This is a genomic window from Nocardia sp. NPDC087230, from assembly GCF_044744725.1.
Lineage (GTDB): Bacteria > Actinomycetota > Actinomycetes > Mycobacteriales > Mycobacteriaceae > Nocardia > Nocardia canadensis.
Map to the genome: position 1 here is coordinate 56,130 of NZ_JBIUYV010000011.1, position 98,780 is coordinate 154,909.

The following is a 98,780-nucleotide window of genomic DNA, read 5'->3' on the forward strand; positions in this document are numbered from 1 at the left end:
CCGCCACGTCCAGAAGCTCGCCGAGGACACCGCGCACCGCGCCGAGGTCAACGCGGCCCTGGCCGGTGGCGGCGTGCTCGCGCTCAGTGTGCTGGTGTTCCTGGTCGCGGTGATCCTGGCCAACCGGATCATCCGCCGCCTGCGCAGGCTGCGCACCGAAACCCTCGCCCTCGCCGACGAACAGCTGCCCGCCACCATGCGCGCGCTGCGCGAGGGCGGCGACATCGACGCCGCGCAGACCTCTCCCACGCTGGACTTCGGCAGGGACGAGATCGGCCAGGTCGCCCAGGCCTTCGAGCACGCCGCCTCGGCCGCGCTGCGCGCCGCCGTCGACGAGGCCCGCACCCGCGAGGGTGTGCGCGCGGTGTTCCTCAATATCGCCCACCGCAGCCAGATCGTGGTCCACCGCCAGCTCGAGATCCTCGACGAGGCCGAACGCAGGCAGGAGGATCCGGCGCTGCTGGAGACCCTGTTCCGGCTCGACCACCTGGCCACCCGCGAACGCCGCAACGCCGAGAACCTGATCATCCTGGGCGGCGGCCGGCCCGGACGTCAGTGGCGCAAGCCGGTTCCGGTGATGGACGTCGTGCGCAGCGCCATCGGCGAGACGCTCGACTACGCCCGGGTGCGCGTCACCAAGCTGCCCGAGGTCGAGGTCGTCGGCACCGTCGTGGCCGACCTCGTGCACCTGCTCGCCGAGCTCGTCGACAACGCGACCGCGTTCTCCCCGCCGCAGTCGCGAGTCGAGGCGGGTGGCAACATCGTCGGCAAGGGCGTGGTCATCGAGATCACCGACCAGGGCATGGGCATGAGCCCCGAGGACCTGGCCCGCTACAACGACATGCTGGCCGATCCGCCGGACTTCGGTGTCGGCACGCTGTCCTCGGATTCGCGCCTCGGTCTGTTCGTCGTCGCCCGGCTGTCGACCTCGCACGGTGTCTCGGTGCGGCTCAGCGAATCCGACTACGGCGGTATCCGCGCGATCGTGCTCATTCCGCTGTCGCTGCTGGCCGGCGACTCCGACACCTCGATGATGCCGCCGGCCACCACCGGTCCGCTGCGTCGCGGTCTGCCCGCGCCCGCGCCCGAGCCCGCCCCGATCGCCGCCATCGAGTCGGCGCCCGCGCCGACCGCGGTGGCCACCCTGGTCGCCGAACCGCCCACGCCGCCGCGCCCGGTGGCGCCCGCGCCCGAACCGCCCGAGGTACCGGCCCACGGCTCCGACGAGCGCCCGGCCCTGCCGCGGCGTCAGCGCCAGACCAACCTGGCGCCCGAACTCACCGAGGAGCCGGCTGCCGCCGAGCCGCCGCGTACGCCGGAGCGGCCGCGCTCGGCCGAACAAGCGCGCGACATCATGTCCGCGATCGAGAACGGCACCCGGCAGGGCCGCAAACCACTGTCCACATCGAATCAGGATGAACAGGAAGGCTGAGGTGAACTCTTCCCACCCCGGTGATCTCAACTGGTTGCTCGACGATCTCGTCGACCGGCTGGCGGGGGTCCGCTACGCGGTCGTGCTGTCCACCGACGGGCTGCTGCTCGGACGCTCCTCGCAGATGAACCGCGAGGATGCCGAACACTTCGCCGCCATGTCGTCGACCCTCTACGGACTCGCGCGCAGCGCGGGCAGCCGATTCGACGGCGGTGGTGTGCGGCAAGCGGTGATCGAGCTCGACCGCGCCGTCCTGTTCGTCACCTCGGCGGGCGACAACGCGTGCCTGGCGCTGCAGGCCAACGAGTCGGCGAACCTCGGCATGGTCGCCTATGAAATGAACCTCACCGTGCAGCGGGTCGGCAGTTACCTGTCGACCGAGCCGCGGCACGGACTGGCGGAGCTATAGGAAGCAGCACCATGACTCGACTCGGCGATCCGTGGTTCGACGACGCGGCCGGACCCCTGGTCCGCCCGTACGCGGTGACCCGCGGCCGCACCATGGGTGCGGCGCACGACCTGGACATGCTCACGGTGGTGGTGGCCGTACACCCCGCCCCCACCCTGCGGCGACCGGAACCCGAATACGCGACGATCGCACAGTTGTGCAAGCGCGCGCAGTCGGTGGCCGAGGTCTCGGCCGTGCTGAAACTTCCTCTGGCGGTGACCAAGATCCTCGTCGGTGATCTCATCGGCGAGGGCCACCTCATCTTCCGGGCTCCTGCGACGGCCGAGGCCGGTGCCGGAGACCTCAACGTATTGCGAGCGGTTCTGGATGGCATCCGAAAACTTTGACCCCACGGCACCGGGCGGGCAGCATCTGGCCGCCTCGGTGAAGATCCTCATCGCCGGCGGCTTCGGCGTCGGCAAGACCACCATGGTCTCCTCGATCAGCGAGATCGCGCCGTTGCGCACCGAGGAGCTGATCACCGAGGTCAGCACCGGCGTCGACGACCTGTCGGGGGTGGAACAGAAGTCGACGACCACGGTCGCGCTGGACTTCGGCCGCATCACCATCGACCGCGACCTCGTGCTGTACCTGTTCGGCACCCCGGGCCAGGACCGGTTCTGGTTCCTCTGGGACGAGCTGTGCCGCGGCGCGCTCGGCGCGATCGTGCTGGCCGACACCCGCAGGCTGAGCAATTCGTTCGCGGCGGTGGACTTCTTCGAGCGGCGCGGGCTGCCGTTCCTGATCGCGGTGAACTGCTTCGAGGGCGCGCCGCGCTACACCGTCGACGAGGTGCGCGACGCGCTCGACCTCGACCCGAACACTCCCGTGGTGCTCTGCGACGCCCGCGACCGGCCCTCGGCCAAGGCGGTACTCACCCATCTGGTCGAGTACCTCATCGAACGCGCCACCCGTACCCCGGTGACCACCTAGCACCAGGGTCGACCGGGGGGCGGCCCCGGTTCCTGTTCCCGTCACCGCTGCTACGGCCCCCGCGCCGCCGACCGGAACCACCCCGATGTAGTCCAGGCCACTTGGCCGGAAACGCTTCCGCTGCCATCTGGAACGAGTAATAATCTGGAATGTGTCCACCACATCGGACTTCGAGCGCATGCTCCGCGCGGCGTCGCTGCGCGTCACGGCGCCGCGTCTGGCGGTGCTCACCACCGTGCACCAGCATCCGCACGCCGATACCGACACCATCCTGAGCCGGGTCAGGGACACCCTCGGCGCGGTGAGCCACCAGGCGGTGTACGACGTCCTGCGCGTCCTCACCACCGCGGGCCTGCTGCGGCGAATCCAGCCCATGGGCACCGTCGCCCGGTACGAGACCCGCGTCGGCGACAACCATCATCACCTCGTCTGCCGATCCTGTGGCGTGATTGTCGATGTCGACTGCGCAGTCGGCGATGCGCCGTGTCTGACCGCTGCCGCTGACACCGGTTTCGTCGTCGACGAAGCCGAAGTCATCTACTGGGGCCGCTGCCCCGACTGCACGACTTCACCATCACTCTCCTGAAAGGATTCACCGTGCCCGAGGAACATCCACCTATCGCGGAAGCCAATACGGAACCCGGTGACAATGGCTGCCCCGTGACGTCGGCGCGCCCGTTCGCCTCCGCCGACGCCCGTGGCAGCAACCGTGACTGGTGGCCGCATCAGCTCAATCTCACGATCCTGCAGAAGAATCCGCCGGTGGCGAACCCGATGGACGCCGACTTCGACTACGCGGCCGAGTTCTCGACCCTCGATCTGGCCGCGGTGAAGCAGGACATCGAGCAGGTCATGACGACCTCCCAGCCCTGGTGGCCCGCCGACTTCGGCCACTACGGCCCGTTCTTCATCCGGATGGCGTGGCATTCGGCCGGCACCTACCGGGTCGGCGACGGCCGCGGCGGCGCCGGCTCGGGCATGCAGCGCTTCGCCCCGCTCAACAGCTGGCCCGACAACGCCAGCCTGGACAAGGCCCGGCGGCTGCTGTGGCCGGTCAAGAAGAAGTACGGCAAGAAGCTGTCCTGGGCCGACCTCATCGTCTACGCCGGCAATGTCGCGCTCGAGTCGATGGGCTTCCCCACCTTCGGCTTCGGCGGCGGTCGCGTCGACGCGTGGGAGCCGGAGGAGGACGTGTACTGGGGTCCGGAGAGCACCTGGCTCGGCGACGAGCGCTACACCGGCGAGCGCAACCTCGAGCGTCCGCTCGCCGCGGTCCAGATGGGCCTGATCTACGTGAATCCGGAAGGCCCCAACGGCAATCCGGATCCGGTCAAGGCCGCGATCGACATCCGCGAGACCTTCGCCCGGATGGCGATGAACGACGAGGAGACCGCCGCGCTGATCGTGGGCGGGCACACCTTCGGCAAGACCCACGGCGCCGGACCCGCCGACCTCGTCGGCCCCGAGCCCGAGGCCGCGCCGCTCGAGCAGCAGGGGCTGGGCTGGAAGAGCAGCTTCGGCACCGGAGCGGGCGCCGACGCGATCACCAGTGGCCTGGAAGGCATCTGGAACAGCACGCCGATCACCTGGGACAACAACTTCCTGGAGACCCTCTACGGCTACGAGTGGGAGCTCAGCAAGAGCCCGGCGGGTGCCCACCAGTGGATCCCGAAGGACGGCGCGGGCGCTGACACGGTGCCCGATCCGTTCGATGCCACCAAGAAGCGCACCCCGGTCATGCTGACCACCGACCTGTCGCTGCGTTTCGACCCGATCTACGAGCAGATCACCCGGCGCTGGCTGGCGAACCCGGCCGAACTCACCGACGCGTTCGCGCGCGCCTGGTACAAGCTCACCCACCGCGACATGGGTCCGGTCGTGCGCTATCTCGGCCCGCTGGTCCCGGCCGAGGAACTGCTGTGGCAGGACCCGGTCCCCGCGCATACCGGCCCGCTGATCGGTGACACCGAGATCGCCACCCTCAAGAGCCACATCCAGGCCTCGGGGCTGACGGTCGCGCAGCTGGTGTCGACGGCCTGGGCGGCGGCCTCGTCGTTCCGTGGCAGCGACAAGCGCGGCGGCGCCAACGGTGGTCGCCTGCGACTGCAGCCCCAGGCGGGCTGGGAGGTCAACCAGCCCGACGAGCTCGCGCAGGTGGTGCGCACCCTCGAAGGCATCCAGGAGTCGTTCAACGCCGCGGGCGGCGCCCAGGTGTCGTTCGCCGATCTGGTCGTGCTCGGCGGCGCGGTCGGTGTCGAACAGGCCGCCCAGGCCGGCGGTCACGCGGTGACGGTGCCGTTCACACCGGGACGCACCGACGCCACCCAGGAGCAGACCGACGTCGAGTCCTTCTCGGCGCTCGAGCCCCAGGCCGACGGCTTCCGCAACTACCTGGCCAAGGACGCCCGCATCCCGGCCGAGTACCTGCTCGTCGACAAGGCCAACCTGCTCACCCTGAGCGCGCCGGAGATGACGGTGCTGATCGGTGGTCTGCGCGTGATCGGCGTGAACTACCAGCAGTCGCCGGTCGGCGTGCTCACCACAACGCCCGGCGCGCTGACGAACGACTACTTCGTCAACCTGCTGGACATGGGCACCGAGTGGACGCCGTCGGCGTCGGACGACAATGTCTACGAGGGCAAGGACACCGCGACCGGCGCGGTCACCTGGACCGGCAGCCGCGTCGACCTGGTATTCGGCGCGAACTCGCAGCTGCGCGCGCTGGCCGAGGTCTACGCGACCGACGACGCGAAGGAGAAGTTCGTGCGCGACTTCGTCGCCGCGTGGACCAAGGTGAGCAACCTGGATCGGTTCGACCTGGCCTGACCGCTCCGCGAAACACCCCGCGACTCGCTCGGGTCGCGGGGTGTTTCGTTGTCGGGGTGGGGGCGATCAGGCCGACTCGGCAACCTCGGCCAGCCGGTCCACCGAGGCCCGCAGCTTGTCCGAGGTGGTGGCCGCGGCCCTGACCTGACGCAGCTCGTCGTGCAGCTCGGTCCAGTCGTAGGTATGGGTCACCCGGGTGGTGGCGTCGTCGATCGGCTCCAGCTCCCAGCGCCACAGGTGACCGGGCGGGGTCTTGCCGCGCTCGGACGGATTCCACGCGATGCGGCGGCCCTCCTCGAACTCGACGATGTGGTTGTCGCGGTCGACGCCGTTGGTCAGCGTCGTGGTGAACACGTCACCGACGGCGGTGACCCGCTGGCCCGCCGCCGCTTCGGCGAGATTGTCGTTGCCGTCCCAGCGCGGCTGCTGGGCGGGGTCGGCGATCAGTTCGAAGAGGGCGGCGGCGCTCGCCGCGATCTCGCGGGAGGCGTGCACGATACGGGGCGCGTCGGTGGTTTCGGTCACGGAGGCGATGAAACCAGCAGCTCACCCGCCCCGGCAAGGATTCGGCTCGAGCCCGCGCCTAACTCACCCGCGACACCGCGAACACGGGGATCTCGCGGCTGGTCTTCTCGCGGTACTCCGCGAAGCCCGGCATGATCTCGACCATCCGGTCGAACAGCGCGGTGCGTTCCGGGTCGTCGACGAGTTCGGCTTTGCCCGTGAAGGTCTCGGTCGGCAGCTCGACGCTCAGCTCCGGGTTCGCGACCAGGTTGTAGTACCACGCGGGGTGCTTGTCGGCGCCGCCGTTGGAGGCGATCAGCACGATCCGGTCGCCGTCGGGCAGGAACACCAGCGGGTTGGTGATCGCGCGCCCCGACTTCGCGCCGGTCGTGGTGATGATCACCATGTTGTCGCGGCCTTCGAACATGCCGCCGACCCGGCCGCCGTTGGCCCGGAATTCGGCGATCACCTGGTCGTTGAATGCGCTCATCGTCGTCCTTTCGTCCCTGCGGTCCCTTGCGCCAACCATCCTGGCGCACCCCGCATTCCCGCCGTCCTCGGCATATGCGTCGAGATAGTGAGGTCGACTAACGTTGCGGGGTGCTTGGACATTCACACGCGACCAGCGGCGCGCTGGCCTGGGCGGGAACCGCCGCGGCGCTCCCGCTCACGGTCGCCGCTTTCCCCCTGTTCGACAGCGATACAACACGATTCGGGATCGCCGAACTGATCATGGGCACACTGCTGACCGCGGGTGCCGCCTTGCTGCCGGACGCGGATCATCCGAGCGGAACCATCTCACACGTGCTGGGCCCGCTGTCACATCACCTGTGCCGCTTGATCTCCTGGCTCTCCGGTGGGCACCGACACGGTACCCACTCCCTGCTGTTCGTCGTCGTCGCGGTGGGCGCCACGTGGGCGGGCGAGCATTATCTCGGCCGGCCGTTCACTCTGGGCCTGGTGTTCTTCCTGCTCGCGCTGGCGGTGCGGTCGCTGCACCTGTGTCCGCCGGGAAAGAGCCTGCGCACCTACGGCACGGTGATCGTGCTGGCGACGGCGGGCACGTTCGCGGTGGATCACTGGATCGTCGACCGGCCGGCGTGGCTGCCGATCTGCGTCGGCCTCGGCTGCCTGGCGCATCTGCTCGGCGACTGCCTCACCGATCGCGGCTGCCGCCTGCTGTGGCCGTTCCCGTTGCGGACCCGGGTGCCGTTGATCGAGCGGACCGGCAACCGGGTCGAGACCTGGGTCATCTCACCGCTGTTCGTCCTGGGCACGATGGGCGCGCTCTGGTACGCGATCATGCATCGACCGTGACGCCCACCGTGAGGGCGGCGGGCCCCTTCCCCCGCCGCCCTTGCCTTTTTCTCCGTGGTCAGTTCATCCAGATAGATGCCTTGATGCGCATATCAGCGTATCGGCATCCTATTTGTGACAGGTGAGTATCGCGGGCCTCGATTGCCGGGCTTCGTCCCGAATCGGGCCCACCTGCGGCATTTTTCAGTGCACAGTTGTACTCTCAATCTCGTGACCGAGCAGCTCCCCCAGCCCCAAGCCGAGGTACAGGCACTCACGCGCCTGGCGGGCGACGAATTCGTCGGCGCGGTGGACGGCATCGCGGCCATCCACCGGGCCATCTCCGACCGCGTGTTCGCGGCGGTTCGGCTCGGGGTGGGTCCCGCCGCGGATCCGGTGAAGGTCGTGCACGACGCGATCACCGACGGTGTATACGCGGTGGTCGGTGGCACCGGGTTCGTGGTCGGCGAGGTCGCGAGCGCGGTCCAGGTGCCCGGCGTGACCGCGCCGTCACGGACCGTCTGGGGCGCGGGCGTGCTGGCCGCCCTCCAGGGTCTGATCGGTGACGCGCTCGAGGACGAGGCACCGATCCTGGCCTCCCCCATGACCTTCCGCGTCGACGGCGCGCCCGTCGCGCCCGAACAGCTGGCCGCCCATGTCGCCGTGCCGACCACCCGACTGGTCGTGCAGCTGCACGGGCTCGTGGAGACCGAGCACGCTTGGCGGCTCGGCGGCCGCCCCACCTACGGCGACCGGCTCGAGGAGGACCTCGGCTACACCCCGGTCCTCGTGCGCTACAACTCCGGCCTGCACATCTCCGAGAACGCCGCCCAGCTCAGCGCACTCCTGGCCCGGCTGGTCGCGGCATGGCCGCTGCCGGTGCACGAGATCTGCCTGATCGGCCATTCGATGGGCGGGCTGGTCGCGCGCGGCGCCTGCCACCTGGCCGACGCGGCGGACGAGGCCTGGGTACGCGCGGTCCGGCAGGTGGTCTGCCTCGGCTCTCCACACCTGGGCGCCCCGCTGGAACAGATCGCGCACTACGCCGCCGCGGCGTTCGACCTGCTGCCCGAGACCCGGCCGCTCGGCAAGCTGCTGCGCAGGCGCAGCGCGGGGATCCGCGACCTGCGGCAGGGTTCGCTCGTCGACGAGGACTGGCGCGATCTCGACACCGACGCGCTGCGGGCGCGGGCGGTCCGCGAGGTCCCGTTGATCGCGGGCGTCGAGCACTACTTCGTCACCGCGACGCTCACCCGCAGCCCGCGGCATCCGCTGGGGCGGGTCGTCGGCGACGGCCTGGTGCTCACCGGCAGCGGCTCGGGCCGTGGCCGGACCCGCCGGATCGGCTTCGACGTGGTCAACGGCCTGCACGTGCCCGCGGCCAACCACTTCAGCCTGCTCAACCACGACGCGGTCTACGAGGCGCTGCACAGCTGGCTGACGAGCACGCCCCGCAGGACGGTGCGGGTGGATACGCTGTGGCCATGACTCTCGACCACGGCGACCCCGGCGACGCACCCTCCATTCCGCTGCCGACCGCTCCCCTGGCCAACGACGCCCGCCCCTCGGCGGCCGAGGAAGCCAGAACCATTGCGGCGGCCACCAATACCGGCACCCTGGCCAGTCTCACCGCCGACGGCGCGCCGTGGGCGTCGTTCATCACCTACGGACTGCTCGACGGCGCGCCCGTCCTGAGCGTCTCGCGGCTGGCCGAACACGGCCGCAACCTCGCCGCCGACCCGCGCGCCAGCATCGCGATCGTCACCCCGGACATCCCGGCCGACCCGCTGGCGGGCACCCGGATCACCCTGGCCGGCGTGGTGGAACGACCGGAAGGCGCCGAAGCCGAGGCCGCGCGCGCCGCCCACCTGGCCGCCGTCCCGGCCGCGAAGTACTACATCGACTACAGCGACTTCACCCTCTGGGTGCTGCGCGTGCAGCGGGTGCGCTGGGTCGGCGGCTACGGCCGGATGGACTCCGCGTCGGCCCAGGAATACCTGGCGGCGCAGCCGGATCCGATCGTGCCGCTGGCCGCCCCCGGCATCGCCCACCTCAACGCCGACCACGCCGACGCGCTGCTGGCGATGGCCACCCGGCTCGGCGGCTTCCCCGACGCGACCGCCGCCGTCTGCGAGCGCGCCGACCGCTACGGCCTCGATCTGCGGGTCGAGACGCCGCGCGGGGTCGCCCGCACCCGGGTCGGCTACGCCGCTCCGCTGTCGGAAATCGGCGAACTGCGTTCGGCGACCGTCGAATTGACGCGACGGGCCCGCGCGGCCGATTAGGCCTCGTACAGCTCGAGCGGCAGGTCGTCGGGATCGAAGAAGAAGGCCATGTGCTTGCCGGTGTACTCGTCGGTGCGCAGTTCCTCGGTGCGCACGCCGCGTTCCCGCAGCGCGGTGAGCGCGGCGGGCACATCGGCGACCACGAAGGCCAGATGTCGCAGCCCCGCCGCCTCGGGCCTGCTCGGGCGCGCGGGCGGATCGGGGAACGAGAACAGCTCGATCCGGCACCCGCCCGGCAGCCCGACGTCGAGTTTCCACGAGTCCCGATCGGCCCGGTGGTTCTCGGCGAGCACCGTCCCACCGAGCGTCTCGGTGTAGAAGCGCTTCGAGCGGTCGTAGTCGGTCGCGATGATCGCGACGTGATGGATCCCGAGAAACTCCATCCCGCGACGGTACCGCCGCCGGCCGTGCGCTCCCGCGTCCGAGGAACTCAGGTCCAGAGGGCGGCGACGAGGACGTTGACGATCGCCAGGCCGCCGGCGGCGTCGGTCATCCAGTCGATCTGCTTGCCCCGCTTGGCATCGGCGCGGCCCATCTCGGCGAGCGCGACGACGGCGACCGAGATCGCCAGCTTCACGGCCAGCTTCGTGGTATCGGGATCCTTGCCCAGCGAATCGACAGCCGAGGCGAGGCCGGCCAGGATCAGCCCGGTGAGGAGCTGGGCCCGCGCTCCCCACACCATCAACTCCGAGACCACCGGGCGGGAGGCCGCGAAGCCGCCGACCACGGCGGCCATGCCGAGCAGATGGGTGACAACCACCAGGTTGTAAACGAATTCCATGAATGCCGAGCGTAGTTCACCCGAAACCGGCCGGTGCCCGAAGGCACCGGCCGGTTTCCGACGAACTTTCCCGTGGCGTCACAGCCCCTGCTGCGCCAGCAGGTGCGAGTCCTTGCGGACGCCGAAGGAGGTGATGATCTCCATGATGCCGATGACGATCAGGAAGATGCCGACCACCACGGTCAGGGTCGCCAGCGAGTTGATCGGCCACACGATCAGGATGACACCGGCGATCGCGCTGATGATGCCGTAGAAGATCTGCCAGCCGCGGCCGGGCACACTCCCGTCCGCCAGGGCGGAGAACAGCACCGCGACACCGCGGAACAGCCAGCTGATGCCGATCCACAGCCCGAGCAGGAAAATCGAGGTGAGATCGTCGCGGAAGCAGAAGATGCCGATGATCAGCGACAGCACACCGCTGATGAAGGAGAGCACCCGGAAGCTGGTGCTGGGCAGATGGGTGAAGGCGGCGATCAACTGGAAGACGCCGCTGACAACCATGTAGATACCGAACAGAATGCCCGCCACGAGCAGCGACGGACCGGGCCACACGAGCACGATGATGCCGAGGACCACCGCGAGGAGGCCGGTGACCAGAATCGTTTGCCAGGTTTTCTTGGCAAGAGCCGCAAATGGGCTCTCCAGCACGGTATTTGTCGTCATGACGAGATGTTATGCCCGGCCGCTCTGGTTTTCCCGATATTAGCTGGAGCCGTGATCGTGTCGCGATCACCCGGCACGCGCCGACCGAGGCCCGGACCCGCCCGCGTGACGACCACCACGTCGTTGCATGCGCGAACGTTTGGTCGGCACAGGTCCCGGGTAGCTCAAGGAGGTGTCGGTTGTACTCGTGCTGCAAGCTCGGGGCCTCGGTGATGTCCTCGCCGCGGTCCCGGCTCTGCGTGCTCTGCGTCGGGCCGAACCACGGAGCAAGATCGTGCTGGCGGCGCCGCATCGATTGGAGCGGATCGTCGACCTGATCTCCTCGGTCGACGAGCTGGTGCCCACCGCCGATCCGGCCGCGTTGATCTGGGACGGGCCCGCGCCCGAGCTGGCGGTGAACCTGCACGGCGCCGACGGCGCGAGTGCGCGCGCGCTCGCCGATACCGGGGCCGCGCGGATCATCGGACACCGCTCCCCCGCCTCGCCCAAGCCCGCCGGGCCCCGCTGGGACCCGGATGCCCATGTCGTCGATCGATGGTGTCTGCTGCTGGAAGCGGAGGGCATCGCGGCCGATCGGCGCAACCTGGGGCTGGTGCCGCCGGTGGCGTCGATCAGCCGCCGCGACTGCGTCGTCGTGCACGTCGGCGCCGGTGCGCCCGCGCGCCGCTGGCCACCGGAACGTTTCGCGGCGGTGGTCCGGCACCTGCTGGTGCTGGGTCGCGACGTCGTGCTGACCGGCGACCCGTTCGAACGTGAGATCGCGGTCCAGGTCGCCGCCCAGGCCGGATTGCCCGACGACCGGGTGCTGGCGGGCAGGCAGAACCTCACCGACCTGGCCGCCACGGTCGCCGAGGCCGCCCTCGTGATCAGCGGCGACACCGGCGTCGCGCATCTGGCGACGGCGTTCGGCACCCGCACGGTCCTGCTGTTCGGCCCGACGCCGCCGCGGCGCGGTGGGCCGCCCGCGCATCTACTCGGCAGGCATGCGGTGCTGTGGGCGGGCCAGGTGGGCGACCCCGACGGCCGGGTGCCCGACCCGGGGCTGCTGCGGATCGGGGTGCCCGAGGTGATCGCCGCGGTCGACGCGCAGCTGGACAAGCAGGACTGGGCCGAATCGACCCGGTTGCGTTACCGCCGGGTCGGTTGACCGGCCGCCGCGGCTTCCCGCAGGGCGGCGGCGTGCGCGGCCAGCGCGCTGGGCCAGAACTGCTCGAGATAGTCGCGGGCGTCGGTGAGGCCGCGCGGGTCCAGGGAGTAGAGGTGCCGGTTGCCGTCGCGGCGCATGCTCACCAGATGGGCTTCGCGCAGGACGCGCAGGTGCTGGGAGGCCGCCGAGCTGGTGATCCCGGCGGTTGCGGCGAGGTCAGCCACCGACCGCGGACCCGAGGGCAACGCCTCGAAGATCACGCGCCTGGTGGGGTCGGACAGCGCGGTGATGGCCCGAACTCCGTTAGCGTCCACTGAATCAGTGTCCCCGGGAAGCGGAGGTTCGGCAATGATCTTGTCTCCTGGGAATTCGCCCCGGTCGCTCCTCGGAATTTCCGCATTCGTTATGGTGTCGTTATAGATCAACTGGCGTTATAGCCGATCGTGATCGCAGCCACATCATTCGCTGTCGAGATCACGGTTTCGCTACGTTCGAAACATGTTCGTGACCAACCCGTTATCCGCTCGAGTCTCCGATGCCCTCGCCGGTCGCTGGGGAGGCGTTGTCGCGGGTGCGGTGGCGCTGTCCGCACTCGTGGGAACCTCGGCTGCCACCTTCGGCGAGTCCGAGACCCCGGTTTCCGACACCAGCATCACCGCCAGCGCGGGCGAAGGCGTCACCGCGGGCCAGTCGCCGTACCGCTTCACCGCCTACACCCCCGTCGAGGCCCAGGGCCCGCAGGGCGAGACCCCCGCGTCGGCCCCGATCCCGTGGGAAGAGCACCGCGAGGCCGTCGCGCTCGCGCTGCCGCCGCTGCCGATCCTTGCCCCGCCTCCGCCGCCGCGCCCGCAGACCGTTCGCCCGGTCAACGGCAGGCTGACCTCCTACTTCGGCGCCCGCTGGGGAGCCGCGCACAACGGCATCGACTTCGGTGACCCGATCGGCGCGCCGGTCTTCTCCGTCACCGACGGTACCGTCATCGAGACCGGGCCCGCCTCCGGCTTCGGGCTGTGGGTGCGCATCCTGCAGGACGACGGCACCATCGGCGTCTACGGTCACGTCAACGAGATCCTCGTCCAGACCGGTCAGCACGTGAACGCCGGTGACGTCATCGCCACCGTCGGCAACCGTGGCCAGTCGACCGGCCCCCACCTGCACTACGAGGTGCACGTCCAGGACGGCTCGCTCTACGGCGCCCCGATCGACCCGCACCCGTGGCTCGCCGCTCGTGGCGTCGACGCCGGTGTCGCCCAGGACTGATCCGCTCTACCACCCGAGTCGCGCCGTGTGCGCGATCAGGAAATCCCGCAGCCGCGCGACCGCGAGTGTCGGACCATGGTCTCCCGAGACCAGGCCGATCTCGCGGTCGCGTTCGCCGTCGATCGGCACGACCACCAGATCGGGGTGCGCGATCTCGGCCGCGGGCAACAGGGCGACGCCGAGCCCGAGCGCGACCAGTTCGCGCAGGGTCTCGAACTCGGTGATCTCGAACAGCACCCGTGGCGTGAAACCGGCTGCGGCGCACCAGCTGTCGAGCAGTGCGCGCAGCTGATAGCTGGGCGGGTTGGCGATGAACGCCGCGTCGGCCAGCTCGGCGAGATCGACCCGGGCGCGCCCGGCCAGCGGATGGGTGCGCGCCACGTGCAGACTGATGCGCTGCCTGCCCAGCGGCACCGTCGGCAGATCCGGGGGCGGCGGGATCATCACCGCCAGGTCCAGCCCACCCGCGCGCACCTGCTCGGCCAGCGCCTCCCCGTGCGCCTGCACCAGATGCAGCCGGATCCGCGGCGCCCTGGTGTGGAACTGGGCCAGCAGCGACGGAATGCTCACCGGGCCCAGGGTGAGCGGGAAACCGAAGCGGACCAGCCCGCTGTCGGGGTCGGCGTCGGCGCGCACCCGGCGCACCGCGTCGTCGAGGGAGCGCACCAGGCCGCGGGTGTGTTCGTAGAGCTCGCGACCCTGCGGCGTGAGGGTCACCCCGCGCCCGACCGGCTGGAACAGCGCCACCCCGAGTGTCTGCTCGAGCGTCTTGATCCGGCGGCTCACCGAGGACTGCGGCACGCCGAGTCGCTGGGCCGCCCTGGTGATGTGCCCCGCCCCGGCCGCCGCGTCGAACGCCGCCAGCAGCGGCGCGAGCGCCTGCGCTCCTCCGTCGCCTGAATCATCCATATTCGGATGATATTCGCACCAATCTCGTATTGGACGGATCACTCCCGGTCGCGTGACGATGGCGGTACACAGCTCACGGGAGGTTCGACGATGACCGAGACGACACCTCGCCCCACATCCGGTGGTGGCGACGACATTCTCGACGCGGTGCTGATCGGCGGCGGGATCATGTCCGCCACCCTCGGCGCCCTGCTCAGCACGCTCGCGCCCGATTGGTCGATCGCGCTGTTCGAACGGCTCGGCGAGCCCGCCGCCGAGAGCAGCCATCCCTGGAACAACGCGGGCACCGGCCACTCCGGCCTCTGCGAACTCAACTACATGCCCGACCCCCGCGACGGCGACCGCGCGGCCGGGATCGCCGAGCAGTTCCAGCTCACCCGGCGGTTCTGGGCGGCGCTGGCCCAGCGCGGCGAACTCGACCCGGCGACCTTCGCCACCCCGACCCCGCACGTCACCGTGGTGTTCGGCGACCACGACATCAGCTACCTGCGGCAGCGCTACGCCACCCTGCGCGAGCGGCCCGCCTTCGCGACGATGGAGTACACCGAGGACCGCGCCGTCATCGCGCAGTGGGCGCCGCTGCTGGTCCGCGGCCGGGCCGAGGACGAGGCCATGGCCGCCACCCGGCACACCGCGGGCACCGATGTCGATTTCGGCGCGCTGACCAGGTCGCTGCTGTCGACGATGACCGCGGCGGGCAACGCGGTCCGGCTGCACCGCGAGATCACCGGGCTCACCCGCGACAGGGACGGCCTGTGGACCGTGCGCGGCCGGGACCTCGACAGCGGCAGGCGTTTCCGGGTGCGCACGCGGTTCGTGTTCGTCGGCGCGGGCGGCTATGCGCTGCGGCTGCTGCAGCGCGCGGGCCTGCCCGAGGTGCGCGGCTACGGCGTGTTCCCGCTGGGCGCGCAGTTCCTGCGGACGACGAATCCCGAAGTCGTCGCCGAACACGGCGCGAAGGTCTACAGCCAGGCCGCGCTCGGCGCCCCGCCGATGTCGGTTCCGCACCTGGACCGCCGCGAGGTCGACGGATCGGCCGCGCTCCTGTTCGGCCCCTATGCCACCTTCAGCACCCGCCTGTTGCGGTACGGAAAACTGACCGACCTGTTCACCACGCTGCGACCGCACAACATCGTGCCGCTGGTCGCCGCGGGTCTGCGGAATCTGGATCTGGTGCGGTACCTGATCACCGAGCTCCTGGCCTCGCCGCGGCGCAAGTTCCAGCAGCTGCAGCGCTTCTATCCGACCGCCGACCCGGCCGACTGGGAACTGATCCCGGCCGGGCAGCGCGCCCAGCTGATCAAGCCCGACCGCGAGCGCGGCGGTGTGCTCGAATTCGGCACCGAGCTGGTGACCGGCGCCGACGGCACCGTCGCCGGGCTGCTCGGCGCGTCACCCGGCGCCTCGATCGCCCCGTCGATCATGCGGGACCTGCTCGACCGCTGCTTCCCCGAACGGCGCTACGAGTGGGCGCCGCTGCTGGCGGAGCTGCTGCCCGAGGACGCGGCCACGGTCAGCGCGGCGCGTTGACCAGGGCCCCGATCAGGCGGTGGCTGCGCGCGCTCATCTCGGCGGCCGTCTGCTCGGGGTGGCGCAGCCACCACAGCACCAGCGAGGTCACCGACCCCATCCAGACATCGGTGAAGGCCGACAGGTCGTCGGGGTCGGTGAGGGCGAGCGTGCTGAGCGCGTCGGCGACGCCACGCGCGGCCTGGGCGGCGATCCGCCGACGGGCCGCGCGCACGGCGTCGGCGGCCGGACCCTCGTGCGGGTGCGAGCGGTCGAAGACGACGGTCCAGTCGTGCGGACGCGGTGCGAGAGCGACGAACAGCGCTTCGAGGGTCCGCTCGGCCTTGGTCAGGCCGCTCGCCCCGGTGATGGCGGTTTCGATCGCGTCGTAGATGACGGTGGCCGCGCGCTCGACGCAGGCGATGTAGAGCCCGTCCTTGGACTGGAAATAGGTGTACACCAGCGGTTTGGACACACCGGCTCGCTGCGCGACCTCGGCGGGCGAGAGCCCCGCGTAGCCGACTCGCCCGATCTCGGCGACGGCGGCGTCGAGGATCTGCTGCTCACGCTCGGGGCGCGGGACACCCTTGGTTCCGGCTGTGCTCACCCGGCCCATCCAACCATCGCGACGACTCCTGTTGACACTCAATTGACTGATTTGTAATTTACTAGATAGTAAATTAATTCGGCCCCCTCGACGCCAGGAGTCCCCGTGCTCGACCGCCTCGCGCAGTCCCTGCTGCTCAACCCGCCCGCGTTGCCGCGCACCGTGGCGCGACTCGTGCTCGGCGAACGGCACGAGATCGCCGGCAAGACCGTCCTGCTGACCGGCGCGTCGTCCGGCGTCGGCCGGGCCGCCGCGCTCGCGCTGGGACGCGACGGCGCGCGGCTGATCCTCATCGCCCGTGCCGCCGAACCGCTGCTCGAGGTGCGCGACGCCGTGCGCGCGGCCGGCGGCCGGGCCGAGGCCGTCACCTGCGACCTGTCCGACCCCGGGGAGACCGACGACCTGGTCAAGACCGTGCTCGAGCAGTACGGCACGATCGACGTGCTGGTCAACAACGCCGGGCGCTCGATCCGCCGTCGCGCCGCCGACGCCACCGACCGGTTCCACGACTACGAACGCACCATGGCGCTGAACTACTTCGGCGCGGCCCGCCTCACCATGGGCCTGCTGCCCTCGATGCTCGCGACCGGCGACGGACACGTCGTCAATGTCGCCACCTGGGGCGTCGCCGCCGGCACGATGCCGATGTTCACCGCCTACCACGCCTCCAAGGCCGCGCTCGGCGCGTTCGGGCGCAGCCTGGGCGCCGAGACCAGAGCGCGCGGCGTGCATGTCACCACGGTCGGATTCCCGCTGGTGCGAACCGAGATGATCGCCCCGACCGGCGCCTACGACGAGTCGGCGGCGTTGACCGCGGAGCAGGCCGCGGACTGGATCCGCACCGCGATCCGGACCCGGCCGATCGAGCTGTATCCCCGCTACACCCGCCTGCTGCAGGCCGTCGCGACCGTCTCGCCGCGCGCGGTCGACGCCGTCATCTGGCGCCTGGGGATCTGATCCGATCCCGATGACCGCACCGGAGTAGGGCCTTCCCCCTACCCGGGTACTGGTCGCGAACCGTTCCGCAGCGGGAGGTCTTGCGGCGCACCGGATTTCTACCGTCGAGACATGGCGACGATCGATCTCTCCCACACCCTGTCCCGCCTCCGGTTCCCCGCCGCACCCGCGCGCGGTGTCGGTACCGACCGCGCCCCCTGGCACGGCCCGCTGCTGGTGAACTCCGCGCTGATGAGCGCGCTCGTGCTGGTGTCGGTGGTCGGCATGCTGGTCGACGACCGGACGCTGCTCGGCGAGTCGGTCTGGCTCAAACCCGCCAAGTTCGGGCTCGCCTTCGCCCTCTACGGCGTGACGCTGGCCTGGATCCTGCGGCTGCCGCACCGGGGCAGGCGGGCGACCTGGTGGCTGGGCACCGTCTTCGCCGTCACCGGGATCGCCGACGTCGGGTTCATCGCGCTGCAGGCCGCGCGCGGCACGTTCAGCCATTTCAACACCGCCGAGGAGACCGTCAACCAGATCGGCCAGCAGGTCTTCGCCTCCGGCGTGCCCGGCCTGTTCCTCGCCAATCTCGTGCTCGCCCTGATCATCTCGTGGCAGAAGCTGGCCGACCGGCCGACCCGGATCGCGTTGAAAGCCGGACTGTGGCTGGCGGTGGTCGGCATGGCGCTCGGGTATCTCATGGGCTTCACCGGGCCGCAACTGGTGCGCCGGTCCGACGGCACCGTCGTCGGCTTGATGGCCGGGCACACCGTCCACGCAGGTGGCGCGCACGGCGACGCGGTCCGCGACGGGGTCGGCGCGATGCCGCTGACCCATTGGAGCACCACCGGCGGCGACCTGCGCATCCCGCACTTCGTCGGGCTGCACGGCATCCAGGTGCTACTGCTCCTGGCCGTCGTGCTGGTCGCCCTGGCACCCCGGTATCGGTGGCTGCGCGCGGAGACCATCCGCGCGGCGCTGCTCGGGGTCGCGGTGCTCGGCTACTTCGGAGTGCTCATCCTCGTGCTCTGGCAAGCGCTCCGCGGTCAGCCGCTGGTCAGCCCCGACCTCGCCACCGTGGGCGCCGCGACCGCGCTCGCGCTGCTCGTCGCGGGTGGCGTGGCGGCCGTGTACCTGCGGGCCCGCGAATCCGCGGACATCAGCTAGCCTCGCTCGCCCCAGGGCTTTCAGCGCAACCGCTCGGCTTCGCGCGACAGCTGCACCAGGGTGGCGCTGAGCTGGGCCAGCTCGGCGTGCTCGGCCCCCTCGGCCACCGCCGTCGCCACATCCTCCGCGGCACATCTGGCCGCGAACCAGCGATCGGCCAGATCCGCGGCTTCCTGGGCGGACAACACCACGGCGTCCTCCGGAATCCCGGTTCCCTTGAGGCTGGTGCGGTGCTCGTAGGCTCGTTGACGGCACGACTGGCGGCAATAGCGGCGACGGCGCCCCGACTCGGAATCCACGATCTCCCGCCCGCACCACAGGCAGGACAGCAGGCGACTGCGCGACATGCTGCGAAACCCTATCGGTCCGGCGGCCGGTCGGGCGGCTCAGGTCTCGCTCAGCGGGCACGGACCGGGCCGTCCCGGCTCAGGGGTCGCCCGGCCGGTCCGCCGCTGCGACTACAATGGAACAGTTCAGAGGTCCCGTGCGTTAACGGTAGGACCACGACCGGCGCCAGCCGCCAAAGACAGGGAGCACACATGGCAGATCGCGTACTCCGAGGCAGTCGGCTCGGAGCGGTGAGCTACGAGACCGACCGCGACCACGACCTGGCCCCCCGCCGGATCGCCCGCTACCGCACCGACAACGGTGAGGAGTTCGACGTCCCGTTCGCCGACGACGCGGAGATCCCGCCGACCTGGCTGTGCCGCAACGGCCAGGAAGGTCAGCTCATGGAGGGCACCACGGTGGAGACCAAGAAGGTCAAGCCGCCGCGCACCCACTGGGACATGCTGCTGGAGCGTCGCAGCAAGGAGGAGCTCGAGGAACTGCTCAAGGAGCGCCTCGAACTGCTCAAGACGCGCCGCCGCGGCTGAGGCTTTCCCGCCTCCCCGGGATTCAGGCCAGACACAGGAGCGCTACCGGCAGCCACGCGGCTGCCGGTAGCGCTCCTGTCATGTTTGCCGGTACCCGGTGAGTTACCCATGTCCTCGCGGGACAGGCGGTACCGGTCGCGGGAGGGTCAGTGGCTGGCGACCTTTCGATACTGGAGCAACGCCGCGGGCATGGCGATCGCCAGGATCACCACCGAGCAGATGATCGCGTAGAGCACGCAGTTGTCGGCGGCCCAGCCGGTGGCGGGGGCGAACGACGGTGGAGCGTCGTTGTCGAACAGCTTGCGGCCCGCGGCCGAGACCGCGGTGATCGGGTTCCACTCGGCGATGGTGCGCAGCGGGCCCGGCAGCGTCTCGGCGGAGATGAACGCCGAGGAGATGAACGACAGTGGGAACATCCAGATCAGGCCCGCGCTCTGCGCGACCTCGACCGTCGGTGAGATCAGCCCGGTGAGGGCACCGACCCACGACATCGCGAACGCGAACAGCAGGATGATGGCGAAGGCCAGCGCCGCGTCGGCGACGCTGCCGTGGATGCGCCAGCCGACGATGTAGCCGCAGATCACCATCACGCCCAGGCTCAGCACGTTGACCACCAGGTCGGACAGCGTGCGGCCCATCAGCACCGCCAGCCGCGACATCGGCAGCGTCCGCATCCGGTCGATGATGCCCTTCTGCAGGTCGCCCGCGAGGCCGACCGTGGTGAAGGCGGCATTGAACGCGACCGTCTGGGTGAAGATGCCGGCGAGCAGGAACTCGCGATACTGGTCGCCGCCCAGCGACGCGCCGAAGATGTAGGCGAACAGGAATACGAACATCAGCGGCTGGATCGTCGCGGTCACCAGCAGCGTCGGCACCCGCAGAATGGTCAGCAGATTGCGGTGCGCCACGATCGCGCTGTCGCGGATGAACCGGGCCCGCGGCGGCGCCTCGTCGGGTGCGGCGGGACGCGGTGGACTCGTTTGAATCGGCAGGTCACGGGTCTCGTACTCGTCCGCGACCTCGGGTGCCACACTCACGACCGCACCTCGCTGGCGCTCGGCTCCGTGGTGCGCGTGCGCACGCTGTGTCGATGGTTCGCTCGCCGAGGCTCGCTCACGACAGGATCTCCTCTTGCACGTCGTCGGTTTCGGGTTCGGCGGCCGGCTCGGCCGGGGTGCCGGTGAGGGAAAGGAACACGTCGTCGAGGGTGGGCCGGACGACGACGGCGTCGAGAACACACACGCCCGCGTCGTCGAGGCGGCGCAGTGCTTCGACCATGGTGCGCGAGCCGTTGCCCACCACCACCGACACCTCGTCGCTGCCGGGTTCGTGGATCGGTTCACCGATCCCGACCTGCTGCAGCACCTGCACCGCGGGACTCGGGTTCTGCCCCGCGGCCAGGGTGACGGTGAGCCGGTCGCCGCCGATGGAGGTCTTCAGCTCGTCGGCGGAGCCGCGCGCGATGACCGTGCCCTTGTCGATGACCGTGATCCGGTCGGCGAGCAGGTCGGCTTCCTCGAGGTACTGGGTGGTGAGCAGCACGGTGGTGCCGTCGTCGACGAGGTCACCGATCACCTTCCACATGTCCAGGCGCCCGCGCGGGTCCAGCCCGGTGGTCGGCTCGTCGAGCACCACCACCGGCGGCCGGGCCACCAGCGCGCCCGCCAGGTCGAGCCGGCGCGCCATGCCGCCGGAGTAGGTGCCGGCGCGCCTGCCCGCCGCGTACTCGAGGCCGAGCGCGTTGAGCAGTTGCTCGGCCCGCGCGGTCGCCTGCTTGCGGGACATGCCGTACAGCCGCGCCACCATCCGTAGGTTCTCGTAGCCGGTCAGGTTCGCATCGACGGCCGCGTACTGACCGGACAGGCCGATCCTGGTGCGCGCGGTGGCCGGGTCGGCCAGCACGTCGACACCGGCGACCCGGATCGAGCCCGCGTCGGGCCGCAACAGCGTGGTGACGACCCGCACGGTGGTCGTCTTGCCCGCGCCGTTGGGACCCAGCAGGCCGAGAACCGTGCCCGCCGGGATCTCCAGATCGATCTCCTTCAGCACGCGCACCTTGCCGTAACTCTTGGCCAGGCCACGTACTTCTACCGCCAAACTCACGGACGCATCTCCTTCTGGCCGCCGCCGCACACGGTGATCTCCGGGACGGCGTCGAGGTGGCGATGCAGCACGGGGCCGATCGCCGCCAGCGATTCCGGCGTGGTCATCGCCGCATGCCTGCAGGGCAGGTCGTGGTTGTGGATGTTGCCGGTGACGAACGGCTGCCAGGCCTCGGCGCACCTGGCCGGATCGGCGGCGTTGATCTCGTCCGCCGCGGCGGTGAAGAACACCAGGTCGCCGTCGAAGGTGCGCGGCCGGAACCGGTTCGCCATCACCGTGCCGTCGGCGTACCCGGTGTAGAGCCGTTCGAGATTCTCGACCGAGAGCGCGGCGAACGGGCCCGGCTGTGCCCGCAGCAGATCCGCCGCTTCGTGCAGGTCGATGTCGGCGGGCAGCTGCGCCCCGCCGAGGATGTCGGCGCCGAACTCGCCGAGGATGTCGGCCACGCTCGGCATCGCGGTGTCGAGCCAGCGGTCGCCGAGCTGGTAGCTGTCCATCATGGCCAGCAGCGCGACGTCCTCCCCCGCGTCCTGTAGCTGCACCGCCACTTCCTGCGCGATCAGGCCACCGAGCGACCAGCCGAGCAGGTGGTAGGGACCGTGCGGCTGGATCGACTTGATGTGTGCCACATAGTGTCCGGCCGCCTCGGGGATCGAGGTGAACCGGTCGTCGCCGGACACGTGCGGCGCCTGCAGGCCGTACACCGGACGCTCGGGCGCGAGGTGGGCGAGCAGTCCGGCATAGCACCAGGCCAGGCCGATCGCGGGGTGTACGCAGAACAGCGGGGTGTCGTGCGGACCGGTGGACGGACGGAGGGCGAGCACCGGCCCCGTCGCCGCCGCCATCGCCGCGCCCGCGTCGGCACCGTCGAGCCGGGCAGCGATGCCGGCCGGCGTGGCGTCGCCGAACATCAGCTGCACCGGCATGTCGTAGCCCTGCTCACGCAGCGCGGCGACGACCTTGGTAGCCAGCAGCGAGTTGCCGCCGAGTTCGAAGAACCCGTCGTCGGCGCCGACCCGCTCCACCCCGAGCACCTCGGCGAACACCGTGCACAGCGCCACCTCGGCCGGGGTCACCGGCGCGCGGTAGCCCTCGGCGGCGAGGAACACCGGCTCGGGCAGCCGGGCCCGGTCCAGCTTGCCGACGGGGCTGAGCGGCACCTCGTCGAGCAGCATGACCGACTGCGGAACCATGTAGTTCGGCACGTGCCCGCCGACGTGGTCGAGCAGTTCCCGCACCGTCGGCGCGGTGCCCGCCCTGGCCTTCACGTACGAGACCAGCGCGGTGACGCCCGCCTGGGTGGTGTGCCCGATGGTGAGCGCGAACTCGACATCGGCGTGCCTGCCGAACGCGACGTCGATCTCGCCGAGTTCGATGCGGAAACCACGCACCTTCACCTGGTGGTCGGTGCGGCCCACGTACTCGACGTCGAGCGCCGACTTCGCGCCGTCGCGCCAGCGCACCAGGTCGCCCGTGCGGTACATCCGTTCGCCCGGTGCGCCGTAGGGATTGGCGACGAAGCGCTGGGCGGTCAGGCCCGGCCGGTTGTGGTAGCCGCGAGCCAGCGCCGAACCGGCCAGCTGCAGCTCGCCGGTGACGCCGATCGGGGTCGGATGCAGCCGCCGGTCCAGCACGGTGGCGCTGACGCCGCGGATCGGGCCGCCGATGGTGATCGGCCCCTGCGGGCTCATCGGCTGCGGCATCAGCGTGACGATCGTCGTCTCCGTCGGGCCGTACACGTTGTAGAAATTGCGTCCCGGCGCCCACCGGGCCAGCAGGTCCGGTGGCAGCGCCTCGCCACCGACGAGCACGTGTGCCAGCGAGTGCACGCCCGCCGGGTCGACGGTACCGAGCGCGGCGGTGGTGATGAACGCGTGGGTGATCCGCTCCCGGATGAACAGCTGCCGCAGATCCTCGCCACCGACGATGCCGGGTGGTGCGATCACCAGGGTCGCCGCCCCGCCGAGCGCGAACAGGATGTCGAGCATCGACCCGTCGAAACTCGGCGTGGCGAAGTGCAGGACCCGGCTGCCGGGCCGCACGTCGTAGCGATCCGCGCACTCGGCGGCGAAGTTCGAGATGCCGCCGTGGGTCACCACCACGCCCTTCGGCGTGCCGGTGGAACCGGAGGTGTAGACCACGTACGCCGGGTTGGCCACCCGCAGCGGCCGGATCCGGTCGGCGTCGGTGACCGGCGAATCGTCGGTGCCGAGCACCTTCGCGCGGGTGTGCGGATCGTCGAGCACCAGCCAACGGCAGTCGCCGGGCAGCCGGTCGCGGTGCGCCAGCAGGGTCAGGCCCACGGCCGCACCGGAATCGGTGAGCATGTGGCTGATCCGCTGGGCCGGGTAGTTGGGGTCGACCGGGACGAACGCCGCACCGGCCTTGGCGACGGCGAGCATCGTCGCCACCGACTCCACCGAGCGCGGAATTCCCAGGGCCACCAGGCTTTCCGGGCCGATGCCCTGAGCGATGAGGACCCGGGCGAGCCGGTTGGTCCAGCGGTCGAGCGCGTCGTAGGTGACGACCGTGTCGCCGGCACACAGCGCCACCGCGTCCCTGGACCGGGCGACGGCGGCACCGAACACCTCGGCGAAGCTGACCGGGGTATCCGCGCGGGTGCCGTGCACCGGCGCGAGCGCGGTCCACTCGACGGCGTCGAGCAGCGCGAGGTCGCCCACGGCCGTGTTCGGATCGGCCGCGACCGCGGTGAGCAGCCGCACCAGCCGGTCGCCCAGCCTGCGCGCGGTGACCTCGTCGAACAGGTCCGCCGCGTAGTTCACCGCCAGCGTGACACCGTCGGCGACGCGCGCGGCGGTCTCGGTCTCGGTGAAGGTGAACTGCAGGTCGAACTTGGCGATGCCGGCGTCGGCCTCGACCGCCTCGATCCGCAGCCCGGGCAGCTCGAGCATCCGCACCGGGGCGTTGCGCACCGACAACATCACCTGGAACAGCGGGTGATGTGCCTGGGAGCGCGCCGGATTGAGCACCTCGACGAGCCGCTCGAACGGCATGTCGGCGTTGGCGAACGCGTCGAGGTCGCGGTCGCGCACCGAACGCAGCAGGTCGATGAAGGCGCGCTCGTCGGTGACCTCGGTGCGCAGCACCAGGGTGTTGACGAACATGCCGATCATCGAGTCCAGGGCCGGGTGGCCACGGCCCGCCGTCGCGGTACCCACGGCGATGTCGTCGTCACCGGTGACCCGGTGCAGCAGCACGGCCAGGGCCGCGTGCAACACCATGAACATGCTGACGTTGTTGGCCGTGGCGATGCCGCGCAGCGCCCGGTGGGTGGCCGCGTCGACCTCGCAGTCGACCGTGCCGCCCCGGTAGGAGGGCACCGGCGGGCGCGGCCGGTCGGCCGGGACCGTGATCAGTTCGGGCAGGCCGTCGAGCGCCTCGCGCCAGTGCGCGAGCTGCTTGCTGATCAACGAGTCGGGGTCGTCCTCGGTGCCGAGGAGTTCCTGCTGCCACAGCGTGTAGTCGGTGTACTGGATCTCCGGGATCAGCTCGCCGAACGGCTCGCCCTCGCGGATGCCGCGGTAGGCGGCGGCCACTTCCCCGGCCAGCGGTTCCAGCGACCAGCCGTCCATCGCGATGTGGTGCACGACGAGCACCAGCACGTGCTCCTTGGACCCCGCGACGGCCAGCTTGGCCTGGGCGGGTACCGGCAGGCCGGTGTGGTCGACGGTGATCAACGCGGCTCGCATCGGCACCGAGGACGACAGGTCGAAGCCCGGGGTGACGAAGCGGGTCACCGCCGCGCCGACCTCGTCGGGGGTCGCCGTCGCGTGGAACAGCGTGACGGCCGCGATCTCCGGATCGAGTACGAGCTGTTCGGGCTCGCCCGCGCTCTCCGGGAACACCGTGCGCAGGGTCTCGTGCCGACGTTGCACCGTGTGCAAAGACGCAATGAGCGCATCGAGGTCGATCGGGCCGTGCAAGCGCAGCACGACCGGGATGTTGTAGGCGCCCGCCGACTGGCTCTCGCCCTCGGCGCCCGCGTTGAACCGGTTCAGGAACCAGAGCCTGCGCTGGGCCGCGGACAGCGGAATCCGCTCCGGGCGTTCCTGCTTCACCAGGTCGGGGCGGCCTTCGTCGCCGGACGGCCCGGACTCGATGAGCGCGGCCAGCTCTTCGACGGTCGGCGCGGCGAACACGGTCCGCACCTCCAGCCGCACATTGCTGGCGGCGGCCAGCCGCGCCACCAGCTGGGTGGCCAGCAGCGAGTTGCCGCCGATGTCGAAGAAGCTGTCGGTGGCGGAGACCTCGTTACCGCCGACCAGTTCCTCGAACACCCGCGCGACGAGCCGCTCGGACGCGGTCTGCGGCGCGCGGCCCGCGGTGGCGGTGAACTCCGGTTCCGGCAGCGCGCCCCGGTCCAGCTTGCCGACCGGGGTCAGCGGTACGCGGTCGAGCAGGGTCAGCGACGCGGGCACCATGTGCCCGGCCAGCCGGGCCGCCGCGTGGTTTCGGACCCGAGCCAGTTCGGTCGGGTCGGTGCCCTCGGCCAGCTGCACCCAGGACACGATGCGGTCGTCGCCGGCGATCCGCCTGACCTCGGTGTGCGCGAAGCGCACCTCGGGATGGCTGCCGAGCACGGCGCTGATCTCGCCGAGCTCGATCCGGAAGCCACGCACCTTGACCTGGTGGTCGCTGCGGCCCAGGTAGTCCAGTTCGCCGTCGGCGGTCCAGCGCACGACGTCACCGGTGCGATACATCCGGGCGCCCGCGGGCCCGGCCGGATCCGCGACGAAGCGCCCGGCGGTCAGGCCGGACCGCTGGTGGTACCCCTGCGCGATGCCCGCGCCGCCGAGGTAGAGCTCGCCGGGCACGCCCGTGGCGACCGGCCGCAGCCGCTCGTCCAGCACGAGGACCTGCGCACCACGCACCGGCGTGCCGATGGTCACCGGGACACCGACGCGCAGCTGCGACATCGCCGCGATGACGGTGAACTCGGTGGGGCCGTAGGCGTTCACGAACCGGCGGCCCGGCGCCCAGTTCTCCACCAGGTCCGGCGGCACGGCCTCGCCGCCGGCCATGAGTCCGCGCAGCCGCGGCAGCGGCCAGCGGGTGGCGTCGATCGAGGCGAGCACCGCCGGGGTCAGGAAGGTGTGGGTGATGTCCTCACGCTCGAGCAGCGCGCCGAGCTCGTCGCCACCGTAGATGTCGATCGGGCCGATCACCATCTCGGCCCCGGACCAGACCGCCAGCAGCATGTCGAGCACGGAGACGTCGAAGCTCGGGGTGGAGAAGAAGAACGTGCGGGCGAAGCGGTCCAGGCCCATCCGCTCCTGCAGGTCCACCGCCAGGCTCACCAGACCGCTGTGGGTGACGGTCACGCCCTTCGGCAGACCCGTGGAGCCCGAGGTGTAGATCTGGTAGGCCAGGTCGGCGGGGCGCACCGGCCGGATGCGCTCCGCGTCGGTGATCGGCACGCTGTCGTAGCCCGCCAGTTCGGCGTGCAGTGCCTCGTCGTCCACCAGCAGCCACTGGGTGTCGAGTGGACCGGCCGCCTCGCGCAGCGACTCGGCATCGGCCGTCGTGGTGATCACCGCGCGCGCACCGGAGTCGGTGAGCATGTGCCGCACCCGGTCGGCGGGGTAGCGCGGGTCGACCGGCACGAAGGCCGCGCCGCTGGCCGCGACGCCGAAAATGGCCAGCGCGCAGTCCAATCCGCGGGTCAGGCCGACCGCGACGCGGTCGCCGGTGCCGATGCCGCGAGCGATCAGCGCACGCCCGAGCCGATGCGCCCGGAAGCCGACCTCGTCGTAGTTCAGCTCCCCCACCGCACCGGCGACGCTGCCGCCGGCGAACCAGCGCAGGGCCGGGCGATGGGCGAAGGTGGTGGCCGCGCGTTCGACGATGTCGGCCAGCACGATCGGGGTCACCGCGGCCGGTCCCTGCGCGGGCACCAGCGACCGGCGCTCGGGCACCGTGAGGGCGTCGATCTCGCAGACCAGCTGTCGCGGATCGGCCGTCACCTGGGTGAGGATCTCGACGAACCGGATGGCCATGGTCTCGACCGTGGCGGCGTCGAACATCTCGGCGGCGTACACGAAGTCGAACGTGCGGGTCTCGCCGTCGCCGGGCGCCACCCGCAGCTCCAGATCGAACTTGGCGCGGGCGATGTCGAGTTCCTCGGCCGCCAGCCGCAGACCCGGCAGTTCCAGTTCCGGCGTGCGGTCGTCCTGCATGCTCAGCGCGACCTGGAACAGCGGGTGCCGGTTGCTCGCCCTGCTGTCGCGGCCGAGCGCGTCGACGACGCGCTCGAACGGCAGGTCGGAGTTGGCGATCGCGGCGAGTTCGTCGTCGCGGTCGGCGTGCAGCAGGTCGACGAAGCTGCGGCCCGGGTCCACGTCGGACCGCAGGACCAGCGTGTTGACGAACATGCCGACCAGATCGTCGAGCTGGATGTCGGTGCGGCCGGCCACCGGCGTGCCGATCGGGATGTCGCGACCACCGGTGACGCTGCGCAACAGCACCGCCAGCGCCGAGCGGACCACCATGAACAAGCTGACACCCGTCTCCGCGGCCAGCTCCTGCATGGCGCGCTGCAACGGTGCCGAGATCTCACACCGCACGCTGCCCGCCACTCCGGTCGGTTCGGCCGGACGCGGCCGGTCGAACGGCAGCGGCAGTTCGTCGGGCAGTTCGGCCAGGGCCGCGCGCCAGTGCGCGAGCTGGGTGGCGGCGATGCTGTCCGGGTCGTCCTCGGCGCCGAGAACCGCGCGCTGCCACAGGCTGAAGTCGGCGTACTGCACGGGCAGTGGCGCGCGCACCGGTTCGGTGCCCGCCGCTCTGGCCACATACGACAGCGCCAGGTCCCGGGTGAGCGGACCGAGCGACCAGCCGTCGGCGGCGATGTGGTGCACGACCACGCCGAGCAGATGCTCCCCCGGCCCGACCCGCAGCAGCCGGGCCCGCAGCGGGGTCTGGCCGGTGAGGTCGAAGCCCTGCCGGGCCAACGTGGTCAGCGCATCGAGCGCCTGGTCCGGATCGGCGTCGACGGCCTCGAGCGCGGGCAGCGCCGCGGCGACCGGCAGCACGATCTGCTGGGCGCCGGACAGATCCTCCGGGAAGATCGTGCGCAGCACCTCGTGGCGCTCCACCAGATCGGTGAGTGCGGACCGCAAAGCGCTGATGTCCAGATCTCCGCCGATTCGCAAGACGAATGCGATGTTGTAGGCGCTGGATTCGGGGGACAATCTGTTGAGGAACCACAGCCGCTGCTGCGGCAGCGACAGTGGTATGCGTCCCGGGCGTGGGGTGTGTACCGCCAGCGCCACCCGCTGCGTCCGGGGCGCTTCCGTGATCAGCTGGGCGATGCCAGCCACGGTCGGCGCCTCGAAGATCTGCCGGACCGGCAGGTCCACACTGAAATCCGCGTGCACGGCCGCCGCGAGCCGGGTGGCCAGCAGCGAGTTGCCGCCGATCTCGAAGAAGCTGTCCTCGGCGCCGGGAACCGGGCGGCCGAGAATCTCGGTGAATACCGCGGCGACCCGCATCTCCAGGTGCGTGCGAGGTGCGCGTGAACCGGCGGCGACGGCGAATTCCGGTGCGGGCAGCGCCTTTCGGTCCAGTTTGCCCGCCGGGGTCACCGGCATCCGGTCCAGCACGGCCAGCGCGGCCGGCACCATGTAGCCGGGCAGCCTGCCGCGCGCGGTGTCGAGCACCGCGGCCGGGTCGACCGGGCGGTCGGCGGTCACGTACGACGCGAGCCGCTGCTGGCCCTGCTCGTCGACGTGCACGACGGTCAGCGCCGAGCGCACGCCCGGGTGTTCGCGCAGGACGTGGTCGATCTCGCGCAGTTCGATCCGGAAGCCGCGGATCTTGATCTGGTCGTCGGCGCGACCGAGGAAGCGCAATCGGCCCACGGCGTCGGAGACGACGAGATCGCCGGTGCGGTACATGCGTTCGCCGACGCGCCCGTGCGGGTTGGCGACGAATCGCTGCGCGGTGAGCGCGAGCTTGCCGAGATAGCCGCGGGCGACACCGGGACCGGACACGTAGAGCTCACCCGGGGTCCCCGGCGGCACCGGGCGCAGGCGGCCGTCGAGCACGAACAGCCGCATGCCACGCACCGGCGCGCCCAACGGCACCGGCTCCCCCGCCACCATGGCCGCGCTCGCGGTGACCGCGACGGTCGCCTCCGACGGCCCGTACATGTTGTGCATCCGGTAGTTCGTCGCCCACCGCTGCACCAGCTCGTCCGAGCAGGCCTCACCACCGACGATGACCGTGCCCAGGTCCGGGAAGTCGCCGGCGGGCACCGTGGCCAGCGCGGCCGGAGTGATGAACGCGTGGGTGATCCGCTCCGAGCGCAGGAAGTTCGCCAGTTCCACGCCGCCGTACAGATCGGCGGGCGCGACGACGACGGTCGCCCCCGCCGCGAAGCCGAGCAGCAGCTCGAGCACCGAGGCGTCGAAGCTGGGCGAGGAGAAATGCATGGTCCGCGCCGCGTCGGTCACCTTGAACAGCTGCGTCTGCTCGCTGGCGAGCGAGGCGATGCCGGCATGGGTGACGACCACGGCCTTGGGCGTGCCCGTCGACCCGGAGGTGTAGATCAGGTACGCGGGCTGACCGGCACGCATCGGGTGACTGCGGTCGGTGTCGGTGAGCGGGGTGGCCGAACGGCTCGCGCAGTCCGCCTCGAATTCGGCGGTGCCGAACACCAGCCACTCCGGCGCCTTGCGGTGCTTGCCCGTGGTGGTGGGCAGCGCGGCGAGGTGTTCGGGCAGGGTGAGCCCGAGCGCGGCGCCGGAGTCGCCGATCATGTGTGCGATCCGCTCGGCCGGGTAGGCCGGATCGACGGGCACGTACGCGGCGCCGGACTTGGCCACCGCCCAGATGGCGACGATCGACTCCAGACTGCGGGGCAGCGCGACCGCGACCACCGCTTCCGGACCGGCGCCGTGCGCGATCAGGCTGCGCGCCAACCGGTTCGAGCGTTCGTCGAGCTCGCGGTAGGTGGTGTCGAAGCCGAGGTAGCGCACGGCGACGGCGTCCGGCAGCCGCTGCGCGATCTCCCCGAGCAGCCGGGCCAGGGTGCCGGCGGGCTCGGCCGGTGCGCCCGCGACGGGCACCAGCCGCGCGATCTCGCGGCGCTCGAGCAGGTCGAGATCGCCGATCGGCCGGGTCGGGTCGGCCACCACCGCGGCCAGCAGCGTGGTGAACCGGCGGGCGATGGCCTCGACCGTCGCGCGATCGAAGACGTCGGTGGCGAAGCCGAATTCGGCGTCCAGTGGTCCGTCGTCGTGGTTGTCGCGCACCTCGAGCTGCAGGTCGAACTTGGCGACGCCGGACTCCAGCGGCACGAGTTCGGCACTGACACCGGGCAATTCGACCCGCAGTTCCGGGGTGCGGTCGTAGGACAGCATCACCTGGAACAGCGGGTGCCGGGCCGTGGAGCGTTCCGGGTTGACGAGGTCGACGAGGCGCTCGAACGGCACGTCGGGGTTGGCGAAGGCGTCGAGGTCGGTCTCGCGGACCTGGTCGAGCATCCGGTCGAAGCCGGCGGCCGGGTCGACCTCGGTGCGCAGCACCAGCGTGTTGACGAACATGCCGACCAGCTCGTCGAGGGCCGGATCGGACCGGCCCGCGATGGGCGTGCCGATGGTGATGTCGTTGCCCGCGCAGATCCGGGCCAGCAGGGCCGCCAGGACCGCGTGCAGCACCATGAACATGCTCACGCCGTGGCTGTGCGCGAGTTCGCTGACCGCCCGGCGCATTTCGGCGTCGATGGTGAATCCCACCGTGTCGCCGCCGGTGCCGCGCCGCAGCGGGCGCGGGCGGTCCAGCGGCAGGTCGAGCTGATCGGGCAGCCCCGCCAGCGCGTCGCGCCAGTGGCCGAGCTGCTTGCCCAGGGGCGCTTCGGGATCGGTCTCGTCCCCGAGCAGTTCCCGCTGCCACAGCGCGAAGTCGGCGTACTGCACCGGCAGCGGGGTCCACTGCGGCGCGGCGCCCTGCGCCCTGGCGGCCACCGCCGACATCAGGTCCCTGGCCAGCGGCGCGATCGACCAACCGTCGCCGCTGATGTGGTGCAGCACCACCAGCAGGACGTGCTCGTCGGCGCCGACCCGGAACAGAGCGACCCGCAACGGGGTCTCGGTGCGCAGATCGAAGCCGCGGCCGGTCGCCTCGGCGACGAGGTCGGTGAGGTCGGCAGCGACGACGTCGACCGGTGCCAGGTCCGGTTCCACCGCGGCCGCGGGATGGATCAGCTGGTAGGCGCCGTCCGGCCCCTCCGGGAAACTGGTCCGCAGGCTCTCGTGCCGGTCCAGCACGTCGCGCAGGCCGGCCCGCAGGGCGTCGAGGTCGAGGCGCCCGGTCAGGCGCAACGCGAGCGGCATGTTGTAGGCCGCGGCGTGTTCGGCGAACCGGTTGAGAATCCACAGCCGCTGCTGGGCCAGCGACAGCGGCACCCGTTCGGGCCGGACCGCGGGAACCAGCTTCGGCGTGGAGGTTTCGGGCTTGTGGGTGCTGATGTAGCCGGCCAGCGCCGCGATGGTCGACGCCTCGAACAGGTCCCGGATGGTCAGGTTCGCGTCGAGGGTGGTGTTGATCCGCGCGACCGCGCGGGCCGCGACCAGCGAGTTGCCGCCGAGATCGAAGAAGCTGTCCTCGATGCCGATCGCGGTGCCGTCGAGGGCCAGCACCTCGGTGAAGATCTCGGCGAGCGCGCATTCCAGCTCGGTCTGCGGTGCGGCGGCACCGGTGGTGAGCCGCACGCCCACAGTCGGCTCGGGCAGCGCCTTGCGGTCGACCTTGCCGTTGGCGCTCAACGGCAGTTCGTCGAGTACGACCAGCGCCGAGGGCACCATGTAGGACGGCAGACCGCGTCGCAGTCCCGACAGCAGGACGGCGGGCTCGGGGGACGCGCTGCCCGGCGTGGCCACCACGTAGGCGACGAGTTCGTCGTCACCGGTGCGCCCCGCGCGTGCCACACAGACCGCGCGGGCGATGTGGTCCTGAGCGAGCAGCGCGGATTCGATCTCACCGAGTTCGATGCGCAGACCGCGGATCTTGACCTGGAAGTCGGTGCGCCCCAGGTATTCCAGGATCGGCCGGTCGAGCTGCCAGCGCGCCAGGTCACCGGTGCGGTACATGCGCGCACCGGGAGTGAACGGATTGGCGACGAATCGGTCGGCGGTCAGATCGGGACGGCCGAGGTATCCGCGCGCCAGCTGCGTGCCCGCCAGGTAGAGCTCGCCGACGACCCCGGGCGGGACCGGGCGCAGCTGCGGGTCGAGCACGTAGGTCTGGGTGTTCCACACCGGCGAGCCGATCGGCACCGTGGTCGCCTCGGCCGGGCACGGCCAATAGGTGACGTCGACGGCCGCCTCGGTGGGCCCGTACAGGTTGTGCAGCTCCGGACCACCGGTCGGGCCGTGCAGCGCGGTGTGGAAGTCGGCGACGGTGGCTCCCGGCAACGCCTCCCCACTGCAGAACACCCGGCGCAGCCCGGCCCCGCCTGCCACCCGCGGGTCGGTGACGAACAGCGACAGCATCGACGGCACGAAATGCGCCGTGGTGATGGATTTCTCGGTGATGATGCGGGCGAGGTAGGCCGGGTCCCGATGTCCGTCGGGCGCGGCGACGACCAGGCGCGCGCCGACCTGCAACGGCCAGAAGAACTCCCACACCGATACGTCGAAGGTGGCGGGTGTCTTCTGCAGGACGGCGTCGGTGTGGTCGAGCGGGTACTCGGCCTGCATCCAGCGCAGCCGGTTGACGATCGACGCGTGCGTGACGCCGACGCCCTTGGGCTTGCCGGTCGAGCCGGAGGTGAAGATGACGTAGGCGAGGTGCTCGGGGCGCAGTGGCGCGCGCCGATCGGCGTCGGTGATCGGCGCGACGTCGTGCCCGGTGACGTCGAGGGTGTCCAGATCCACCCGCGCCACGCCCTCGGGCAGGCGCACCAGGTCGCGGGCCGCGGTGAGCACGCACACCGGTCGCGCCTGCGCCACCACGGATTCGATGCGGTCGGCGGGGTGTTCCGGGTCCAGCGGCAGGTAGGCGGCGCCGGTGGCGAGGACCGCGTACATGCCGATGACCATCTCGACACTGCGGTGCAGGCACAGCCCGACCGTCGTCTCCGGGCCGGCACCCCGCGCGATGAGCTCGCGCGCCAGCTGGTTCACCCGATCGGCGAGTTCGGCGTAACCGATTGCGCGGTCACCGAATTCGAGCGCGACGGCATGCGGGCTGCGCCGCGCCTGGTCGGTGAACAGCGACACCAGCGTGGCGGTCGGCACCGGCATCTCGGTGGCGTTCCACTCACGCAGGACCCGCGCCTGCTCCGCGGTGGTGATCGCGGTCAGCGCGCGGGTGGGGGTGGTGGGCTCGGCAGCCAGGAAGCGGGCGAGGAAATCCAGGTAGCGCCCGTGGTGGGCGGCGACCTCGGCCTCACCGTAGAGTTTGGGATTGGCTTCGAAGTCGAGCTGGATGCGGCCGCCGTCGCCGTTGTAGATGTTGATCGAGAGGTCTTCGACGGGGCCGGTCGCGAGCACGTGCAGCTGGCCGGCGATGTCGCCGAACTTCAGCTCGTCGTGGAACAGCATGATGTTGACCATCGGGCCGAAGAAGCCACGCGCGTCGCGCGAGTAGCCGCAGTCGCGGCGAATGTCGTCGGAACGGTAGCGCTGGTGCCGCAGCGCGCCGGTGATCTGCAGCTCGGTCTGGCGCACGACGTCGGCCACGGTGGTGTGCTCGTCGAAGCGCACCCGCAGCGGCACCACGTTCGACACCACACCCGCCGAACGGCGCAACGCGACGGTGGTGCGGGCCGAGACCGGAAGGCTCAGAACGACATCGGAGTCACCGGTCACCGACCGCACGTAGGCGGCCAGCGCCGCGACGATGAGCGCGGAGTTGGCCGAGCCGTGCGTGGCGATCGCCTCGGTGAGCAGGGTGTCGAGATCGGGATCGAGGACCGCGGTGGCGCGATGCCGACCCGGATCGTGGGTGTCGCCGGTGACGGTCACCGACGACAGCGTCATCGGCTCGCCCACACCGGCGAGCTGTTCGGTCCAGTACTCGCGATCGGCGCGGCAGCGGCTGGACTCGCGGTAGCGGGACTCGTCGGCGTAGAGGTCGACCAGCGCGGCGGCGCGCGAGACCGACGGTTCGCGCTGCTCGCCGATGGCGGTGTAGATCTCGGCCGTGCGAGTCAGCGCGTTCATCGCACCGTAACCGTCGATAACGATGTGGTGTCCGCGTTCGTACCAGAACCAGTCCTGGTCACCGATCCGCAACACGACATTGATGGTGAGCGGCTCGCGCTCCACATCGATGGGGGTGCTGGCGTGGTCGTTCATCCAGCGCAGCGCCGCGGCGCGCGGGTCGGGCTCGCCGCGCAGGTCGATCCGGGCCCAGCCCGGCCGCCACGCCAGGTCGACCCGCTGATGTGGCACGCCGTCGATCTCGAGTAGGCGCACGTGTCCCACCTGGGATTCAGCACCGTAGCGTTCGACCGCGTACAGCAACCGGCCGACGTCCAGGTCACCGTGCAGTTCGACGTAATGAGCGATCGTGAGGGGAATATCGGGCCGGATCCGTTGCGCGTACCACAGGGCCGTCTGACCGGGCGAGAGAGCGAACGGTTGGCCCGGATCGTCGTCGGTGAGGCATGAGCTGACGCGGTCGGTGGCCAATGAACTCATCAAGCACTCCGTTCTGCCTTTGTGTCACAACTCCCCGAGCAGCGCCCGGGCACACGACGGCCCTGGGCGTGGCTATCCACGCCCATAGATTCGGAGTACTCCGGCAGCCGGATGGCTACCGATGTGGATTTGTTTCGAGCTCTGTGGAATACACCCCTGTAGCAGCTACTTTCGGCCGCTTCCCCCGGGTTGAAACAAACCGCTTATTCGGAATTCTGCGAGCTTCGCGAAACCTGCGCCTGATTCGCTCGCCTACGCCGGAAAAACACCAGCGCCACGCCGATCGCGGTCAGAATAACGGACGTCACTTCTGGCGCCGCGCCGATCCGCGTCGCGATCGTCGTCGTGTCGCGCAATGGTAGCTGGGCGACCAGCGCGGCGGGCACGACTTGCTCGGACTGTTGTGCGATCTCGCCGTTCGCGGTGATGATCGCACTGACCCCGGTGGTTGCTGCGATGACCAGAGCGCGGCCGTGCTCGACCGCCCGCACCCGCGACATGGCCATCTGCTGGTAGGTCATCTCGCTGCGGCCGAAGGTCGCGTTGTTGGTCGGCACGGTCAGCAGTTCGGCGCCCGCGGCCATCGATTCCCGGAATGCCCGATCGAACGCCACCTCATAACAGGTGGCAACCCCGATCCGCACCCCCGCCGCCGTGACCGTTCCGTCACCATCGCCGGGCACGAAATATCCGGCCTGGTCGGCATAGGACGAGAACAATCGGAAGAAACCGCGCATCGGCAGGTATTCGCCGAACGGCTGGATGATTTTCTTGTCGTGCCGATCGGCGGGCCCGGCCGCGCCGTTCCACACCATGACCGAGTTGGTGGTCGTACGGTCACCGTTCACCAGGACTGCGCCGACCAGGATCGGCGCGCCGATCCGCTGGGAGGCCTCGCTGATCTCCGCGGCGGCGTCGGCGTTGCGCAGTGGATCGATATCGGAGGAGTTCTCCGGCCAGATCACGACGTCCGGCCGTGGTGACTGCCCGCGGTCGACGGCGTCGGCGAGCTCCTCGGTGCGCCGGACGTGGTTGTCCAGCACGGCCCGCCGCTGGGCGTTGAACTCCAGGCCCAACCGCGGCACGCTGCCCTGGATCGCGGCGACCGTGATCGTCCGGTGGCCGTCGTCCGGGGCGGGCAGCGTCGGCCGGAGGATCACTCCGGCGAGGGGCATGATAGCCACAGTGACGGCGGCGGTGGCAAATCCGATCCGCGTGCCCCGGCCGATCGCCCGCGGCGCCGGCGTGCGCGCCCAGGCGAGCACGCGCAGCGCCAGCGCGGCCAGGCCGGTGCCGGTCAGCGCGACGGCGAACCCGATCAGCGGCGCGCCGCCGTAGGCGGCCAGGGGGAGGTACCAGCCGTCGGCCTGCCCGAAAGCGACACGCCCCCACGGGAATCCACCGAAGGGGAAACTCGACCTCGCCCATTCGGTGGCCGTCCACGCGAGCGCGAGCCAGACCGGCCAGCCGGGCAGCCCGCTCAGCCACCGGGCGAGCACGCCCCACAGGCCGATGAACACCGCGCACGCGGTCGACAAGGCCAGCCACGGCACCGGCCCGACGTAGATGCCGGTCCACGGCAGCAGCGGGACGAAGAAGGCGAACCCGCCGAGGAAGCCGTAGCCGAATCCACCCCGCAGCGTGCCCGGTCCCCGGACCGCGACGGTGAGCAGCGCCAGCGCGATCGGCGCGAGGAACCACCACGGCCGGGGCGGAAAGCTGCCGAACAGCAGCAGACCACCCGCGACGGCCGTCGCCATGCGAGCCAGGACACCGAACCGGTCACCGCCCGCCGCGCTGCCCGGGGTCGCGGGGTCGGTCGGGCCCGACCCGGCCGCGTCGGCGGTCGTGGCGTCGGGCCCTGGTTCGGTGGCGGGGTGGATCATGGTGTCCTGCTCCGTGATTGGTGTGCCGGTGCGGTCGTGGTCAGGCGCGGTAGATGGTGGCGCCGTTGTGCACCGTGCGCAGGCAGGTCGGCAGGTCGGCACCGGGATCGAGCCGCGGCAGACCGGGCACGCGCGACCGCGGGTCGGTCGACCAGCGTTGCACCGTGTCGGCGGCCGCCGCGACGACGAGATCGCCCGCGTCCCACACGGCGTAGGAGGCCGGGGCGCCGGGCACCAGGGTGCCCGCGACACCGTCACGCACCCCACCCGCCCGCCAGGCGCCCCGGGTGGCGGCCGCGAACGCGGCGCGCGGGGACAGCCCGTGGCCGGGCGTGCGGTGATGGACCGCCGCGCGCACCTGCTCCCACGGATTCAGCGTCGTGACCGGCGCGTCCGAGCCGATCGCCAGGGAGATGCCCGCCGCGGCCATCGCCGCGAAGGGGTTCAGCGTCGCGGCACGCTCGGCACCCAGCCGGGTGGCGTACATCCCGTCCGGTCCGCCCCACGCGGCGTCGAAACCCGGCTGCACGGACAGGATCACGCCCAGTGCCGCCAGCTGCTCGATCGCCGCGGCGTCGGTCATCTCGGCGTGTTCGACCCGGTGTCCGCGCGCGGCGAGCGCCGGTCCGCCGAGTTCGGCGGCGACCGTGGCGAATCCGGCGACCACGAGATCCATCGCGGCGTCACCGATGGCATGGAAGCCCGCCTGCACACCGGCCTCGGTGCAGGCGCGGATGTGCGCGGTGATCGTCTCGGCGTCGAGGAAGTTCTTGCCGCACCCGGTCGCGTCGGCGTAGTGCTCCCGCAGCAGCGCGGTGTGCGAGCCGAGCGAACCGTCCACGAACAGATCGCCGCCGAGCGCGGCGACCCCCAGTTCGTCGATCAGGGCGCGAGCCTGCGCCGCGTCACGCACCGCCTCGCCCCAGTACGCGCGCACCTCGACACCGTGCTCGAAGGCCAGCAGCTCGCGCACGTCCTCGCGGCCCGAGATGTCCGGGCCCGCGCATTCGTGCACGGCGACGATGCCGTGCGCGGCGGCGGCGTCGAGGGCGGCGGTGCGAGCCCGATCACGGTGCGCGCGACCGAGTTCCGCGAGGGCGACCGCGCGCACCCGATGGTGGGCGTCGGCGCGCACCGGCTCGCCGCGACGGTAGCCGTCGCCGAGATCGCCCGCCGCGTCGAGCAGCGCCGAGGAGGCCACGGCCGAGTGCGCGTCGACCCGGGCCAGGTACACGAGCCTGCCCGCGCCCGCGGCCTCGTCGAGTTCGGCGACCGTGGGCGGGCGCTGTTCGGGCCAGGCGGTGTCGTCCCAGCCCTCGCCGATGATCACGCCGTCGGGCTGGGCGATCGCGTACGCGCGCAGCGCGGCGAGCAACTCGCCCAGCGACGCGGTGCCGCTGACGTCGAGTCCGGTCAGCTGCAGGCCCAGCGCGGTGACGTGCACGTGCGGGTCGACGAACGCTGGCGCGACGAAGGCGCCGTCGAGCTCGACGATCTCCGCGTCGGGGTGCATCGCCCGGCCGGGCGCTTCGGCCCCCAGCCACACCACGGTGCCGTCGGTGACCGCCATCGCGGTCGCGTCCGGGGAGCTGGAACTGTAGAAACGACCGCCGATCAGCAACTGGGTACTCACGGTGCCCCAGTCTGCCGTATCGGCGAATCGTCAGGTCGGCAGGGACAGGACCGCGCGGACGTCGGCGTCGCACAGCCCCGCTGGAGTGTGTCCGCCCGCTTCGACGGCGATGAGTTCGAGTCGCCACGCGGCGACCGTGAAATCCGACATGGACTGTCCGGCAGCGGCACTCACCCTACGCACCGCGTCGGCCAGTTCCGCGCTCACCGTGACGGTGATCTGCTCGGTGGCCATCGGCACACTGTAGACCCTTCCCAGGCCGGGCGGGAATACTCGGCTCAGGCGGACCCGAGCGCGCGCGGCCCGGCGGAGTGCCCGTCGTCGTACCACTGCCCGACGACGACCCCGTCGACCACATCGCCGCTGTCGGCATCGACCACCATTCCGCGATACGGCGACGGTGCGAACGACGGCAGCGGACCGAAGCGCCGCGTCCCGAGCTTCTCCAGCACCGGCCGGATCAGTGCCCTGGTCGGCGGGAACAGCGCGAGCAGGCCGACGAGTCCGGTGACCAGGCCGGGCACGAACAGCAGCACCGAGCCGGTGGCCACCAGCAGCCCGTCCGCGACCGCGCTCTCGGCGGTGACCTCGCCGCGCGCGGCCCGGCGGAACCGGTCGAACACGCGCCTGCCCTGGGCGCCCAGCAGCAGCAAGCCGACACCGGACACCGCGATCAGCGCCAGCAGAGCCCAGCCGGCGCCGATCAGCTGGGCCAGGCCGACGAACGCGGCGATCTCGACGACGAGGTAGAGCACGAACAGCACGGCGGTCATGGCGATCCTTTCGGACGATCTACCCCCTCAACGCACGAGCGTCCGATTTTTCTCCCGGCCGCCTCAGCCACCCGGCCGCACGAGACCGGTCTCATAGGCCAGCACCACGGCCTGCACCCGGTCGCGCAGCCCGAGTTTGGTCAGCACGCGGCCCACGTGCGTCTTCACCGTGGCCTCCGACAGGAACAATGCCCCGGCGATCTCGGCGTTGGAGCGGCCCGCGGCGATCTGTTCGAGTACCTCGCGTTCGCGGGCGGTGAGCACGTCGAGCACGCCCGGGTCGCGCAGTCCCGCCGGGTCCTCGGCGACGAGCCGGTCGAGCAGGCGCTTGGTGACCTTCGGGGAGACCACCGCGTCGCCCGCGGCGACACTGCGGATGGCGGAGATGAGGTCTTCGGGCGGGGTGTCCTTGAGCAGGAAGCCGCTCGCGCCGGCGCGCAGCGCGCCGAGGGCGTGTTCGTCGAGATCGAAGGTGGTCATCACGAGCACGCGGATGCCCTCGCCCGCGGCGACGATCCGGCCGGTGGCGGTGACCCCGTCGACGACCGGCATCCGCACGTCCATCAGGACCACGTCGGGCCGCAGCTCCCCCGCGCGCCGCACGGCCTCGTCGCCGTTGCCCGCCTCGCCGACGACCTCGATGTCCGGGTGCGCGCCGAGCACCATCTTCAGGCCCATCCGCATGAGTTCCTGATCGTCCACCACGAGCACGCTGATCGGCATTTCCCAACCATAGCGGGCGGATCAGTCGCCTTCGGCGCGCAGCGGGAGGGTGGCGAGGACCCGCCAGCGACCGTCGGCGGTCCGGCCCGCGGACAGGGTGCCGCCGAGCACCGCGACCCGTTCGCGCATGCCGACCAGGCCCATGCCCCCGCCCGGGATCTCGGTGGGCGGCGCGTGCACGGGCAGGCCGCCGCTGTCGGTCACCTCGACCAGGATGTCGTCCTCGCGGCGCTGCACCCGCACGGTCGCCTTCGGGCTCGCCCCGGCGTGGCGCAGGGTGTTGGTGAGCGATTCCTGGACGATGCGGTGCACGCCCAGGCTGACCTCGGGGGTGATGTCGTCGAGTTCGCCGGTCAGTTCGAGATCGACGGCCAGACCGGCGTCGCGCATCAGCTCGGCCAGTTTCGCGATGCCCGCGCTGCCGTGCTGGGGCAGCAGTTCCGGCGCGTGCTCGGTGCGCAGCAGCGCCACGGTGCGGCGCAGTTCGCGCAGCGCGTCGCGGCCGGTGCCCGCGATGGTCGCGAGCGCGCGTTCGGCGGTGTCGGGGTCGTGGCGCAGGGCGTACTTCGCGCCGTCTGCCTGCACGATGATGACGCTCACCGCGTGCGCGACCACGTCGTGCAGTTCCCGGGCGATGCGGGTGCGTTCGGCGGCCACGGCCTCGTGGGCGCGGCGTTCCTTGTCGTAGTCGGCGACGGCGAGCCGGGCCGCGACCTCGGCGTCGTAGGCGTGGCGGGCGCCGTTGAACTCGGCCAGCGTCCAGCACAGCGCGTAGATCACACCGACGAGCGCCAGATCGCCGCCCTTGGGCTCGCGCAGGACCAGGACCGACAGGGCCAGGTCGGTCGCGAGGCAGCCGAGGTAGATGAGCCCGTCCCGCCTGCCGACGTAGGCGACGAGGGTGTAGAGCAGCACGCCGAGCCCGATCAGCGCGACGTGTCCGGAGGTGTCGTCGCCCGTCAGATATCCGACCAGGGTGCACAGCACCGAGAGAACGAACATCACCGCCGCCATCGCCCGCGGATAGACCCGGCGCAGGATCAGCGGCAACGGCAGGATCAGCGAAAAGACCAGGTAGGAGACCTTGTGGTGCTCGTCGCCGACGCCGAGCGCGTCGAGCACCATGAGAAACAGCGCGAGGACGGAGTCGGCGACGATGGGTCGGCCGCGAAGCCACAAGCTGAACCGGCGCACCGGCCCAGCCTAATGGCCGGGTGCGGCCGGACCCGGTTGGCTTTCCGGGCGTGATCTTGATTGCCTGGTCCGGTGCAACTAGGAGACTGGACGGTCCTGCTGGTGGCCGCGGCCGCGGCGGGATGGGTCGACGCGGTGGTCGGCGGCGGCGGATTGATCATCCTGCCGACGCTGTTCCTGGTCGCGCCCGGCATCGCCCCGCAGACGGCGCTCGGCACCAACAAGCTGGCCGCGTTCTCCGGCACGGCGACCGCGGTGATCACCTTCGCGCGCCGGGTGCCGATGCAGTGGAAGGTGCTGATCCCGGGTGCGGTGATCGCCGCGATCACCGCGGCCTGCGGCGCGGCGGCGGTCTCGCTGATCGACCGCGAGCTGTTCATTCCCCTGGTCATGGTGGTGCTGGTCGGGGTGGCGCTGTTCGTCACGCTGCGACCTTCGATCGGCATGACCATGGCGACCCATCCGCCGACGCGCCGCAAGGTGATCCTGGTGGTGGCGCTGGCCGCCGGCCTGATCGGCCTCTACGACGGCCTGCTCGGGCCGGGCACCGGTACGTTCCTGATCATCACCTTCGCGACGCTGCTCGGCACCGAGTTCGTGCGGGCCGCGGCCATGGCGAAGGTGATCAACTGCGGATCGAATCTCGGCGCGCTGCTGTTCCTCGGTGCGACCGGGCACATCCTGTGGGGCCTCGGCGCGGGCATGGCGGTCGCGAATGTCGGGGGCGCGCTGGTCGGTTCGCGGATGGCGCTGGCCAAGGGCGCCGGTTTCGTGCGGATCGTACTGCTGGTCGTGGTCGTGGTGATGGTGATCCGGCTGGGCTGGCAGCAGTTCGGTTAGCGCGCCGGCTCGACCGGGGCCGAGGCGGCCAGCCACGGCTGCAGCACCCGCGAGGTGGTCTCGTGGATCTTGCGATGTAGTCGTTCGCCGTCGTCGATGCCGTGCTGGGGCTGCTGGAACAGCACCGTCAGCGCCCCCGAGACCGCGCCGACGACCGCACCGACCAGCGCCGCCGCGCCGACCTCGTCGAGCTCGTGCGGGAAGGCGCTGTGCAACTGGCGGGCGATCTCGCGCTGCGCGACGAGCTGAGCGTGCGCGGCCCGGCCGCTCACCGCGGGCACGGTGCGCGAGACCTGCGCGCGCAGCGCCGCGACCCGGGAGTTCAGATCGTCGGCGAGATGCTCGGCGGGGTTGTCGCCCGCGGCGCGCAGCGCGCGCAGCAACACCTCGACGGGTCGCTCCCCCGGCCGCCGGGTGGCGATCGCCGCGACGGCGGCGCGCACCCGTTCGTCGGGTTCGGGGAAGAGCAGTTCTTCCTTGCTCGCGAAGTAGTTGAAGAAGGTCCGGGTGCCGACCTCGGCCTCGGCCGCGATGTCGGCCACGGTCGTTTCCTCATAGCCTCTGGCCTCGAACAATCCGACGGCGGCCATAAGGATCGCACGACGGGTTCGTTCCCTTTTTCGATCGCGGAGGGCGGATGGCGGCACGGCGGGCACCCTACGGCATCGAGGGCCGTCGCGGCGGGAGGACCGGAATCAGCGCGTCACGGTTGTGACTGCCGGAACCGGGGTTTCGCGCACCCTGACACGAAAGGTGCCCTGGCAGTGGCGGCAATCCCGGGCACGGCTCCCGCCTGTCGGTGCCACCGGCTAGCGTAGGCCGGGTGACTACCGCGACTTCCGGAGAAGTGGACGAGGAGTTCCGCGCACTCGGCTTGCGCGCGCTGGCCGAGGCCGCGCTGTCGGCGGCCCGGGCGGCCGGTGCCGAGCATGCCGATCTGCGGGTGCAGCGACTGGTGACCCAGTCCATCCGCTTGCGCGACGGGCGGGTCGAGGCCGTCACCGACTCGACCGAACTCGGCCTGGCCGTACGCGTGATCGTCGACGGCACCTGGGGTTTCGCTTCCCACGCCGCGCTCACCCCCGACACCGCCGCCGAGGTGGCCCGGCGGGCGGTCACCGTCGCGACCACGCTGCGTTCGCTCAACCGGGAGCGGGTGGAACTCGCCGACGAGCCGCGCTACGCGGACGTGTCGTGGGTGTCGGCCTACGACCTCGACCCGTTCACGGTGCCGACGGCCGACAAAGTGGCACTGCTGCAGGACTATTCGGAGCGCCTCTCGGCCGCCGACGGCGTCGATCACGTGACCGCGTCGGTGCTGCAGGTCAAGGAGCAGGTCTTCTACGCCGACACGGCGGGCTCGTCGATCACCCAGCAGCGGGTGCGGCTGCATCCGCAGCTCGAGGCGATCACCGTCGACGCCGCCGCCGGGGTCTTCGAGACCATGCGCACCCTCGCCGCGCCCGCGGGCCGCGGCTGGGAATACGTCACCGGTGCCGACGGAACCTGGGACTGGGCGGGCGAACTCGCGCGAATCCCGGAGTGGCTCGCCGAGAAGGTGAAGGCGCCCAGCGTCGTCGCCGGTCCCACCGACCTCGTCATCGACCCGACCAACCTGTGGCTGACCATTCACGAGTCCATCGGCCACGCCACCGAGTACGACCGGGCCATCGGCTACGAATCCGCCTACGCGGGTACCTCGTTCGCCACCCCGGACAAGCTCGGCACGCTGCGCTACGGCACCCCGATCATGCACGTCACCGGAGACCGCACCCAGGTCAACGGCCTGGCCACGGTCGGCTACGACGACGACGGCGTGGCGGGCCAGCAGTGGGATCTGGTGCGTGGCGGCGTCCTGGTCGGCTACCAGCTCGACCGGGTGTTCGCCCCGCGCCTCGGCCTGGACCGGTCCAACGGCTGCTCCTACGCCGATTCGCCGCACCACGTGCCGATCCAGCGGATGGCGAACGTCTCGCTGCAGCCGGATCCGGAGCGCGACACGACGACCGCGGAGTTGATCTCGCGGGTCTCCGACGGTATCTACATCGTCGGCGACAAGTCGTGGTCGATCGACATGCAGCGCTACAACTTCCAGTTCACCGGGCAGCGGTTCTTCCGGATTCGCAACGGGGAGCTGGCCGGCCAGCTGCGCGATGTCGCCTACCAGGCGACGACCACCGATTTCTGGGGTGCGATGGAGGCGGTCGGCGGGCCGAGCACCTGGCAGCTCGGCGGCGCGTTCAACTGCGGCAAGGCCCAGCCCGGTCAGGTGGCGGCCGTGAGCCATGGCTGCCCGTCGGTGCTAGTGCGCGGGGTCAACATTCTCAATACCCGGACGGAGGGTGGCCAGTGAGTGCATCGGGTGTGTTCCCCGCGGGCGCGGTGGTCGAGCGCGCGCTGGCGGCGTCGAAGGCCGACGAGGCGATCGTGATCGTCACCGACGCGCACGAGGCGTCGCTGCGCTGGGCGGGCAACTCGATGACCACCAACGGGTCGTCGGTGTCACGCGACTGGGCGGTGATCTCGGTGTTCCGGGACGGCCCGAACGCCGCCCGCGTCGGCAGCATCAGCTCCACCAGTGTCGATCCGGCCGAGATCGAGGCCGTGGTGCGCGCCAGCGAGGAGGCCGCTCGCACGGCGACCCCGGCCCGCGACGCGATGCCGCTGCTCGAACCCACGGTCGACGACACCGCCACGTGGGACCACGCGCCCGGCGCCACCGAGATCGACGTGTTCGCCGGTCTCGCCCGCGACCTGTCAACCGGTTTCGACGGTACCGACCGGCTCTACGGTTTCGCCCATCATCAGCTGCACACCACCTGGCTGGGCACCTCCACCGGCATCCGCCGTCGGTTCAGCCAGCCCACCGGCTCGGTCGAGATCAACGGAAAGCGCGGCGAGGGCGCCGATCTGGCCAGCGCCTGGGTGGGTGTCGGCACCGCCGACTTCACCGATGTCGACACGCCCGGCCTGCTGGCCGAGCTGTCGCGGCGGCTGGACTGGTCGGCCACCCGCGTCGACCTGCCCGCGGGCCGCTACGAGACGCTGCTGCCGCCGTCGGCGGTGGCCGACCTGATGATCTACCTCGCCTGGACGATGGAGGGCCGCGGCGCGCACGAGGGCCACACCGCGTTCTCCCGCGCGGGCGGCACCCGGATCGGTGAGCGGCTCAGCGACATTCCGCTGACCCTCTACTCCGACCCGAACGCGAGCGGCCTGGAATACCGCCCCTTCGTGGCGACCCCGTCGTCGTCGGAGTCGCTGTCGGTGTTCGACAACGGCCTGTCCGCCCAGCGCGTCGACTGGATCGGCGCCGGCGTCATCGAATCACTGGTCTACCCCCGCGCCACCGCCGCCGAATTCTCGGCTCCCGCCACCGTTCCCGGTGAGAACCTGCTCCTCACCGGCGGCTCCGACGCGTCCCTGGACGACATGATCGCCCGCACCGAACGCGGCCTCCTGCTGACCTGCCTCTGGTACATCCGCGAGGTCGACCCGGCCACTCTCCTGCTCACCGGCCTCACCCGCGACGGCGTCTACCTCGTCGAAGACGGCCGGGTCACGGCCGCCGTCAACAACTTCCGCTTCAACGAGAGCCCCCTGGACCTGCTGCGGCGCATCACCGAAGCCGGCGCCACCGAGATCACCCTCCCCCGCGAATGGAAGGACTGGTTCACCCGCACCGCCATGCCACCCCTGCGCATCCCCGACTTCCACATGTCCTCGGTGAGCCAGGCGACGTAGGTCGTCGGCTCACACGCGTTCGAGGACGGCGGACGCGCCGATGCCGCCGGCGGCGCAGATGCCGAGCAGGGCGGTCTGTTTGCCGGTGCGGGCCAGTTCGTTGGCCATGGTGGTGACCATGCGGGCGCCGGTGGCGCCGAAGGGGTGGCCCAGGGAGATGGAGCCGCCGTGGACGTTGAGTTTGTCGATGTCCACGGTGCCGACCGGCTCGTCGCGGTCGAGACGCGACTTGGCCCAGTCGGGGCTTTCCAGCATGCGCAGGACCGAGAGGGTCTGGGCGGCGAAGGCCTCGTGGATGTCGACGAGGTCGATGTCGGCCAGGGTCATGCCCGCCTTGTCGAGGGCGCGTGGCATGGAGATCGCGGGGCCGATGAGGACCTGGTCGGCGGGGTCGACACTGACGAAACTCCAGGAGCGCAGGGCCGCCAGCGGGGTGAAGCCGAGGGCGCGGGCCTTCTCCTCGCTCATGAGCAGCACCGCCGAGGCGCCGTCGGTGAGCGGGCTGGCATTGCCCGCGGTGACCGTGCCGCCCTTGGCGAACACCGGCTGCAGTGTCGCGAGTTTGTCGACGCTGGTGTTCGCGCGGACCAGGCCGTCGGTCTCGATCCGCGTGCCCGACGGGGTGGTCACCGGGACCACTTCGTCGTCGAAGCGGCCCGAGGCGATGGCGGCCGCGGCGCGGTGGTGCGAGCGGGCGGCGAACTCGTCCTGGTCGGCGCGGGAGATGCCGTTGATCCTGGCCATCTTCTCGGCGGACTCGCCCATCACCTCGCCGGTGGTGCGCTCGGAGATCTTGGGCTGACGCGGCAGGATGTCGGTGAACGGCGCGAGCTGACGGACCACGTCGAGGTAGTCCTTGGGCTTCGGCTTGCCCAGCGCCACCGGCGCGACGGCGTGCACGACCTTCTGCGGAAGCTTGATCTCGGCATTGCTGGTGGAGTCGCTGCCACCGGCGATCATGATGTCGTACTCGCCGCGTTCGATGGCCGCGGCCGCCGAGGTGACCGCCTGCAGACCCGACGCGCACGCCCTGGTCACCGTGTAGCCCTCGCACCCGAAGTCCAGTTCCAGGTCGAGTGCCACTTCACGAGCGATGTTGGGCGCGTGGCTCGGCAGCACCACCCCGCCCCACACGATCGACTGGATCTCCCCCGGCGCGATCCCGGTGCGCTCGATCAGTCCGCGCACAGCGGCGCCGGCCAGGGCGATGCTGTCGAGGCGGGTGAAATCGGTGAACGCGCGCACGAACGGCGTGCGCGCGCCCGCGACGACGACGGCGCGGGTACGTTTGTCGGCCATGTGAGTCCCTTCGGAGGTTCCGCTGAGCCCACGTTATCCGATACCCCGGGTACTGGGTACTGCTTCGGCCGATCTGTCAGGCGGGCGTGATCTCGATGCCGATGGTGCCAGCCTTGCCCCGGCGCAGGTTGCTGGCGAGGATGACCAGCGGGCCGGTCAGCCAGTACTTGCGGCGCAGCCAGGAGCGCACCTGCTCGGTCTCGGCGGCGTCGAGGATGCGGGCGGTGCCGGTGACGACGTCGCCGTGCGCCTTGCCGCGCGCGTCGCACGGCTGCAGGGTCACGTCGGGATTGCGGCGGATCCGCTTCACTTTCCAGCTGTCGGTGACGGTCCACACGAACAGTTTGTCCTCGCGGGCGACGGCCCACACGGCGGTGCCCACCGGGGTGCCGTCCTTGCGGAACGTGGTGAGGAGAACGAAGTTCGCGGTCTGCAGCTCGCCGAGGCGGTTGGTCATGCCCGCAGCCTAGTGACATCCGCCGCGCACGGCAGCGGCCACCGCGTTCCCCGTCATCGTCAACCGGCCGACGAGGATCGCCGCAGGTGCGGGCAGAGGGTACGCAACCGCGGTTCGCGCGCCGAGATCCGGACGCGGGACGGGGTGTGACACGCGGGTTCTCGTGTCGACGATCACGCCGCGCGGTGCGGTGCAGCCGCTGCTCGCCCTCGCGGTGCAGCTGCGCACGCAGGGGCACGAGGTGCTGGTGTGCGCCCTGGCGAATGTCCTCCGATCCGGTGTGCCGCGCGGCTCGCTCGAGCGGGCCCTCGATGCCGCGACTACGGCCCGCCCGGTCGGCGAGCGGATCGTCATCGACGGCGCACGGGTCGCCGCCGAGCGGCCGCCGAGCGCGGCCGACGAGTTATGGGCGGTTTCGCGCGACTGTTCCTAACCTCGGATCCGACCGACCCGTTCTCCGGAAGGATCCCGATGTCCGATACCGCCGTGCCGATGCTGTGGAGTGGCGATCTGCCGAGCACCTTGGCGTTCTATCAGGCGCTCGGTTACACCGTCACCTACGAGCAGTCCAGGCCTTACGTCTATGGCGCGGTCGAAGGCCACGGGTGCGCACTGCATTTCGCGCCCGCGCCGCCCGGGGTCGAGCTGCCCACCGAACACGTGGGGGCGCTGGTGATGGTCGACGATGTCGCCGCCCGCCACGCCGACTTCACCACGGCGCTGCGGGCCCACTACGGCAAGATCCCCGCCAAGGGGGTGCCCCGGATCACCCGGTTCCGGCCGGGACAGTCCCGGTTCTCCCTCGTCGATCCTGTCGGGAACACCCTGCTGGTGATCCAGCGCGACGAGCCGATGGACGTCGAGTACGGCGGCTCGCGGGCGCTGACCGGGCTGGCCAGGGTCCTCGACAATGCCCGCATCCTGCGCGATTTCAAGAACGACGACAAGGCGGCCGCCCGGGTCCTGGAAACCGGTCTGCGCCGGTTCGCCACGGCCGCGTCGGCTCCCGAGCGGGCCCGCACCTTCGCCGCGCTGGCCGAGATCGCGGTCGCGACCGAGGAACCCGAACGGCTCGCGCACTGGCGGGCGGAGCTGGACGCCGTCGAGTTGACCACCGAGGAGCACGCGGCCCTGTCCGCCGACACCGCCGCCTCCGCGGTGCTCGCCACCTGGCTGACCACCACCGCACCCGGCCGAGGCGGCGCGGCGCGGCCGGGCGACGGTTAGGCTACGGCCATGGATCGACGCTCCGGGACGCGCTATATCCGTTGTCTGGCAACCGCACTCGCCGCAGTGGCGGTCACCGGGATCGGGCCGGTGGGACAGGCGCAGGCCGGGGCCGGATGCGGGGCCACGTGGCAGGTCGAGATCTTGGCCGCCGACCTCGGTGGCCTGGAGAACCTGGAGTACGACGGCGCGGGCGGCTTCTACGTCACCGGGATCGTGCGTGGCGAGCTGCGCCACGTCGACGCCGACGGCCGCGTCAGCACGCTGCTCACCGGGCTGGACAATCCCGCCGGTCTGCGCCGCTCGGGTGCGGACCTCTACTTCCTCACCGGCGACGGCACCACCCCCGGCGGCGGTGGCACCCTGCGGCGACTGCACCTCCCGACCGGGGAGGTCACCGTGCTGTTGCCGGATCTGGTCCAACCCAACGGCCTGCTCCTGCTCCCCGACGGCGACCTGCTGCTGTCCCAGCTGTCGATCCCGTGGCCGCCGGTCGGCATCAGCCGATATCGCCCCGCCACCGGCGAATTCACCCTCGGCTGGTCCCCGGTGCCCCGCCCCAACGGCCTCGCCCTCACCGCCGACCACCGGGCCGTCCTCACCGAGGACGTCGCCACCTCCCAGATCCTGCGCGTGCCCCTCGACGCCCCCGATCGCCCGACCCCGATCGCCTCGATCCCCGACGGCCTGTTGCCCGGCCTCGACGACCTCGACACCACCGCGAGCGGACTGGCGTTCGTCGCCGGCGACTACTCCGGCAGCGTCTACCAGGTCGACACCGCCACCGGTCACTGGTGCACCCTCGCCACCGGCTGGACCACACCCCCGACCAGTCCCCTCCCCGCCCCGCCCCCGATCGGCCCCACCTCCGCCCGCCTCGCCCCCGACGGCTCCGCCTGGTCCCTCTACGTCACCAGCATCGACGGCACCCTCCGCCGCCTCCGTCCACCCCCCGACCTCGACCTGGCCCCGGCCCTCATTCCCTGACTCGACCGCTGTCCCGCGGACTCTCCCCGCACCGCCGCGAGATCCGGGGGCGAGCGGAAGGCTGGAGTCACGCGGGTTCGTGTGGTGGACTGGGCGATTCGTCGGTCGAGTCGAGGAGGGGCTGGGGTGTATTCGGCGCCGGAGTGGTCGCGGCAGCGCGGGTTCGGGATCAGCGTGGAGTGGGGTAGAACCGGAGCGGCGGCGATCGGGCCGGGGGCGGCGGTGGTGGTGGTGATCGACGTGTTGTCGTTCACCACCTCGGTGTCGGTGGCGACCGGGGCGGGGACGGCGGTGTTCCCGTATCGGTGGCGGGACGCGTCGGCACAGGAGTTCGCGGATCGGCACGGTGCGGCGCTGGCCGTCGGGCGACGTGCGGCGGATCGGGAGCGGCCGTGGTCCCTGTCGCCCGCGGCGATCCGGCGGGCACCGTTCACCGAACGGCTGGTGCTGCCTTCGCCGAACGGGTCGGCCATCGCGGCCACCGTCGAGGGCGGCGCGGTCGTCGCGGCCTGCCTGCGCAACTCTCGGGCCGTGGCCGACTGGCTGATCGCCCAGGGGTGGGGTACGACCGAGCAGCCGATCGCGATCGTCGCGGCGGGTGAGCAGTGGCCCGGCAGCGAGGCGCTGCGTCCCGCGCTGGAGGACTGGCTCGGTGCGGGCGCGCTGGTCGCCGCACTCCTCGACCGGGGTGCCACCGCTCCGTCGCCCGAGGCGCGGTCGGCGGCAACCACTTTCGCGGGCACACCGGACGTGCCCGCGTCGATCGCGTCCAGCGCCTCGGGCCATGAGCTCGCGTCGATCGGGTTCGCCGCCGATGTCGCGATCGCGATCGATCTCGACGCCGACTCCACCGTGCCGGTCCTCGTCGACGGCGCGTTCACCGATCACTCCCCCACCTGAGCACGCGCCACCGGGTTCGGCCCGGTGTGCGCCGACGGGCCGCCGCGCACCGGGCCGATACGCTCGCGGAGTGACTCGGGGACAACAAGGCGGCCGGGCGGCCCAGGCGGAAGCGCGACGGGCGGCCATCATCGACGCCGCGACCACCCTCATCGCCGAGCGCGGCTATCAGGGCACCTCCCTGGCCGCGGTGGCCGATCGCGTCGGTCTCACCCCCGCGGGCGTCCTGCACTACTTCCCCAGCAAGGACGCCCTGCTGAGCGGCGTCCTCGAAGCGCGCGACCGCTGGGATTTCGCGGCGTTCGTCGGCCGGCTGACCGACGCGCGACTGACCCACCTCGAGCAGATCGTGGAATACAACGCCGAACGTCCGGACCTGGTCCAGGCTTTCACAGTCCTGGCAGGCGAGTCCGTCACCGAGGACCATCCGGCGCGCGAGTTCTTCACCGAGCGCTACGCCAAGGCTCGCGCCGACTTCGCCGCGCTGCTGCGCGCCGAATTCGGCGACCACCTCCCCGGCGGCCTCACCCCGGAACGGGCGGCGCCGCTGCTGCTCGCGGTGATGGACGGATTGCAGGTCCAATGGCTGCTGGCCAGGGACGATATCGACCTGGCGGCCGCCTGTCGGGACTTCGTCTCGCTGCTTTCACCCACTCAGCGGGAGCAAACATAACGTTTGCATAACTTCACCAACCTAGCGTTCGGTAGGGTCACATACTCCGAGTCGGAAGTCGTGCGATCTACGTCACACTCGATCGGCGGCGCTCCACTCCCTCTCGAAGTAATTCCCGAACAACGGAGCGTGGCATGTCCACCATTCCTGAAGATCCGAAGCCGTCGAGTCCTGTCGCGACCGACCCGGACAACGACACCGGCCGTCTGGACGGCGCGTCCCGTGCCCGCATCTTCACCGTCCTCGCGGTGATCGTGCTGTTCACCGAGATCGCGCCGATGCAGTACACGATCGTGTCGGCGGCGCTACAGAAGATCGCCCCGACCTTTCCCGGCGTCGGCGCGAACATCAACTGGGCCATCATCGTTTTCGGCCTGATCGGCGCCGCCGCCTCACCGCTCATCGGCAAGATGAGCGACGTGTGGGGCAAGAAGCGGATGTTCCTCATCTGCGGCCTGCTGTTCATGATCGGCTGCGTACTCGACGCGACGACCTCGAACTGGGGCATCTTCCTGCTCGGCCGATGCCTGCAGGCCACCGCGATCGCGACGGCGGTCATCGCCTACGGCCTGATCCGGGACCTGATGCCGCGCAAGTACGTTCCGCTCGGCCTCGGCGTGACCGCGACCGGCCTCGGCGTCTCCGCCATCGCCGGACCGCTGCTCGGCGGCTTCCTGGTCGACAACTACAGCTGGCGCGCGATCTTCTGGTGCCTGGCCGGGTTCACCCTGGTGATGCTGCCGCTGGTGTACTTCATCGTCCCGGAATCCAAGCTGCGCGTGCGGGAACGGATCGACTACGTGGGCGCGCTGCTGCTCGCCGGTGGTGCCGCGCTGATCCTGATCTACCTCGACAAGGGCCACGACTGGGGCTGGGCGCGGCCGACCACGCTGGCCTGGGTGATCACCGGCGTCGTGTTGCTGCTGCTGTTCGTCCTGGTGGAAACCCGGGTGGCGCAACCGATCATGGACATGCAACTGCTGTTCCACCCGCGCGTCGCGCTGGTGCTAGCCGGCGCGCTGTTCGCCTCGCTGCAGATCGGCGTCGTCTCCTACGCCATCGCCTACATGTCCCAGACGCCCGACGAGGCGACCGTCGCGGCGGGCGCGCAGCAGGGCATTCTCGCCAAGGTGCAGGCCATGACCGGTCAGCCGCTGCCCGCCGAGGCGGTCCAGGTGACGCTGGACCCGGGCTACACCTACGGCAGCGGTTACACCCTGCTCGAGTTCGCGCTGCGTATCGCCCTGCTGGGCGCCGTGGTCACCATGGTCTGCGGTGCGCTCGCCGGCGTCATCGCGCGGCGCGTGGGCGCTCGGCTGCCGCTGGTCGTCGCGCTGGTGATCTTCGTCTGTTCGGCCGTGGCCTTCGCCGTCCTGCCGCACACCAGCACGGTGTTCCTGCTCGTGAACGCGGTGTTCAGCATCGGGTTCGGCTTCTACTACGCGGCCATGCCGATTCTCATGGTGGAGGCGGTGCCGCAGGAGCAGCAGGGCATCAGCCTGGGCATGCTCGGCGTCATGCAGTCGATGGGCGTCGCCGTCGGCCTGGCCATCGTCACCGCGTTCCTGCATGCCAACGGAATGACCGCGCTGGTCAGCGTGGGCGGACAGGCGCAGCCGCCCGCGCCGATTCCGGACGTGTTCGGTGATCGCGGATACGAGCTGGGCTTCTGGGTCTGCGGCGCCGCGGCGGCCGTCGCCCTGGTCCTGGCCGTGGTCATGCGGCACGGTCGCACGCCGGCCACCGGCGGCACCGCGCACTGAGCCCCGCGACGGACGGGCCGGTGATCCAGGTGATCACCGGCCCGTCCGCGGCTTGCGGTATAGAAATACCCCACCTACCCTCGGAGCCATGGTGCGTCTTCCCCTCAGCCCGGCCCAAGTCGAAGCAGGCCGTCGCCTCGGCCGCCGTCTGCGGTCGGCGCGGGGTGAGCGCGATCTCGCCGAGGTGGCGCGCGCCGCGGGCATCTCGCCCGAGACCCTGCGCAAGATCGAATCCGGCCGGCTGCCCTCGCCCGCCTTCGGCACCGTCGTCGGCTTGGCCGAGGCGCTGACGCTCCCGCTGACCGAGCTCGCCGAGGTCTACCGCACCGAGCAGGTCGCCGAATCCGCCTGACCGGCGCGGATTTTTCGCTCAATCACGCAGCGTCAGGACGCTCGGCCCGTCGGCCGTGACGGCGATCGTGTGCTCGCTGTGCGCGCACCGGGACCCGTCGGCGGAACGGATCGTCCACCCGTCGGCGTCGGTGACGACCGTCGCGGTGCTCGCCGCGAACCAGGGTTCGATGGCGATCGTGAGCCCGGGACGCAGCCGGAACCCGCGCCCCGCCCGTCCCGTGTTGGACACGTGCGGATCCTCGTGCATGGTCCGGCCGATGCCGTGCCCACCGAATTCGGTGTTGACCGGGTAGCCGTACGCGCGCGCGACCGCCGAGACGGCCGCGGAGATGTCACCGAGGTGGTTGCCCGGCCGCGCGGCGGCGATCCCGGCGGCGAGAGCCTCCTCGGTGGCCCGCACCAGCCGCTGATCGGCCGGGGCCGGCGTGCCGACGATGGTGGTCACGGCCGAGTCGGCGGCCCAGCCGTCGATGGTGACGGCCAGGTCGGCGGTGAGCACGTCACCGTCGCGCAGCACGTAATCGTGCGGAAGTCCGTGCAGCACCGCGTCGTTGACCGCCAGGCACACGGTGTTGCGGAACGGTCCACGACCGAACGAGGGGGCGTAGTCCCAGTAGCACGACACCGCGCCACGCTCGCGAATCCGTTCCCGCACATACTCTTCGAGCTCGAGCAGGTTCACCCCGACGGCGGCCTTCGCGTGCACGCCGGCCAGCACGTCGGCGACGAACGCGCCGGTCACCCGCATCCGCTCGATCTCCGCGGGCGTCTTCAACTCCACCATCACGCCTCCATTGGTATTTTCATACCAACCCTAGCGGTGTCGGTATAAAAATACCAATCCAGCGGAGGTTCAGCGGTTGAGGTTGCCCATGTCCACCGGGATCTGCGCGCCGGTGACCTGCGAAGCCTCGTCCGAGCACAGCCACGCGACGGCGGCCGCGATGTCGGAGGCCTCGGTGATATAGGTCGGCAGGGCGTTCATGAAGATGGGCGCGAGCGTGGCCGCGTGCTGCTCGAACAGCGGACCCATCTCCGCCATCTGCATGCCGGTCGCGACACCCGCCGGATGCACGGTGTTGACCCGGATCCGGTGCTGGCCCAGCTCGTTGGCCATCGTCTTGGCCAGCCCGGTGATGGCATGTTTGGTGGCCACGTAGTGAGCCGTGAACGGAATGCCCTTGAGACCGGCGACCGAGCTGGTGAACACCATCGCGCCACCCTCGCCCTGCTCGATCAGGTAGGGAATCGCGGCCTTGGCGGTGTGGAAGACGCCGGTCAGGTTGACGTCGACCGTCTCCTGCCACTGCTCGGCGGTGATCTCCCAGGACATCGCCGCCGAACAGATGCCGGCATTGGCCACGACGACGTCGAGCCGGCCGAACTGCTCGATCCCGCCCGCCAGCGCCGCCGACAGACCCGCGAAATCCCGCACGTCGGCCTTGCTCGCGGCGATCTTGCCGCCCGCCGCTTCGACCAGCCGCACGGTCTCGGCCAGGTCGTCCTCGGTGGCACCCGGGTAGCTGGTGCTGGCGAAATCCGCGCACGCGTCGATGGCGATGATGTCGGCGCCCTCCTCGGCGAAGCGAATCGCCTCGGCCCGGCCCTGACCGCGGGCCGCACCGGTGATGAAGACGACCTTGCCCTCGTATCGTCGCGTCATGTCCTACCTCCGAACGTCGTTGTGCACTATGAACACCTCACCATCGTGAGCCCCCGCGCGGTGCGGAATCAGAGGTTTTCCACCTGAGCGTCCTCGCTCAGCGGACGCGTGAGCGACCAGAGCTGGGTGAACGTGCAGCGCGCGATCTTCCACTGCCCGTCCTCGACGCGGTACTCGTCGGCGTATTCGCCGGTGGCCACCGTCTCGGTGCGCGCGAGCAGGTTCAGCTGGCGGAAGCGCAGCGTCCAGCGGCCGCTCGCGGTGGTGTCGTCGTGCACGGTGATGTCGGGGTGCACGCCGTGGTGCATGTCGAGGACGACCGGCTTGCCGTCCACCCGGCGCAGCGCGATCGAGGTGAAGACGGCGGCCATGCCGTCGGCGTCGTGGGCGCCCAGGCTGCCGTAGTCGAGTTCGGCGCCCGCGGCGACAAAGCAGTCGCGGAAGCCGGCCGGGTCCTTGGCGTCGCAGGCGCGGAAGTAACGGTGCTTGAGGGCGGTGATCGCTTCGATCGCCTCCAGCCGGGTGATCCGGGCGGCGAGGTCGGGGGCGGTGTCGGTCATGGTGCTCCTGGTCGGCATGGTCAGTCGCGGGCGAAGGTCGCCCACGCGCGGACGACGACCTCGCCCGCGGCATCGGTCCCGGACAGGGTGACGTCGACGCGCGCTTCGCCGTCCTGCACGTAACTCTGCGTGATGTGGCCCGCGCAGGTCATGACTTCGCCCGAGGGCAACGCGCGCAGCACCCTGGTGCGGAACCGGCGGATGTGCTCCGCGCCGAGCCAATCGGTGGCGTAGGTGGCCAGCAGCGCGGTGGCCTGTGGCGACACCGCTTCGCCCAGTGCGGGTTCGGCCGCCGCCCAGGACTCGGCGACGAGTCCGCCGGTGCGGTCGAAGTAGCGGGTCAGCGACTCGGCGGCGCTCACCGCCGGGGCGCCGGGCGCCCCGGCGCGGATCGCGGTCAGCTGGTCGCCCGCGCGCGGCGGCGGGCCGAAGAATCGATGATCGGTCTCCGCCCGGCCGCCCGGGGTGCCGAAGCCGTCGGCGGGCAGGAAGGTCGGCGGGACCACGGGCCGCTCGGCGAGCCGGTAGGCCGGATTGTGGGAGCGCGCCGCCTCGGCGAACATCCGGATGTCGGCGGTCTCCAGAACCATCGCGACGGTACCCATGGTCATTCCTCTCGTCCGGCGGATGCCGTCACCGTAGGGCGGCCCGCACGCTTGTGACCGGTTCCTCTCCCGCTGATCGGGACGCCGGGCGCACACCGCGAAAACATGTCCGCTGACCGGGAACCCACCGGCGCGGACCCCCCTCGGCGGCGCGACCATCGGCGCAGCTCATCCCACTCCGTCCGATACATGGAGGTTTCGATGCCGGAGAACCCGCCGAACGGCCGATCACTGGACGCCACCGCCGACTACCGACAGATCGAGGCCGCTGCCGCACCGACCCGCTTCGCGCGCGGCTGGCACTGCCTCGGCCTGCTCTCGTCGTTCCGCGACGGCAAGCCGCACGAGGTGAAGGCGTTCGGCACCACCCTGGTGGTGTTCCAGTCCGAATCCGACGGCGCGCTGCACGTGCTCGACGGTTTCTGCCGCCACATGGGTGGCAACCTGGCGCACGGCACCGTCAAGGGCGACTCGATCGCCTGCCCGTTCCACGACTGGCGCTGGGGCGGCAACGGCAAGTGCACCGCGATCCCCTACGCGCGCCGCGTGCCCCCGCTGGCCAAGACCCGCTCCTGGCCGACCCTCGAGCGCAACGGCCAGCTCTTCGTCTGGAACGACCCGCAGGGCAGCAAGCCCACCGACGAGGTGACCATTCCCGAGATCGAGGGCTACGGCACGCCGGAATGGACCGATTTCACCTGGAATTCGATCCTGATCGAGGGCTCGCACTGCCGTGAGATCGTCGACAACGTCGTCGATATGGCGCACTTCTTCTACGTGCACTACTCGTTCCCGCGCTACTTCAAGAACGTCTTCGACGGCCACGTCGCCACCCAGTACATGCGCTCGACCCCGCGCCACGACATCACCGTCGGCACCAACTACGACGATCCGAACTCGACCCTGCGCTCGGACGCCTCGTACTTCGGCCCGTCCTACATGATCGACTGGCTCTGGAGCGAGGCACAGGGCATGACGATCGAGACCGTCCTGATCAACTGCCACTATCCCGTCGACGAGAACTCCTTCGTGCTGCAGTACGGCGCGATGGTCAAGAAGCCCGAGGGCATGTCCGACGCCGACGCCACCGCGATGGCCGAGCAGTTCGCCGCGGGCGTGGCCGTCGGCTTCGAGCAGGACGTGGCGATCTGGAAGAACAAGGCCCCGATCGACAACCCGCTGCTCTCGGAGGAGGACGGGCCGGTCTACCAGCTGCGCCGCTGGTACAAGCAGTTCTACGTCGACGTCGAGGACGTCACCGACGATATGACCAAGCGCTTCGAGTTCGAGATCGATACCGACCGCGCGGTGACGAGCTGGGAAGCCGAGGTGGCCGACAACATCGCCCGCGGCGCCATCGTCGACACCATGTCCTGACTTCTCCCACCCCGAACAGAAAGCACCACCTGCGATGACCAAGGTTCTCGACAACATCGCCGCGATCGCCGACCAGCTGCGCGATCAGGCCCCGGAGGCCGAGCGGCTCGGGCAGCTGCCCGATGCCACGGCCCAGCTGCTCAAGACGGCGGGCCCGATCCGCCTGCTGCAGCCGAAGAAGTACAGCGGCTACGAGGCGCATCCGCGCGAGTTCGCCGAGACGGTGATGGCCACGGCCGCGCTCGATCCGGCCAGCGGCTGGATCGCCGGCATCGTCGGCGTGCACCCGTGGCAGCTGGCCTTCGCCGATCCGAAGGTGCAGGACGAGGTGTGGGCCGACGACCACGACACCTGGATGGCCTCGCCCTACGCGCCGACCGGTATCGCCCGACCCGTCGACGGCGGCTATATCTTCAACGGCCGCTGGCAGTTCAGCTCCGGCACCGATCACTGCGACTGGATCTTCCTGGGCGCCATGCTCGGCAACCCGGACGGCTCGATGGCCCTGCCGCCGACGATGCTGCACATGATCCTGCCGCGCCAGGACTACCAGATCGTCGAGGACTCCTGGAATGTGGTGGGCCTCAAGGGCACCGGGTCGAAGGACATCATCGTCAAGGACGCGTTCGTGCCCGACTACCGGGTGATGAACGGCGACCATGTCATCGACGGCACCGCGCAGAAGGAGTACGGGGTCACCGAGACGCTGTACAAGATGCCGTGGTCGACGATGTTCCCGCTGGGCATCAGCTCCGCGGTGGTCGGCATCGCCGAGGGCGCGCTGGCCGCGCACCTGGACTACCAGCGCGACCGGGTCGGCGCGCAGGGCACCGCGGTCAAGGACGATCCGTACGTACTGTTCGCCATCGGCGAGGCCGCCGCCGACATCAACGCCGCGCGCCAGGAACTGCTGGCCAACGCCGACAAGATCTTCGACGCCGTCGACGCGGGCAAGGAGATCAGCTTCGCCGAGCGGGCCGCGGTCCGGCGCACCCAGGTCCGCGCGGCCTGGCGCGCGGTCTCGGCCGTGGACCAGATCTTCGCGCGCTCCGGCGGCAACGCGATGCGGACCGACAAGCCGCTGCAGCGCTACTGGCGCGACGCGCACGTGGGCCTCGCCCACGCCATCCATGTGCCGAGCACCGTCTACCACGCCTCGGCCGTCAGCTCCCTCGGTCTCGAGCCCGCGGACCACCTGCGCTCGATGATCTGACCCGAAACACCACGAAGGACAACGGAAATGACAGACATCAAAGGCCTCGGCTACGTCAAGATCCAGACCGCCGACATGGACCGGTGGCGCACCTTCGCGTTCGACGTGCTCGGCTTCGCGCAGGGCAGCGGACCCGACGAGAACGCGCTGTACCTGCGGATGGACGAGCGGGCGGCGCGCATCACGGTGGTGCCCGGCGACAGCGACGCGGTGGTGACCATCGGCTGGGAAGTGCGCGACCACGCGGCCCTGGTCCGGGTGCAGGAAGCGGTCACCGCGGCGGGCATCGCCGTCAAGCCGCTCTCGGTCGAGGAGGCCGACGCGCGCCGGGTCGAGGAGGTCATCACCTTCCAGGACCCGACCGGCGCGACGCTCGAGGTCTTCCACGGCGCGGTGCTCGACCACAGCCCGGTGGTGACGCCGTTCGGCGCGAAGTTCGTCACCGGCGCGCAGGGCCTGGGCCATGTCGTCCTGCCGACCATGGACCCCAACGGCGCGTTCGGCTTCTACACCGACGTGCTCGGCTTCCTGCCGCGCGGCGCGTTCCGGATCCCGGCGCCGCCGGAGTTCGGGCCGATGCGGGTGCGCTTCCTCGGCGTCAACGAGCGCCACCACAGCCTCGCGCTGTGCCCCGCGCCGCACGGTGGCGCCCCCGGCCTGGTGCACATCATGGTGGAGGTCGACACCCTCGATGCGGTCGGCCAGGCGTTGGACCGCGTCACCAAGGACGGCTTCTCGGTGTCCTCGACGCTGGGCAGGCACACCAACGACAAGATGGTGTCCTTCTACGTGCGCGCGCCCGGCGGCTGGGACGTGGAGTTCGGCACCGAGGGGATGCGGGTCGACGAGACCTATTACACCGCCGAGGAAATCACCGCCGACAGCTACTGGGGCCACGACTGGTCCGGCAGCGAGCCGCTCGCGGCCATGTAGTCGCGCGCAGCCCTTCGACGGCCCCCGTACCGAGCTCTCCGCTCGATACGGGGGCCGTCGTCGTTGCACACAGTTCGAGGATTCATGTGACAACGGACACAGAGGATGGTATCAATAGGTATATGCCTAATCGAAATATGCGACTGGGCATCAGCTCGTAGATCCGAAATGGAGCGCTCCATGGTCATCCAGGCCGAGGCCACCACCCCCAGTGCGATCCTCGATCGCGCGTCCCTGCTGCTCGACGCCTTCGACGGCCCGGGCAGGCTCACGCTCGCCCAGATCGTCCGGCGGACCGGGCTACCCCGGTCCTCGGCGCATCGCATGCTGGAACGGCTGGTGCAACTGCGCTGGCTCCGCCGCGAAGGGCGCGATTACGAGCTCGGGATCCGGCTGATGGAGCTCGGCTCGCTGGCCGTGCACCAGGACCGGCTGCATCGCGCGGCGATGCCGTTCCTGCACGAGCTGCACCGGGTCACCGGGTTCGTCGTGCACCTGGCCGTGCTGGACGGTCCCGACGTCGTGTACCTGGACAAGGTGGGCGGCGATCTGGCCGCCGCGGTGCCGACGCGGGTCGGCGGCAGGCGGCCCGCGCACTGTACGGCGGTCGGCAAGGCGATCCTGGCCTACTCCGACGAGCACCGGCTGGCCGAGGTCGTCACCGGTCAGGCCACGGCGCGCACCAAGTACTCGCTGACCACCCGCGCCCAGCTCGATCTCGAACTGCACAAGGTGCGCGCGCACGGGGTCGCGGTCGAGCGCGAGGAATCACTGGCCGGCTTCGGCTGCATCGCCGCCCCGATCGGCGATCTCGGTGAGTCCGCGGTGGCCGCGGTGTCGGTGTGCGGGCCGATCGACCGGATGGTGTTCGACCATCGGCTCAGCGCGCCGGTGCGCACGACGGCGCTCAACATCTGGCGCCACGTCGACGACGGCCGGGTGCGGGTCCGTCCCACCCTGCAGCAGCATCCGCGCCCGCTGGGCGTCGGCCCCGCGGCCCGGGTCGCCACCGACCACCGCGCGCCCCGCTACGCGTGATCGCGCGGTACGCCGCCCGGCGGGAGCGGGCGGCGGCCGGGGTCAGGCGGGGTCGTTCTCGCAGAAGCTGTGGCAGACGCGGTCGCGCACGATCACGTCGGGGCACTCCGGATCGAACCAACGGTCGACGTGCGCCCAGTGCACCGGGTGCATCAGATACGGGCCGTCGAGTCCGTCCAGATCGGTGAACTCCTGCTCCCAGACATGGGTCCACGGCACGGACCCGATGCCGCGACGCACCCGGCTCAACCGCCAGGACAGCATCGTCGGGATATAGCGCGGCATCCGCAGCAGGTCCGCCTCGAAGCGCTCCACCGTCGCGTCCGGGGTCTGCGGCGCGACCCGCAACAGCAGCACCCGGTACACCGAGCCGGGCGCGCGAGGCTCGGCGAAACCGCCGATGCCGCCGTCGTACTCGGCGCCGTCGACATGTGTGATGCCGGGATCGGCCAGCACCGCGTCGACCGCACCCGCGCAGGCCCGCCACTCCGCCGCCCCGTCGAAGCGCAGGTGCGCCAGCACGTCACCGCCGTTGCGAACCCCCGGCAGCGTGGGCTGGACCAGCACCCGGCGGGCCATCCCGGACACCGCCGCACCCAGCTCGGTCCTGAGCCGATCCGCCGCCGGACCGCCCGCCGCCGCACAATGCACCAGCCGAACGACCTCAAACATCGGCGAGCCGCTCGACATCGGACACCTCGGCGCCGGTGCAGCGCGTGCGCTGCGCGACCAGGTCGTCCACGCCGGACCACCACCGCCGCACCGCCGGATCGGAGCGCCCCTGCCAGGTCATCGCCCACCACCCCTCGGCGCCGTCGAGCACCCAGGTCGCGGTGACGGTGTTGGACTCGTCGGGAAACCAGATCGGTGGACTCACCACGATCCGCTCCAGCGTCATCCCTCGCTCGCGGGCCCCCGGCGCGTACTCACGCAGATAGGCGTCGACGAAGTCCCTGGCCCGCCCGGGTTTCGTCACAACGGTGTCGGTCACGTAGACCTTCGTGGTGTTCATGGGCCGACGGTAGGCACCTCGCGTGGCACGTCGACCAGGGGTTTCCGCCCAGCGGGAGAACGGGGTCCGCACCGCCGCGGCCCGGCTCTACGGTGGGCCGACGACCGGTTCGACCGTCGGACCGCGTCGCGAGAATCTCCAGGAGGGTCAGTGACTGTCCGCGTCTATCCCACCACCGGACCGGGTGCGGTGCCGGACCCCGAAGTGGCCGCGATGCTCGCCGCGCTCGACGCCGGTTTCCCCGACATCGCCACGATGCAGGCCGCCGAGGTGCGCGCCGCCATCCTCGGCAGGCGCGCGCCGCTGAAGTACCTGCCCGACATGCGCGAGGCGCGCGATATCGTCATCGCGGGCCCCGGCGGCGACCTGACTCTGCGCGTCTATCGACCACACCGCGACGAATCACCGCTGCCGGTGATCGTATTCGCCCACGGCGGCGGCTTCGTGTTCTGCGATCTCGACAGTCACGACGAGTTCTGCCGATCGATGGCCGAGGGCGTCGGCGCGATCGTGGTCGCGGTCGACTACCGGCTCGCGCCCGAGCACCGGGGACCCGCCGCGCACGAGGACGTCCTCGCCGCGCTGCGCTGGGTGGCCGAGCACGCGGGCGCGTTCGGCGGCGACCCGGCGCGGATCGCGCTGGCCGGCGACAGCGCGGGCGGCAATCTCGCCGCGACCGTGGCCATCGCGGTCCGCGACGGCGCCGGCCCCGCGGTCGCGGCGCAGATCCTGTTGTACCCGGTGATCGACGACGACTTCGAGACCGAGTCCTATCGGCGCTTCGGCACCGGCCACTACAACACGACGAGCGCGATGCGCTGGTACTGGCGGCAGTACGCCCCGCACGGCACCGACGACGTCCGCCTGGTGCCGACCAGGGCCGCCTCGCTGGCCGGCCTGCCGCCCGCGATCGTGATCACCGCCGAACTCGACCCGCCCTGCTCGGCGGGCGACGCCTACGCGCGCCGGCTCGCCGACGACGGCGTCGCGGTGCGGCACCGCCGCTACGACGGCCTGTTCCACGGCTTTCTCACCATCCCGTCGCTGGCCGCGACCACCGCCGCCCGCGCCGAGATCTGGGCGATGGTGCGCGAGGCACTGGGCACGCGCTGAACGCCTCACGCGGCCGCGGCACGATCATCGGCGACCCGGTCAGCGGGTCGTCGATGATCACGCGGTCCCAGCGGCTGACCGCGAAGTAATCGGTCGTGGGGCCGCGAGCGCCCCCACACCTACTCCGCCGGGTCGTGCTGCAGGCCCTCTTCCTCGCGGACCCGCTGCTCGATCTCGCGCCAGCGGCCCGGGGTCGGGTGGGGGTAGTCGGCGCGATCGTCGTGTTCGGCACCGGCCAGGATCGTGGCCGCGTTGTCGATGTCGTCGATCAGTTGCTGGGCCAGTTCCCGCTCGGCCGCGTAGTGGCGCTGCGCCCACTGCAGCACGATCTGCGAATAGGCCCAGCCCGGTTCGGATTTGGCGGCCTCGGCGTCGATCGCGGCCCGCTGCTCGAGCTGGTCGACGTCGTCGATGTGGTCGCGCAGGATCTGCTTGAGCCGATCCGGCGAGCCGAGGTGACCGAACATGACCCGCACCAGCACATGGTGTTTGAGCACCGACGGATCGACCGGCGCCTTGTTCCACCACAGCGTCACCGCTGCCCGGCCCGCGTCGGTGATCCGATAGAGCCGCTTGCCGCGCATGGCGTTGTCGTGGTCGAGCCGGGAGCTCGCGAAACCGTGCTGCTCGAGCTTCTTCAGCTCGGCGTAGATCTGGCTGTAGGACGGCGTCCAGTAGAAGTAGCGCAGGCTCCAGTCGGCCCACTTCTTCAGGTCGTAGCCGGAGACCTCTTCCTCGTAGGAGAGCATGGCGAGAACCGCCCAGCTGGTCGGCGGCAGGTTGGGCACGCCGGGATCGGGGTCGGGAGTCGCCATCGGTGCATGTTAGCAACCGCGGGTACCACCTTTTGCCCGCCGACAACCGCTGACCGGGAGAACGTCTTGAGCCGGTCCCCGCTCACCACGGATCGTGGGGGCAACGAATTCCGTTCGGGAGGACCCCTATGAATGCAGACAACGTCGTCGTCGACGCAGGTATCCCTGCCCCCGCCGACCTGCGCAGAGTGCTCGGTCATTTCGCGACCGGCGTCGCGGTGATCGCTGCTCACGACGGGACGCGGCCGCTCGGCTTCACCTGCCAGTCGGTGGTGTCGGTGTCGCTGGACCCGCCGTACGTGTCGTTCTGCCCGGCCAAGAGTTCCACCAGCTGGCCGCTGCTGCGCGCCGCGGGCGCCCTGTGCATCAACATCCTGGCCGAGGAGCAGAGCGAGCTGTGCCGCCGGTTCGCGGTCAGCGGCGCCGACAAGTTCGCCGGCGTCGACTGGGACCGGGCGGGCAACGGCGCGCCCGCGCTGGCCGGGGCGCTGGCCCACATCGAGGTCAGCGTCGAGCTCGAGCACGACGCGGGCGATCACACGGTGGTGCTGGCCCGGATCGTCGATCTGCGGGCCACCGAAGGTGGTAAGCCGCTGCTGTACTACCGCGGCGGGTTCGGCGGGTTCGCGGCCTGACCGACGACGGCGGGGTGGTCCGATCCGGACCACCCCGCCGTCGTGTCTCACGCCTCGAGGACGTCGAAACCCTTGTATCCCGCGGCCGCGACCTCGGCGATGATCTCGCCGTAGACCCCGAAGCCACCGACGAAGGGCATGAACACCCGCGGCCTGCCCTCGATGTTGGCGCCCAGGTACCACGAATTCGCCTGGGTCATCAGCGTTCCCGCGGCCCTGCTCGCGCATTCGCGGACCCACTCGGCCACCGCGTCCGGCCTGGCCTCGAGCCCCACCGCTCCCCTGCTGTCGAGGTAACCGATGGCCTCGGCCACCCAGTCGACGTGCAGTTCCGAGTGCAGCACCATGTTGGCCAGGACCGACGGGCTGCCGGGGCCGGTCAGGTTGAACAGGTTCGGGAAGCCCGTCACGCCCAGCCCCAGATAGGTCTTCGGTCCCTCCCGCCAGGCCTCGTTGAGCGATTCGCCACCGCGGCCGACGATGTTCATCCGCGACACCGAGCCGGTCATCGCGTCGAATCCGGTGGCCAGCACCAGGGTGTCGAGCGGGTAGTGCGCCGCGGTGGTGTGCACGCCCGCGGCGTCGATGCGGCTGATCGGGGTGGCCTTCAGGTCCACCAGCTCGACATTGGCGCGGTTGTAGGTCTGGTAGTAGTTCGTGTCGGTGCAGATCCGCTTGGTGCCGATCGGGTGATCACGCGGAACCAGCAGGTCGGCGACCCGCGGGTCGTCGATCACGGCCCGCACCTTCTCCTCCCAGAACTCCCGCGCGGTGTCGTTGGCGGCCAGGCTCACCAGCTGATCGGGAAAGGTCTTGCTGAACAACACGCCGCCCAGGGCCCAGCGCTGTTCGTAGGCCTCGCGCAGTTCCCGCGGGCTCACCGCGAGGGCGGACATCGGGTGCGCCTGATGCGGGGAACCGCCGCCGCTGGCCATCGACAGCCGCCTGCGCTCGGCGTAGTTCGCCTTCTGCGCCTGCCGGTCGGCCTCGCTCAGCGGTGTATTCCCCGCGGGCACACTGTAATTGGCGGTGCGCTGGAAGACGTGCAGCCGCTCGGCCTGTTCGGCCAGGCACGGGATGGTCTGGATGCCGGAGGATCCGGTGCCGATCACGCCGACCCGCTGTCCGGTCAGGTCGACGCCTTCGTGCGGCCAGTGCGAGGTGTGCAGCACCCGGCCCGCGAAGGAGTCGAGGCCGTCGATGGCCGGGGTGTTCGCGTTCGACAGCGGACCGGTGGCCAGCACGACGAACCGGGCCGAGACGGTCCGGCCGGTGTCGGTGTCGACCTGCCAGCGCAGGGTCCGCTCGTCGAGCACGATATCGGTGACGCGGGTGCCGAATTCGATGTCGCGGCGCAGGTCGTAGCGATCGGCGACGTGTTCGAGGTAGGACAGGATCTCGGGCTGGGTGGCGTACTTCTCACTCCAGTTCCACTCCTGCTGCAGCGCGTCGTCGAACGAGTACGAGTAGTCCACGCTCTCCACGTCGCACCGCGCGCCCGGGTAGCGGTTCCAATACCAGACGCCGCCCACGCCCTCGCCTGCCTCGAACACCCGCACGGTCAGTCCGCTGCCGCGGAAGCGGTGCAGTGCGTACAGGCCGGCGATGCCGGCGCCGACGACGACCACGTCGACGTCGGCCGGGCCCTTCACTGATGCCGATGGGGTCTCGGGGTTCACAGTGCCTACCTTTCGATGGAGACCGGTTCTCTGCGAGCGACGCTAAGGACGCGCGGGCCGGGAGAGCAGACGTCCTTCCCGCTGACCGGCACGTTCGGGTCCCGATCGCCTCCCGGTGATCGGGATGGTCGCTCCGTGACCGCCGTCACCCGACCTACCGTCATCGCCACAACGAGGTGGTACCAGGAGGAAACAGTGGTGGACTGGAACGACGAGGTGGACGTGCTGGTCGCGGGCTCGGGCGGTGGCCTGGCCGGCGCCTACACCGCCGCCCGCGAAGGGCTCAGCGTCGCGGTGGTCGAGGCGACCGACAAGTTCGGCGGCACGACGGCGTATTCGGGTGGCGGTGGCGTCTGGTTCCCGTGCAACCCGGTGCTGGAGCGCGCGGGCACCGACGACACCCTCGACGACGCGCTCACCTACTACCGGGCCGTCGTCGGCGACCGCACCCCCGACGAGCTGCAGCAGACCTACGTGCGGCGGGGTCGCGACCTCATCGAATACCTCGAAGCCGACGACCATTTCGAGTTCCAGATGCTGCCGTGGCCGGACTACTTCGGTAAGGCGCCCAAGGCCAGGCTCGACGGGCAGCGCCACATCATGCCCACGCCGCTGCCCGCCGCCGAGCTGGGCGAGCTGCGCGAGTCGCTGCGCGGACCGCTCGATACCGACCGGCTCGGCGCCGCGCTGCCGGAGCTGCTGATCGGCGGGCAGGCGCTGATCGGGCGCATGCTGCGCGCGCTGTCGACCTACCCGCACGCCAAGCTCTACCTGGAGTCGCCGCTGGTGGAGCTGGTCGTCGAGGACGGTGTGGTGACCGGTGCGATCGTCGAACGCGACGGCGACCGGGTCGCGATCCGCGCGCGCCGCGGCGTGGTGCTCGCCGCGGGCGGTTTCGAGCAGAACGACGAGCTGCGCAAGCACTACGGCGTGCCCGGCGAGGCGCGAGACACCATGGGACCCTGGGGAAATCAGGGCTTGGCGCACCAGGCAGGCATCGCGGCAGGCGCCGACACCGATCTCATGGATCAGGCGTGGTGGTCACCGGGCCTGACCCACCCGGACGGGCGCTCGGCGTTCGCGCTGTGGTTCACCGGTGGCATCTTCGTCGACCAGGACGGCAACCGATTCGTCAACGAGTCGGCGCCCTACGACCGGCTCGGCCGCGAGGTCATCCGGCAGATGACCGAGCGCGGCCTGACCCTGCCGTTCTGGATGATCTACGACGACACCGAAGGCGAGGTGCCGCCGATCAAGGCCACCAACGTGTCCATGGTCGAGACGCAGAAATACGTCGACGCGGGCCTGTGGCACACCGCCGACACCCTCGCCGAGCTGGCCGCGAAGATCGGTGTGCCCGCGGCGAATCTCGAGGCGACCGTGGAACGGTTCAACGGCATGGTCGCCACCGGCGTCGACCCCGATTTCGGGCGCGGCGACGAGGCCTACGACCGCGCCTTCTCCGGCGGCGAACCGCCGCTGGTGACCATCGACAAGGGCCCGTACCACGCCGCGGCGTTCGGCATCTCCGACCTCGGCACCAAGGGCGGCCTGCGCACCGACTCGGCGGCGCGGGTGCTCGGCCGCGACGGCGCGCCGATCCCCGGCCTCTACGCGGCGGGCAACACCATGGCCGCGGTCAGCGGTGAGGTCTACCCCGGCGGTGGCAACCCGATCGGCGCGTCCATGCTGTTCAGCCACCTCGCCGTGCGGCACATGCTGGGCGAATAGGCCCGCCCGGGTCCCTCCCGCTGGCCGGGAGGGACCCGTGTCCACCGGCCACCGGATGTGGTTCGGTTCACAGATCCCCACTTCTCGACATTTCAGGAGCAACACGATGGCTTCAGCGGACGACATTCGCGCGACGGTGCGCAAATATGTGGAGGCCGTCGGCAGCGGTACGGCTGCCGACGTCGTCGCCCTCTACCGCGAGGACGCGACGGTCGAGGATCCGGTCGGCTCCGAACCGCATGTCGGCCACGCCGCGATCACGAAGTTCTACGAGGCCATCGAGCCGCTGCGGCGCTCGACGGAACTGTTCAGCGTGCGCGTCGCGGGCGACAGCGCCGCGTTCAGCTTCCGGGTGGTCACCGAGTTCGGCGACCAGAAGTTCACCCTCGATCCGATCGATGTCATGACCTTCGACGAGGACGCCCGCATCACCAGCATGCGCGCGTTCTGGTCCCAGGACGACATGGTCGTCGGCTGAGTGAGGCGAGAGTGACTGCGACCGAACAACACTGGGATCACGAAGTCGGCTTCCTCGTCGTCGGCAGCGGCGCGGGCGGGCTGACCGGCGCGCTCGCGGCCGCCGATCGCGGGCTCGACACCCTCGTCATCGAGAAGGCCGCGGTGTACGGCGGCAGCACCGCGCTCTCGGGCGGCGGGATCTGGGTGCCGAACAATCCGACGCTGCTGCGCGAGGGTCTCGGCGATTCCCGCGCGGATGTGCGCGCCTACCTCGACGCCGTCGTCGGCGACCGGGTGCCCACCGGCAACCTCGACGCCTTCATCGACGAGGGCCCGCGCATGCTGGCCTTCCTGGAGACCAGTCCGCACCTGCGGTTCCAGTGGTGCACCGGCTATTCCGACTATCACCCCGAGGCGCCGGGCGGTCGTCCCGCGGGCCGCTCCATCGAGCCGCTGCCGGTCGACCTCAAGCAGCTCGGCGAGGACGAGGATCTGCTGCGCCCGGCGGCGCTGGCGACCCCGCCCGGGCTGTTCATCACCTCCAAGGACTTCGTCCAGCTCAATATGGTGACCCGCACCTGGAAGGCGCGCTGGACCGCGCTGCTGACCGGCTTGCGGGCGGTCAAGGCGATCCTGCTGCGCAGGCACATGGACACCCTGGGCCGAGCGCTGATCGCGCGGCTGCGGCTGGCCCTGCGCGACGCGGGCGTGCCGCTGTGGCTGAGCACGCCGCTGCGCTCGCTGATCACCGACGAGTCGGGCGCGGTGCTCGGCGTCGTCGCCGAACGCGACGGCCGCGAGATCCGGATCCGGGCGCGCGCCGGAGTGCTGCTGGCCACCGGCGGTTTCGAGCACAACCAGGCGATGCGCAAGCGCTATCTGCCCGAGGGCGGACGCGACAACTTCAGCGCCGCCTCGACCGACAACACCGGTGACGGCATCGTCGCGGGCGAGCGGGTCGGCGCCGCGGTCGATCTGATGGACGACGCGTGGTGGATGCCGTCGTTCCAGCGGCCCGACGGCATCAATCAGGTGCTGGTCTCGGAGCGGTCGATCCCGCGCTCGATCATCGTCGACAGCTCCGGAAAGCGCTTCACCAACGAGGCCTCGCCGTACGTCACGTTCGTGCACGCCCAGCTGCGCGGCAGCCACGACCCGGCCTGGCTGATCTTCGACGCGAAGGCCAAGAGCCGCTATCCCATCGGCGGCATCGTGCCCGGACAGAAGTTCCCCGCCGCGTGGACCTCGAGCGGTCTGGTGCAGAGCGCACCCGACATCGAGGGCCTGGCCGCCGCGATCGGTGTTCCCGTCACCACGCTGCGCGAGACCGTCGACCGGTTCAACGGATTCGCGCGCGCGGGCCACGACGCCGACTTCGGTCGCGGGGACAGCGCCTACGACAACTACTACGGTGACCCGACGCTGGCGACGCCGGCGCTCGATGTGATGGACAAGGGCCCGTACTACGCGCTGCGCGTGCGCATCGGCGACCTCGGCACCAAGGGCGGTCTGGTCTACAACGCCGACGCCCAGGTGTTGCGCGCCGACGGCTCGCCCATCCCCGGCCTCTACGCCGCCGGCAACACCTCCGCGGCCGTGATGGGCAACGACTACGCCGGCGCGGGCGCGACCATCGGTCCCGCGATGGTGTTCGGCTACGTCGGCGCGCGGCACGCCGCGGGCGAGCGCTGAGGCGGGCATCATGCATCCCGTCGAATGCGCGAGCTGCGGCAACAAGGTGCTGGCCGAGAAGTTCAGCCCCAGCCACACCAGCGTCCAGTGGCTCGACGACGCCGAGTCCGCCTGCCCGGAATTCGCCCGGCGCGCGGCTCTCGGCGAGCCGAGCAGCTGGATCCCCACCTGCTCGGCACTGCGCGATTCGATCGACGACGCGGTTCGCGCGGGCGAATTGGCGACCGATCAGTTGCGGCACGAGCCGGTTCCCGGCCGGCTCGGCTGACCCCCACACCTAGGAGAGACGACTCATGAACAGACTCGACGGCCACCGGACACTGGTCACCGGCGCCGCGTCCGGCATCGGACAGGCCACCGTGCTCCGGCTGCTCGACGAGGGCGCCCGAGTGGTCGGCGCCGACGTGTCGGCCGACGGTCTCGCGGCCACCCTGGCGCGGGCCACCGAACGCGGCACCGCGGACCGGCTGACCACTCTGACCCTCGACATCGGGGACGAGCAGTCGGTGATCGAGGGCGTGCGCTCGTCGGTGCAGACTCTCGGTGGGCTGGACTCGCTGGTCAACGCGGCGGGCATCCTGCGCGCCTCGCACACCGAGCAGACCTCCCTCGAGCTGTGGGATCTGATCCTGCGGGTCAATCTCACCGGCACCTTCCTGGTGGTCCGCGAGGCACTGCCCGCCCTACTGGCCAACCCGCGCGCGACGATCGTGAACTTCAGCTCCACCTCGGCGGCCTTCGCGCACCCCTACATGGCGGCCTACGCGGCGAGCAAGGGCGGCATCCAGTCCTTCACCCACGCCATCGCCCTCGAATACGGCGGCAAGGGCCTGCGCGCGGTGTGCGTCGCGCCGGGCAGCATCAAGTCCGGCATCACCGACGCCACACCGGGTTACGTGCCCGCCGACGCCGATTGGGCGCTGTTCTCGAAGCTGTCGCCCGCCCTGCCGACCGATCAGGAATCCGGCGGCGCGGGCATGGGCGATCCGAGCGCGGTGGCCGGCGTGATCGCGATGCTGGTCTCCGAGGACGGCGCGTTCATCACCGGCACCGAGATCCGCATCGACGGGGGCACGCACGCATGACCGAGCTGAGCTACGAGGCCACCCTGCGCGAGATCCGCACCGACGCGGGCGTGCTGCGCTACCACGAGGCCGGCGACGGTCCGCCGCTGCTGCTGCTGCACGGGTCGGGCCCCGGGGTCACCGGGTGGCGCAACTACCGCGGCAATCTCGCCACGTTCGCCGACCGATTCCGGTGCCTGGTCCTGGAATTCCCCGGCTTCGGGGTGAGCGACGACTTCGGCGGGCATCCGATGGTCACCGCGCTCGACGCGGTGGTCCGCTTCGTCGATGCGCTGGGCCTGGACAGTGTCGACATCATCGGCAACTCGATGGGCGGTGGCGTCGCGCTCAACTACGCGATCGCGCATCCGGAGCGGGTCGGCAAGCTGGTGACGATCGGCGGCATCGGGCGCAACCTGTTCAGCCCGGGTCCCGGCGAGGGCATCAAGCTGCTGCAGGAGTTCACCGAGGAGCCCACCCGCGAGCGGCTGATCCAGTGGCTGCACTCGATGGTCTACGACCCGGCCATGGTCACCGACGAGCTCATCGAGGAGCGCTGGACCCAGGCCACCGACCCGGCCACGCTCGACAGCGCGCGCCGGATGTACAGCAAGGCCGCGTTCGCGATGATGGTGCGGGCGATGGAGGCCTCGGACGCGCCCCCGCCGTGGGCGATGCTGCACAAGGTGCAGGCGCCGACCCTGATCACCTGGGGCCGCGACGACCGGGTGAGCCCGCTGGATATGGCGTTGATCCCGATGCGCACGATCCCGCGCGCCGAACTGCACGTGTTCCCGAACTGCGGGCACTGGGCGATGATCGAGCGCAAGGACGAATTCGAGTCGGCGGTACTGGCGTTCCTGACCCGCAAGGAGGCCGACCGGACGGCGTGATCGCCGATCCCGATGCTCTGTGCCCACGGCCCCCTGTGCACTGGACGGGAGGAGTCCTCACTCCCCTTCCGTATCCAACATATAGCGCACAGGGGGCCTTGCCGCAAGGCCCCGGTGGTGCCGCATAATCGTCCGCCGTAGCCAGAAGCTGCGGAAACGGGTGTGATCGACGCGCTCCGCCGGGATCGGTGAACCGGGAAAGTGAGGGCAGGTGTCAATTCAGGGGTATCAGGACGAACTACGGTCCGAGCAGCACTACGTGGACGGTCTGTACGCGCGGCTCGACGCCGAACGCGCCAGGGTGAAGGGTCGCTACAGCGCGACACTGCGCGGCACGGGCGTCTCGGCCATGGACCGGGATTTCGAGGCCCGCGCGCTGGCCAAGGAGGCCAAGCGCCTGGACGTGGCCGACAACGGACTGTGCTTCGGCCGGCTCGACGCGCTCTCCGGAGAGGTGTCCTACATCGGCCGCATCGGCCTGTTCGACGAGGCGAACGACTTCGAGCCGCTGCTGCTCGACTGGCGCGCGCCCGCCGCCCGCGCCTTCTATGTCGCGACCGCGGCCTCGCCGGAGGACATGCGCAGGCGCCGCCAGTTCCACACCCGCGGCCGCCGGGTGACCGAGTTCACCGACGAGGTGCTCGGCAGGCCGGACGGCGACGAGCGTGGCGACGCGGCCCTGCTCGCGGCCGTCAACGCGCCGCGCGGGGAGGGCATGCGCGACATCGTCGCGACGATCCAGGCCGAGCAGGACGAGATCATCCGGCTCGACCATCCTGGCGTGCTGGTGATCGAGGGCGGTCCCGGCACCGGCAAGACCGTGGTGGCGCTGCACCGCGTCGCGTATCTGCTCTACACCCAGCGCGAGCGGATGGAACGCCAGGGCGTGCTGGTGGTCGGGCCCAACCCCGCCTTCCTGCAGCACATCTCGCATGTGCTGCCGTCGCTGGGCGAGACCAATGTGGTCTTCACGACCGCGGGCGAGCTGGTGCCGGGACTGCGCGTGACCGCCGAGGACGGACCGGAAGCGGCACGGCACAAGGGTTCACTGCGGATCCTCGACATCCTCGCCGCGGCGATCGCGGACCGGCAGCGGCTGCCGGCGGACCCGGTGCCGATCGAGCTCGCCGACGTCACCGTGCGGATCGACGCCGAGACCGCGCAATGGGCGAGCGAGGAGGCACGGGCGAGCGGACGCCCGCACAACGAGGCGCGCGCGGTGTTCCGCGAGATCGTCACCTACGTCCTCACCGAGCGCGCGATCGGCCGGATCGGGCAGGGCTGGCTCACCCGCGACGACCGCGAGGCGTGGGAACAGCTGCGCGCCGACCTGGTCGCCGAACTCGCCGACCACACCGCGTTCACCGCCGCGCTCGACGACCTGTGGCCGATCCTGACGCCGGAAACCCTGCTCTCCGAGCTGTATTCGTCGCACGATCGGCTGCGGGCGGCGGGCGCCGATGCCGCGCTGTATCGCGCCGAGGGCACCGCCTGGACCGTCTCGGATGTGCCGCTGCTCGACGAGCTCGTCGACCTGCTGGGCAGGCACCAGCCCGTCGACGACACCGCCGAGCGGGAGGCCAGGGCCGAGGCCGCCTACGCCGCGCGGGTGCTCGAGAACATGGTCGGCCGGGAAGACCACATGGACGACGAGGATCACCTGTTCGCCCAGGACATGCTCTTCGGCGAGGATCTGGCCGAACGCTTCCTCGAACGCGACACCAGGGAACTCGCCGAACGTGCTGCCGCGGACCGGGAGTGGACCTACCGGCACGTGGTCGTCGACGAAGCGCAGGAATTGTCGGAGATGGAGTGGCGGGTGCTGATGCGCCGCTGCCCCGGCAAATCCTTCACGATCGTGGGTGATCTCGCGCAGCGCCGGTCGGCGGCGGGTGCGACGTCGTGGGCATCGATGCTGGAGCCCTACGTTCCGGGCCGCTGGGCCTATCGCGCGCTGACCGTCAACTACCGCACACCCGCCGAGATCATGACCGTCGCCGCGGCGGTGCTCGCCGATTTCGCCCCGGACGTGCGGCCGCCGGAGTCGGTGCGCGCATGTGGCGTCCAGCCGTGGTCGCGCCGCGTGGATACGGACGAACTCGCCACGGCCATCGAGGAATTCGTTCGCGCGGAGTCCGGGCGGGAAGGCACCAGCGTGGTGATCGGTCCGCCCGGGGTGCCGGGCACGGTCACCGCGTCGGAGACCAAGGGTCTGGAGTACGACGCCGTCCTGGTCGTCGAGCCGGAACGGATCCTCGCCGACGGTCCCCGCGGCGCGGCCGAGCTCTATGTCGCCCTGACCCGCGCCACCCAGCGGCTGGGCGTGCTCCACCACGGCGAGCTCCCCCGGTCCATGACCGGACTCGCCGATCTCGTGCCGACCAGCTGAGATCGGCGATATCGACCGGAAGCGATGTCGGCCGGAGACGGATGGTGTCCGGGCCGACGGCGTCAGCGGCTGTCGGCGTCGCGGTGGCGCGGCCCGTCGAGGCCGCACCACCGGACAACTCAGCGCTGGGTCGAGCCCGCGTCGACGGGCAGGGTCACCGCGGTGATGTAGCGGGCTTCGTCCGAGGCCAGGAACAGCGCCGCGTTGGCGATGTCGACGGGCTCGACCCACGGGATGGGCAGCATGTTCATCGACACCGCCGCCTCGGCGAACTCCTCGCGCGTCGGGTGCTCGCGGTCGGGCCGGAACACTTTGCGCACCATGTCGTTCTGGATCATCGGGGTGTCGACGTTGGTGGGGTGCACCGAGTTCACCCGGACATGGTGCGGGGCCAGCTCTTTGGCCAGGGAGCGCATCAGGCCGACCACGCCGTGCTTGGCGGCGGTGTAGTGCGCGACGCCGACCAGCCCGCGCAGGCCCGCGATCGAGCTGGTCAGGATCATGGCGCCGCCGCCACGATGGATCAGGTGCGGGGTGGCGGCCTTGCAGGTCTGCCACACGCCGGTCAGGTTGACGTCGATCATCGTCTGCCACTGCTGGTCGGTCAGTTCCAGCGCGCCCGCGCTGGAACTGATACCGGCGGTGGCGCAGACGATGTCGAGGCCACCCAGCTCGGTGACGGCGGCGTCGACCGCCGTCCGCAGCGCGGCGCCGTCGCGCACGTCGACGGTGGCCGCCACGATGCGGGCGCCCGTCGCCTCGACCGCGCGCACGGTCTCGGCGAGGTCGTCGGGAGTCGCCCCCGGCGACACCACGGTCTCGACCGGTCCGCAGATGTCGACGGCGACGATGTCGGCGCCCTCCTCGGCCAGCCGGATGGCCTGGGCGCGGCCGATGCCGCGCGCGGCGCCGGTGATCAGCGCGATCTTGCCCGAAACCCGTCCCATGTCACACCTTCTGAGTCAGTCCGGCATCCACCACGAGCTGGGTTCCCGTCACGTAACGGGACTCGTCGGATGCGAGGAAGAGCACGGCATTGCTGATGTCGACCGGATCGACCCACGGCACGGGCAGTACGGTGCGCTGGGCCAGGGCCTCGGCGGCGTCGGCCTGGGTGGGGTGGGCCAGATCGGGGCGCAGCTTGGCGTACACGGCGTCGTTGAGGATCATCGGCGTCGCCACCGAACCGGGGTGCACGGTGTTGACCCGGATGCCGCGCGGGCCGAGTTCGTTGGCCAGGGTGCGGGCGAGACCGACGACGGCGTGCTTGCTCGCCGAGTAGTGCGAGGCGGTGGCCGCGCCGGTGATGCCGTTGGTGGAGCTGACGATGACGATCGAACCGCCGTCGCTCAGTGCCGGGACACCGGCCCGCACGGTGTGCCACATGCCGGTGAGGTTGATGTCGATGGTGCGCTGCCAGGCCTCGTCGGACAGTTCCCAGGACAGGCCGAGGTCGCTGTAGATGCCGGCGTTGGCGACGATCACGTCGAGGCGGCCCAGCGCGGCCACGCCGTCGGCGACCGCCACGTCCAGGGCGGCCTGGTCGCGGACGTCGGCCGCGGCGGTGACGCACAGGCGGCCGATGTCCACGACCTCGGCCGCCGTCTGCGCGAGTCCCGCCGCGGCGGCCTCGATGTCGACGGCGATGATGTCGGCGCCTTCCTCGGCCAACCGACGGCAATGGGCGCGGCCCATTCCCCCGGCCGCGCCGGTCACCAGCGCGACGGTGTGCTGCATGCGGTTCATCGGGCGCCCCCGGGAGATCGAGTGTCCACGAGCCCGACGCTAGGGTTGCCGCCGCGACCGCAGGCCCCGGTCTTCCCGATCAGCGGACAGTGCGCGGCGATCTCCCGGCCACCGGGATCGGTGGGCAGCGCGGCGCGCGTGAGCTGCGACGGTGGCCACGCAAGACCGGCTCTGTGATCGAGGAGGACACCAGTGACGAGGGCGACTGTCGACGTTGCGCGTGGCGCGCGGGTGGTGACGCTGCGCGTGGCGGCGGTGATCGAGGAAACCGCGGACGCGCGCTCGCTCGTGTTCGAGGTTCCCGACGACGCCGCCGACCGGTTCGCCTACCGGCCGGGTCAGTTCCTGACCCTGCGCATCCCGAGTGACCGGCCCGAGCCGGTCGCCCGGTGCTACTCCCTGGCGAGTTCACCGTTCACCGGCGAGCCGCCGCGGGTGACCGTCAAGCGCACCGCCGACGGCTACGGCTCGAACTGGTTGTGCGACAACGTCTCCGTCGGCGACACCCTGGACGTGCTGCCGCCGCAGGGCACCTTCACCCCGGCCTCCCTCGACACCGATCTGCTGCTGTGGGCAGCGGGCAGCGGCATCACTCCGGTGATGTCGATCCTGCGCTCGGCGCTGGTGCGCGGCACGGGCCGAGTGGTGCTGTTCTACGCCAATCGTGGGCAGGAGTCGGTGATCTTCGCCGAGGCGCTGCGCGAGCTGGTGGCGCGCCATCCGGGCCGGGTGCACGTGGTGCACTGGCTCGAAGCGGTGCAGGGCCTGCCCACGGCCGCCCAGCTGGCGGCGTTCGCCGCGCCGTACGCGTCCTACGAGTCGTTCGTGTGCGGGCCGGGCCCGTTCATGGCGGCGGTGACCGAGGCGCTGACCGGCGCGGGGTGGCCGCGTGAGCGGATCACCACCGAGGTGTTCGTCTCGCTGTCGGGCGATCCGTTCGCCGAGCCCGCGCCGATCGCGGACGAGGAGGCGGGCGACGCCGCGCAGGTCGAGGTGGAACTCGACGGCGCCGTACACGCCCTGCGCTGGCCACGATCGCGCACCCTGGTCGACGTGATGCTGGCCGACGGTCTCGACGTGCCGTACTCCTGTCGCGAGGGCGAATGCGGTTCGTGCGCCTGCACCGTCGTCGACGGCGCGGTGAGCATGGGCCCCAGCGCGATCCTCGATCAGGAGGACATCGACGCGGGCTACACGCTGGCCTGCCAGGCCCGCCCGACCACCGATTCGGTGCGCATCCGCTTCTGACCCGAGAGGTGCCCTGTGGCAACCGATACCGCGCGCTCCGAGGTCGGGTTCGGCTCGGAGCGCGGCCCCGTGCTCGCCTCGCTCATGCTCGCCACCGGTCTGGTCGCGCTCGATTCGACGATCCTGGCGACCGCCGTGCTCTCGATCACCGACAGTCTCGGCGACTTCGCGCTGTTCCCGTGGCTGTTCACGAGTTACCTGCTCGCCCAGGCGGTCACCGTGCCGATCTACGGCGCGCTCGCCGACACCTTCGGCCGCAAGCCGGTGATGCTGTTCGGCGTCGCGGTGTTCGCGCTCGGCTCACTGCTGTGCGGGGTGGCGACCAGCATGCTCGCGCTCATCGTGTTCCGCGCGGTACAGGGCATCGGCGCCGGTGCCATCCAGCCGACGACCATGGTCATCGCCAGTGATCTCTACACCCTCGCCGAACGGGCCACCGTGCAGGGCTATCTGGCCGGGGTGTGGGCGGTGGCTTCGGTGACCGGCCCGCTGCTGGGCGGCATCTGCGCCGACTACCTCGGCTGGCGGTGGATCTTCCTGGTCAATCTGCCGCTGGCCGCGCTGGCCGCGTGGATGCTGGTGCGCAACTTCCACGAGACGGTGCCACGCCATCGCCGCAGCGTCGACTACGCGGGGGCGGTGCTGCTGACCCTCGGGGCGGGCGCGCTGGTGCTGGGTTTGCTCGAGGGCGGTCGCGCCTGGGCGTGGGGATCGCCGACCGGGCTCGGCGTGTTCGGGCTCGCCGCCCTGTCGCTCGCGCTGTTCGTCGCCGTCGAATCCCGGGCCGAGCACCCGATTCTGCCGCTGTGGGTGTTCACCCGGCGGGTGGTGGTGGCGAGCAGTCTCGCCGCCATGCTCGGTGGCGCCCTGCTGTTCGGCTTCACGACCTATGTGCCGATGTTCAATCAGGGTGTGCTCGGCACCAGCGCGCTGGTCGCCGGGCTCGTCACCGGCGGCCTCACCCTGGGCTGGCCGCTGGCCGCCGCACGGGCCGGAAAGGTGTACCTGCGCTTCGGGTTCCGCACGTGCGCGGTGCTGGGCAGTCTCGTCGCGGCGCTCGGCACGGCCACCATGCTGCTGCTCGACGAGCAGTCGCCGCTGTGGCAGGTCGGCGTCTCGTGTTTCGTGGTCGGCGCGGGCATGGGTCTGGTGGCCACGCCGACACTCATCGCGGCGCAGACCAGCGCGCCGTGGTCCGATCGCGGCGTCGTCACCTCGGCCACCATGTTCGCGCGGTCGCTGGGCAGCGCGGTGGGGGTCGCGGTGTTCGGCGCGATCGTCAACGCGCGCCTGGCCGGTGCGGGCGCGCCCGCACCGCAGACGCTCTCGGCCGCCGTGCATCTGGTGTTCGCGACCATCGCGGCCATGACGCTGGTGCTGGTCGCCGCGTGCGCGATGATCCCCGGCCGGATCGCGCAATTTCCTGCCCATCCAGCGGGAACACCCGAGGTCGTCCCCCCGGTCGCCGACGAGCATGGGAGCGCATCACCAGAGGAGAAGAGGGAACCAGGATGCTGACAACCAGCGCGCGCGCCGAGCTCGCCGCCGAATTGGCGCGAGCGGAGCTGGATCGAGTGGCGGTGTCCCCCATCGCCGACCGCTATCCGTCGATCGATGTGGTGGACGCCTACGAGATCCAGTTGCTCAATATCCGGCGCAGGCTGGACGACGGCGCGACGATCGTCGGCCACAAGGTGGGGCTGTCGTCGAAGGCGATGCAGGAGATGATGGGCGTCGACGAGCCCGACTACGGTCATCTGCTCGCCGAGATGGAGGTCTTCGAGGACGTCCCGGTCGACACCTCGAAGTACCTGCTGCCGCGCGTGGAGGTCGAGGTCGGGTTCGTGCTCGGCGCCGACCTGCCCGGCGAGGACTGCACCGAGGCCGATGTGCTGGCCGCGACCGTCGCTTACGCGCCCTCGATCGAGCTGATCGACTCGCGTATCACCGACTGGCGGATCGGTCTGTGCGACACCATCTCCGACAATGCTTCCTCCGCCGGGTATGTCCTCGGCAAGGAGCGCGTCGCACCCGGCGATATCGACATCGCCGCCATCGACGCCGTGCTGACCCGTAACGGCGAGGTCATCGCCGAGGGCCGCAGCGACGCGGTGCTCGGCGATCCGGTGATCGCGGTGGCCTGGCTGGCTCGCAAGGTCGCCGGTTTCGGCGTGCGCCTGAAAGCCGGGGACATCGTGCTGCCCGGTTCCTGCACTCGCGCCATCGACGCCCGTCCGGGCGACGACTTCCTCGCCACGTTCACCGGACTCGGTTCCGTCCGTTTGTCTTTCGCCTAGCCAAGGAGGCACGACGTGTCCAACGGGACAGTCACCGCCGCGATCGTCGGATCCGGCAATATCAGCACCGATCTGCTCTACAAACTGCTGCGCTCGGACAAGATCGAGCCGCGCTGGATGATCGGCATCGACCCCGACTCCGAAGGACTTAAGCGGGCGCGCGGGCTTGGTCTGGAAACCTCCGCCGAGGGCGCGGACTGGCTGCTCGCCCTCGACGAGAAGCCGGATCTGCTGTTCGAGGCCACCTCCGCCTACGTGCACCGCGCGTACGCGCCGAAATACGAAGCCGCCGGTATCCGCGCCGTCGACCTCACCCCCGCCGCGGTCGGACCCGCCGTGATTCCCCCGGTGAACCTGGACTCGCTGCGCGATGCCATGAACGTCAACATGATCACCTGTGGCGGCCAGGCCACCATCCCGATGGTCGCGGCCGTGTCGCGGGTCGTGCCGGTCGCCTACGCCGAGATCGTGGCATCGGTGTCCTCGGTCTCGGCCGGTCCCGGAACCCGTGCCAACATCGACGAGTTCACCAAGACCACCTCCAAAGGTGTCGAGACCATCGGCGGCGCGCAGCGCGGCAAGGCCATCATCATCTTGAACCCGGCCGAGCCGCCGATGATCATGCGCGACACCATCTTCTGCGCCATCCCCGAAGACGCCGACCGCGATGCCATCGCCGAGAGCATCTTCGCGATGGAGAAATCGATCCAGGAATACGTACCCGGCTACCGGCTGCTCAACGATCCGCAGTTCGACGAGCCGTCGGTGATCTCCGGTGGCATGGCGAAGGTGTCGATCTTCGTCGAGGTCGAAGGCGCCGGCGACTTCCTGCCGCCGTATGCGGGCAACCTCGACATCATGACCGCCGCCGCCACCCGCGTGGGTGACGTGCTGGCCGACCAGATCATCTCGGCTCGGGTGTAAGGAGATTCGAAACCATGGTCTACTCAGCTGATCTCGACATCCGCGTCACCGATACCTCGCTACGCGACGGATCCCACCACAAGCGCCATCAGTTCACCACGACCGAGGTGCGCGACATCGTCACCGCCCTCGACGGCGCCGGGGTGCCGGTCATCGAAGTCACCCACGGTGACGGCCTGGGTGGTTCCTCGTTCAACTACGGGTTCGCCAGAACACCGGAACAGGAACTCATCAAGGCCGCCGCCGAATCGGCCAAGCGGGCGCGCATCGCCTTCCTGATGCTGCCGGGTGTCGGCGTCAAGGAAGACATCAAGATCGCCCAGGACAACGGCGCGTCCATCTGCCGTATCGCGACGCACTGCACCGAGGCCGACGTCTCCGTGCAGCACTTCCAGTTCGCCCGCGACCTCGGCCTCGAGACCGTCGGCTTCCTGATGATGTCGCACAGCCAGCCGCCGGAGGCGCTGGCGAAGCAGGCCCGCATCATGGCCGATGCCGGCTGCCAGTGCGTCTACGTCGTCGACTCGGCCGGTGCGCTCGTCCTGGAACAGGTCTCCGACCGCGTCTCGGCCCTGGTCGCAGAACTCGGCGACGACGCCCAGGTCGGCTTCCACGGCCACGAAAACCTCGGCCTCGCCGTCGCGAACTCCGTCTACGCCGTACGCGCAGGCGCCACCCAGATCGACGGCTCGGCCCGCCGCTTCGGCGCCGGCGCCGGCAACCTGCCGGTCGAAGCCTTCATCGGCGTCTGCGACAAACTCGGCATCAAGACCGGCGTCGACTTCTTCGCCGTCACCGACGCCGCCGAAGACGTCGTCCGCCCCGCCATGCCAGCGGAATGCCTCCTCGACCGCCAAGCCCTCATGATGGGCTACGCCGGCGTCTACTCCAGCTTCCTGCGCCACGCCGAACGCCAAGCCGAACGCTACGGCGTCTCCGCCGCCGAAATGCTCGTCCGCGCAGGCGAACGCAAGCTCGTCGGCGGCCAGGAAGACCAGCTCATCGACATCGCCCTGGAACTCCAGCGCGAAGCCACCCTCACCGCGTGAGCCCGGATCACCGCTGGTGCATGGACTCCTCGGTGTCGTAGCCGAGGGTGACATCGTGGGTGATCTCGCCGCGGGTCACCGAGACCTGGCTGGCCACGGGCGGGTAGCCGCGCGCGACGACGGTGTACTCGCCCTCCGGCAGATCGGGGACCAGGTACTGGCCCTTCTCGTCGGTGCGGGTGGTCGCCGCCGGATCGCCGCCGGCGTCCAGAACGGTGATCTGGACGTCGGCGACCGGGCGGTCGCCGTCCACCCAGGCGGACCCGACCAGGATGGCCATCGGCTCGAGGTCGATGTCGTGATGCAGCGAGCCGGTCTCGGGCACGGTCAGCGCGACCGCCGAGGGGCGCATGTGGTCGGCGACCGCGACCAGCGTGTAGGTCCCGCTGACGACGTCACGGCACACGTACGTGCCGTCCTCGCCGGTGATCGCGGCGCCGACGACGTCGCCTTCGGGATCGGTGAGGGTCACGGTCGCGCCGCACAGGGGTTCGCCCCGGCGCGCCGAGCGCACGATGCCGGTGAGTTCGCCCGCGCCGATGAGCATCAGGTCGACGTGCAGGGCCCGCTCCCCCATCGACACACTCACCGCCTCGGGCTGGTGGCCCGCCGCGGCGGCGATCAAGACGTAATTGCCCGGTTGTGGCGCCTCGATGACGTAGGCACCGTCGGCGTCGCCGTTGCCGCGCGCCACCTGGTGGCCGTGCTGGTCGATGAGTGTGAGCGTGGCCGAGGGCACGGGGCGGGCGTCGTCGCGGCGCAGCAGTCCCGCGATGACCCGGCCGGTCGCGGCGGGACGCAGCGAGTCGGCCATCTCGTGCGCGTCGTGCAGGCTGACATCGCGCAGCAGCGTGCCGTCGGAATCCTCCTCGGGCACCGGATCCTCGCGCAGCGGAATCTCTTTCATGAACACCAGCACCAGGCAGGCGACGACGGCGAGGTCGGCGGCGAGCAGGAACACGCCCTGCATGGCGTCGGTGAAGCCCGCGAGGATCGGCACCCGCAGCGCGTCGGGCAGCCCCGCGATCCCGGAGGTGTCGCGCTGCAGCGCGTCGAGACCGGCGGCGTCGAGACCGGGCGGCAGGCTGCCGCCGAACGCGGACAGGATCGACCCGGGCAACCGGTCGAACAGCACGGTGAGGAAGACCGCGACGCCCAGCGTGCCGCCGAGCTGCCGGAAGAAGGTCGCGGACGCGGTCGAGACACCCATCTCGGTGCGCGGCACCGCGTTCTGCGCGGCGATGATCAGCGTCTGCATGCAGCCACCGAGCCCGAAGCCCATGATCGCGCTGTAGGCCAGCGGCTGCCACAGCGGCCCGTCGAAGCCGACCCGGGCGAACAGGGCGCAGCCGATCGCCAGGATCAGCGCACCGAGCACCGGCAGCACCTTGTAGCGCCCGGTGGCCTTGGTGATCAGTCCCGACAGCTGCGCGCCGACCATGATCCCCAGCACCAGTGGCAGCATCAGCAGACCCGCCTCGGTCGGCGAGAAGCCTCGCACCACCTGCAGATACTGCGGGACCATGGTGATCGCGCCGAACATCGAGACACCGATCAGGAAGCCACCGAGGATGGCGATGCTGAACGTCGAGCTACGGAACAGGCGCAGCGGGATCAGCGCCGCGTCCTTCATGAAGTACTCGACGATCAGGAACAGCAGCAGCCCGCCCCCGCAGATTCCGTAGCAGAGCAACGACTTCGGCGAGGTCCAGCCCCACACCCGGCCCTGTTCGGCCACGATCAGCAACGGCACGACGCCGACGATCAGGGTGAGCGCGCCGAGCCAGTCGATCCGGGACCGCACGCGCGCGTGCCGCACGTTCAGCACCTTGGCGACCACCAGGAACGCCAGCACCCCGACCGGCACGTTCACCAGGAACACCCAGCGCCAGCCCTCGATGCCGCCGAGGCTCTCGTAATCGGACAGGAACCCGCCGACCACCGGGCCCAGCACCGTCGCGATGCCGAACACCATCAGGAAATACCCCTGGTAGCGGACCCGCTCCCGAGCCGGCACGATGTCGCCGACGATGGTGAACGCCAGCGACATCAACCCGCCCGCGCCCAGCCCCTGGAAGGCGCGGCAGGCCGCCAGCTGGTACATCGTGGTCGCGAAGCAGCAGGCGGCCGAGCCCAGCACGAACAGCGCGATCGCCAGCAGATAGAACGGTTTGCGGCCGTAGATGTCGGCGAGCTTGCCGTAGAGCGGCGTGGTGACGGTGGCGGTGATCAGATACGCCGTTGTCGCCCATGCCTGTTCGTCGAATCCGTCCAGACTGTTGGCGATCCGGACGATCGCGACGCTGACGATGTTCTGATCGAGCGCGGCGAGGAAGACCCCGAGTAGCAGGCCGGACAGAATCGTGAGTGTCTGGCGATGCGTGAGGCGTGGTTCGGCAACGACGGTATCGGTCATGGAAAAGCCCTGGTTCTGATCGGCTGGCAAGTGGGGGTCGATCACGCGGCCCACACGAGGGCCGACAACCCCGCTGCGAGGAAAACTTTGCGCCGCGGGTGGAACTCTTCATGCACTGGTGCGCAGAGCTTACCCACGTCGAATCCGCCGCCGTCACCGAGGGATCAAGTAACCGATCATTTCGCACCGAAACGATAGGCGGCGGCGATCAGAACTCGCAGTTCCGGTACCCGCGCTTCGGCCAGGGAATGCACGACCACCAGGTGATTCCACCGCGCCCGGCCGACCTGATTCACCCGATACACCGGTGGGCCCGCGATTTCCCGGTCGATCGCGAGCATGATTTGCACGGTGCCTTCCGGATTCCGTCCGGTGATGTTGTAGAGCGATACCCACGCGAACTTGCGCGCGACGCCGAAGCCGATCTGCGATGCCACCGACAGTTCCACCGGACCGTTGGCCGTGATCAATTCCCGTAGCACGGTGAAGATCTCGAGGGAATGGGGTTTGCCCGCGAAGAAGGCGGCGATCGCGTCATCGGGGGAATCGCTCATCGGCGGGCGGTCGCATTCGGGACGGCGAGCCGGTCGGCGAAGGCGCGCAACGTCTCCGAGCAGCCCGCGTGGATGCGCACGGCGGCCAGATCGTCGCCGCGCGTGGGCCCCCGGTTGACGATCACCACGGGCACATCGCGCTTCGCGGCGCGGCGCACGAAGCGCAGACCCGACATCACCGTCAGCGACGACCCGGCGACGAGGACCGCGCGCGCTTGGTCGATCAGGCTGTAGGCGGCGGCCACCCGGTCGGCGGGCACGGTCTCGCCGAAGTAGACGATGTCGGGTTTGAGCAGGCCGCCGCAGCTCGCGCAGTCCAGCATCCGGAAGCGGGCGGTATCGGTGACCACCGCGTCCGCGTCGGGCGCCACTTCGATACCGGTCGCCGAAACATCTTCGGCGAAGCCGGGATTGGCGGCCTCCAGCCGTTCCGCCAGCGTCATGCGCGAGATCATCGCCGGGCAGCGCAGACAGCACACCCGGGCGTAGGTGCCGTGCAGGTCGATCACCCGGCGCGCCCCGGCTTTGGTGTGCAGCAGGTCCACGTTCTGGGTGATGACACCGGAGACCACCCCGGCGCGTTCCAGCGCGGCGACGGCCCGGTGGCCCTGATTCGGCCGGGCCGCGTCCATCCGCCGCCAGCCGAGGTGGTTGCGGGCCCAGTAGCGCTGCCGGAACTCGGCGTCGCCGACGAACTGCTGATAGGTCATCGGGGTGCGCGGCGGCGAGTCGGGGCCGCGGTAGTCGGGGATGCCGCTGTCGGTGCTCAGCCCGGCACCGGAGATCACCACGACCCGGCGCCCGGCCAGCAGCTCGGCCGCGCGCTCCACCGCCGCCGCGGTGACGTCCGGGGTGGGATCCACCATGAATCCACTGTACGAGCGGACGCGGGCGCCGCCGGTGGCCGGGTCGCGGCGGCGAACACGCCGACCGGAGTTGCGTGGCGGCGAGGTGCGGCGACATGATGGCTCATCCGCCCGGGGAGGAGACCTGTGTCCGACATCGACGAGTCCGGCCGCACCGCGCTCAACGCCGCGGTCGACGCGACGATCATCGCCGTCCGCCGGATGTTCTACGTCCTGGGCGACGACATCGACCGCACCGAGGGACCGATCGAGTTCACCTTCCACAACGGCGCCACCCTGCTCCTCGACGCCGGTATCGACGGCGCGGAGCTGCGGATCGGCGCGGCGCCCTGGCGGGACCCGTTCGAACCGCTGGTCGACCCGGTGAACATCGAATACGTCGCCGCCTCGGGCAAGTACACCGCCTTCGACGTCACCGACGAACCGCCCTACGACGCCCTCGCCGGTCGCCGGGTCGACGCGGTCTCGGTCGTGCCGCTGCCCGACGGCAGGCCGCAGGCCGCCACGCTGTACCTCGGCGAGGGCATGGTGAAGGCGGAGTCGATCGCCGACGAGCTGATCGTGACGCTGGTTCCGGCGTGAGTCTTCCCGACCGGCTCCGCGGTCTGTTCCGTCGTCCGGCCTCGGCCGGGCCGAGGTTCGCGACGACCCCGTTGCGCCCGGAGTTCCGCGGCGAGCAGGTGCCGGGCAATCCCGTGTGGCGCGGCAGTCACGTCGCCTATCTCGGCGCGACGGACCGCGCGCGCTTCGCGCTGCACGCGCGCGCCGGACTGCTGTACACCGCCGACGGCGCCCTGTTCGACACCACCGCGGCGAGCACCCTGTGGTCACCCACCGGTGGACGCGCGATCTTCGTCATGGACGCCGACGGCGTCCTCTACAGCTCCCCTCGGCATCTGCTCGGCCGGTTCCACCATTCGAGCTTCCTGGCCGGCGGCCCCGTCGCCGCGGCGGGCGAACTGGTGGCACGCGGCGGCCGGATCCTCCTGGTCTCCGACCACAGCACGCACTACCGACCGGCGCGCCGGTTCACCCAGCAGGTCCTGGACAGCCTGCGCGCCCAGGGGATCGCGACCGACACGGTGTCGATCGAGTTCCATTTCGCCGAGCAGACCGGCAGCTAGGCGAGCTCGTCGCGCTCCCATCGCGAGCAGAAGTGTCCTGGTCCGGGCATCGCCGGTGGCGATCCGAGCCGAGGACACGGCGCGCGGTTGCGCGCGGGCGGGGCCCACTCGAGGCAGCATGGGGCCCGGCGGAGCGGGTGACCGGGTGGCAGGGAAGGTGTGTGGGCGAGTGAGCGCAGCGGTGCCGGGGCAGGTCAGATGGCGGGCGGGATGGGGCGTGGCGGCGGGGTTGTTCGTCGCCGTGTTCGTGCTGGTGCCCGCGACCTTCGCGGTGCAGGACGCGTGGCAGGTGCCCGTGCCGCGCACGATCGCGTTCGCCGAGATGGAGCCGATCCCGACCTCGTACTGGCTCAGCTGGGCACTGACCCTGGCCGCGCTGCTGACCCCGACGCTGCTGCTGGTGCTGCTGCCACCGGCCCGTCTCATCGCGCTCGGCTATCTGCTGACCACCACCGCGACCGGGTTCCTGCTGTGCGCGACCACCGTGGGCCTGGCGTTCAGCGGCCTCGATCCGGCGTGACCTGGGTCAGCGCGAACTCCTCGGACAGGGTGTCGATGACCGAGCCGTGGATCTGCCGGTGCTCGTTGGCCAGCGCGGTGGTGGTGCAGATCCCGAACGCGCCCTCGGCGTCGTAGAGGACCGCGGCGCCCGCGGCGATGCCGTCGTCGCTGAGATGCGATTCCGCCTCGATGCCCATCTCGAGCCCGATCGGCATGCGCGAGAACGTGATCGAGACATCGGTGTTGATGAACCCGATCCCCTCGGTGCCCCAGTTGGTGACCAGGCTGGTCTGTTCCCCGGCCATGGCGGCGAAGCAGAACGGCGTGGACCGCTCACCCGCGACCACGGGGATATTGCGCACCCACTTGCGTTTCCTGGCGTCGTTCTGGTGCTCGGTCATCTTCACCGACCACCCGTTGCCGTCACTGCCGAACAGGTGCATGGCCTCGTCGACGGTGGCGAGCGCGTCACTCGGCGGCAGCGGCCGCTGCCGCTCGGGGCGCCACACCTCCCCCGGCGGCTGGGCCGACCGCTTCAGCAGCAGCGCGCTGCCCCGCGCGACCGGCTCACCGTCGGAGCGCAGCACGATCGCCACCGCACGGACTCGTTTGCCGTCCCGGACCAGCTCGCTGTCGACGGTCAGCGGCACCGCGGGCACCGCGCGGTGCAGGTCGACGGTCAGCCGCGCGGGTGTGAACCCGTCGCCGCAGTAGCGCGCCTCGACCTCGCGGGCGATCAGCCCGCACACCGGCGGACCGGACAGCGTGCTCGGTGCCCACAGGCTCATGGAGAACCGGGTGGGCTGGAAAACGCCGTCGTCCTGCGTGAAGTACGCCGGAGTAGTGCTCATTGCGACTCTCTTCTGCCCTGCGGCCGGCACCCGGGTGCCGTGGTGCGCCCACGCACCACGATCAGAGTAGAACGCGTTCTAGTTTTGGGGCAAGTCGGGCAGTTCAGGCGCGCCGCGCACCGCCACGCGCCGGGATGTAGGCGTCGATGGCCGCGCCGCTGATCTGCCTGCGCTCGTTGGCGACGGCCGACACGGTGCAGACGCCGAACTCACCGTCGGCGTCGTAGAGCACCGCCGAGCCCGCGGCGATGCCGTCGTGACTGAGGTGGTTGCCCGCCTCGATGCCCATCTCCGGACCGATCGGCAGGCGCGCGAAGGTGATCGAGACATCGGTGTTGATGAACCCGATCCCCTCGGTACCCCAGTTCGTCACCAGGCTGGCCTGCTCGCCCGCCATCGCGGCGAAGACGAACGGCGAGCCGGCTTCTCCGGCCACCACCGGAATCCCGCGCACCCACTTGCGTTTACGGGTGTCGTTCTCGTGCCGGGAGATCTCGACCGACCAGCCGCCACCGGAGCCGTCACTGTCGAACAGGTGCACGGTCGGCGCCACCGCGGCCAGCAGTTCCGCGGGCGGCAGCGGAGGCCGCCGCGTCTCGCGCCACACCTGTCCCGGCGGTTGGGCCGAGCGCTTCAGCAACACCGCCGAGGCCCGCGCGACCACCACGCCGTCGGCGCGCAGTACCGCCTGCGCGGCGCGCACCCGGTTGCCCTCGCGGGTCGGCGCGCTGTCCACGGTCAACGGGACCGCGGGCACCGGCTGATGCAGGTCGACGGTGAACCGCGCGGGCACGAAATCGCCGGTGCGGTAATGGTTCTCGATCTCGCGGGCGAGCAGTCCGCACACCGGCGGGCCGGACAGGATCCCGTCGGCCCACAGGCTCCGGCCCCACGACGTCGGCGTGTACACCTCGCCGTCGCGCCGGAAGTACGCGGCGGACTGCTCGGTGCTCACTCCAGCTCACCCTCGGTCTCGAGGTAGACCTGCCGCAGCTTGTCCAGTGTCTCGGGCTCCGGGTGCTCCCACAGCTTGCGCTCGGCGGCCTCGAGCAGCCGTTCGGCGATGCCGTGCAGCGCCCACGGGTTCGACTGCTCCATGAACTTGCGGTTCACCTCGTCGAACACGTAGCTCTCGGAGAGCTTCTCGTACATCCAGTCGGCGACCACGTTGGTGGTGGCGTCGTAGCCGAACAGGTAGTCGACGGTGGCGGCCATCTCGAAGGCGCCCTTGTAGCCGTGGCGGCGCATCGCCTCGAGCCAGCGCGGGTTCACCACGCGGGCGCGGAAGACGCGGGCGGTCTCCTCCGACAGGGTGCGGGTCCGCACGGCGTCGGGACGGGTGGAGTCGCCGATATAGGCCTCGGGATTCTTGCCGGTGAGCGCGCGCACGGTGGCGACCATGCCGCCGTGGTACTGGAAGTAGTCGTCGGAGTCGGCGATGTCGTGTTCGCGGGTGTCGGTGTTCTTGGCCGCCACCGCGATGCGCTTGTAGGCGGTGCGCATGTCGTCGGCGGCGGGGGCGCCGTCGAGGTCGCGACCGTAGGCGTAGCCACCCCAGGTGGTGTACACCTGCGCGAGGTCGTCGTCGGTGCGCCAGCTCTTGGAGTCGATGAGCTGCAGCAGGCCCGCGCCGTAGGTGCCGGGCTTGGACCCGAAGATGCGGGTGGTCGCGCGGCGGGCGTCGCCGTGCTCGGCCAGGTCCGACTGGGCGTGCGCGCGCACGTAGTTCGACGCGGCGGGCTCGTCGAGCTCGGCGACCAGGCGCACCGCGTCGTCGAGCAGGGCCAGTACGTGTGGGAAGGCGTCGCGGAAGAACCCCGAGATGCGGACGGTGACGTCGATGCGCGGACGGGCGAGTTCGTCGAGCGAGATCACCTCGAGGGTGGTGACGCGGCGGCTGGCCTCATCCCACACCGGCCGCACGCCGAGCAGCGCCAGCACCTCGGCGATGTCGTCGCCGGAGGTGCGCATGGCCGAGGTGCCCCACACCGACAGGCCGACCGACTTCGGGTATTCGCCGTGGTCGGCCAGGTACCGGGCCAGCAGCGATTCGGCCATGGCCTGACCGGTCTCCCAGGCCAGCCGCGACGGGACGGCCTTGGGATCGACGGAGTAGAAATTGCGGCCGGTGGGCAACACGTTGATCAGGCCGCGCAGCGGGGACCCGCTCGGACCGGCGGGGATGAAACCGCCGTCGAGCGCGTGCAGGACGCGGGCGATCTCGACACCGGTCTCGCGCAGGCGGGGCACGACCTCGGTCGCGGCGAACCGCAGCACGGTCTTCACCGCGTCGAGGCGGGTGTCCGTGGATTCCGGGTCACCCCCGGCCAGAATCGCCGTGGCGTAGTCGTTCACCAGGGCCTCGACGCTGTCGACCGACCAGTTCTCGGCCTGCAGCGCGCCCAGCAGTTCACGGGCACGCGATTCGACCACGTCCACGCGGTCGCGGGACTCGTCGCCGGCTTCGCTGAGACCGAGGGCCTCGCGCAGGCCGGGCACGTTCTGCTCGCCGCCCCACAGCTGGCGCGCGCGCAGCATGGCCAGCACCAGGTCGAGTTCCATCTCGCCCTCGGGCGCCTGGCCGAGGATGTGCAGGCCGTCGCGGATCTGCACGTCCTTGATCTCGCAGAGCCAGCCGTCGACGTGCAGCAGCATGTCGTCGAAGACGTCTTCCTCGGGACGCTCGGCCAGGCCGAGGTCGTGGTCCATCTTGGCCGCGCGCATCAGCGTCCAGATCTGCTGGCGGATGGCGGGCAGCTTGGCCGGGTCGAGCGCGGAGATGTTGGCGTGCTCGTCGAGCAGCTGCTCCAGCCGGGAGATGTCACCGTAGGTCTCGGCGCGCGCCATCGGCGGGATCAGGTGATCGACCAGGGTGGCGTGCGCGCGGCGCTTGGCCTGGGTGCCCTCGCCCGGGTCGTTGACCAGGAACGGGTAGATCAGCGGCAGATCGCCGAGCGCGGCGTCGGTACCACAGGAGGCCGACATGCCGAGGGTCTTGCCGGGCAGCCACTCCAGGTTGCCGTGCTTGCCCAGGTGCACCATCGCGTCGGCGCCGAAACCGTCGGGCGCGGACAGCCAGCGGTAGGCGGCCAGGTAGTGGTGGCTCGGCGGCAGGTCCGGGTCGTGGTAGATGGCGACCGGGTTCTCGCCGAAGCCGCGGGGCGGCTGCACCATCAGCACCACATTGCCGAAACGCAGTGCGGCGATGACGATCTCGCCCTGCGGGTCGGCGGACCGGTCGACGTAGAGTTCACCCGGTGGCGGGCCCCACGCCTCGACGACGGCCTCGCGCAGGTCGGCGGGCAGCGAATCGAACCAGCGGGTGTAGGTGGCGGCGCCGATGCGGATCGGGTTGCCCTCGAGCTGTTCGGCGCTGAGCCAGTCCGGGTCCTGCCCGCCCGCGGCGATCAGGGCGTGGATCAGCGCGTCGCCGTCGCGCTCCGGCAGACCGGGGATCTCGCCGGGTTCGCCGAGATCGTAACCGGCGGCACGCAGTTCGGTGAGCAGCCGGATGGCGCTGGCCGGGGTGTCGAGGCCGACGGCGTTGCCGATGCGGGCGTGCTTGGTCGGGTAGGCCGAGAGCATGATCGCGATCCGCTTGTCGGCGGCCGGGATGTGGCGCAGGCGGGCGTGGCGCACGGCGACGCCGGCGACGCGGGCGGCGCGTTCGGGATCGGGCACGTAGGTGGACAGGCCGTCGTCGTCGAACTCCTTGAACGAGAACGGCACCGTGATGATGCGGCCGTCGAACTCGGGCACCGCGACCTGGGTGGCGACATCGAGCGGCGAGAGGCCGTCGTCGTTGTCCTCCCACTGCGCGCGACCGCTGGTCAGGCACAGGCCCTGCAGGATCGGCACGTCCAGGGCGGCCAGCGCGGCCACGTCCCAGGCCTCGTCGTCGCCACCGGCCGAGGCGGTGGCCGGCTTGCTGCCACCGGCCGCGAGCACCGTCACCACCAGTGCGTCGGCGCGGCCGAGCAGGGCGAGCAGTTCCGGTTCGGCGGTGCGCAGCGAGGCGCAGTAGACCGGCAGCGCGCGAGCGCCCTTGGCCTCGATGGCGGTGCACAACGCGTCGATGTAGCCGGTGTTGCCCGCGAGATGCTGCGCGCGGTAGTAGACGACCGCGACGGTCGGGGCGTGCGGTTCGAGAATGCGGGCGGCGCGGCCCAGTTCGCCCCAGGTGGGCAGTTCCACCGGCGGTTCGAAGCCGTGGCCGGTCAGCAGGACCGTGTCGGAGAGGAAGTTGTGCAGTTCGCGCAGGTTGTCCGCGCCGCCGGCGGCGAGGTAGTTGTGCGCGTCGGCCGCGACACCCACCGGCACCGTCGAGCACTCCATGAGTTCGGCGTCGGGGGCGATCTCACCGCCGAGCGCGACCATCGGCACCCCGCTCGCCCGCACGGCCTCGAGGCCCTCTTCCCAGGCGCGCTTGCCGCCGAGGATGCGCACGATCACCAGATCGGCACCGTCGAGCAACCCCGGCAGGTCATCCACCAGCAACCGCGCGGGATTGCCCCACCGGTAGTCGGCGCCGCTCGCGCGAGCACTGAGCAGATCGGTGTCGGAGGTGGACAGCAGCAGGATCACAGGGTGAGGCCTTCCTCGGGTGACGCGCCCAACGGGATCGGTTGTCGTGCTCGCCGGAGAGGGTCTGGCTGTTCACAGTGGCGCGACCGCACCGGATTTCCACCGGTTTCCTCGACGCCCGCCGAGCATCCCGATGGTACTGGCCGCCCGTCGACCGCAACTTTCCAGCCCGCGCTCCACGGCGGCGATCAGTGTCAGTGGGTCGGACGGCGGGTGGTGTCGTTGGCGGCGATCGCGTCACCGACCTCGGTGACGGCGACGCGGATCGTGGCACCGTAGGCGTCGTCGGGGAGGGTGTCCAGGCGTTCCCGAGCCGCGTCGAGGTGGCGGGCGGCGGCCGGGAAGGAGCCGAGCCGACGGAAGTTGTCGGCGAGATCGAGGTGCAGGGAGGGATAGAAGCCGGCCACGTTCAGGTCCGCGTGATGGGCTTGCAGGCGCAGGTCGGTGAGGGCGTCGGCGGCATCGAGCGCGCGGACGTCCCAGACGAGCGCTTCGGCCGGGTCGTCGCAGGTGTCGGCGAGGTAGTGGGTGAGGGTGCAGCGGTGCAGCGGGTCGCCCACGGGGCCGATGTCGGTCCAGACGTCGAGTAGCGCGGTTCGTGCTCCTTCGGGGTCCCCGAAGCGAAAGTCCTTTACGCCCTGGGTGATTCGGGCCATGATCGGATCGGTGGTGGTCATCGGAGTCTCCTCGACGGTCGTAGTGGGTGGGGTGGGAGCGGTCGCCGTGGTCGGCGGAGCGGATGGGGAGTAGTCGGTCGGATGTCGCTCGGCGGGACCGCCGCCACGTCCCCGGGCGGCCCGGCACGACGTCGCCTGTGCCGACCGGCAGAGGACAGTGAGCCGGACCGGCCGTGGTCACCGGGGGGTGACGTCGTCCGCGACCGGGCGGCATGGGACGACCACGGTGAGCTGGTCGCCGCTGTCTGCGGACGCGGAGCAGCAAAGCAGGTGTTCCCGAAGGATCTCCGCCACGTCGTCGACGGCCGGGCACTACGTCGTGTGCCGCCGGGCCCGAGGGGTCGATGGATGACTCGGCGGTGATCACCGGATCGGCGCATCGTCGGCGACCGGGCGGCACGGCATGGTGAGGGTGAGCTGGTCGCCGTCGTCGGCGGAGCGGAGTCGGGCGGGGAGGTCGGGGGCGGTGAGATCGAGCATCACGTCGGGTCCGACCGCGGCGGCGACGGCGGGGTACAGGGTGGTCACCGCGAAATGGATCGTCAGGCCCGGTCCGGTGACGGTCGCGGGCAGCGGCCGGGGGTCCTCGCTGTTCGCGGTCCGCACCTCGCCCGTCGGATCGATGTGCAGCGTGAGGGTGGACGAGGTGGTCCGCTCGAGCGTCTCCAGCAGTGCCGTCCTGCTCAGCACCACCCGTGTGGTGACAGCGGGTAGCGCTGCCAGCATCCCCTGGTAGTCGGGGAATTCCTCGGTCGACCGGCGGCATCGGCGTCGATCAGGACCACTCGCCGCGCGTTCGCCGCTGTCGCCGTGCTCGTCGGCGACGTTCCCAGGCTCCCCCGGTCGGCGACCGTTCGCCCCCTCGCCGGAGGGATCAGCGGTTGCCCACATCTCCGGCCGACGATCGCCGCCGGATACCCGGGGCTCGGGCACCACCGCGCGCAGGGCCGGGTCAGCGGCGGCGATGACGACGTGGGTGATCTCCGGGCGGATCGTCACCGTGTGCTCCCGGCGCAGCCAGGAGGTGGCCGCGCGGAGATCATCGGCGTCGACGGTGGCCGACCAGTCGACCGTGGACGGGTGCACGGCGCGCAGGGTGCGGGTGGCCAGACGGTACCGGTCGGTGGCGGTGAGGATCAGCTCCTGGGCGGCCGCCTCGAGGTGAAGGGTGTTGAGCACCGGCAGGTTCGGGTCGGTGATCGTCGCGGCGGCGATCTGATCGATGGCGGCCGCGAGCACCGGACCACGTATCCGGATGCTGTCGTCCCTGCCCGGCTGCGGCACTGTGTCGTCGTCAGCCGGCGCGGAGCCGCGCACCGCATCGCCGCCGTTCGACAGGGCGGGGCCTGGAGTAGGCGTCGGGTCGGGCAGGGGCCGGGTGATCTGGCTGGGGCTCGTGCCCGCCCGGACCGCCGCCCGCGCCGCGTCGGCGGCCGCGTTGACCGCGCGGAGCCGGCGGTCCAGGTCGGCCAGGTGGTCGTCCACCAGGTCGGCGACGCGGGCGGGGTCGGGTTCGGCGAGGACGGCGACGATCGCGGGGAGCGGCATGTCGGCGGCCCGCAGCCGACGGATCAGCCGGGCCGGGCCGGTTTGGCCGGGGGCGTAGTAGCGGTAGCCGGTCGACTCGTCGACCACGGCGGGGACGAGGACACCGGCGTCGGCGTAGAAGCGCAGGGCGCTGGTGCTCAGGCCACAGGCACGGGCGAAGGCGCCGATGGTGAGCAGGTCATCGGATTCGGGCACCCGGTCATCATCGGGGTTCGAGCAGGTCGAAGGTCAAGCGATCAGTCGCGGGTGGTGCCCGCGGCGACCATCTCCGGGGAACCGGTGCCGAGGTTGCGGTAGACGTTGGCGACCACCATCTGGCCGAGGGCGTTGTTGCCGACGCCGCCGATGACCGCGCCGATACCGGCCGGGATGAGGGTGCCGAACAGCAGCAGGGTGCGTTTGACGAGATAGTTGACGATGAACCGCTTGGCCGGCGAGTCGGGCATGCTCGCCAGGCCCGGGATGTGATCGGTGACCACCGAGAGCCATTGGCCGGTCTTGTGCCCGGCGGTCTCGTCGAGCACCTTCGTGCCCGCCTCACCGAGGACGACCTTCGACACCAGGTGCTCGCGCCGCGGATCGGCGGGGTCGAGGTCGTAGGCCGCGGCCGCGCCGACCGACAGCACCGACGACGCCTCGAGGAACACGGCCGTGTCGACACCGGTCGCGGCCAGGCTCAGCACAGTGCCCACCCCGGGCACGGCGGCGGTGAGACCCACCAGCACCCCGCTGGTGGTGACGACGACGAGGTACTGCCGCGACAACCGCCGCAATGTCTCCACCGGCGCGTCCTGCGGATGCCTGCGCTCGAGCCAGTCGACGTAGCGGCCGACCGTGCCCGTCTGCGCGTGCGCGACCTTGTCGAGCGCGGGAACTACACGCTTGTCCACGAATTCACGCAACATGCGGTGACCTCTCCTGTCGGCGAACGACTGGCGAACGATTCCCCGACCACCCTAGGCGACGCCCGTCGGCAACGCCTGACGGCGGCGCGCGGGTCGGCGGTCGTAGGCTGGACGGATCATGACCAGGAGCACCCCCGATTCCTGCCCCGGTGTCCTGCGCCTGCACCAGGCCGCCGACGGGCCGCTGGCGCGGATCCGCGTCCCCGGCGGCCGGCTGGCGCCGCAGCAGCTGCAAGCCCTCGCCGACGCGGCCCGCGAGCTGGGCAACGGCGCCCTGGAACTCACCTCGCGCGGCAATATCCAGCTGCGCCGGGTCGGGGACCCCGCCGCCCTCGCCGATCGGCTCGGCGCGGCGGGTCTGCTGCCCAGCCGCACGCATGAACGGGTCCGCAATATCGTGGCCTCGCCGCTGTCGGGCCGGATCGGCGGCTGGGCGGACGTGCACGACCTCGCCGTCGGCCTGGACACCGGACTCCAGGCCGACCCCCGGCTGGCCGAGCTGCCCGGCCGGGTGCTGTTCACCCTCGACGACGGCCGCGGCGATGTGAGCACCCTGCGCGGCGACATCGGCATCCAGGCCGTCGCCGCCGACGAGTTCGCCGTCGTTCTCGCGGGCGCCGACACCGGGCTACGGGTGAGCGCGAGCGAGGCGGTCGAGGTGATGCTCGACGCGGCGCGCGGTTTCCTCGACCTGCGCGGCTGCGGCGACGACGGCCAGTGGCGACTGCACGAGATCCCCGGCGGCGCCGAGCGGGTCGCCGAGACGCTGGACCGCTCCCCCGCCGGCGCGCCGCTGGAACTCGGTGCGGCACACGATATCCCGATCGGCTGGCTGGACCAGGACGACGGCCTGGTCAGCCTCGGCGCCGGAGTGCCGCTCGGCACGTTACCCGCGCGGACCGCGGAGTTCCTCGCCGCCGTCGAACGGCCCGTCTTCGTGACGCCGTGGCGCAGCCTGGTGATCACCGACCTCGACGAGGGGCCCGCCGAGACCGTCGTCCGGGTGCTCGCGCCGATGGGGCTGATCTTCGACGCGCAGTCACCGTGGCTGCGGGTCAGCGCGTGCGCGGGGCGGCCCGGCTGCGCGAAGTCGCTCACCGATGTGCGCGCCGATCTCGCGGCCGCCGTCGACAGCGATCGGGTCCGGCCCGGCGCCCAGGAATCCACCCATGTCGTGGTTCCCGCCGAGGACCTCACGGTGGCGGGCCGTCAGCACTGGTCCGGTTGTGAGCGCCGCTGCGGCCGGCCGAGCGGACCGGTCACCGACGTCGTCGCCACCCCCGACGGCTACCGGGTCGACACCCACTGACGTTCGCCCACACCGAAATTCGGTCGACCCCGGTGCGCGGGGCTCGTACGCTGATCACCTCGCAACGAGGGGGTTTCCATGTCCACACTGCAGGTGACGGCCGAACAACTGATCGTCCACGCGCATCCGAACGCCGACCGGCTCGAGCTGGCCCAGGTCGGCCTGTACCGGGCCGTCGTGGCCAAGGGTCAGTTCACGACCGGCGCGCACGCGATCTACATCCCGGAGCAGGCCGTACTGCCCGAGGCGCTCGTCGCCGAGCTCGGGCTGACCGGCAAACTGGCGGGGCCGCAGCGCAATCGGGTGAAGGCGGTGCGACTGCGGGGCGAGGTGTCGCAGGGCATCGTGTGCACGCCGGAGGCGCTCGCGGGTGTCGATCTGGCGGCGGCCGCCGTGGCGGGCACCGACTTCGCCGACGCGCTGGGGATCACCAAGTGGGTGCCGCCGGTACCGGTCTCGATGGACGGTCAGGTCGAGGCGGCGCCGGAGCTGCTGCGGTGGATCGATGTCGAGAACATCAAGCGGTTCCCCACCATCTTCACCACGGGGGAACCGGTGGTGGCCACGGAGAAGATCCACGGCACCGCGTGCCTGCTCACGTTCGTGCGGGCCGAGGACCGGATCCTGGTGTCTTCCAAGGGCGTCGGCGGGAAGTCGCTGTCGCTCACGCCGTCCGAGGGCAACCTGTACTGGCGGGCGATCCGCGCGCACGGCCTCGACGAGGCCGCCAGGAAGCTGGCGACCGCGCTCGACGCCGACCGGGTCGGGCTGTTCGGCGAGGTCTACGGCGCGGGCGTGCAGGACCTGCACTACGGCGCCTCGGCCGCGCATGACGGCTCGCTGGGCTACGGGTTGTTCGATGTCGCGGTGGAGCGGGGCGGCGAGCCGGTCCGCTGGCTCGACCATCACGAGATCGGCACGCTGCTGGGCGAACTCGGGCTCACCGTGCCACGGGTGCCGGTCCTCTACGAAGGCCCCTACGACGCGGCGACCCTGCTCGCGCTCGCCGAGGGCAGCGAGACCGTCAGCGGTCTGGGCGCCAACATCCGGGAGGGCTTGGTGGTCCGGCCCGCGACCGAGCGGCAGTCGCCGGTGCTCGGCGGGCGGGCGATCGGCAAGATCGTCTCCGACGCGTACCTGCTGCGCGACGGTGGCACCGAATTCGAGTGATCAACAGCGCCGTCCGTGGGGCCGGGGGGGGGGGCCCCCCCCCCCCGGCGGTCTTTCAGCGGCTTCAGCCAGCGCAGCGCCATGCCAATGCCACCATCGGCCTGGCCGGTGGCAATCGCCTGTAACAGCGCATCGGTTGGTCCGCTAAAGTTCACGGGCTCAACATTCAAACCGTACTTTTTAAAGAAACCTTGCTTCAGCGCCACCGAAATCGGTGACTGACATACTGCGGTTTGTCCCCAGGCCAGCTTGATGGTTTTAAGGGATTTATCGTCGGCAAACACCTTGCTGCTCAGCAACGGATTCACCGCCACGCCGGCACTAAAGAGACCCAGCCCGCGT

88 protein-coding genes (1 of these 88 only partly in view) are annotated in these 98,780 nt (G+C 70.7%); 48 read left to right on the forward strand and 40 right to left on the reverse strand.

The window, feature by feature from the left end; genetic code table 11:
• The 6 genes from ACIO52_RS27970 to katG all read left to right on the forward strand — a co-directional run.
• A protein-coding gene (locus ACIO52_RS27970; RefSeq protein ID WP_402648028.1) for a nitrate- and nitrite sensing domain-containing protein crosses the window boundary here: on the forward strand, positions 1-1,432 show its 3' portion. The gene continues 923 nt to the left of window position 1, outside the view; only the last 1,432 of its 2,355 coding nucleotides appear in the window; the start codon falls outside the window, past its left edge; its stop codon occupies positions 1,430-1,432.
• A 1-nt stretch (position 1,433) separates the two neighbouring features.
• Positions 1,434-1,841 carry a roadblock/LC7 domain-containing protein gene (locus tag ACIO52_RS27975; protein WP_218722352.1) on the forward strand — a complete coding sequence of 136 codons (408 nt, stop codon included), beginning with the start codon at positions 1,434-1,436 and terminating at the stop codon, positions 1,839-1,841.
• An 11-nt stretch (positions 1,842-1,852) separates the two neighbouring features.
• Entirely contained in the window at positions 1,853-2,227 is a 375-nt protein-coding gene (locus tag ACIO52_RS27980; RefSeq protein ID WP_218722351.1) for a DUF742 domain-containing protein, read from the forward strand.
• Positions 2,208-2,813 (forward strand): ATP/GTP-binding protein, encoded by a 606-nt coding sequence (locus ACIO52_RS27985; protein ID WP_218722350.1) that lies wholly within the window; start codon positions 2,208-2,210, stop codon positions 2,811-2,813. Before ACIO52_RS27980 ends, ACIO52_RS27985 begins: the two co-directional genes overlap by 20 nt.
• A gap of 151 nt (positions 2,814-2,964) precedes the next feature.
• Positions 2,965-3,399: a Fur family transcriptional regulator gene (locus ACIO52_RS27990; protein ID WP_218722349.1), complete on the forward strand. Its 435-nt coding sequence runs from the start codon at positions 2,965-2,967 to the stop codon at positions 3,397-3,399.
• 11 nt (positions 3,400-3,410) lie between these two features.
• Positions 3,411-5,639, forward strand: a complete 2,229-nt coding sequence (gene katG / locus ACIO52_RS27995; protein WP_218722348.1) for a catalase/peroxidase HPI — start codon at positions 3,411-3,413, stop codon at positions 5,637-5,639.
• A gap of 66 nt (positions 5,640-5,705) precedes the next feature.
• On the opposite strand, the gene ACIO52_RS28000 is transcribed toward katG, so the two are convergent.
• On the reverse strand, positions 5,706-6,164 hold the full coding sequence (locus ACIO52_RS28000; protein ID WP_316575113.1) for an SRPBCC family protein: 459 nt from the start codon (positions 6,162-6,164) through the stop codon (positions 5,706-5,708).
• A gap of 58 nt (positions 6,165-6,222) precedes the next feature.
• Complete coding sequence (locus ACIO52_RS28005) at positions 6,223-6,633, reverse strand: nitroreductase family deazaflavin-dependent oxidoreductase (protein ID WP_218722346.1); 411 nt, start codon at positions 6,631-6,633, stop codon at positions 6,223-6,225.
• Between the two features lie 110 nt (positions 6,634-6,743).
• Here ACIO52_RS28005 and ACIO52_RS28010 point away from each other — a divergent pair, with 110 nt between their 5' ends.
• The 3 genes from ACIO52_RS28010 (at position 6,744) to ACIO52_RS28020 (ending at position 9,724) form a co-directional block, all read left to right on the forward strand.
• Positions 6,744-7,460 (forward strand): metal-dependent hydrolase, encoded by a 717-nt coding sequence (locus ACIO52_RS28010; RefSeq protein WP_218722345.1) that lies wholly within the window; start codon positions 6,744-6,746, stop codon positions 7,458-7,460.
• Between the two features lie 210 nt (positions 7,461-7,670).
• On the forward strand, positions 7,671-8,927 hold the full coding sequence (locus tag ACIO52_RS28015) for an alpha/beta fold hydrolase (RefSeq protein WP_218722344.1): 1,257 nt from the start codon (positions 7,671-7,673) through the stop codon (positions 8,925-8,927).
• A complete protein-coding gene (locus ACIO52_RS28020) occupies positions 8,924-9,724 on the forward strand; it encodes a HugZ family protein (RefSeq protein WP_402648035.1) in 801 nt (266 codons plus the stop codon). Before ACIO52_RS28015 ends, ACIO52_RS28020 begins: the two co-directional genes overlap by 4 nt.
• Here the strand turns inward: ACIO52_RS28020 and ACIO52_RS28025 are convergent.
• The 3 genes from ACIO52_RS28025 to ACIO52_RS28035 all read right to left on the reverse strand — a co-directional run bounded on the left by ACIO52_RS28025 (position 9,721) and on the right by ACIO52_RS28035 (position 11,168).
• Complete coding sequence (locus ACIO52_RS28025) at positions 9,721-10,107, reverse strand: VOC family protein (RefSeq protein ID WP_402648037.1); 387 nt, start codon at positions 10,105-10,107, stop codon at positions 9,721-9,723. The two genes, ACIO52_RS28020 and ACIO52_RS28025, sit on opposite strands and share 4 nt — an antisense overlap.
• A 47-nt stretch (positions 10,108-10,154) precedes the next feature.
• Positions 10,155-10,505: a hypothetical protein gene (locus tag ACIO52_RS28030; RefSeq protein ID WP_218722341.1), complete on the reverse strand. Its 351-nt coding sequence runs from the start codon at positions 10,503-10,505 to the stop codon at positions 10,155-10,157.
• Positions 10,506-10,583: 78 nt separating this feature from the next.
• Entirely contained in the window at positions 10,584-11,168 is a 585-nt protein-coding gene (locus ACIO52_RS28035) for an HdeD family acid-resistance protein (RefSeq protein WP_218722340.1), read from the reverse strand.
• 172 nt (positions 11,169-11,340) lie between these two features.
• On the opposite strand from ACIO52_RS28035, the gene ACIO52_RS28040 reads away from it, so the two are divergent.
• On the forward strand, positions 11,341-12,315 hold the full coding sequence (locus ACIO52_RS28040; RefSeq protein WP_218722339.1) for a glycosyltransferase family 9 protein: 975 nt from the start codon (positions 11,341-11,343) through the stop codon (positions 12,313-12,315).
• Here ACIO52_RS28040 and ACIO52_RS28045 read toward each other — a convergent pair.
• Positions 12,297-12,629: a helix-turn-helix transcriptional regulator gene (locus ACIO52_RS28045; protein ID WP_218722338.1), complete on the reverse strand. Its 333-nt coding sequence runs from the start codon at positions 12,627-12,629 to the stop codon at positions 12,297-12,299. The two genes, ACIO52_RS28040 and ACIO52_RS28045, sit on opposite strands and share 19 nt — an antisense overlap.
• Before the next feature lie 184 nt (positions 12,630-12,813).
• Here ACIO52_RS28045 and ACIO52_RS28050 point away from each other — a divergent pair, with 184 nt between their 5' ends.
• Positions 12,814-13,575 (forward strand): M23 family metallopeptidase, encoded by a 762-nt coding sequence (locus ACIO52_RS28050; protein WP_218722337.1) that lies wholly within the window; start codon positions 12,814-12,816, stop codon positions 13,573-13,575.
• A 6-nt stretch (positions 13,576-13,581) separates the two neighbouring features.
• On the opposite strand, the gene ACIO52_RS28055 is transcribed toward ACIO52_RS28050, so the two are convergent.
• Positions 13,582-14,484 carry a LysR family transcriptional regulator gene (locus tag ACIO52_RS28055; RefSeq protein ID WP_218722336.1) on the reverse strand — a complete coding sequence of 301 codons (903 nt, stop codon included), beginning with the start codon at positions 14,482-14,484 and terminating at the stop codon, positions 13,582-13,584.
• A 90-nt stretch (positions 14,485-14,574) separates the two neighbouring features.
• Between ACIO52_RS28055 and mqo the strand changes: the two genes are divergently transcribed.
• Positions 14,575-16,014: a malate dehydrogenase (quinone) gene (gene mqo / locus ACIO52_RS28060; RefSeq protein WP_218722335.1), complete on the forward strand. Its 1,440-nt coding sequence runs from the start codon at positions 14,575-14,577 to the stop codon at positions 16,012-16,014.
• Here mqo and ACIO52_RS28065 read toward each other — a convergent pair.
• A complete protein-coding gene (locus ACIO52_RS28065; RefSeq protein ID WP_402648043.1) occupies positions 15,998-16,600 on the reverse strand; it encodes a TetR/AcrR family transcriptional regulator in 603 nt (200 codons plus the stop codon). The genes mqo and ACIO52_RS28065 overlap by 17 nt on opposite strands.
• Before the next feature lie 105 nt (positions 16,601-16,705).
• Here ACIO52_RS28065 and ACIO52_RS28070 point away from each other — a divergent pair, with 105 nt between their 5' ends.
• Positions 16,706-17,557 (forward strand): SDR family oxidoreductase, encoded by an 852-nt coding sequence (locus ACIO52_RS28070; protein ID WP_316575119.1) that lies wholly within the window; start codon positions 16,706-16,708, stop codon positions 17,555-17,557.
• A 111-nt stretch (positions 17,558-17,668) separates the two neighbouring features.
• Positions 17,669-18,703: a hypothetical protein gene (locus ACIO52_RS28075; RefSeq protein ID WP_402648046.1), complete on the forward strand. Its 1,035-nt coding sequence runs from the start codon at positions 17,669-17,671 to the stop codon at positions 18,701-18,703.
• Between the two features lie 20 nt (positions 18,704-18,723).
• Here the strand turns inward: ACIO52_RS28075 and ACIO52_RS28080 are convergent, their stop codons facing one another.
• Entirely contained in the window at positions 18,724-19,050 is a 327-nt protein-coding gene (locus tag ACIO52_RS28080; RefSeq protein ID WP_218722331.1) for a hypothetical protein, read from the reverse strand.
• 192 nt (positions 19,051-19,242) lie between these two features.
• On the opposite strand from ACIO52_RS28080, the gene ACIO52_RS28085 reads away from it, so the two are divergent.
• Entirely contained in the window at positions 19,243-19,578 is a 336-nt protein-coding gene (locus ACIO52_RS28085; RefSeq protein ID WP_110040609.1) for an RNA polymerase-binding protein RbpA, read from the forward strand.
• A 146-nt stretch (positions 19,579-19,724) separates the two neighbouring features.
• On the opposite strand, the gene ACIO52_RS28090 is transcribed toward ACIO52_RS28085, so the two are convergent.
• The 9 genes from ACIO52_RS28090 to ACIO52_RS28130 form a co-directional block, all read right to left on the reverse strand.
• Entirely contained in the window at positions 19,725-20,504 is a 780-nt protein-coding gene (locus ACIO52_RS28090) for an ABC transporter permease (protein ID WP_218722357.1), read from the reverse strand.
• Positions 20,505-20,691: 187 nt separating this feature from the next.
• Positions 20,692-21,681: an ATP-binding cassette domain-containing protein gene (locus ACIO52_RS28095; protein ID WP_402648050.1), complete on the reverse strand. Its 990-nt coding sequence runs from the start codon at positions 21,679-21,681 to the stop codon at positions 20,692-20,694.
• On the reverse strand, positions 21,678-35,345 hold the full coding sequence (locus ACIO52_RS28100; protein ID WP_402648052.1) for an amino acid adenylation domain-containing protein: 13,668 nt from the start codon (positions 35,343-35,345) through the stop codon (positions 21,678-21,680). The genes ACIO52_RS28095 and ACIO52_RS28100 overlap by 4 nt, the downstream gene beginning before the upstream one ends.
• A gap of 203 nt (positions 35,346-35,548) precedes the next feature.
• A complete protein-coding gene (gene lnt, locus ACIO52_RS28105) occupies positions 35,549-37,105 on the reverse strand; it encodes an apolipoprotein N-acyltransferase (protein ID WP_316575398.1) in 1,557 nt (518 codons plus the stop codon).
• 166 nt (positions 37,106-37,271) lie between these two features.
• Positions 37,272-38,864 (reverse strand): amidohydrolase, encoded by a 1,593-nt coding sequence (locus ACIO52_RS28110; RefSeq protein WP_402648055.1) that lies wholly within the window; start codon positions 38,862-38,864, stop codon positions 37,272-37,274.
• A gap of 30 nt (positions 38,865-38,894) precedes the next feature.
• Positions 38,895-39,098, reverse strand: coding sequence for a hypothetical protein (locus ACIO52_RS28115; RefSeq protein WP_218722328.1), 204 nt, complete (start codon positions 39,096-39,098; stop codon positions 38,895-38,897).
• Between the two features lie 44 nt (positions 39,099-39,142).
• On the reverse strand, positions 39,143-39,637 hold the full coding sequence (locus ACIO52_RS28120) for an FxsA family protein (RefSeq protein ID WP_218722327.1): 495 nt from the start codon (positions 39,635-39,637) through the stop codon (positions 39,143-39,145).
• A 63-nt stretch (positions 39,638-39,700) separates the two neighbouring features.
• Complete coding sequence (locus ACIO52_RS28125; protein WP_218722326.1) at positions 39,701-40,360, reverse strand: response regulator transcription factor; 660 nt, start codon at positions 40,358-40,360, stop codon at positions 39,701-39,703.
• A 21-nt stretch (positions 40,361-40,381) separates the two neighbouring features.
• Positions 40,382-41,554, reverse strand: coding sequence for a sensor histidine kinase (locus tag ACIO52_RS28130; RefSeq protein ID WP_402648060.1), 1,173 nt, complete (start codon positions 41,552-41,554; stop codon positions 40,382-40,384).
• Positions 41,555-41,626: 72 nt separating this feature from the next.
• Here ACIO52_RS28130 and ACIO52_RS28135 point away from each other — a divergent pair, with 72 nt between their 5' ends.
• Entirely contained in the window at positions 41,627-42,394 is a 768-nt protein-coding gene (locus tag ACIO52_RS28135; RefSeq protein ID WP_316575123.1) for a TSUP family transporter, read from the forward strand.
• Here ACIO52_RS28135 and ACIO52_RS28140 read toward each other — a convergent pair.
• Positions 42,391-42,984, reverse strand: coding sequence for a TetR/AcrR family transcriptional regulator (locus tag ACIO52_RS28140; RefSeq protein ID WP_218722323.1), 594 nt, complete (start codon positions 42,982-42,984; stop codon positions 42,391-42,393). The two genes, ACIO52_RS28135 and ACIO52_RS28140, sit on opposite strands and share 4 nt — an antisense overlap.
• A gap of 233 nt (positions 42,985-43,217) precedes the next feature.
• Between ACIO52_RS28140 and ACIO52_RS28145 the strand changes: the two genes are divergently transcribed.
• Positions 43,218-44,747, forward strand: coding sequence for a TldD/PmbA family protein (locus tag ACIO52_RS28145; protein WP_218722322.1), 1,530 nt, complete (start codon positions 43,218-43,220; stop codon positions 44,745-44,747).
• 11 nt (positions 44,748-44,758) lie between these two features.
• Positions 44,759-46,138 carry a metallopeptidase TldD-related protein gene (locus ACIO52_RS28150; RefSeq protein ID WP_316575399.1) on the forward strand — a complete coding sequence of 460 codons (1,380 nt, stop codon included), beginning with the start codon at positions 44,759-44,761 and terminating at the stop codon, positions 46,136-46,138.
• Positions 46,139-46,147: 9 nt separating this feature from the next.
• Here the strand turns inward: ACIO52_RS28150 and ACIO52_RS28155 are convergent, their stop codons facing one another.
• Both ACIO52_RS28155 and ACIO52_RS28160 read right to left on the reverse strand, forming a co-directional pair.
• Positions 46,148-47,437 (reverse strand): acetyl-CoA C-acyltransferase, encoded by a 1,290-nt coding sequence (locus tag ACIO52_RS28155; RefSeq protein WP_316575125.1) that lies wholly within the window; start codon positions 47,435-47,437, stop codon positions 46,148-46,150.
• Positions 47,438-47,513: 76 nt separating this feature from the next.
• Positions 47,514-47,894, reverse strand: a complete 381-nt coding sequence (locus tag ACIO52_RS28160; RefSeq protein WP_218722320.1) for a PPOX class F420-dependent oxidoreductase — start codon at positions 47,892-47,894, stop codon at positions 47,514-47,516.
• 163 nt (positions 47,895-48,057) lie between these two features.
• On the opposite strand from ACIO52_RS28160, the gene ACIO52_RS28165 reads away from it, so the two are divergent.
• The 7 genes from ACIO52_RS28165 (at position 48,058) to ACIO52_RS28195 (ending at position 53,796) form a co-directional block, all read left to right on the forward strand.
• On the forward strand, positions 48,058-48,327 hold the full coding sequence (locus ACIO52_RS28165) for a hypothetical protein (protein ID WP_402648065.1): 270 nt from the start codon (positions 48,058-48,060) through the stop codon (positions 48,325-48,327).
• A 38-nt stretch (positions 48,328-48,365) separates the two neighbouring features.
• The gene (locus tag ACIO52_RS28170; protein WP_316575128.1) at positions 48,366-49,121 is read left to right on the forward strand and encodes a glyoxalase; all 756 of its coding nucleotides are present in this window, start codon (positions 48,366-48,368) and stop codon (positions 49,119-49,121) included.
• A 9-nt stretch (positions 49,122-49,130) separates the two neighbouring features.
• On the forward strand, positions 49,131-50,108 hold the full coding sequence (locus ACIO52_RS28175; protein ID WP_402648069.1) for a hypothetical protein: 978 nt from the start codon (positions 49,131-49,133) through the stop codon (positions 50,106-50,108).
• Between the two features lie 126 nt (positions 50,109-50,234).
• Entirely contained in the window at positions 50,235-51,008 is a 774-nt protein-coding gene (locus tag ACIO52_RS28180; RefSeq protein ID WP_316575130.1) for a 2-phosphosulfolactate phosphatase, read from the forward strand.
• 70 nt (positions 51,009-51,078) lie between these two features.
• A complete protein-coding gene (locus ACIO52_RS28185) occupies positions 51,079-51,681 on the forward strand; it encodes a TetR/AcrR family transcriptional regulator (RefSeq protein ID WP_218722315.1) in 603 nt (200 codons plus the stop codon).
• 134 nt (positions 51,682-51,815) lie between these two features.
• Complete coding sequence (locus tag ACIO52_RS28190) at positions 51,816-53,444, forward strand: MFS transporter (RefSeq protein WP_218722314.1); 1,629 nt, start codon at positions 51,816-51,818, stop codon at positions 53,442-53,444.
• A gap of 88 nt (positions 53,445-53,532) precedes the next feature.
• Entirely contained in the window at positions 53,533-53,796 is a 264-nt protein-coding gene (locus tag ACIO52_RS28195) for a helix-turn-helix transcriptional regulator (protein ID WP_218722313.1), read from the forward strand.
• Positions 53,797-53,814: 18 nt separating this feature from the next.
• On the opposite strand, the gene map is transcribed toward ACIO52_RS28195, so the two are convergent.
• The 4 genes from map to ACIO52_RS28215 form a co-directional block, all read right to left on the reverse strand.
• Complete coding sequence (gene map / locus ACIO52_RS28200; protein WP_316575131.1) at positions 53,815-54,582, reverse strand: type I methionyl aminopeptidase; 768 nt, start codon at positions 54,580-54,582, stop codon at positions 53,815-53,817.
• 69 nt (positions 54,583-54,651) lie between these two features.
• Complete coding sequence (locus tag ACIO52_RS28205) at positions 54,652-55,461, reverse strand: mycofactocin-coupled SDR family oxidoreductase (RefSeq protein WP_218722311.1); 810 nt, start codon at positions 55,459-55,461, stop codon at positions 54,652-54,654.
• 68 nt (positions 55,462-55,529) lie between these two features.
• A complete protein-coding gene (locus tag ACIO52_RS28210) occupies positions 55,530-56,021 on the reverse strand; it encodes a nuclear transport factor 2 family protein (protein WP_316575133.1) in 492 nt (163 codons plus the stop codon).
• 20 nt (positions 56,022-56,041) lie between these two features.
• Positions 56,042-56,626, reverse strand: a complete 585-nt coding sequence (locus tag ACIO52_RS28215; protein WP_402648076.1) for a hypothetical protein — start codon at positions 56,624-56,626, stop codon at positions 56,042-56,044.
• A gap of 189 nt (positions 56,627-56,815) precedes the next feature.
• Between ACIO52_RS28215 and ACIO52_RS28220 the strand changes: the two genes are divergently transcribed.
• From ACIO52_RS28220 to ACIO52_RS28235, 4 genes are all read left to right on the forward strand, one after another.
• The gene (locus ACIO52_RS28220) at positions 56,816-58,003 is read left to right on the forward strand and encodes a Rieske 2Fe-2S domain-containing protein (RefSeq protein ID WP_305082672.1); all 1,188 of its coding nucleotides are present in this window, start codon (positions 56,816-56,818) and stop codon (positions 58,001-58,003) included.
• Positions 58,004-58,037: 34 nt separating this feature from the next.
• Positions 58,038-59,216, forward strand: a complete 1,179-nt coding sequence (locus tag ACIO52_RS28225; RefSeq protein ID WP_402648079.1) for an acyl-CoA dehydrogenase family protein — start codon at positions 58,038-58,040, stop codon at positions 59,214-59,216.
• Positions 59,217-59,243: 27 nt separating this feature from the next.
• The gene (bphC, locus tag ACIO52_RS28230) at positions 59,244-60,149 is read left to right on the forward strand and encodes a biphenyl-2,3-diol 1,2-dioxygenase (RefSeq protein ID WP_218722306.1); all 906 of its coding nucleotides are present in this window, start codon (positions 59,244-59,246) and stop codon (positions 60,147-60,149) included.
• A gap of 180 nt (positions 60,150-60,329) precedes the next feature.
• Positions 60,330-61,187: an IclR family transcriptional regulator gene (locus ACIO52_RS28235; RefSeq protein WP_218722305.1), complete on the forward strand. Its 858-nt coding sequence runs from the start codon at positions 60,330-60,332 to the stop codon at positions 61,185-61,187.
• Positions 61,188-61,229: 42 nt separating this feature from the next.
• Here the strand turns inward: ACIO52_RS28235 and ACIO52_RS28240 are convergent, their stop codons facing one another.
• Together ACIO52_RS28240 and ACIO52_RS28245 are read right to left on the reverse strand one after the other, a co-directional pair.
• A complete protein-coding gene (locus tag ACIO52_RS28240; protein ID WP_218722304.1) occupies positions 61,230-61,859 on the reverse strand; it encodes a Dabb family protein in 630 nt (209 codons plus the stop codon).
• Positions 61,852-62,199: a hypothetical protein gene (locus tag ACIO52_RS28245; RefSeq protein ID WP_402648084.1), complete on the reverse strand. Its 348-nt coding sequence runs from the start codon at positions 62,197-62,199 to the stop codon at positions 61,852-61,854. The genes ACIO52_RS28240 and ACIO52_RS28245 overlap by 8 nt, the downstream gene beginning before the upstream one ends.
• Before the next feature lie 150 nt (positions 62,200-62,349).
• Between ACIO52_RS28245 and ACIO52_RS28250 the strand changes: the two genes are divergently transcribed.
• Complete coding sequence (locus ACIO52_RS28250) at positions 62,350-63,312, forward strand: alpha/beta hydrolase (RefSeq protein ID WP_402648087.1); 963 nt, start codon at positions 62,350-62,352, stop codon at positions 63,310-63,312.
• 119 nt (positions 63,313-63,431) lie between these two features.
• Here ACIO52_RS28250 and ACIO52_RS28255 read toward each other — a convergent pair whose 3' ends face one another.
• Entirely contained in the window at positions 63,432-64,127 is a 696-nt protein-coding gene (locus tag ACIO52_RS28255) for a PadR family transcriptional regulator (protein ID WP_218722302.1), read from the reverse strand.
• A gap of 128 nt (positions 64,128-64,255) precedes the next feature.
• Between ACIO52_RS28255 and ACIO52_RS28260 the strand changes: the two genes are divergently transcribed.
• Entirely contained in the window at positions 64,256-64,762 is a 507-nt protein-coding gene (locus ACIO52_RS28260) for a flavin reductase family protein (RefSeq protein ID WP_218722301.1), read from the forward strand.
• 47 nt (positions 64,763-64,809) lie between these two features.
• Here the strand turns inward: ACIO52_RS28260 and ACIO52_RS28265 are convergent, their stop codons facing one another.
• Positions 64,810-66,441, reverse strand: a complete 1,632-nt coding sequence (locus ACIO52_RS28265; RefSeq protein WP_402648091.1) for a flavin-containing monooxygenase — start codon at positions 66,439-66,441, stop codon at positions 64,810-64,812.
• A 195-nt stretch (positions 66,442-66,636) separates the two neighbouring features.
• On the opposite strand from ACIO52_RS28265, the gene ACIO52_RS28270 reads away from it, so the two are divergent.
• From ACIO52_RS28270 to helR, 7 genes are all read left to right on the forward strand, one after another.
• Entirely contained in the window at positions 66,637-68,172 is a 1,536-nt protein-coding gene (locus ACIO52_RS28270; RefSeq protein ID WP_308248716.1) for an FAD-binding protein, read from the forward strand.
• 106 nt (positions 68,173-68,278) lie between these two features.
• Entirely contained in the window at positions 68,279-68,650 is a 372-nt protein-coding gene (locus tag ACIO52_RS28275) for a nuclear transport factor 2 family protein (protein WP_218722298.1), read from the forward strand.
• 11 nt (positions 68,651-68,661) lie between these two features.
• Positions 68,662-70,323: an FAD-binding protein gene (locus tag ACIO52_RS28280; RefSeq protein ID WP_402648094.1), complete on the forward strand. Its 1,662-nt coding sequence runs from the start codon at positions 68,662-68,664 to the stop codon at positions 70,321-70,323.
• A gap of 10 nt (positions 70,324-70,333) precedes the next feature.
• Entirely contained in the window at positions 70,334-70,591 is a 258-nt protein-coding gene (locus ACIO52_RS28285; protein ID WP_218722296.1) for a hypothetical protein, read from the forward strand.
• Between the two features lie 25 nt (positions 70,592-70,616).
• Complete coding sequence (locus ACIO52_RS28290) at positions 70,617-71,408, forward strand: SDR family NAD(P)-dependent oxidoreductase (protein WP_342801936.1); 792 nt, start codon at positions 70,617-70,619, stop codon at positions 71,406-71,408.
• Positions 71,405-72,280, forward strand: a complete 876-nt coding sequence (locus ACIO52_RS28295) for an alpha/beta fold hydrolase (RefSeq protein WP_342801935.1) — start codon at positions 71,405-71,407, stop codon at positions 72,278-72,280. Before ACIO52_RS28290 ends, ACIO52_RS28295 begins: the two co-directional genes overlap by 4 nt.
• A 211-nt stretch (positions 72,281-72,491) precedes the next feature.
• On the forward strand, positions 72,492-74,669 hold the full coding sequence (gene helR / locus ACIO52_RS28300) for an RNA polymerase recycling motor ATPase HelR (RefSeq protein ID WP_402648098.1): 2,178 nt from the start codon (positions 72,492-72,494) through the stop codon (positions 74,667-74,669).
• 119 nt (positions 74,670-74,788) lie between these two features.
• Here helR and ACIO52_RS28305 read toward each other — a convergent pair whose 3' ends face one another.
• Positions 74,789-75,616 carry a mycofactocin-coupled SDR family oxidoreductase gene (locus tag ACIO52_RS28305; RefSeq protein WP_218722292.1) on the reverse strand — a complete coding sequence of 276 codons (828 nt, stop codon included), beginning with the start codon at positions 75,614-75,616 and terminating at the stop codon, positions 74,789-74,791.
• A 1-nt stretch (position 75,617) separates the two neighbouring features.
• Positions 75,618-76,415: a mycofactocin-coupled SDR family oxidoreductase gene (locus ACIO52_RS28310; protein WP_218722291.1), complete on the reverse strand. Its 798-nt coding sequence runs from the start codon at positions 76,413-76,415 to the stop codon at positions 75,618-75,620.
• Positions 76,416-76,607: 192 nt separating this feature from the next.
• Here ACIO52_RS28310 and ACIO52_RS28315 point away from each other — a divergent pair, with 192 nt between their 5' ends.
• Genes ACIO52_RS28315 through dmpG form a run of 5 tightly spaced genes read left to right on the forward strand, consistent with a single transcriptional unit; the run spans position 76,608 to position 81,933 of the window.
• Positions 76,608-77,663, forward strand: a complete 1,056-nt coding sequence (locus ACIO52_RS28315; protein WP_218722290.1) for a ferredoxin--NADP reductase — start codon at positions 76,608-76,610, stop codon at positions 77,661-77,663.
• A 15-nt stretch (positions 77,664-77,678) separates the two neighbouring features.
• Complete coding sequence (locus ACIO52_RS28320; RefSeq protein WP_342801932.1) at positions 77,679-79,181, forward strand: MDR family MFS transporter; 1,503 nt, start codon at positions 77,679-77,681, stop codon at positions 79,179-79,181.
• Complete coding sequence (locus ACIO52_RS28325) at positions 79,175-79,960, forward strand: 2-keto-4-pentenoate hydratase (protein ID WP_218722288.1); 786 nt, start codon at positions 79,175-79,177, stop codon at positions 79,958-79,960. The genes ACIO52_RS28320 and ACIO52_RS28325 overlap by 7 nt, the downstream gene beginning before the upstream one ends.
• 15 nt (positions 79,961-79,975) lie before the next feature.
• The gene (locus ACIO52_RS28330) at positions 79,976-80,884 is read left to right on the forward strand and encodes an acetaldehyde dehydrogenase (acetylating) (protein ID WP_316575144.1); all 909 of its coding nucleotides are present in this window, start codon (positions 79,976-79,978) and stop codon (positions 80,882-80,884) included.
• A 14-nt stretch (positions 80,885-80,898) separates the two neighbouring features.
• A complete protein-coding gene (gene dmpG / locus ACIO52_RS28335) occupies positions 80,899-81,933 on the forward strand; it encodes a 4-hydroxy-2-oxovalerate aldolase (protein ID WP_402648103.1) in 1,035 nt (344 codons plus the stop codon).
• Between the two features lie 7 nt (positions 81,934-81,940).
• On the opposite strand, the gene ACIO52_RS28340 is transcribed toward dmpG, so the two are convergent.
• From ACIO52_RS28340 to ACIO52_RS28350, 3 genes are all read right to left on the reverse strand, one after another.
• Positions 81,941-84,349 (reverse strand): MFS transporter, encoded by a 2,409-nt coding sequence (locus ACIO52_RS28340; RefSeq protein WP_218718276.1) that lies wholly within the window; start codon positions 84,347-84,349, stop codon positions 81,941-81,943.
• A 176-nt stretch (positions 84,350-84,525) separates the two neighbouring features.
• Entirely contained in the window at positions 84,526-84,903 is a 378-nt protein-coding gene (locus ACIO52_RS28345) for a DUF5655 domain-containing protein (protein ID WP_218718277.1), read from the reverse strand.
• Entirely contained in the window at positions 84,900-85,769 is an 870-nt protein-coding gene (locus tag ACIO52_RS28350; RefSeq protein WP_402648107.1) for a Sir2 family NAD-dependent protein deacetylase, read from the reverse strand. Before ACIO52_RS28350 ends, ACIO52_RS28345 begins: the two co-directional genes overlap by 4 nt.
• A 126-nt stretch (positions 85,770-85,895) precedes the next feature.
• On the opposite strand from ACIO52_RS28350, the gene ACIO52_RS28355 reads away from it, so the two are divergent.
• The 3 genes from ACIO52_RS28355 (at position 85,896) to ACIO52_RS28365 (ending at position 87,413) form a co-directional block, all read left to right on the forward strand.
• A complete protein-coding gene (locus ACIO52_RS28355; protein WP_402648109.1) occupies positions 85,896-86,351 on the forward strand; it encodes a hypothetical protein in 456 nt (151 codons plus the stop codon).
• On the forward strand, positions 86,348-86,893 hold the full coding sequence (locus ACIO52_RS28360) for a hypothetical protein (protein ID WP_402648111.1): 546 nt from the start codon (positions 86,348-86,350) through the stop codon (positions 86,891-86,893). Before ACIO52_RS28355 ends, ACIO52_RS28360 begins: the two co-directional genes overlap by 4 nt.
• Before the next feature lie 169 nt (positions 86,894-87,062).
• Positions 87,063-87,413, forward strand: a complete 351-nt coding sequence (locus ACIO52_RS28365; RefSeq protein WP_218718281.1) for a hypothetical protein — start codon at positions 87,063-87,065, stop codon at positions 87,411-87,413.
• Here the strand turns inward: ACIO52_RS28365 and ACIO52_RS28370 are convergent.
• The 6 genes from ACIO52_RS28370 to ACIO52_RS28395 form a co-directional block, all read right to left on the reverse strand.
• Entirely contained in the window at positions 87,391-88,245 is an 855-nt protein-coding gene (locus ACIO52_RS28370; RefSeq protein ID WP_402648114.1) for an acyl-CoA thioesterase domain-containing protein, read from the reverse strand. The genes ACIO52_RS28365 and ACIO52_RS28370 overlap by 23 nt on opposite strands.
• A gap of 103 nt (positions 88,246-88,348) precedes the next feature.
• Positions 88,349-89,200 carry an acyl-CoA thioesterase domain-containing protein gene (locus ACIO52_RS28375; RefSeq protein ID WP_218718282.1) on the reverse strand — a complete coding sequence of 284 codons (852 nt, stop codon included), beginning with the start codon at positions 89,198-89,200 and terminating at the stop codon, positions 88,349-88,351.
• A complete protein-coding gene (gene cobN / locus ACIO52_RS28380; protein WP_402648118.1) occupies positions 89,197-92,829 on the reverse strand; it encodes a cobaltochelatase subunit CobN in 3,633 nt (1,210 codons plus the stop codon). The genes ACIO52_RS28375 and cobN overlap by 4 nt, the downstream gene beginning before the upstream one ends.
• A gap of 194 nt (positions 92,830-93,023) precedes the next feature.
• The gene (locus ACIO52_RS28385) at positions 93,024-93,506 is read right to left on the reverse strand and encodes a hypothetical protein (RefSeq protein WP_402648121.1); all 483 of its coding nucleotides are present in this window, start codon (positions 93,504-93,506) and stop codon (positions 93,024-93,026) included.
• A 363-nt stretch (positions 93,507-93,869) separates the two neighbouring features.
• Positions 93,870-95,249, reverse strand: coding sequence for a MerR family DNA-binding transcriptional regulator (locus ACIO52_RS28390; protein WP_402648123.1), 1,380 nt, complete (start codon positions 95,247-95,249; stop codon positions 93,870-93,872).
• 41 nt (positions 95,250-95,290) lie between these two features.
• On the reverse strand, positions 95,291-95,959 hold the full coding sequence (locus tag ACIO52_RS28395; RefSeq protein WP_316575151.1) for a hypothetical protein: 669 nt from the start codon (positions 95,957-95,959) through the stop codon (positions 95,291-95,293).
• Positions 95,960-96,077: 118 nt separating this feature from the next.
• Here ACIO52_RS28395 and cobG point away from each other — a divergent pair, with 118 nt between their 5' ends.
• Positions 96,078-97,268, forward strand: a complete 1,191-nt coding sequence (gene cobG / locus ACIO52_RS28400; RefSeq protein WP_218718287.1) for a precorrin-3B synthase — start codon at positions 96,078-96,080, stop codon at positions 97,266-97,268.
• A gap of 78 nt (positions 97,269-97,346) precedes the next feature.
• Complete coding sequence (locus ACIO52_RS28405) at positions 97,347-98,438, forward strand: RNA ligase (ATP) (protein WP_402648127.1); 1,092 nt, start codon at positions 97,347-97,349, stop codon at positions 98,436-98,438.
• Positions 98,439-98,780 lie beyond the last annotated feature (342 nt).

Excerpts from the sequence above, each read along its gene's own strand:
- ACIO52_RS28190 (WP_218722314.1), top strand. The coding sequence starts at position 51,816 with ATGTCCACCATTCCTGAAGATCCGAAGCCGTCGAGTCCTGTCGCGACC.
- ACIO52_RS28225 (WP_402648079.1), top strand. The coding sequence starts at position 58,038 with ATGACCAAGGTTCTCGACAACATCGCCGCGATCGCCGACCAGCTGCGC.
- bphC (WP_218722306.1), top strand. The coding sequence starts at position 59,244 with ATGACAGACATCAAAGGCCTCGGCTACGTCAAGATCCAGACCGCCGAC.
- ACIO52_RS28385 (WP_402648121.1), bottom strand. The coding sequence starts at position 93,506 with ATGACCACCACCGATCCGATCATGGCCCGAATCACCCAGGGCGTAAAG.
- ACIO52_RS28170 (WP_316575128.1), top strand. The coding sequence starts at position 48,366 with ATGTCCGATACCGCCGTGCCGATGCTGTGGAGTGGCGATCTGCCGAGC.
- ACIO52_RS28210 (WP_316575133.1), bottom strand. The coding sequence starts at position 56,021 with ATGACCGACACCGCCCCCGACCTCGCCGCCCGGATCACCCGGCTGGAG.
- ACIO52_RS28240 (WP_218722304.1), bottom strand. The coding sequence starts at position 61,859 with ATGTTTGAGGTCGTTCGGCTGGTGCATTGTGCGGCGGCGGGCGGTCCG.
- ACIO52_RS28025 (WP_402648037.1), bottom strand. The coding sequence starts at position 10,107 with ATGGAGTTTCTCGGGATCCATCACGTCGCGATCATCGCGACCGACTAC.
- ACIO52_RS28345 (WP_218718277.1), bottom strand. The coding sequence starts at position 84,903 with ATGAGCGATTCCCCCGATGACGCGATCGCCGCCTTCTTCGCGGGCAAA.
- ACIO52_RS28115 (WP_218722328.1), bottom strand. The coding sequence starts at position 39,098 with ATGGCCACCGAGCAGATCACCGTCACGGTGAGCGCGGAACTGGCCGAC.
- ACIO52_RS28245 (WP_402648084.1), bottom strand. The coding sequence starts at position 62,199 with ATGAACACCACGAAGGTCTACGTGACCGACACCGTTGTGACGAAACCC.
- ACIO52_RS28080 (WP_218722331.1), bottom strand. The coding sequence starts at position 19,050 with ATGTCGCGCAGTCGCCTGCTGTCCTGCCTGTGGTGCGGGCGGGAGATC.
- ACIO52_RS28370 (WP_402648114.1), bottom strand. The coding sequence starts at position 88,245 with ATGAGCACTACTCCGGCGTACTTCACGCAGGACGACGGCGTTTTCCAG.
- ACIO52_RS28195 (WP_218722313.1), top strand. The coding sequence starts at position 53,533 with ATGGTGCGTCTTCCCCTCAGCCCGGCCCAAGTCGAAGCAGGCCGTCGC.
- ACIO52_RS28205 (WP_218722311.1), bottom strand. The coding sequence starts at position 55,461 with ATGACGCGACGATACGAGGGCAAGGTCGTCTTCATCACCGGTGCGGCC.
- ACIO52_RS28295 (WP_342801935.1), top strand. The coding sequence starts at position 71,405 with ATGACCGAGCTGAGCTACGAGGCCACCCTGCGCGAGATCCGCACCGAC.
- ACIO52_RS28255 (WP_218722302.1), bottom strand. The coding sequence starts at position 64,127 with ATGGCGACTCCCGACCCCGATCCCGGCGTGCCCAACCTGCCGCCGACC.
- map (WP_316575131.1), bottom strand. The coding sequence starts at position 54,582 with ATGGTGGAGTTGAAGACGCCCGCGGAGATCGAGCGGATGCGGGTGACC.
- ACIO52_RS28050 (WP_218722337.1), top strand. The coding sequence starts at position 12,814 with ATGTTCGTGACCAACCCGTTATCCGCTCGAGTCTCCGATGCCCTCGCC.
- ACIO52_RS28175 (WP_402648069.1), top strand. The coding sequence starts at position 49,131 with ATGGATCGACGCTCCGGGACGCGCTATATCCGTTGTCTGGCAACCGCA.
- ACIO52_RS27980 (WP_218722351.1), top strand. The coding sequence starts at position 1,853 with ATGACTCGACTCGGCGATCCGTGGTTCGACGACGCGGCCGGACCCCTG.
- ACIO52_RS28155 (WP_316575125.1), bottom strand. The coding sequence starts at position 47,437 with ATGGCCGACAAACGTACCCGCGCCGTCGTCGTCGCGGGCGCGCGCACG.
- ACIO52_RS28285 (WP_218722296.1), top strand. The coding sequence starts at position 70,334 with ATGCATCCCGTCGAATGCGCGAGCTGCGGCAACAAGGTGCTGGCCGAG.
- ACIO52_RS28220 (WP_305082672.1), top strand. The coding sequence starts at position 56,816 with ATGGAGGTTTCGATGCCGGAGAACCCGCCGAACGGCCGATCACTGGAC.
- ACIO52_RS28160 (WP_218722320.1), bottom strand. The coding sequence starts at position 47,894 with ATGACCAACCGCCTCGGCGAGCTGCAGACCGCGAACTTCGTTCTCCTC.
- ACIO52_RS28235 (WP_218722305.1), top strand. The coding sequence starts at position 60,330 with ATGGTCATCCAGGCCGAGGCCACCACCCCCAGTGCGATCCTCGATCGC.
- dmpG (WP_402648103.1), top strand. The coding sequence starts at position 80,899 with ATGGTCTACTCAGCTGATCTCGACATCCGCGTCACCGATACCTCGCTA.
- ACIO52_RS28100 (WP_402648052.1), bottom strand. The coding sequence starts at position 35,345 with ATGAGTTCATTGGCCACCGACCGCGTCAGCTCATGCCTCACCGACGAC.
- ACIO52_RS28020 (WP_402648035.1), top strand. The coding sequence starts at position 8,924 with ATGACTCTCGACCACGGCGACCCCGGCGACGCACCCTCCATTCCGCTG.
- ACIO52_RS28120 (WP_218722327.1), bottom strand. The coding sequence starts at position 39,637 with ATGACCGCCGTGCTGTTCGTGCTCTACCTCGTCGTCGAGATCGCCGCG.
- ACIO52_RS28310 (WP_218722291.1), bottom strand. The coding sequence starts at position 76,415 with ATGAACCGCATGCAGCACACCGTCGCGCTGGTGACCGGCGCGGCCGGG.
- lnt (WP_316575398.1), bottom strand. The coding sequence starts at position 37,105 with ATGGCGACGGCCGTCGCGGGTGGTCTGCTGCTGTTCGGCAGCTTTCCG.
- ACIO52_RS28260 (WP_218722301.1), top strand. The coding sequence starts at position 64,256 with ATGAATGCAGACAACGTCGTCGTCGACGCAGGTATCCCTGCCCCCGCC.
- ACIO52_RS28290 (WP_342801936.1), top strand. The coding sequence starts at position 70,617 with ATGAACAGACTCGACGGCCACCGGACACTGGTCACCGGCGCCGCGTCC.
- ACIO52_RS28405 (WP_402648127.1), top strand. The coding sequence starts at position 97,347 with ATGTCCACACTGCAGGTGACGGCCGAACAACTGATCGTCCACGCGCAT.
- ACIO52_RS27985 (WP_218722350.1), top strand. The coding sequence starts at position 2,208 with ATGGCATCCGAAAACTTTGACCCCACGGCACCGGGCGGGCAGCATCTG.
- mqo (WP_218722335.1), top strand. The coding sequence starts at position 14,575 with ATGACCGAGACGACACCTCGCCCCACATCCGGTGGTGGCGACGACATT.
- ACIO52_RS28350 (WP_402648107.1), bottom strand. The coding sequence starts at position 85,769 with ATGGTGGATCCCACCCCGGACGTCACCGCGGCGGCGGTGGAGCGCGCG.
- ACIO52_RS28215 (WP_402648076.1), bottom strand. The coding sequence starts at position 56,626 with ATGGGTACCGTCGCGATGGTTCTGGAGACCGCCGACATCCGGATGTTC.
- ACIO52_RS28395 (WP_316575151.1), bottom strand. The coding sequence starts at position 95,959 with ATGTTGCGTGAATTCGTGGACAAGCGTGTAGTTCCCGCGCTCGACAAG.
- ACIO52_RS28075 (WP_402648046.1), top strand. The coding sequence starts at position 17,669 with ATGGCGACGATCGATCTCTCCCACACCCTGTCCCGCCTCCGGTTCCCC.
- ACIO52_RS28275 (WP_218722298.1), top strand. The coding sequence starts at position 68,279 with ATGGCTTCAGCGGACGACATTCGCGCGACGGTGCGCAAATATGTGGAG.
- ACIO52_RS28055 (WP_218722336.1), bottom strand. The coding sequence starts at position 14,484 with ATGGATGATTCAGGCGACGGAGGAGCGCAGGCGCTCGCGCCGCTGCTG.
- ACIO52_RS28005 (WP_218722346.1), bottom strand. The coding sequence starts at position 6,633 with ATGAGCGCATTCAACGACCAGGTGATCGCCGAATTCCGGGCCAACGGC.
- ACIO52_RS28125 (WP_218722326.1), bottom strand. The coding sequence starts at position 40,360 with ATGCCGATCAGCGTGCTCGTGGTGGACGATCAGGAACTCATGCGGATG.
- ACIO52_RS28340 (WP_218718276.1), bottom strand. The coding sequence starts at position 84,349 with ATGACCGATACCGTCGTTGCCGAACCACGCCTCACGCATCGCCAGACA.
- ACIO52_RS28140 (WP_218722323.1), bottom strand. The coding sequence starts at position 42,984 with ATGGCCGCCGTCGGATTGTTCGAGGCCAGAGGCTATGAGGAAACGACC.
- ACIO52_RS28305 (WP_218722292.1), bottom strand. The coding sequence starts at position 75,616 with ATGGGACGGGTTTCGGGCAAGATCGCGCTGATCACCGGCGCCGCGCGC.
- cobG (WP_218718287.1), top strand. The coding sequence starts at position 96,078 with ATGACCAGGAGCACCCCCGATTCCTGCCCCGGTGTCCTGCGCCTGCAC.
- ACIO52_RS28030 (WP_218722341.1), bottom strand. The coding sequence starts at position 10,505 with ATGGAATTCGTTTACAACCTGGTGGTTGTCACCCATCTGCTCGGCATG.
- ACIO52_RS28035 (WP_218722340.1), bottom strand. The coding sequence starts at position 11,168 with ATGACGACAAATACCGTGCTGGAGAGCCCATTTGCGGCTCTTGCCAAG.
- ACIO52_RS28085 (WP_110040609.1), top strand. The coding sequence starts at position 19,243 with ATGGCAGATCGCGTACTCCGAGGCAGTCGGCTCGGAGCGGTGAGCTAC.
- ACIO52_RS28325 (WP_218722288.1), top strand. The coding sequence starts at position 79,175 with ATGCTGACAACCAGCGCGCGCGCCGAGCTCGCCGCCGAATTGGCGCGA.